Source organism: Tumidithrix helvetica PCC 7403 (assembly GCF_965232925.1).
Lineage (GTDB): Bacteria > Cyanobacteriota > Cyanobacteriia > Pseudanabaenales > Pseudanabaenaceae > Tumidithrix > Tumidithrix helvetica.
In genome coordinates, this window is record NZ_CBDDRA010000003.1 from 56,158 (window position 1) to 170,672 (window position 114,515).

The window sequence follows — 114,515 nt, forward strand, 5'->3', positions numbered from 1 at the left end:
ATTGCCAAACTTGTTGATTCTTTGGTTACTGCGCTAAGCCATTTCTGGAACGCCATCCCGTTCCCAGACAACCGATTTTTCAATTGTGCCAAACTCTGCAAATGCCTTGGCAGCTTTGAGGGTAGTTGTTAAATCAACACACCATTTTGCGGGATAGATACCTTCCTGTCCTCCCACTACAAGGGTTTCAGTACGATCCGATTTTGATGGATTAACAAGATAATTAAAATTCTCGTTATCAAATGTTAGATACACAAGATATTTATTCGTCCCCCCACCAATAGCCATATGCGTTTCGCCATCAGCTTCTAGGGTTACTAATGTTCGGCGATCGCCATCTAGTTTTCTGATCGCTGCTTCTATGTCGCCCCAGCCACTTGGCACTTCTAGCGATCCGTAGTTTTTATTGTTTTGCCAATCTTCAATTGAAAATTTGGAAATAAACATATCAACCTCATTTCAGCGTAATAATCTGGCGACCGCTAGGGCTAACGATCTCTATTGTGTCTAGTTTAAGTTGTCTAGCCATTCCCTTTACGCCCCCGTTTTGTCCGCAAGCTCGACAAAGGTCTCGATCGACAGTTAAACGCGCTTGACCTCCCCTAAACCCTGCGTCGAAAGCTTGTTGGAAAGCATCTGCCTCGGCGTGAGTACGACTAATTGGATTCACTGTAAGTGTAATCAGTCTACGGCTAGGACTACTACTGGAATTGACTCCAAAAAATACAGTGCCGTCAATTTCTAGTTTAGCAATAGTTGCATAATCTCCATCGCTACCAGCAGGAGGAAGCCCAAGTTGTTGTCTATACTCTGCTAATTCCTGAAAATCGTTCAACCTTTTATCTTCTCCATAGCCCCCTACCAAAGATTCAGATTATAAGGTCATCAGTAGATTTCTTATTCGTCCAAAACTAACCTTTGGCGATCGCTTGGATCGGTGGCATTTGCTCTAAATATTCAGGTTTTTCATGCTCGACCACAAACACGTTGGAATAAAGATGAGCAATGATCTCCTGCCCTCCTTGGGTAAGAGACAAATAATAGAGCGCATCTTTAACGAAGGGATAAACGCTCGTCCAGTAAAACTTGGGATAATTGCGGCGCAGATCGCCAGGGTGAGAGTAGCCCAGTGCCTTATTCACGCCTGTTTCTTCAAATTCGTAATATAACGCCCCAATTTTTTTGAGATAGCGGGGATCGCTAAGCTGTCCGATCAAATCAGCCGATCGCACAATGCCAGGAAAGCCCGTTGTATCTTGGTGATCGCCAGTTTTAGGTACAGGAAAACGCGTAAGTTCGATATTGCGGCAGATTCTCTCGGCATCAATTAAAGAATGACCACCAAAACGCTCGCTAATAAATAGTTTGGCGCGATCGACATGATAGGGTGTCAAACCCGCATCCGAAGCCCCGGGGGGAAGCTCGACTAGGCGACCGTCAATTCCTGTAGCGTACTTACTATTGGTATCTTGGCGACAAACGCCTTTAACATAACCAATGTCGTGGCAAACGAGGGAAATTGTGTAATGCAACCAGTCTTCAGGCGATACTCCCCCTTCGCGAATATGCTTGCCGCGTAAAATTTCTTGCCCGACTAAAGTGACGAGAATTGTATGCTCGACATTATGGTAAAGAGCATCGCTATTGGCAATGTTTTCCAAGGCCATATTGCCTGCCCAGCCAATGATGTCTTCGTAGTCATGCTTATAGCCACCGTAGGTGCGGCGATAGCTCTTTTTTAGTTGCTCGACAAAGGTCGCGATCAGAAGTTCGGTAGCGTTAAACATACACCCTCAACTGGCTTTGGCGACTGGTTCCAATCGCCGATACAAATTACTTTTCTCTGGATAATGGCTAGCGACTCCTTTCAGGATACGTCCTGCCGCGTCAAAGTTGTAACACAAAAGTACTTAACCTAAAACCCACTTTGTGTCGAAAACATGCAGCTAAAAACTAAGTATCTTATAGACTAATGGTTGGGCAGTAGATTTTGCAATACTATAGCCTAATGCCGACAAAACCCATTCAGGTTTACTAAGAAATTCGGAATTTACAAGCAAGGCTGGTCATTTTTACGCCAGCATGAAAACTATCAAGACCCACACTAAACTCTACTTAATATATGTCAGCTTACCCAACTGCTCCAGACCTTGAACCCACAGACTATATTGTTTTAGGGTTAGCCAATTGCTTTGTAAAAGAGGAGGGCGAAGTTCATCAGGTTAAAGTTGCAGAGCCAATCCCTTCTGCTGCCCTCGAAGCAATCCTCAAGCAGATTCCGACCTCTTATGAACTCGCCTATGCCACAGAGCTTGGTAAGGTGCTAGACGATAACGGCAATGCTCAGATCCCTTCGGATGTGTTTGTGGGAAATGTCCAGATTTGTGATGAATTTTTAAACCGCGCGATCGCGGCTGCCCGAACTTACAAAGTTCGTCCTGAGGCACAAAAGCATATTCTCTTGGGACAAACCCATACAGACCTTAATCTCTCTTTAGAGAAAAAGCGCGTTCTCAACTCCGATCGCGTAGTCAAGGAAGAAGATAACGTCAAACAACATTCTCACACCCATAAAGTTCTTTAGGATGGATGACGGCAAACTCGATCGCTTAATCAAAGATGGCTGGAAAGTTGGCTGGAAAGTTGGCACAGTAGCAGACTTTCTGGAATTATCGTCAGAAGAGGAAATCTTTATTGAGTTGAAGTTGCTCTTGAGCGATCGCTTAAAACAAGTACGAGAAAGTCAAAATCCAACCCAAAAGGCAGTCGCAAAGCGTATTGATTCTAGTCAGTCGCGAGTGGCAAAAATGGAAGCAGGCGATCCATCCGTATCGATGGATTTGCTTGTCCGATCGCTGCTTGCCTTGGGTGCTACACCAAAAGATATTGCTGATGCGATCGCACTTGTTACGTAAATTCTGACTGTAGTGGCTGTCTTATAGCCTCACATCTAAAGTTGAAAAGAGATATACAAATTTGAGTATGAGATCTCTATTTCCATCGTATTAGGATAGATTCTCTTCAGATACTAAGCCTTGTCTAGACTTTTGGTGCGATCTGTGATGAGTTTCTCTAATACTGGCTTGAATAAACCGATAACAAACTCTTTGGTTGCTTCATAATTTCCATTATCATAATAAACTGCTGCAATTAAAGCTTCAAATGTTTCTGCTAATGCCAATGGTTGATCATAAATATAAATTTTTTCCTCTCCTTTCGTATAACGCATATCATATGCAATTCCCATATTTTCAATCATGTTTGCCAGATTTTCACACTTCTCTAAATTTGCTTTTTCTTCAGTGATAGCTTTGCAGCTGTCATAGCCATTTTCAATCAGCATTTCAACCAAAATAGATTTTAATATGGCATCACCAAGAGTTCGGTAGATTTCTTGATCTTCGCATCTCTGCCCTTTTTGCTTCTGCTCTAATGCAAAAGCCTTACGAGTCATCGCTCGAACTAAAAGATCTTTTTTCTTAAATGTGTGACCAAGTTGCTTTTCTACAAATGCAATATTTTCTGGTTTCATTTTTAAATTTACAATTTCAACATAGTCTGAATTTTAATCTTAATAACTCTTACCCTGCAGAGCAGAATCAGATATCTGGAAAGACATTGCCTATCACTTTTGCTTGAACCCGTTGGGACAAAGCTTAACAAACTCTTGGGTCAGAGAGAGGTCATCCGTAAATGATTTCTGTAATTTTTGGGCTGACTCCTTATTTGGAGGATTCCCTACAATTTCAGCAGCACTCTTTGCGCTATCAATAAATCTTGTCTGAATTGCTTTTAGCTTTGGCTCGGTTATGTTAGCTTGCTGAAATTTATTTGCCTTGTCCTTGTAAAAATTAACAGCAGACTCTTTATTGGTAAAAGGTGGTGGATTAGTAAAAACAATCGCACCAATCAGGGTACATTGAGATTCCAACGAAGGGGAGCAACCAACAATTAAAGTTAATGAGACGCTTATTATTGCAACGTACTTTTTCATTTAATTTAACTCGCTAAGGACAGCCATGTTCATTATGGCATTTTCACGAAATTTTTAAGTATTTAAATAACTTAACTCGAAATCTATAGATGATCGAATGACGGTTTCAGCGAACCCCTAAATCTGGGAAGAGGTTTATATGATAATCCCAATGTAGATTGGTGTTGTTTAATTCTCATTTCTTGGGATATTAAAAAAGTAATAAAAGAAAAGACTTGTATATGTCTACTTCAACCGATCTTGAATGGATGCATCGCTGCTTGGAATTAGCGCAACGAGCTAGAGGCTACACGTCTCCCAATCCGATGGTGGGGTGTGTGATTGTCAAAGATGGCGAAGTATTAGGGGAGGGATGGCATCCTGCGGCGGGACAGCCCCATGCGGAGGTGTTTGCACTCAGAGCAGTACAGGCAAACTATCCCGATAATCCCGACCTTACAAAGGGAGCAACTTTATATGTCAATTTAGAGCCTTGCAATCACCACGGACGCACGCCTCCCTGTTCAGAAGCAATTATCCAAGCAGGAATCGGGGAAGTCTTTGTCGGTATGGTCGATCCCGATCCGCGCGTGTCTGGAGGGGGCTGCGATCGCTTGCGGGCTGCGGGCATCAAAGTCACCGTCGGCATAGCCGAAGCAGAATGTCAGGCATTGAATGAAGCATTTTGCCATCGCGTTTTGCATCAAGTCCCATTTGGCATTCTCAAATATGCCATGACCCTGGATGGCAAGATTGCCACCACTTCAGGGCATAGCTACTGGATTACGGGCGAACCTGCTCGGCGAGTGGTGCATAGGCTTAGGGCTGACTGCGATGCGGTGATTACGGGTGGGAATACAGTACGACTTGATAATCCTCACTTAACGACGCACGGTCTCAGCGATCGCGCTCCCCTGCGAGTCGTACTGTCTCGTAGTTTGGATCTTCCCAATGTAGCGAATCTTTGGCAAGTCGATGCCGTACATCAAACCCTTGTGGTTACATTGCCCAACCAAAATCCCCAACTTCAAACCAGCCTGCGCGATCGCGGCGTAGAGGTTTTAGAAATCCCCAACCTGTCAGTTCAATTGGTGATGACCGAACTCGCTCAGCGTGGGTGTAATTCCGTTTTATGGGAATGTGGGGGGGTATTGGCGGCTCAAGCGATCGCCGCAGGCGCAGTCCAAAAAATCTATGCTTTTATCGCCCCCAAGCTAATCGGTGGTGAGAATGCTCCCAGCCCTATTGCCGATCTAGGGTTTGACCAGATGACGCAAGCGCGATCGTTGCATCGAACAAATATGCAGCAAATTGGAAACGACTGGCTGATTACAGGCTATTTGAATTAGCCACTAAATTTACTGTAAAGGAATCTCCTCCGCTGGTTTGGGTGGTTGCTTTTTGGGCTCTTTAGCAGGTTCCTTAATGTTTAGCGAACAAGCCCTTGGAGCTTCTTGGCTGAGTTTAGCGGTTGGGCCGAAGGTAGCATTTTTATATAAGCGATCGAACTCCCGTTGGTAATGGGCAGCAACCAAAGTATTTTGAATCACCAAAAGCGTTTCATCATTTGTGTAATTCGCAGCATTAGACCAGTTATGGGAACCTGTAATCACCATATTTTGATCGACCACAGCAAATTTGTGATGCAGTAAATCGCCTGTAGCTAAAGTTGGCACACCCACAGTGTTAATTGGTTTTGCCCAAGCATGACCTTCTTCGTTTTTGCAATCTAGCGTAGAGACAAAACCCCACATATCAAGGGTTGAAGAATATTCACGATAGGCAAACTGCGGATCGACCAAAACTCTTATTTGGACGCCTCTTTGCTCTCTGATTTCTAAAACATCAGCTATTTTTGGCGCAGAAAAGACAAACAGAGCCATATCTGCTGATTTTGTTGCTCCTGCCAGACTTGTGCTAATTAATCCATTACTGGTTTGTTCTAAAGGTGTATCTTGCTTGTCTGGAGAAAACTTGACCCGCACCTGGGCATCATCAACTAATACATAGGCAATGCGACGATGCGGTTTTTTGACACCAAATAAACTATCAGTCTTACCTCCAGGTCCATCGCCCCACATGAGGTTAAACTCTTCGGTAAAGAGGTTGGCAATTTCTTGACTCTCGATTTTAACGAGATTGTTGGCATTTCCTAGGGTTCCGACCGTGGCAAAATCACCATGCATATCGCTTAAAGTAAAATTCGCAGAGCCAAATAAAACGAGTTTGCGATCGACGATCGCAAACTTATGGTGCATGAGTCCGCGCCCCTTCGTGCCATCGGCGGTGTCATCAATCCATTCCAAATTTGCTTTTTTAATGATGCGAATAGCATCGCTTTGGTCTAGCTCGGCATCGCTGAGTTTGCCGTCTCCATCGCGATCGGCAAATTTAACAAAGTCGAGATATTTTTCGCTCTCTCGGCTATTAAACTTAGCCAGTTCTTCGGGGCTATATTCGCTCCAGCCTCGACTGTACCTGTTTTCTAAAATGAGGCGTACCTTTACACCAGCCGCCTTGCGATCGCTCAATGCTTTGGCAATATTTGGTAGCCGCAGCTCTTGAACTGCTACATCAACACTAACTTTGGCTTGGTTAATCTGCTCCACCAAAATCTTCTCTAGGTCATCCCCCGCACGCTTGATCCGACGATATGGGTCAGTATAGGAATTGGCTTGATTATAGTTAAAATATGCCTGAATGCGTGGATGCTGCGGTAAGGCATTAAGTCCGCTCTGGCAAGCAGTGACAGATAGAACAACGATCGCCAAAGTGCCTATGCAGAGGGCAAAGTAAACTAGCTGGCGACTCAGGCGATAATAAGACTGAAATACGATCGAAAAATCCATCTAAGCAATACTTCAGACTGCATTTTCAGTTTATTCTCTCACGGGAATGCGCGATCGCTTACAACCTTGTCTAAAGCCGTTAAGTGTACCTTGCCCCTGTCCATCGCTTGCATAACTATGATTTTGGGGTATGTTTCACGCTCCATTCTTATCTAAAAACAACGACGATTTTGCCCTGCTCCTGGGATAAATTAGATTGTTCGCTATGCCATATATTTCATTCATCAAGAAAAATTTATGAAAAAAACAAAACATAAAATTGTGGCGATCGCTTTCGGACTGGGCGCGATCGCTTTTGGTGTCAGCCCCACGATCGCAGGTAACTCCTGCACCGAAGAGGCGATCTCAGATATCGATCGGCAACTTCCCGTCGTCTTCACTAAGACCGATCTCATAGCGCTCAGCGGCAGATCTGTGAGATTGTATGGGCGCTATCAGCCAGATTTGTCCATCTGTCCAAGCTCATCTGGAAATCCTTCTGAGTCTTGCCCTGCCCAAATTGTGTTACAGGATGGCTGGATCGTTCCGATTTCGCCTAGAGGTAAAGCCATTCGGCGCAATCCTGATGAACTTACAAAATATGCCCAACAGCCGATCGAAGCGATCGGTCGGGTGAGTTGGTGGGAAAATTCCTTCCCTGCTTCAGGAATTGATATTCAAAAACTTCGTCTAACCTGTGGCAACATTCCACTTCAAGCTATGACAAAAATAGACCCCAGCGATCGCGCGAGCAATCCTTCCTCGGTTGATGCCCTCAATCAAACGCCACCCATCGGGGCTTTGGGCGTTCCACTTGGCTCAATTGTTACGATCTCAGGCTCAGTCAGTCAAAACCTGCAGGGTTCAAAAAGCGATCGCTTAGATCTGGCTTTAACTGTAGAGCGTGTGAACGAGCGCCCCCTCCCCAAGCCAGTCATCATTCCATTTCAACTGTTTATGACAGCTCAAGTTTCCCAACCTGTGTTGGCGCGAAAATTTAGATATGTTGGCTATGAGACAGGCGGATTTACGGGTATTCCCAGCGAAGCCTTTCAGTTTGTGCCTGCGGTAGCTAGCACTAGCCATGTTTTTAGAACAAATTTTCAAATTTTGCAAGAGGATCTAGGCGTTGTCAAAAACAAAGCTGACCTCATTCGATTGAATACCCAACGCGTCAGACTAATTGGTCGCTATATCTCGCGGTCTAGCCCAGCGCCTGAATATTCAAATAGCATTTCGAGGAAGCCAGTCCCCTACATTCGTGCCAATATTGTGCTGGCTGACGGAACGGAAGTATCCATTTTCTCGCCCTATCTGAAACAGTCGTTGCGATCGCCCACAGAAGTCAAAGAGTTTGAGGGCAAGACGGTAGAGGCAGTTGGTCAGATTCAGATCGACCCAGATCGCCAATTGAACCCTCAGCAAAGTAGTGCCTTATCGCTGGATGGGTTATGGCTTTATCAACCCATTCAGCGTTAGCCTGAATTGAGTGATGGATTCATGAAAAGTGAGTTTTAGAATGCGTCCCACGCAAGCCGCAGTAGCAATAGACCCTCATGAGGCGGGAGTTTTACCTGCTACGATTGGGCGATTAGTTTGCGAACGCGATCGGATTCTTATCGGTTTCGACTCTGACAGCAAGCGGATTGATGCTCTTAGGGAAGCGATCGCCGCTGTTTAAGAAGCCGTCAAACGAATCTTGCCCTCGTCCATTGCTTTCATGAGATACTCTAAAGCCTCATATTCTGTATCTGAAATGTAGCCTTGAACGGTCAATGCAAGGTTAATTTCTTCTTCGATTTCAGGTGTGAGTTGTTTGACCAATAGGGCTCTGTTGACCAAGTTACGAATGACGTTTTTAACTGCCATATTTTTTCTCTTCATCTCGCTACACCTTAGAGTATCTAGCCATATTGAAAAGTCTTTTGTGATACCCGTCGGTGTGTTTGCGTGACAATAATCATGGGCGTTCGTGATGATAATCACATGCCCTATAGCGACGGCACGTGCTCCCAAACCAGCTATTTCTGACGATGTCAAGCTTTGGGGCAATGAATCTGTATTACACTGCGATCGCAGATCGCACCAACCATCGTTTATGGATCGTCCCATCTCATCTCAAAAAATAAACCTGATGTATGAATACACCAGGTACTGCTTGGATACGACAAACGCAAGTATTGATGTACTGGGTACAAAACTTGCCACTGTGATGGAAATCAGTGCATTACTGTTGTTGGGACTTCGGATCACATCTTCTTTCCGTAATGCGGTGATCTTAGAGCCAGCCTATCTCTATTATTCTTATTTGGGCTTGAAACTGTCAGCCTGTGCTTCGTTGGCGATCGCGATCGCGATCGCCATATTCGGCATTTATCCCCGCAAGATTACTCCGATTACCCCACCATCCGTTTTGATGCTGTCCGCGATCGATTCAGAAGAGAGCTTAAAACAGAGCATGATTGAGAATTGGACGCTAGTTTTGGGCGAACTAAAAGCCTACAAGGAAGCGAGGGCAGAAATGTTTCGCAAGTCAGTGATTGCTTTGGGTATCGGTGCTTTTTTTGCGGCGATCATGACCACAGATGCGTTTGTGATGGCGATGGCTTCAAAACTTTAGAAGATTCTAAGCCCTAAAATATTCCTCAAACATTCCTAGAACAGTGCCGATATGCCTGCCCTCCGTTGCCTAGATAGTTTTGGATCTACTTAAAGAGACTGGACTTTAACATTTGCAGACCTTGGCTGAGGACGTCGTTACCAGCAGGAACCTTACCATCGGGCGTAAGCTTGTCAATAACTTGGGGGAGCATACCCGCGATTTGTGAAGCAAACTGATTTTGGTCTATGCCAAACTGCTGGGCGAGTTGCTGCACTTTGCCATTACCCAAAACTTGCATAATATTTTCGGCGGAAAGCTGTTGGTTTTCACCAAGCCCCACCCAAGAACTGGCCGCTGCTGCCAGACCGCTATCGTTAAATTTCTTAAGCAGTCCGTTGAGTCCACCGTTTTCGTCGATCAGGTGAGTAATCGCGCCCAAGGTGCTCTCAGCACCACCTTTACCACCAACCATGCCCAAAATGTCATCAAATAAAGCCACAATCTTTTCTCCTAAGATTATTGGGTAATTTTCGTAAAAAATGTCAGAAATACTGGTCAAGCATAGCAAACAGACTCAAACTGTGTCACGTCTCGTTCAAGCCTGCGATAATTTCTCTACAGGATCGTGATAGAAACTGTGGGATTCAGAAAGTAGTACTTAGTGGATTAGATTGCGAAAATATGCAACCTTTATTGATTGTTGGAACAGATACAGGCGTGGGGAAAACCGTTTTAACCTCCAGTCTTGCGGCATACTGGCAAACCCATCGCAGTTCCCAAACCTTAGGAATCTATAAACCTATTCAATCAGGCGAAGGCGATCGCGAATTCTTTCATCGTACTTTCTCACTTTCCCAAACCTTAGAAGAAATTACGCCGATTTATTTTGAAACGCCTATTGCCCCCGCGATCGCGGCAGTTCAAGAAGGGAAAGACATCGATCTAGGTAAGATCTGGCAGCAGTTTCAAACCTTACAGCAGCAAAAGCAATGCCTCTTGGTCGAGTCTTTGGGCGGACTGGGGTCACCGATTACCTATGAATATACGGTTGCAGATCTGGCAAGTGATTGGCGGATTGCTACGGTGTTGGTCGTGCCTGTGCGTTTGGGGGCGATCGGACAAGCCGTAGCCAATGTGGCTCTCGCAACCCAAAAAAAAGTCAAGCTCAAGGGTATTGTTTTAAGTTGTGCTCAGCCATGTTCTTCACAAGATATCGAGAATTTTGCGGCGATCGATTTAATTCAGAGCTTGACCTACGTTCCTGTGCTGGGGATCTTGCCTTATCTTGCCGATCTGAGCGATCTATCTAAGCTAGCTCATCTTGCTTCAGGCTTGGAATTAGAGGTGCTGGGCTTTTAGCGATCGTAGAAATCTGAATAAAGTTGGTTAGATAGTAGAGATTTGAGAACAACTTCAAACCGATCGCGAGTAGCAATGTCAGCATAAATATCGAAACTGTCTAATACAGATGGGCTACATAGGACTCATAGCCATTGTATTTTAGGGTTGGAATTTCTACCCAGTTAAAATCTGCACCATTGGCAATCAGGCGTTCTCTCTCCTGCGTCCAGCGGGGATGAGAGACCTTGGGATCGACATTGGCTTCAAATTTATATTCCCCTGGCCTAATCGTGTTCCAAAAGGTCTCAGGTTGTTGTGCTAGAAACTCGATTTTGACAATTGACTTTGCTCCTTTAAAACCATACTTCCAAGGTAAAACAGCACGTACAGGCGCACCGTGCTGTTTGGGTAAGGTGTGACCATAAATCCCCACCGCAAAGAAGGCGAGATCGTTTGCCATCTCCTCAATCCGCAATCCTTCAAAATAAGGAAAGGGTAAAAACCTTGCAGGGGGAAAACTCGGTCCTGGCGTAACTTGGGGATCGAAATAGGAAGTAAAACGGACAAATTTGGCATTCGCCGTTGGCTCGACTTCTCGCAGCAATGCGTTCATCGGAAAACCTAACCAAGGCACAACCATTGCCCAAGCCTCAACACAACGAAAGCGATAAATTCGCTCTTCTAAAGGAAATCGCTTGAGCAGATCGTCAAGATCGTAGGTGCGCGGCTGCTTCACCAAACCCGTAACATTAACTTTCCAGTTATCGATCGGCAGTGCTTGGGCATTTTGCCAAGTGGATTTGGAACCGCCAAATTCGTAGAAATTATTGTAGGTTGCTGCGAGTCGTTCGTTGGTCAGGGGGCGATCGCTGACAGTAAAAGCCTTGTTCGGTTTGCTGGTTAGAGGCTTAATTCCTGCAAAGGGATCTTTGGCATTGCTTTGAGATTGACATCCTAATTCCGTCAGCGATGCGCTGGCAAGTCCTGCACCCATTAAGGTTTGGAGAAATCTTCTGCGCTTCAGAAACACATGTTCGGGCGTAACCAGCGATTCAAGCGATTGCCAAAGCTTCGGTATATGGAAGAATGTCATATCAACTCGTGCTAAACGGCAATTTTGACGGTTATTTTGATTGAGGGAAAAGCCTATAATCTAGTTTATGATTCCAGTTTTTGATGCGAATTTGGAACTTCGGGTGCGTGAATATGCTCTTCAGCAAGCGGAACCACATGGTGAAATAGTTTGTGGTTGTAATAGCGATCGCCATTTTCAGAGGTGTGAATGATATCCACAAATTGATGGTTGCAGAGAATTTCTCTAGCACCATAGGAGTGGCGAACATTCATCGTGTATGAAACCGTATCATCAATACCACTAAAGGAGATCACCAATTGGGCATGACGCTCGATCAAGGATTCGGGAGTTGCTCCATAGAGAGGACTAGTTTCATCAATGGGGTGCATGGCTGTCCAACTCAGTACAAAATTAGGCGATCGCTCCCGTGATAGCTTTAGATCGTGAATGCGGTAGAAATACTGCCCTTCACTGGTAACTTCATCGCGCATCATATAAAGCCTTAGCTGGGCTTCAAAAATCTGGTTGCGTCTTTGGTTTGCCATCCGAAACATTAGGGTAGGCACACCATTGACAGGGGCAATGACAGCAAATTTACTAAAAACGACTCGGGCAGTAGGCTTGGTAAATCGCGCAAAGGCAAGTCCTGTCATCACAGCGATCGCCAACAAGCTGGCAAGAGCCTCTAGGGTTACGATTGCGTTGGCATAGGTTGTCTTTGGCGTAATCGCCCCATAACCAATCGAAGCTAAGGTCTGCACGCTAAAGTTAAAAGCATCCTCAAACGAACCTGCACGCGCCCCATTCAGACAATCTCCACCAGCCAGATAGAGCAAGGCAAACAGAGCATTCAAGACAACATAGGTAAGTGAAATTAGAAGAGAGAAATGCAACCAAGGAATCGTCAGGAGGAGATGATAGGGATCGCGCCAAAAGGAATGCCAAACCCCGAGTCCCTCGATATTCAGTTTGCCATCCTGTTTTCGCGCAATGCGTAAGGGCTTAGGAGAGCGATCGCTTAGGTTTTGAATTCGCTTTTTGAGTCTAACTTTCATAGGCTTAGGGAATGGGAACTGTCTGAAGCAATCGTTCGATAATGCCTTTTGATTTACGCCGACCTGCCACAATAATGCGATGGCTCAAGACATAGGGAGCAAGGAACTTGACATCATCGGGAATAACATAATCAGATTTGCGGCTGGGATCTAACATCAATCGCAAGTAAGCCAAACTCTGTGCGGATCTTTGAAGCGCAACCGCACCTCTAGGACTCGAGCCGAGGGTGATTTCGCTATCATTGCGCGTAGCGCGTACGATATCAATAATGTATTGATTGGTCTTCTCATTGACTGAAATTTGAGCGGCATGATGGCGAAGTTCGATCACTTCTTCAGGCGTAATGCAGGCTTCTAATTTCGCAGAACCGATTTCTCCCTTTTGGTTGCGATTTAACATCTGTAGTTCTTCGGCTTCGCTGGGATACCCCAAGCTAAACGAGAGTGCAAACCGATCGAGTTGGGCTTCGGGTAGAGGAAATGTGCCCTGATATTCAATCGGATTTTGCGTCGCGATCGCAAAAAATGGTGTAGGTACTTGACGCGAGACGCCATCGACCGTGACCTGCGTTTCTTCCATCACTTCTAGCAAAGCTGACTGGGTGCGAGGGGTAGCCCGATTGATTTCATCCGCCAAGAGTACATTGGCAAACACGGGGCCTGGTAAAAACTGAAATGCACCCGACTGAGGATTCCAAATATTTGTGCCTGTGATATCTGTGGGCAATAGGTCTGGCGTACATTGCACCCGTTGAAATTTGCCAGAGATTGAAGCGGCAAGTGACTTGGCGAGAAGGGTTTTACCCACCCCCGGCACATCTTCTAAGAGAACGTGACCGCCTGAAAACAAGCCCACCAAAATCAGTTGAATCGCCTCTTCTTTCCCAACGATCGCTTGCGCTAGGTTATCGACCAGTTGCTGTACCTTTTGCTGCCTATCCATAGACTCCTAAGCTTTATTTGAAGTTCAGTTCAAGTCTTACAGCCTTCAAAGAAGCCTGTGTTGACACTAGCATACCCATACCCAAGGACTTGCACAATCGCCATCAATAAATAGCTCAGCATCAAAGCCCGAACGAAAAGCCCGAACGAGAAGCTCAGACCTACTGCACAAGAAATCGATCCCTGTGAGATTTTTGGCAATTCCTAAGAATTATAAACCATCAATCTTTTTAGCTAACTCAAGATCGAGGGCGCTAATTCCACCTGCATCATGGGTAACGAGATCGATCTTGACATTGTTGTAGACGTTATAAAGCTCTGGATGGTGATCCATCTTTTCTGCGGCGATCGCCACCTTCGTCATAAAGCCAAAAGCTTCAACAAAGTCCTTAAACTTAAATGCCTTGTGCAGTTTGCCATCGATGACTGCCCAGCCCACCAATTGAGCAATGCCAGCCGAAATCTGATCGTTTGTTAATTTTGGGATTGCCATGATTTTGAGGGTAAATGGTTGTCGGTTATCGGTTTTCAGCGGTCATTGATAGAATTCTCAAAAGAGTTATAGCTTTTAACTCGTTACCTCATTTCGTATCGAGATTATTTTTGACTAAATTTATACCTAAGGCGATTTCGCTGTCTCGGCTTTGCGAATCTCGGTACAAAAAGAAGAAACCTTTGATGTCCCAATTGTGACGCTAGTCCTCATACAGATATTGGGACGAGGGAACCATAGTTTTTCTTCCGCGAATAGCGCATCATGCTCGTTCACTAATCTAAGCACACCATCCTTTTCCATCGCATAGCGACCGAGGACTGGAGATTTATCACCACTGTGTTGGCTGAGCAGTTTCCCTTGCTGAACGTCATCTTGATCGGCGATCGCCACAAGAATGCTCGCTCCTTTTTGGCGATCGATTAACCCCTCCCAAGTGATTTTTGCAGCACAGAGTACGCGATCGGCGGCGAAGTTGTATGGTTGGCAAAGCACCGTAATTTGCGGATCGGTTGCCTCTACCAAAGCAATTTGAATCACAGAATTACTACTTTCTGATTTTTGAATAAAAGGATTATGACTCGTCCGTTGAGAGCTCCAAGCTCCCGCGCGATGTTGGAAAAATTCTTTAATATTCATAAATTTTATTACTTGTCGATGGGCAAATCGTCAGCTAGTCATAGCCCTAAAAGCAAAGGATCTGTAAAAGCCGATCGCCGATCGTTACATTCATTTCATTTAATAACTTGTTCAACTCGATTGTAGATCAACAGATCTCGCAAAATCTCAGTTACCTGTTCAGTTTGCTCTAGCATCAGCATATGTCCGCAATCGGTTAGCTCAAATACATTGTCCCCACAGCCATTAAATGAAGCGTGAAAGCTGGCGAGATGCCGCACGTATTTGGGCTCCATAATTTGGTCATCGCTGCCAGCGATGAAATAAGCAGGCTGTTTTAGACTGGCTACCACTTGGGGCAGTCGGAGCACTTCTTCGGCACTGGTTGAGTCGAGTAACGTACCTTGGGCAGCTTCATATTTCGCCGTGACAAAATCTAAGGCTCTTTGCTTGCCCCACTGTCGATCTAGCGAAAACTTGACACTGTCTTTGGCAAATTGGCGATCGACAAAGGGAATATTTTGTAGCCATAACGGACGAAATTTAAGAATGACCCTGCCCGCTTGCCGAAACTTCTCAAATTCTTCTTTGATATAAATCCCCCCCCCAGCATTGAGACAAACCACCCCCAAGACGCGATCGCCCAGTACCCGCGCCGACCAGAGGGCAATAATGCCACCGAGAGAATGCCCCACCAACCAAACATTTTGAATGCCCAAGATATCGAGCATTTCCAGCAGATCCTGCGCGTAGCTGGCAGGTGAATATTCATTGCGATCGCCGAGCTGTGACTGACCAAACCCCCGCAAATCGTAGGTCAGACATTGATAATGGGGCTGAAGTTGCTCAACCAATGGCTGCCAGTAGGCTTGGCTTAGCAGCCAACCATGCAAAAATGCGATCGTATAAGGTGCATTGGTTCTGGGCGTAAGCGTATAACGATGCTCTGCACCCTGAATTTTGACACTTGGCATGTAAATAACCAAAAGTTGTGTTTAATCGATCTTAGCAGTAAGCTAGATGGCTTATATCTGCGTAATTGCAAATAAAATATAAATTAGCAATAAATTATTTATACAAATAAAGCGAAAATACGAAATCAGGGATAGTCCAGATTTGTGATTAAGTGAAGCGATAGCGATCCTAAATGAGTTGTAATTAATTTGTAGTGCAGGCATCTTGCCTGCAAGGACTAGAAGCCTATACTACGTTTATCAACAATTAAGGAGCGCTATAGTAGCGAGCGATTCTGCACGACGCTAAAGGAAGACATCTTCCCCAGCACCTAAAGTAAACACAGACAAAGTAAAGGTGGGCTGCGATCAGTAAGAACCAAGCCAAAGTCTCACATCACAATTGGCTGACAAAATTTTTCGCCAATTTATTCAGTTGCGTTATATAAACTCTCCAAACAAGGCTTAAGCTATTAAAGAAAGTTACCAAAATGAAATATTCATGTTTCAAGTCATACTAGACATGGCACCTATTCGTAAAGTTCATGTAATTGCTGAATTACCCACCAAAGAGGAAGCGATGGACAAATATATCAAGCTCGTTGAGGCAAATCATGGATCGCCAATTACAAAAAATGGTAAGTATACGATTCGTAAAAAGCCTAATAATGGTTGAATACCTGATAGATAGTCAGTATATTAATCTGATTATCTGAGACCTCCAAACTCTTGACTGGGATGCATGTATCTGAATGCTATCGACTACTCGGCGTACCACGTAATGCAACGATGGACGATATTAAGATGGCTTATCGCCGTCTAGCGCGTAAGTATCACCCCGATATCAATCAAAACGATCCTGCGGCTGCGGATAAATTTCGGCGCGTGCAAGAGGCATACCAAGTTTTAAAAGAGGTCGATGCTGGCATTCGACCCAAGCAAGACGTAGCTCCGCCTGCGGCAACAAAAGCCCAAAGACCGCCTACACCTACCCCATCACCAACGCCTCAAAAGCCGCCTCAAAAAGCCCCACAACCTTCTACCGATCGCTTCAACAAAGTCAAGGTTGAAGTCCGTGATGTGCGCACAAGCCAAGATCCTCTGAGTACAGATCCAGAGCTAAAACTCAAGCTCGATATGCTGCGGCGCGTCCAAGAGTTGCTCAAGCAAAAAAAATATGTCGTAGCGATCGCCGTGGTCGAAGGAATGCGAGAACGCTATCCTAAATCACCCGAAGTTTTGCATTGGCAAGCAGTTACCTATTACCGCTGGGGTAGCGAACTCATGATTACGGGTAAACTGCGCGAGGCAGAAATTTACCTGAATAAAGCCCTAAATACCGATCCTAAAAATCGTGAATTGTGCTTTGAGGTAAAACGAGATTTAGAAAGATTAAAACAAAAACCTCTGGGTTGATCGAGATAAAGTGAATGACAGCAGATATCCCAGAGCAACTTCTAACCCTAAAAACAGAGCGCCTAACGCTTAGAAAAATGACCTTAGGCGATGCAGAGGATATTTTCGCTTATGCCCAAGATCCTGATGTCAGCAGATATGTGACTTGGTCTACCCATGAATCGATCGCAGACACAGAAAAATTTCTTTGTTTCGTTTTACAGAGCTACACAACTGCAACAGGAATGGATTGGGGAATCGTTCATGACCAAGATCGGAAATTAATTGGAACCTGTGGACTATTTAACTGGAATCATAATCATACCCGTGCTGAACTAGGTTACGCTTTATCTAAACAATATTGGAACCAAGGATACATGACAGAAGCTGTTAAAGCCGTCATTTCTTTTGGCTTTCATGTGATGATGCTCAACCGCATTGAGGCAATTTGTAAGATAGAGAATATCGCCTCGGCACAGGTTTTGCAAAAAGTGGGAATGGAATTGGAAGGAACTTTGCGTCAGTATGTATTCTATAAAGGCAACTATTGGGATATCAAAATCTATTCTATTCTCAATCCCAGTAAGGATTGCTTGTTCAGCAGGGCTTTTGCACCTTGATTTTGGCAGGGATACTGATTATACAGCGTCTTCTAAAATTAAAGCCCCCTGATTCCCAAATTGAGAATGAGAGGGCTAATTAATCAAACAGTCTAGGCTAAGAACTATGCTCCGACGGATTCCTTCGCAGCATAAAACACTTCGAGGGTAATTTCGCTGATATTGCGATCGCGGGCAAACTTCTCAGCATTTCGCTTGACCTTACCGCGCACAAACCCAGGAATCTGTTGCAGTGTGGCTTTGGCTTCCTTGCTCCAGTTCATATCCGAGTCAGCAGAGATGCCCTTGGTGATTACTTCTTTAGTGTCATGACCGCCAAAAATTTCGAGCAGGTGATCTTCCATGCCCAAGGTAAAGGAGTTATAGACCAAATCGCAAATTTGATTTGTGCCTTCATAACCCAAGAAAGGCTTGTAACCAATCGGGAAGTTTTGAATGTGAACGGGAGCGGCAATCACGCCGCAGGGAATATCCAAGCGTTTGCCAACATGGCGTTCCATTTGGGTTCCAAAAATTGCTGAAGGCTCGACCCGCGCGATCGCATCGCCAATCAAGCCATGATCTTCGGTAATAATTACTTCATCGCAATATTCGCTGACTTCATCGCGAAACCAATCGGCATCATTCTTACAGTAAGTGCCAGCCCAAACCACTTTGATGCCCATCTCTTTGGCAAGAATCTTGGTCATGGCAGCGGCATGGGTACTGTCACCAAACACAACCGCTTTCTTGCCTGTGAGGTTTTGGCAGTCGATCGAGCGCGAGAACCAAGCTGCCTCTGAAACATAGAGGGTTTGCTGATTGATATATTCTTCGTAATTTACATTTGCACCCTGAGCATTGAGCGCTTTTTGAATCTTGCGAATACAACGGGCTGTCTCTACGACACCCATAGGCGTAATGTCAACATAGGGAGTCCCAAACTCAGCTTCCAGATATTGAGCTGCGAGAATTCCCTGTTCGCGATAGGGAACCAAGTTAAACCAAGCTTTGGGTAAATTCTTAAGTTCGTGTACCGAAGCCCCATCAGGAATGACTTGATTGACTTCAATCCCTAGATCTGCCATCAAGCGCTTCAGTTCCGTACAATCGTGATGATTGTGGAAGCCCAAGGTGGAAATTCCAATAATATTTACTGAGGGCTTTGCGGTTTTGCCTTCTGGCAGATCGCCTTTCTTGCGAGCTTTCTCAATGTAAAATTTGACAATTTGCTCTAGGGTGCGATCGGCAGCTTGCAATTCATTGACGCGATAATGATTGACATCGGCAAGCATGACATCCCCTTTAGAACTCATCTGAGCCTGCTCGACAAAATTATTGAGGTCTTCTTGCAAAATACTCGACGTGCAGGTGGGGGTTAAAACGATCAGGTCGGGGGTTTCTTCTCGATCTTTGCGGGTAATATTATCAATTACTTTTTCGCCTGACCCACGGGCAAGTACGTGGCGATCGACCACGCTGGTGGTTACAGGGGTAAAATTACGCTCTCTTTCTAGCATGGAGCGCATGACATTAAAATAGTCATCTCCCAGAGGGGCGTGCATGATGGCATGAACGTTCTTAAACGAACTGGCGACGCGCAGTGTACCGATGTGGGCTGGTCCTGCATACATCCAATAAGCCAATTTCATATTTATCTACTCTTGTTAATCGCTAGATTCTTTAAGTTTTAAGCCTAATTGGCATTTGAGCTTATATATAGGCGTGCGTAATCATTCTTTACGGTTACCTCAAAATTTATGATGAATTGTGAATCGCAAACTTAGTCAGTAATATGTAAAGGTCACTTAATATTTAAACCGCTTGTCTAACTCGATGCCAAAATATTTAATTCAAAAGGCTGCGTTACCTGTTGTGGCGTTGCTAATGCTTGTAAGCGCTTGTCAACCTACGACGACCCCAGTAGCATCGCCTACAGCAACTACAACGCCTGTTGCTTCGGCTTCACCCTCTGCTTCCCCTAGTGCTTCACCCTCTGCTTCCCCTAGTGCTTCGGCTTCACCCTCTACTACATCAGGAACCTTTACTGCTCAATCTCTTGCAGGTGAATATACCTTGGTTGTAAGTGACAACTCAAAGGCAGAAATGGAGAAAGCAGGTATTAAAAAGTTTGAGGGCAAGATGACGCTCAAAGCGGACGGAACTTTTGAAGGGCAACTGATGATTTCTGGCACACCTCCTGTCGATCCCAAGGATCCCACGTCAGCTACACCTCCTGCGCCTAAGAGCAGCGAACTCAAAGCTACTGGAGAGTTTAAAGTAGAAGGCAATATGGCACTTTTAACCACCAAATCAGCAATGGCAGATGGCAAAGAAGAAAAGGCGTCTCCTAATGTAGACAAATACACGATTTCTGCTGACGGGAAGGAGTTAAAGCCTGAAGCGCAAACAGGAATTTCTTTTGTCAAGAAATAGTCAAGATGCCTTGACTCTGAGTCTTTAGTAGCATTGCGATCGCTTTCTAAACCTTAAGTTGCCTCGTTGATGCTTACCAGCCCGCTATCCCTTTAACCATGAATTCCCTAGAAAATATTTGGATTTTTTTGAGAATCATAAAGGGATAGCTTGGCTTAAATACTAAACTTCATATTACATAACATGACGATCCCCTTTGTAGCTTTAGTGCTTTCCTTTTCTGCTACGCCTCCTTCGATCCCCACAATTTCTGAGACGGTGGTAAGCACGCTAACCTCAGTCAATATTCAATCATTTGTCAAATCTACCGAGAAATTTACAGCTCAATCTCTAGCGGGCGAATATACCCTTGTTGTCACGGATGCAGTAAAAAGAGAGGCGGAAACATCTGGCATCAAAGAGTTTAAGGGTAAGTTATTACTAAACGCTGACAACTCTTTTGAATTTCACCTAATTACTTCTCGCACCGATCTAGATACTCAAGAGCCTAAACTTGAGAAAAACGAAGTTAAAATCAAAGGTGATTTCAAATTGCAAGGAAATGTGGTGCTTTTAACCTCCAAATCAGAGGTAGTTAATGGCAAAGAGCAAAAATCATCTCCTACCACAGTTAAATGCTCGATTTCTCCAAAGGGGACGGAGTTCAAAGTAGATGCTCAACCAGGATTTTCTTTTATCAGAAAAGCTCTTAAATAAAATAAGGGTAGCCTTGCTAACAACCCTAAACTTCACACCTTTACAATCATGATCCCAGTTGTATCTTTACTTCTAGCTTTCTCAGTTGCGCCATCCACGATCGCATCTGTTACAACTTCGGCGGTTAGCATGCCAAAGGCAATTGTTTCAACTTGGGCAAGCAATATTGAAACACTGGATAGAGTATCTGATAAGTTTACGGCGCGATCGCTGGCAGGTGAGTATACCCTAGCGACAACCTATGGTGAAAGAAGGCAAATAGAAGGCGGACTGATAAACACCAAGGCTTTTAAGGGCATTATCGTTTTAAATGCCGATCGCACATTTATGGCTGAAGTTACACTTTATAGTCAATCTCCAAGCCAGCAAGAGTCAATAACTCAGCTCAAAGCTACGGGAAACTTTAACGTCGATGGAAACAGGTTGCAACTGACCCCAAGCACAGGTTTGGCTGTTCGTGATGGTAAAGAAGAAAAAATAACCTCAGAAATTAGCGAGTTTATCGTTTCTCCGAACGGACAAGTTTTGCAGCAAATTGGCAAATCTGGGATTTTCTTGGTAAAAAAATAGAGAATAAGGACATCTCGTTACGATCTCAAGTCTGGTTTTAGGATTCTTTAAAATTTCCACGAAATCCCTGTGGGCTTATCGGACTATAATAGGCAAGGCAAATTATATGTTTTACGGCTGAGCCATGACCAACACTGTGAAAGTATCAAAGGTAGAGATACTAAAACAAAAGAGTAATTTCTTGCGGGGACCCATTGACGCAGAACTGACTGACGGCAATAGTTTCTTCAGTCAAGATGGAACCCAGATTCTTAAGTTTCATGGTTCATATCAGCAAAAAGAACGCGATCTCGACCGAGCCAAAGCCAAAGGTGAAGACCCAAACTACAGCATGATGTTGCGGACGCGCAGTCCTGGCGGCTTTATTCCTTGGCAACTCTATATTACCCTCGATCGGCTTTCCGAAAAGTACGGCAACCAAACATTACGGGCAACGACCCGTCAAGGTTTTCAAATTCACGGCATTCTCAAACAGAACCTCAAAACCGTGATTGCTGACATTGTGCGTAGCATGGGCTCGACTGTGGGCGCTTGTGGCGATATTAATCGTAATGTCATGGCTCCACCTGCACCATTTAAGCACAAGCCCGAATATGCCTATGCCCGTGAATATGCGGTCAAACTTGCCGATCTACTTGCACCCCAAGCGGGAGCCTATTATGACGTTTGGCTAGACGGTGAAAAAGTCCTTACCGCTGAAGATCCAGAGGTGACAGAAGCACGCAACCGTGCAGGTAAGGGTAAAGTCAACACCAACATTGAAAACAATCCCGAACCGATCTACGGCACGCAGTATATGCCGCGCAAATTTAAAATTGCGATCGCGGTGCCAGGAGATAATTCTGTCGATCTATTTACGAACGATCTATCCCTAGTTGTGATTACCAACGAGCAACAGGAGCTAGAAGGGTTTAATCTCTACGTCGGTGGCGGATTGGGTCGCAGTCATAACAACGATGCCACCATTGTGCGGTTGGCTGACTGCATTGGCTTTGTGCCCCTTGCCGAAATCTATGATGCCGTAAAAGCTGTAGTAGCTCTAGAAAGAGACTATGGCGATCGCCACAACCGTCGTCATGCCCGTATTAAATATTTACTAAATGATTGGGGTGTAGAAAAATTTACCCAAATTTTGCAAGACTACTACCCTACGCCTTTACAACCTGCCAAGCCTCTGCCTGAGTTTGAATACAAAGACTATCTAGGTTGGCACGAACAGGGAGATGGTAAGTACTTTGTCGGTATTTCCATTGAGAATGGTCGCATTTTAGATCGAGAAGGCTTAAAACTAAAAACTGCTCTGCGAGAAATTACCGAGCATTTCCACTTGCCGATGTATCTCACCCCCAATCACAACCTGCTGCTGTGCGAGGTCGAGCCAACCATCAAAGAAAAAATCCAAACCATTCTCGATCAATACGGAATTCTCTCTCTCGAAGCGATCGATCCGCTCACCCGTTACTCGATGGCTTGTCCCGCTTTCCCCACCTGTGGTTTGGCGATTACAGAGTCCGAGCGAATTTTACCTAGCGTAATCGAACGCATTCGCACTTTGCTAGAGAAATTAGACTTAGGCGATCAGAAATTCGTGACCCGCATGACAGGTTGCCCGAACGGTTGCGCTCGTCCTTATATGGCAGAGTTGGGTTTAGTGGGTAGCGCTGACAAGGAATATCAAGTTTGGCTAGGTGGAAGTTTTAATTCGACCCGTCTGGCTCAGCCCTATGTACAGCGTATGCATATTGATAAGTTAGAAGCAGGGTTGGAACCTTTATTTGTCTACTTTAAGCGCGATCGCCTAGAAGGTGAGGGCTTTGGTGATTTTTGCGATCGCAAGGGCAACCCCGATCTGCTAGCTTTTTCTGCCGATTATGTGCCCGAAATCCTTGACTCTAGTGAAAAGCCTAAATCAAAACCGATGAAACCTAAAGATCAACGCCATCGTGTCAATCTCTCGACCAATATCTACGAACAGTTACAACAAGCATCTGCAACCAAAGGTAAGTCGATGAAGGAGATTGTAGAGGCAGCGATCGCACTGTACTTGCAGCAAGAATAGGGATTTATTTCCTGCGATCTTGCTTCCATCTTACAAATTGATGCCAGAGGAATTTGGGGCTGAAGTAACGCCGATAACGTTGTGCAGCCTCTTTTCCTGCTAAGAATATCCCTAGCCAAAAAAATATCTCTGCTAAAACTGCCAGAATGGGCACAAGTACTGCTTTTGTCGCGATCGGAATTGTTGTGAATGGCAAAGCTGCAATGCCTAACCAAGGGATAAAGGAAATCACAATCAGAAATAATGGCAGATATTTCGCGATCGCAGCGATCTTTTTTTTGCGTTGCACTAGAATTTACCTTTTGCAGAAATAATTTTCACGGTGAAACACCAACTATAACGAACCTCTGTGCAAAGCTACGTTAGCTAGAATAGAGCAATCATGATTCAGTCGCATAAGTCTATGGAATGGAGACAAATTGAGCAGAGTTGGGTAATCGCTCCCCCAGCACCTAAAGCAGTCATTCACTTTTTGGGTGGGGCTTTTTTTGCAGCGGCTCCTCATGTCAGCTACGGGCGCGTGCTCGAACAGTTGGCAAATACTGGTTATGCGATCGTTGCGACTCCCTTTGCCAATAATACGTTTGACCATCGTCAGATTGCGATCGACGTCCATCGTTCCTTTAGAAAAGTAAGGAGCAAATTGTTTCTCGATTACTTTCCCGTATTTGGCGTTGGACATAGTATGGGCTGTAAAATCCATTTATTGATTGATAGTTTGCTCAGCCCCAAAAGAGCGGGAAATATCTTTATTTCCTATAACAACTACAGCGCCAATCAATCGATTCCCTTTTTTAAACAACTGACTGGCACCATACCAGAAATCTCTGGCATGGAGTTTGAACCTTCGCCCGAAGCAACCAAGCAATTGGTCGATCGCAACTATAAAACCGAGCGGAACCTATTAGTTCGATTTTTTGATGACGATATCGATGAAATCCTCGCTTTAGCACAGCAATTAGAACAAAAGTTCCCAACCACAGTCAAGGTGCAAACCTTACCAGGCAACCATCTCACATCTATGGGGGTAAATGTTAACTGGCAAACGGGTTCTAGTTTCACACCCCTTGATGCGATCGGGCAATGGCTAAAGCAAGAGGTACACAAAGATAATCACACCCTAGAACAGGTCATGATTCGCTGGCTATCAAATTGTCTAGAGCCGCTTCGCCTTAATTAAAATTTGCCTCAATTAAAACTAGGATTCCCATTAATGCCATTTAACGAACCCGAATATTCCAATCGATCCAAGGCTCTCTTGCCACCCCATTTCTCGACGATCGCATCATCATACTCATCGGCAATCTCTAAGACAGCTTTGACCGATGACTCTAGCTCTTTGCGATCGCAAGTAGAACCCACAATGGAATGCTCAAACACAATATCGCCATTGGGGTCAATCCCAAAACCACCAAAGATCATGCTGGCATTCTCATCCAATAAAAACCGCATCAGCTCGGGGTTAATCTCTGCGCCTGTCGCCACATAAGAACGGGTGTTAATCACGGCATCATCTTCATTCCAAGGGAAAACTAAGACTTCCACCAGTGCTGAACCCATAAAGATGCCTAACCCAGGTACATCCTGTCTGGCACAAGGGAACTTGCCAAAAATTTCTCGCATCCAAACCGCAATCTTTTCGTAGCAAGCTTCTTGAGCAGGTGTTTGAAATTGCATGGGTTTCTCCTTATTCCCTATGTTGATAGTTACTTACTTAAAATATTTAGGCTTAAAATACTTAGGACTTGAGCAATGGTTACGTCTTTGGGGACAGATAGCGAGAGGATTGAGTCAAGACTTTTCTTTTTACGCTTGAGGAGGAATATGTCTTTCTAAACAAGCTTCTAAGGTCTTGGCATCAAAGAGAATGGGGAGGAAATGAATACTTTTAACCTCTTTGAAGTAAAACAAAATGGGCAACCCCGACCAGAAAATTTGCCATGCTTGCCATTCTTGATAGGGAAACCGACGGATTTGGGTCTCAGACCGATAGATATCCAAATCAGTAGCTGTAAATACTAAACGCAGGGTTGCGGCTTGATACATTAAAAACAAGCCAAATAGGGAAAAAGCAACTGCTACCCAAATTTGTACGAACAATAAGGGTAGGGCAATCAGCACAAACGCAATGGGCAAACCAAAGCTGGGACTAAGTTGGGTGACTCGATCGGGTAAACCTGACAGTAAATCTGAAGTTGTATTTGCAGCAGTCATCGTATTGTTCCGAGGTATTGTTCTGACGTCCGATTCGGTGCGCGAACCTGAAATTCAGGCTGAGTGTATCTCTTGAGGCTTAATTTCACGACTCTAGATTTTGTCAAATCGAAGAAAGTGATACCATAACTGTATCATTGTGTTACTTACTGCGCATTTATGTGTTCTACGAACACTTTAAAGATAGCGAGGGTGCGGTAGCATAACGATGAGGCTTAATCCAATAGCCTTTTATAATTTAGTCAGTATATAGAGCGCAGGGAATCTTTATGAGCATATCAATAGGCGGAACTGGTGCGGCTCGTCAATTACAAGACTTAAGCACTGATTCAGCGACATGGCAAAACTTAAAACAAGTGATTGCTAGTAGCTCAGGGTTTGACAAGTGGCAGCGATCGCGTGGAACCTCTGTCGAATCAACCGAACGGAGCAACGACACCTACCTAGACGAATTGGTAACCAGTTATTTGCGAGAAACACTAGAAACGCTAGCCTACTAAAATTCGCCAAACTACGCTTTAATGTATTAAAAGCTACACTTAATTATTTTAGCGGATTTTGACGAATGAGCGAAATCTTAGATGGTTTCAAAGAGAGACTAAACTCAGATGACTTGGGTGTGAGGATGAAAGCACTGAGTGATAGTCGTAGTTTAGGCGTATCCGACCGCTTTGTCTTAGCAGCGATCGCTAGCGGCGATCGTAACGCTCGCGTGCGTTACGATGCGGTCAGCCAACTGTCTACGATTGGCAATCAAGACTTAGACAGATCGCTGGCGATTTTAAGAGATCGCCTTTTGACCGATCCCGAAAATGATGTACGGGCTGCTGCCGCAGATTCGATTGGCGCATTAAAGCTGACTGCTGCCTTTGACTCTTTAAAGCACGCTTACGAAACGACGAACGACTGGATGATGCAGTTCAGCGTAGTGGCAGCCTTGGGTGAACTTGGCGATCCCAATGGACTTGAGCTTTTAACGACTGCCTTGCAAAACCCTAACGATTTGGTCAAAATTGCGGCGATCGGTGCGCTAGGTGACTTAGGCGATCCAGCGGCGATCGACTTGCTCCTACCTTTTGTGGAAAATACAGACTGGCAGATGCGTCATCGTGTGGCTCAATCTTTGGGGCAATTGGGTGGCGATCGCGCTAAAACGGCACTAGAGAAACTAGCTCAGGATCCCGCCGAGCAAGTCGCAGATTCGGCAAAGCTAACCTTGGCTACGATGCAGTAAAGTTGTGTGGCAGCTTCAAAAAATGAAGATTGCCTTTTATAGGGGAATCGAACCTTTTGATTCCAACCAGTTGACTTGCTTTATTTCGGAATCTTTAACCCGAACGAGCGTTAAGAAACGCTGGGAAATGGGAAGTTGAGGATGCGATAAATTGACCAACCATCAACGGTCAGTAGCATTGTCGTAAACACCAACAAAATGATGTACATCCAAGGCTGAGCCAGAGGACGGATATCTGTGGTGTCAAGCCCCGTTTTAATTTCTACCAATTTGACCAGCTTGGAAAAACCGCCCACACGCATCGGTAACAGGTAGCTTTCGCCAGACTTACTCACAAAATAATAAACCAAGCCGCCTTGTCCCGTCGTGCGTGGCTTTAAGGCTTTTACCTTTGCCCAGGGCAACGACCAACCCTTACGAATAAAGGGGGGAACCCAAATCGGATAGCCGACACGAATACCCTCTTCGTCTAGATCGACGCGATCGCTGACGGCTGCATACACGACCAAAAATCCCAGCGCCAACCCCACGCCTAGCCACTCCACCGATATGGGCGCATGGGCTGCCTGTGCCAAGAAAGTTAGCGGCAAGGTCAAGGCGATGTACAACAGCAAAAGGGTAATCCGAATTAATGCAGAGATATGAAATCTTTTGGGGGTAAAGGCGATCGCAGATTCAGACGAAGCGGACTCTTTAGCAGTTGTAGGTTGTTGATTGGCAGACATAGTTACAAGTCTTTACGTTATCGTTTACTGTACGTTATGGATGGTTAATCTTGGCGAGTTTTGGCTTTTTCAGTTTTGGCAGATTAAACCCGCTTAATTTTAGGGGTAGGCGCGATCGCTAAAAATTCTCTAATTCACCATTAGCTAACGCCTCCAAATATAAACGGGGATAAAGCCCGATAAAAAATCCCATCCAAGCCAAAATTGGTAAGGCTACCAGCAGCGTTACCCAGATTATTTTAAACAAGAGCCAACTACCTAAAATAATGGCACAGCCAGTTAGAACAATTGACCAAGGTTGACACCACCAAGGCTTGTGACTCCACACACTTTCTACTTTTTCCATAATTCAATAATTTCTTCGATAAATTCCTCAGTTTCTCGTTCAAAGATCGATCTTTACATAAAGAACGTAAGAATGAGGATATAACGTTTTACATTGCTATCAGATCGCGATAATAACTTGGAACGCGTAGCACGAGTTATGCTAAAGCTAGTAGCGTAGTTTTATTAACAAGAACGAGAATTTGACTTGAAATCCATGAAATTCAATTCTGACCATGCCTTGACTGGTTCATCAGGAATTTTGACTTTATTCAAGGTCTCCCAAGTTGCCTTGCTCTCTCTGATCGCAACAACTTTAGCCATTATTCCTAGCGATCGCTTGAGCATAGGGAATGCCAAAGCTGAGACAACGCATGCAATTGCCAGTGGAATGCGAACCAATGCTATTCCTTCTTCTCCATCACCAGTGGCGCAAAGTTCTGAATCATGGAATGCTGGCGTGCGATTATTGCGGGTATTTGACGATAGTGGAAGGTTCTTGGGAATTGGAATTCAGCTAGATGTCTTAAATAAACCTGCTACCAAGTATGCCAACGTCGTCTATCAACTTTCCGTTGGACGAGAAGGGCGCTGGGTCGATCTCTACAGCAGTACAGGCGCGAGGTTATTACCGAGACAGGCAGGCGGTCTCACTCCCCCCGTTGAGATTATTTCCATTGACGAAATTGCCAGTCAATTGGGCACTTCGGTAAATGCTTTACCCGAACTTGAGCTTAGAGCCATAACTCTGATCAAATATGACACCAGAGACCTGAGAGAACAGGCGATCGCCCTCGAAGCCATTCAACCTTTTAGAGCGATCGCGCAAGCCAGTATGAGCCAAGTGTCTAATCGCCAAGTCGTAGAAGTGCGTCCGCAAACCTCGACTCAAATACCAGTCAAACCAACTAGACCCTTACCAACCACTGCACCTGTGGTTCCTTCTCGTCCGACTCCCGTTGTCAATCCGCCCAGTTCTTACCCTAACCCCAATGCGAATCCTGGAGATGCTGAGTTGGGAATCCCTAACGACATTTATCCCAACAGTAAAAACTGGCACAAGTGACACTTTCTTAAGAACCACTCAGTTTTTATTGAAGCTGTGGCGATCGGAGCAACAGTTACCACATATAGATTTCAGTTAAATAAATAACTAAAACCCGAAAAGTTATCTAACCAAGGTTGCATTTTCGTATCACTTTCATATAACCTTTGGTGATTGTAATTTTTAGGTATATCTCTTAAAAGTAGAAACATGAAATCTACTAGATAAATTTGAGGATATGTAGTTATGAAATCAAATAAGTTTGTATCTATGTCGCTTGGAACTGTTGCTGCATTGGCTTGTATTTCTGCACCTTTGACTGCAAGTGCCGCAACGCTAACATTTGACGATCTCCCCAACTCTTCGGGTGGTTCACCAATTCCAAATGGATATAATGGGTTTACTTGGAACAATTTTTATGAGGTAAATGGTTTATCAAATATTTATACCCCCCCTAACTCTACTGGTTATCAAGCAGGTGTAGTTTCACCAAACAACGTAATTTTTAACGGGTTTGCTAATCCAGCTTCGCTTTCAAGTGCAACACCTTTTACTTTCAACTCTGCTTACTTCACTGCAGCTTGGAATGACGGCTTGCAGATAGATGTAAAAGGCTTTTTAGGAAGCACTCAGTTGTTCGCAACAACGATCGCTCCCAGCGCAACGGCTCCCACCTTATTTACATTTGACTGGGCTGGTATTGATACTCTAAGCTTTGTTTCCTATGGAGGCACTCAACATCAGGGTTATATTGGTAATGGCACGCATTTTGCCCTTGACAACTTGACGTATAACGAAAAAACTAGAGCCGTTCCAGTTCCTGGTGTCGTGTTTGGGGTAGTTGCTGCAGGTGCATTGTTCAGTCGTCGCCTGCTTAAAGAGCGCTCTGCAAAGGCTGTTGCCTAAGTCAAATCGCAAAATTTTTCCATTCTCGACATCTCTATCTTATGCGATTGCGAAGTTTTGAAATTTATATAGCGCTCCTATTTGATACATGGGAAATTCTTTCTTCTGCATTGAGCGGTAAGGGCAATTCATGAATTGCCCCTACCGCTCAAATCATTGAGGACTGCTATATCTGTCGTTCAAACTTTAATTCCAGTACCCGTCACTTGTGGCGAGTATTTTCATTTATGGATAACTACCTTGCCTAGCAAGGCTTTTAAAAAAGCTAATCGCTAAATGCTAACCGCTATAATTCCTAAAATTGAAGTTGTTATAAAATATAGGTATAGGCTTGCCCCTTCACACACCAATTAAATCTATGAAATCTTTAATTTTAGGCATAACCAGCTTGGCGATCGCGAATATCTTCGCCATCCCAGCTTACGCAGATCTGTCTGTTGGTACGAGTTTCAACAGTGGTAACACTAGAGTGATCATTCAATATGGCACTCCTAATCAATATGGTTCATACGATCGACACTTGTACCATCATTCTCATCCCCGCAATCGTCAGTATCAGAATGTCGTACCGATCTATACTCAACCCAACTCTTCCTATCAAGTACCAAATCCTTATAACCTTCCTACCAGTTCCAATCCCTATAACCTTCCTACCAGTTCCAATCCCTATAATCTTCCAATCATAACAACGCCTGTATCTCCATTTCCTGGGCAGGTTTATATCTATAACAACAATCCTTACTCCTACCACAGGCACTATCGGTACTACTCACATTAGGTTTTTTTTGAGAGATTGGGCTTTCTCGATCTCGCACACTATGGAAACAAGCCAAACAATAAGCTGGCTCTAGTAAATTGCTAGAGCCAGCTTTAACGTTTAAATGCGCGATCCGCTAAGAGCCATTCTCAGGCAATTAGTAATCGAAGTCACCGCCGCCCATGCCGCCACCAGCAGGAGCAGACTCTTTTTCGGGCTTATCGACAACAATACATTCTGTGGTAAGAATCATGCCAGCGATCGATGCAGCATTTTGCAAGGCAGAGCGTGTCACCTTGGCAGGGTCAACAATGCCAGCCTCGAACATATCTTCAAACTGACTGGTCATGGCATTAAAGCCAGTGTTGAATTCTAGTTCTTTCACGCGCTCGGCAATTACTGCGCCATTGTGACCGGCATTTTCAGCAATCCGTTTGACAGGAGCCAAAAGTGCCTTCGAAACAATCAGCGCACCCGTGAGTTCTTCACCAGTCAAGTTGGCTTTTGCCCATGTTTCCAATTCTGGAGCCAAGTGAGCGTAGGTCGTACCACCACCTGGAACGATACCTTCTTCAACCGCAGCTTTGGTTGCATTGATTGCATCTTCCAAACGGAACTTGCGATCCTTCATTTCAGTTTCAGTTGCAGCACCGACTTTAATTACGGCTACACCACCCGATAGTTTTGCCAAGCGTTCTTGGAGCTTCTCCTTATCAAAAGAAGAATCGCTTTCTTCAATTTGACGGCGAATTTGTTCGCAACGAGATTTGACAGCGACTTCATTACCTTCGGCAACAATGGTGGTGCTGTCTTTGGTAACGGTGATCCGACGGGCCCGACCGAGTGAGTCAAGCTTGACTGTATCAAGGCGAAGTCCAGCATCTTCAGTAATCACTTGACCGCCAGTCAAGACGGCGAGATCTTCTAGCATGGCTTTGCGGCGATCGCCAAATCCAGGAGCCTTAATTGCACAGACGTTTAACACGCCGCGCAGACGGTTCACAACCAGGGTAGCAAGTGCTTCCTTTTCAATGTCTTCAGCAATGATCAAGAGCGGGCGACCAGCACGAGCAACTTGCTCTAAAACGGGTACGAGGTCTTGTACCATACCGATTTTCTTATCAGTAATCAAGATGGCAGGATCTTCAAGGGAAGCTTCCATGCGTTCGCTATCGGTAACAAAGTAAGGAGAGATATAGCCCTTATCAAAGCGCATCCCTTCAGTGATTTCTAGTTCAGTCGTCATCGACTTGCCTTCTTCGAGCGAGATCACGCCTTCTTTGCCGACTTTGTCCATGGCTTCGGCGATCATCTTGCCAACCTGCTCGTCGTTACCAGCAGAAATCGTACCTACTTGGGCGATCGCAGTAGAGGACTCTACAGGACGCGCGTGAGCGGCAATCTTTTCTACGAGGAAACTAGATGCCTTGTCAATACCGCGCTTGAGTGCGATCGAATTTGCACCAGCGGCAACGTTACGCATGCCTTCTTTGACAATCGCATGAGCCAAAACGGTTGCCGTGGTGGTTCCGTCGCCAGCAGCATCGTTTGTCTTAGAAGCGGCTTGACGAATTAGCGCCACACCTGTATTTTCAACGTGATCTTCTAATTCAATTTCCTTGGCAATGGTGACCCCATCATTGATGATTTGAGGCGAACCAAATTTCTTTTCTAGAACGACATTTCTGCCTTTAGGTCCAAGGGTGACAGCCACTGCCTCAGCCAAGATATCCATGCCTCGTTCTAGAGCGCGACGTGCATCTTCGTTATAAATGATTCTCTTTGCCATAGTTTTTGTTGGTTGTTAAGTTGTGAGTTATCCGTTGTCCGTTGTCCGTTATCTCAAGACTGTTAGCAGTTAGCTATTAACGGTTAGCTATTTTTTTTAGAGCTAAGCGCCGATCGCTGTTTTATTCCACGATCGCTAAGATATCTTTCTCAGCCAGCAATACATATTCATCGTTGCCGATCTTGATATCAGTACCTGCGTACTTTGAGTAGAGAACCTTATCGCCAACCTTGACATCAAGAGCCTGACGAACGCCTTTGTCGTCAAGTTTGCCAGGACCTACGGCGGAGATTTCTCCTACTTGAGGCTTTTCCTTTGCGGTATCAGGTAAAAAGATACCTCCTGCAGTTTTTTCTTCTTTCGCGCTGATTTTGATGAATACGCGATCGCCTAAAGGCTTTACAGTAGAAATATTTAAAGACGTTGCTGCCATAGTTATCAACCTAATTCGTTAACATTTACATAGCTCTGGGAACCCATGCAATGGCGATCGCTTGAAGATTAACGAGTTGGTAATATTCAAAGCAATCGATGCGGTAGAGGCTTAAGAGCTAAATTAGCACTCTTCACTGCTGAGTGCTAATTTAGCGGAAACTGAATTACATATACGAGTGTGGTTTACCGAACTAGCGCGATACTTGCCCCAAAAAAGCGGTAAATGTCAAAATCATTTTGACTATAATGAGGAACTAGGAGTTGGAAACACAATTTATGATGCCTATTGTTGCTGCCACTCAAGCCCCTGATAAAGCAAGTCAGACGGTTTTGTCCGTTGTTAAAAAGCCTTACCCTAACTATAAAGTCATCGTTCTTGACGATGACTTTAATACGTTTGAGCATGTAGCTAAAAGCTTGCTGAAATATATTCCTGCCATGACTGAGACACTGGCGTGGGAACTAACCAATCAGGTGCATTTCGAAGGATTGGCGATCGTTTGGGTCGGGCCACAAGAACAAGCCGAACTTTATCACGCGCAATTAAAACAGTCCGATCTGACTATGGCTCCACTTGAGCCAGCTTGATTGGCGATCGGCAAACACCTAAGCTTCTGCTGTCTTTTCCCAAGATCTACAACCCTCACAAGGACCAAGGGGATTGACGGCACAACGCATAATTTCCGAACGTGCGTTAAACCGACAGGTGGCATCACCAACCACCCAGCGGCCATCTACTAAGCTATTTTCTGAGGGTTTCTGACTGGGTTGGACGTATAAGACAATGTTAAATAATGCGTAGCGACCATTTCTAAACTGATAGCGGTGGCGGCGCTCTAAAACTGTGTAAGGCTTGCCCTCCAGTTCTAAATAATTTCCGGGTTGGGGCATCCAGTCTAGGTAGATCTTGCCCAAGTAGCGATCGGGATAAATCACCCGAACCTCTGTAGGCAAAGCAGATATTTGCATAGTACAGACTTTAAATATTAAATGATGTAAATCTGGATGAGTTCGGGCTCATAAAAATCCCCTTGTGAATGACAAGGATTGAAGCTAGTTTCACTTCACTACTTGTTGGACTAAGTGCGTTGTAGCAAGAATTACGGTTTACGATGTAGCATATAATTGTAACAATACTTAAACCTAAGAAAGCTAAGCAAATTACTTAGAGAGGAGCAGAATAATGGCGTTTGAACTTCCTGCATTGCCCTATGACATGAATGCGCTTGAGTCATCAGGCATGTCAGCTAAGACATTAGAGTTTCACTATGGCAAGCATCATAAAGCCTATGTAGATAACCTCAATAAACTCGTACAAGACACTGATTTGGCTGGCAAATCTTTAGAAGAGGTCATTACAACTAGCTTTAAAGAAGGCAAGGCTGGCATCTTTAACAATGCTGCGCAGGTTTGGAATCATACCTTTTACTGGAATGGCATCAAGCCCAATGGTGGTGGTACACCTACAGGTGAGCTTGCTGCGCTGATCGATACAAGTTTTGGCAGCTTTGATAAATTCAAAGAAGATTTCAAAAATGCTGGTGCTACCCAATTCGGCAGTGGCTGGGCTTGGTTGGTAAAAGAAGGTGGCACGTTGAAAGTCACTAAAACTCCTAACGCTGAGAACCCTTTAGTTCATGCGGGACAAGTTCCTCTCTTGACTATGGACGTTTGGGAACATGCCTATTATCTAGACTTCCAAAATAGCCGCCCCAACTTTATGCAAAACTTTGTGGATCATCTGATTAATTGGGATGTTGTTGCCCAAAATCTAGCTGCTGCCTAAGTTTGATATCATTACGCTTTAATAACAAAAAAGGGTGAACGAGTTCACCCTTTTTTGTTTGTTCGTAATTCGGCAATCAAACCTAAATTGATGAGAAGATCACCAATCCTAAGACACCAATGAAAATCACAAGGGCATAAAACTGCGCTTTGCCATTTTCAAAGTACTTCAGTCCTTCACCCGTAATTACCGTGACAAAGCCAGCGAGGTTGACAGCACCATCGACAATTTTAGAGTCTACTTCTAAAACCTGACGTGCCAAGCGACGAGAGCCACTCACAAACAAGAATTCATAGAGTTCGTCAATGTACCATTTGTTTTTGGAAAACAGGTAAAGGGGTTGGATCGATTTAGCGATCGCATCGGCAGATATTTTCTTTTGCAAGTACATCAGGATTGCTAACGAAATTCCAATCAAGCCAATTCCCACCGAGCTACCTGCCATGATCAAAAACTCAGGGGTTAAGCCTTCGACGGGCAAAGACTCGACAACTTCTTTCGGCGCATGAATGAATTGCTCAAAATAATTGCCAAAAGGCGTCCCGACCAAGCCAACTAACATCGATGGAATTGCCAAAGCCATTAAGGGGAAGGTCATCGATAGGGGTGACTCGTGGGGCTTGCTGGCATGATGGTGAGTACCATGACTACCAGAATCATGAGAATCATGACCTGCTTGCTCTGTCGTCTTAGCATTGAGCGCTTTGACCTCTGCCAATAGCTTTTTGTCCGTACCTTTAAACTCACCCTCAAAGGTATTAAAGTACATACGGAACATATAAAAAGCCGTAAGCCCTGCTGTCAAAAAGCCAATCAACCATAGCGCAGGATTTGCTCTAAAAGTCGAGGCAAGAATTTCATCCTTTGACCAGAAACCTGCAAACGGGGGAATACCGCTAATTGCCAAAGTACCGATAAAGAATGTGATCGCAGTAATCGGCATGTACTTGCGTAACCCACCCATCACACGCATATCTTGAGCCAAATCGGGATCGTGTCCCACCACTGCTTCCATACCGTGAATCACAGAGCCAGAGCCCAGAAACATCATGGCTTTAAAATAGGCATGGGTCATCAGGTGAAATAAGCCAGCACCATAGGCTCCAACGCCCATACCCATCACCATGTATCCCAACTGAGAAACGGTGGAGTATGCCAAACCTTTTTTGATGTCGTTTTGCGTAACTGCAATACTTGCCCCCAGAAATGCCGTGAAAGCGCCTGTCCAAGCAATGATATTCATCACAGCGGGCAGATCTTCAAACACGGGGAACATGCGAGCGATCAAAAATACACCTGCAGCGACCATCGTGGCAGCATGGATCAGGGCTGAGATCGGGGTTGGACCTTCCATAGCATCAGGTAGCCAGACATGTAAGGGAAACTGGGCTGATTTCGCCGCAGGCCCCATAAATACAAGCACAGCGAATAAGGTAGCAAGAAAGACACTGATAGAACCAGATTCAACCAGTTCCGTCAGCCTTACACCCATTTCATTAAACTCAAACGTACCTGTTGCCCAGTAAAGACCTAACATACCGAGTAGCAACCCAAAATCACCTACACGGTTGGTTACAAAGGCTTTTTGACAGGCATCCGCTGCCCCTTTACGGTCAAACCAAAAGCCAACTAGGAGGTAAGAACACATTCCCACCAATTCCCAGAAGACGTAGACCTGTACTAAATTAGGACTGACCACCAGCCCTAACATCGAAGAACTAAACAAGCTCAAATAGGCATAAAACCTTACATAGCTTGGGTCATGTGCCATGTAACCATCTGTATAAATCTGCACTAAGAAGGCAACAGTGGTTACAATCACCAGCATCAAAGCGGTAAGGTGATCGATGACAAAGCCCATGTTGAGGTGAAAACTTCCCGCTTGTGCCCACTCAAATGTTGCGAGATAGGTTTCATGTCCTTGAATCTGGCTCCAAAGGAGATTGAAGGAAAGAAACATGGCTGCCCCAGTAGCAGAGACACTAAGAACAGCACAAGCTTGTCGTAGTTTATTGGTGGCTTTGTTAAATGTAATTAGCCCTAGCCCAATAATTAGAGCCGCTAAAAGCGGTAGCACTGGAACCATCCAGGCATATTGATATGCTAAGTCCATATTTTGGAGGGTTTAAGCTCTTGAGTATTTGTAGATTCGCTCCACAGGTTAGTTTACTATAGCGATCGCAAGAGCTACTGTAATCTGTGAGCATTACTACCTAAGATCGACAAGATTTAAGATTTCGATCTGGTTTCAGTACGTAGAAATCAACCGATTTTTTTCTTAATAAAATCGACAAGTTGTTGCATTTGCTTGTGTTGATTGACAACCTGTTGCTCCAGCATTTTAACGCGCTTGTCTAACGCTTCAATTTGCTTGAGTAGTTCTGGACTGGCTTCTGAGATCGTAGATTGTGTTTGATGGGAAGGAACAACGGCTACAGAAGTATCTGGTGGACGTTTTTGTCCGAGAGCCATCGCTTTTTTGATTGCCGCGATCAATGATTTTTGCTCAAACGGCTTCTCAATGAAAACAAGGTACTTGTCTTCAAAGGGTTCAGGAATTTTACTAGTCCATTCCTGTTTGCGACCCGACATCAGTAATAGGGGGATTCGCTTTAACTCGCGGTTTTGTTGCAAGTTTTCATAAACTTCAAACCCATTCATTCGGGGTAGCAAAAAGTCCAGCATGATCATCCAAGGCTTTTCTTTTTGGATCATTTCTAGCCCCTTGACGCCATCAGCTGCTTCCAGTACTTCAAAATTGGCTGGCGGTAACATGTCCCGCAGCATGTTGCGAATTACTTTACTATCATCGATGACTAATATTTTGTGCGCTGCCACTGCTGATAACCCCTCAGTTGGTTCAATTGGTTCAATGCTTTACAAAGGCTAGGATGGTTACTGTTTGTAAGAGTTACTTCAAACTGTATATAAAATTTTTAAGTGACGATTCTACACTTGTATTCGACGATTTCAAAGTTTTCGGTTTATTTTATTTGTTTTTTACTCTTAGCGACCGTCTGATTTTGCCAACAAATCTAGCGCAGAATTTGTAGATTGTCATCCAGAGGAACTCACCCAAATTTCTGAATAATCCCAAGTTTCTAAATAATCCTGAAATTATGAACGTATCTAGAGCGACGACTGAAGCCCTGCGTCTACCAGATTGGTTACGCCCAAAACTTGGTAAAGCAAGTGAGATTTCTACAGTACAACAAATTATCAAACAAAGGGGTATTCATACCATTTGCGAAGAAGGTCGTTGTCCAAATCGGGCTGAGTGCTATGCCCAGAAAACGGCAACTTTTTTGCTAATGGGGCCAACCTGTACCCGCAGTTGTGCTTTCTGTCAGGTCGATAAAGGGCATCAACCTATGGCTCTCGACCCTGAGGAACCTCAAAAAGTTGCAGAAGCTGTCGATCTATTGGGACTTGATTATGTTGTGCTGACCTCAGTGGCAAGAGACGATCTCAACGATCAAGGGGCAGGACACTTTGTAAAGACGATCGCTGCAATTCGTCAAACCAGACCTCAGACCAAAATTGAGGTGTTGACCCCAGATTTTCGGGGAGACCGCACCTGCATTAGTACAGTCGTCTTGGCATCTCCTGTTTGCTATAACCACAACATTGAAACCGTGAGAAGGCTACAAGGGGTGGTAAGGCGGGGGGCAAAGTACGAGCGATCGCTATCAGTATTAGAGTTCGTTAAGCAGCTAGATCCTAAAATTACAACAAAATCAGGATTAATGGTTGGGCATGGTGAAACGGAGCCTGAGATTGTAGAAACCCTGCAAGATCTCTATGCGATTAGCTGCACATCTCTCACGATTGGGCAGTACCTCAGACCCTCTTTAGACCATCTACCTGTAAAGAAATACTGGACTCCCTCTGAGTTCGATCGCTTGGGTGAAATCGCAAAACAGATCGGGTTTAGTCATGTGCGATCGGGCGCACTCGTGCGAAGTTCTTATCATGCTAGTGAGGCAATTTGAATTATTATGAGTAGACGCAAAAAAATAGCGAGGCTGGCAACGTCAGTAAATCCACCCCCGCTAGCTCTTGTTCAATGAAACAATTGAGACGCAACTATAAATTGACATGAATAGTTCTAGATCACATCAGCAATTTAGCTTGTTTGTCAGGTTTTGATTGCAGATTCGATGGATAAAAGGATGTAATGGATGAAGTGGATCTCTTAGGGAAAATATACCGTCAACGCTGGCTGAGCAGAGTCGAAGCCAACATTGACTGACTGAATTACTGAGTGCAATTGCAAAATCCACTGGATTTATTGCGGTTTTGATAGTTTTTGACCTAGAGAATCCCAAGTTACGCACCAGACAAAGTGCGGGAGAGCCAGCATTCTGCGCCAACGCCAGGGTTCTTTATAGAGACGATAAACCCACTCTAGATTGTTATCTCGTAACCAATGGGGAGCGCGAGTTTTTAACCCTGCCCAAATATCAAAACTGCCGCCTACGCCAATCCAAACAGATTGGGGGCAGAGATGGCGATGCTGTTTAATCCATAGCTCCTGTCTGGGTACGCCCAAGCCGACCAAAATTAGATGGGGTTGGGATGCTTGGAGTTGGTCGCAGAGAGATTGTTCGCCACTCGTGTCAAAGTAGCCGTGATGGGTTCCCGCGATCGCTAAATCTTCAAACTTTTGCTGCCATTTTTGTGCGACGGTCTCAGTCACCCCCTCAGCCCCACCGATTAAAAAGACTTGCCATTGATTTTGGGCTGAGGACTGCACGATGCTTTCTGCTAACTCGATCCCAGGACAGCGATCGACCGATTGCCCCTGCGATCGCAAAAACAACACCACCCCCGCCCCATCAGGCACCACCAACTCTGCTTGCCCCACCACATCTGCCAATTCCCTATTCTGCCGCGATTGCATTGCCATCTCAGCATTGAGGGTAACGACATGGGTTCCCTGCTGTTGCTGCAAGCGCTGCTCTAGCCAGTTTAAATAATTGTTATGAATATGTACGGGCAAATTTAAGACAGAAAATTGCTGCACGAACCTCACCTAGATTGAATCTTGAAAGAACTTAACCATCAAAAATACAATACCCTTGCATTAATGCCGCGCGATCGCAAAAAGAATGTTAAGGATTCTGCACTATCGCGGTTAGGGTAACCCCCTGCATAAATATAACTGCCACGATCGGATTTAGCGATAAAGGCTGTGGGAATAATTTGCCGCACTCTCATGAGTTCGTCTGCCCCTCCTGAACTTAAGGGTATCGCCGTAACGTAGCGATTTTGACCGTTACTAAATCCACCTGTTTCGGTACCTGTGAGTACGGTATTGCCGCCATAATTGCTTGCGGTTGTGTAGGTCGTCGAGCCAGTATAAGCTTGCTGAACGCAGGGAGCGATCGCATTAGAGGCGACGTACTGATATTGGGTTGGATAGGTATATGTATTCGCGACTTGTTGTTGCGTGCGATAAAGGGTTTGTTGGGCGGCCAGTCCCCGACTTTTTAGTTGCTTGGTGACCAAATCCGCCGAAGCTTGATCGAATGCCCCAGCAATAACTGAGCTTTGCCCATCTACCGAGCCCACAATTGGATTGGATACGACTTGACGAACGAGGTTGAGTGTGGTTTGATCGCTACCGTTTACATAGACAACTACATTGTCTGACTGTGCTGTAGCCGCAGCAATATTCAGACCTACGGTCGCACTAAAACTTCCCATACAGGTTAAACCAAGGGTCAAAGCCCTTTTAGCCCAGTTGAACATCCTTATAGCCCTCATAAGTATTTAAGATTTTATCGCAATTTTTATAGGGGAATAGATTTATCCCACGCGATCGCTACCTTTTGCGGTTGACATAGGTTCACAAACAAGCGTCAGCGATCGCTATAAGATTAGATATGGAGTCTTTTCCAGTTTTATTTATGTCTGACCAAACCACGTATTATTTTGTCTTAGCCAGTCGGAAATTCCTGTTGGAAGAAAACCCACTGCAAGAATCGTTAAAAGAACGCCAGAAAAACTATGCCGATCGCGAAAAAGAGATCGACTTTTGGTTGGTAGAATCGCCAGCATTTTTAGAAGCCCCTGAAATGGCAGCGTTCAAACAGCAATGTCCGCTACCTGCGGCAGCAGTGATTTCCACCGATATTCAAGTCATTCGCTGGCTAAAACTACGCCTTGAGTTTGTCGCCACAGGTGAGTTCGTTGCTCCAAGTGCTACAATTTCCGACCCGCTTGCATCGCTGGTAAAAGCTTAGTTAGATGGATTGAGTTTATTTCGGAGGCGGCAGTTTGAGCGAAGGGTACTATCATCACTCGATTTAGCCGCCATATCGTAATTCCTCATTCTCTAGTGGGGTTGTTATATTCATAGTTATCTATCTCACAAGTTCTGTATGGCGAATTCTCAAAACACTTCAAATATTGACGAGGTAATTTTTGAAGAAAGAGATATTCAAATTTTCAGTATCCCTGATACTAAAAACAAGCTTGCAACTTTACAGAACTATTTTTTCCCTCGCTTAGAAATACTGCTCCGCTATACTCTTGATATCGTTGCACAGGTATATGACCTCAATCCATATGAAACGATGACATTTGTTTATTGTCCGAATCATCGGGAGAAAGCAAAGGAAAATAAGGACTACGGCATTGTTCATATTGGAGTAGGAGCAAAAAGGAGGCGCGACAGACCACTTAGAATTATTAAGAGAGATGGTAAGCCTTTTGTTCTCCATGTATCCTACCTAACATTTAAGGTATTGCCTAATGGAACAATGTACGTTGATTTACTTCCATTTCGTCAGTATGTTGATGATGCCTACATAGCGGAAATTGCAGCCTTAATTGAAAAACACAGCAAAATCCTTCTTCCACTTTTATCTTTAACTCATATCTCATACGGCTCATTTCTACCATTGCACGAGTCAATTAACCCAGAAAATAGCTATATCAGGTTTGTGTCACCAAGTTATTACTTTCCATTAGATTCGGGGCGAGGATTTACTGAGTTAATTATTGCGTTCGTATTACTATATGCGCTAGAGGAATCGTTTATTCGTATTGCTGAAGGAGAAGAACCTGATCTTGAAAGAATGCTTGACCAATTTAAGGAATGGTATGTCTACATTCGCGATAATGAAGATAATTATGAAAATAAAGATATAGACAATGAAGATATTACACTCGAAGAGATACCTGAATTAGATAGTTATTCTTTTGTAAGGGCAGGTAAATGGTGGGCTGTTCTAGCCAGAGATCAATGGAAATGTCTAAGCTGTGGCAGATCAGCACGAGAGGATGGTGTTCTACTAGAAGTCGATCACATTATTCCTAGGTCAAAGGGAGGTTCTGATGAAATGAGTAATTTGCAAACTTTATGCAAAAAATGCAATATTGGAAAGAGTAATAAAGACACTACAAGGCTGTAGCAAAGCATTTTTTAACTCGGTGCTTTACTCTACAGCCCGATCGCGTTGGTAAGTCAAAATGGCAAGAAAGACAAAAGCAGAGTCCGTCCACAGCGACCAGATCGCATACAACCTGAACGCCTTGCTCTATCAGAAGTAAATTTGGCAAGCTCTGCTTTAACTTCTTCAATTAAGTCAATTATTGATTCCATTTTTATTTTGCAGCTTACAGATTGCCTTGAGTACCTGAAGTAGTTTTATTCCTGATTCGGGTTCCATAAAGTTAATTGAAGGCATTGGTCTATAACTTGGGGGATCTTTGGGAGAATTTCCTTACTGGATATAAAAGAAGTCGTAGCGCGTTCCATTTGTAGTTAGCCCCCAAACAGATGACTGTCTTTCTAGACTTTTGTAGGCATAGGTTAAAAGTTGGGGTAAACCCTCTAGGGAGTCAATCGCAGAGTTTTCGGCTTCAATTACCAGCACCCAAAAGTTGAGTTTCATTATTCTTCCACTCAACTTTAGTTTTAGCTCTAAGCGCACAGGATGATTCTCCACTCGTTTTAATTTGTCCGATCTCATATCCCCACAAAAGCTGATTTTTAAGATATGTAGGGGATAGCAACCAAGTATGCCACACCGTTCTTCGATCGCGATGGAATTCTTTCCACTGGGAGAAGTGTAATTAATACTCGCCGTTACGTTCGGCGCGATCGCGTTCTTCTTTACTTTCTACAATCCAGTCCTCATTTTGTCCGCCAATAACCACCTGTTTGATTTGCACGTATTCACGGCTGAGTTGACGGAGAGAATTAATTAGCGTGTCCAAAGCGATCGCATCAGCAGTTCCCAAGTCAACCCAGCATCTTGCCCAGGCATTTTCATATTCCACATCGCTCATGTTGTGCATCACCGCCATAAAGTCTTCTTCGGCAGCTTGTTCGTCGTAATTAAAATAGCTAATATCTACGCCTGTTTCTTGTACTTGTAGATTCCCTGCATTAAAACCACCAAGCTTTCCCATCAAGAACCAAGAGTTAAATAATTCATCTAAAAACTGTTTTTCTGCTTCTGATGGAAACTCGCTAAATTCCACCCAGATCCATAGATCGAACCAATCACATTCACGAAATCTAACTTCCATAATTTTTCTACCCCTTTTTAAGGCTACTGCGAACAAACAAGTCTGGCTTACCCCTTTAATTCCCCATAACAGTATCCGCAAAGCGATTTCCCGCAGGGTAGGGAGAAGATCGAGAAGATCGAAATCTAGTTCCCTCGCCTTTTCAAGCGAAGGACTAGGGTGGGGTAATTCTCTTCAAGGTGTAGATTCTATCGAAAAGACAAAACTAGATGCTTTCTAGCTTTTCTGGTGTCCAAGTTTCGCCATATTTGACCTTGAGCGCTTCCCAAGCTTCGATTTGACCTAGAGCATATTCACCTGGTTTGCCCCATTGCACAAAAATGCTGAGTTGCGATTCATCCGCTGCATCTAATAGCCTGATTGCATAGGTTGTGAAGTTTCCTCGCTTCGCTTCACCCGTTTCAAAACGGACGCGTTCGATTTTGTCCATATTTAGGTGAAACTCAAACACCTCGGAGTGCATGTTGGCATACTTACCCTTAGGAAGCTCGGCATAAAACAGCTTTTCGAGCTTGCCTTTTGCCTCTAAAACTGCCCCTGCATTCGTCACGATTAGACGTACTAAGCCGAGGGAATCACATTCTTCTAAAAAATCTTTTAAAGTGGGAGCCATGCTAAATTTTTATGCGATCGCTAAGTTAGTTAAGCAAATTAAACCACATCTACCTCGATCGCGTCTCAATCCCATTCATCATCATCTGTTTGATTTTCGATCGCCTGTTTCAATACCCGATCGAGGTCTTGCCAATCGATCGCATCTGCGGGCTGAGATAGCGTCAGCTGCCCCTTGTGCAGTTGAATCACATGGCTGCACCAGCCAGCCACCTGTTCGAGCTGATGGTTGACCATAATTACGGTTTGTGGTTGCGGCGATCGCGTTAATGCTTGCAGGGTGTCGAGTAATAATTGGGCTAAGCCGCGATCGAGAGCAGAAGTGGGTTCATCCAACATGATTACCTCTGGCTCTGCAATCAAGGCACGGGCGATCGCCACCCATTGCCTTTGCCCCAAAGATAGCTCCACCTCGGCACGCCCCATGAGTTTGCTGTCAAGTTTCAATCGCTCTGACCATGTTTGAAACCTTGTTTGAATTTCTGGGGCAGGAAAACCGCGCAGGGTTAAGGGATAGCGAATTGCCTCGGCAACGGTCATTCCCAAAAGGCTGACTTCCTGCGGCACGAGCATAATCTGGCGGCGCAAAATGGGTACGGGGATCTCGAAAATTTCCTTGCCATCGATGAAAATTTTGCCTGCGGTGCGATCGCTCAGTCGATTGAGCAACCTTAACAGCGTAGACTTACCTGCCCCAGTTGACCCCACCAATGCTGTTTGACTGCCATGGGCGATCGTTACAGAGATGTTTGTGAGAATTTGTTTAAAACTGACTTGCTGTAACGCGATCGATGCCATAAAAGCAGATTCTAATCCTAAGTATGAGGGGATTCTTTGTGACTGCGCTCACCCAAACAGGGGCGTATTGATGCTATCAGTTATTGAGAAGATTGTAATTTTGCAACTTTTTCATGAAATTTCTGTCTTTAAAGATTACAAGGTTTGTTTTAAGGGTTAAGGTATTTTCTCAGCCCGTTGAGAAATATCTGAGACATCTAAGCAATTTAACGAACGATCGTAGAACTTCTGGCAATTTAGTCAAATGTTTCTAGTTGCACTCATTGGTTTGGAGTTCAAGTTTGGAGATTAAAATGAAGGCAAAAAATTTATCAACGCAACAGTCAGAAAAAAAACAATCGAAGTCAACTTGGCTATCTAAGTTGCAACAAAGACTTCTCTTCTTTATGCTTGGGGTATGTTTTGTTGCGCTCTTAGCACCGCAATTAGCGCCAGTTACCGCCCAAGATGTCAATCAAGCTAAAATCAAAGAGGTAATTGATGGCAATCAGGTTTACATTCAAGAACGTCAAGCAAATGTCAATGATGTTGCCCAGTATAACGAGAATGTACGAACGGGAAATGCCAAAGCCGAATTAGGTTTTAATACAGGTGCAGTCTTCAGACTTTCGCAAAACTCAGCGCTTACTGTCGGTCAATGTCTCAGACTCGATAGTGGTGAGTTACTCGTGAATGGTGCTGTAAATGCCTGTACTTCATCAATTGTTACAGGAGTACGCGGTACAACCTACGTGATCTCAGTCGATGATAAGGGGAACCAAAAAGTTACAGTTTTGGAGGGGGAGGTCGTTGTTAAAAAGCAAAAAAACTCTAGCACTCCCAATCCAAACCCCACACCCAAGCCAGGGACTACCGATCCTACATCGAAGCCTAGTACGACCAAACCAAGTGACACAAGTACCGATCCTACTTTAAAGCCAAGTACGACTAAGCAATTTACGACCACTCCACCAACAAGAACTACGCCAACAACACCACCAAACCCGCCTAGCTTCCCCGATCCAAATACAAGACCAACGAAACCCTTGTCTGACCCATCTCAGCCATCGTCAGATTCTAAACCTGTTTTGGAAATAAAGCCAAGCCCAAGCCCAAGCACTTCAGATACAAGCGATGAAGTAGTCTTGACGTCTGGGCAAAAGCTAGAGATCGATGCTCAAGGGGCTTTAGGCATCATCCAAAAGCTGACACAAGGAGAATTTGAAAGTCTATTGGGCGGTAATTTATTTAAAGGATTTACCGATCAACTTCCTAGTATCGACAAGATACGTAGCTCCTTCGAGGGCTTATTCCCTGGGGTCAGTTTCCCAATCCCTAATCTCCCTAGTATTCCAAGGATTCCTACTCCGAGTATTCCAGGACTTCCATTCTAAATTTCGTTCTAGATTCCAAAAGTAAATAGAGGGGAGGAATTTTTTCTCCCCTTTTTTACTGCTGCCGCTTCCGTGCCTTGTTCGTTAACTTCCACAGCTCTACCCTGCCGTCATTCAGGAATTCTGGTAAAAATGCTTCAAATCCAAGAATTTCTGTTAGTCTTAATCAAAAGAATTAGCGTTTAAACGCAAATTTGCATGGATTTGTTGCAACCTCTAGGTATTGTCGTCCAGGGCTCTTTAAGCGAAGGTTTAGAAGTGCGGCTCAACGGAAATGTTTCTGTTGAAGATATGCGCGTCGGCAAATTTCTGGTCGTACAGGGTCGTCGCGCCAGATTTTTTTGTATGCTTACCGATGTTGCCCTAGGCACATCTAGCCCTCGCATTCTGGTCAATCCTCCCGATCCTAGCAATACATTTTTAACGGAGGTTCTGGCAGGAACGGGCACGTTTGGCACGGTGAATTTAACCCCCATGCTCATGTTTGTGCCTTCTAATCCCCTCGATATTCTCACCGATCAAGTCAAAAAATCGAAACGCAAAAAATCTGCCGAATATTCGCTTGTAGAAACAGAAGATTCCAATACCTACAGTTTGCTACCCGTCAAAACTGTGCCCAGCCACTTTAGCCAAGTGTTTGACGCTTCCGAACGGGACTTTCGCATTGTATTTGGTTGGGAAGACGATCCGCAGAAGCGTAACTTTGCCGTGGGGCAGCCGATCGATATGCCCGTACCGATTTGCTTGGATTTAGATCGATTTGTCGAACGCAGCAATGGCATTTTTGGCAAATCTGGCACGGGGAAGTCATTCCTGACGCGGTTGCTGTTGTCTGGCGTGATTCGTAAGGAGGCGGCAGTCAATTTAATTTTCGACATGCACTCCGAATATGGATGGGAGGCGGCAAAGGAAGGGAAAACCTTCAGCACGGTCAAGGGATTGCGGCAACTTTTTCCAGCGCAGGTGCAAATCTATACGCTCGATCCAGACTCAACGCGGCGGCGAGGTGTACGGGATGCTCAGGAACTCTACATCAGTTACGAACAGATCGAGGTCGAAGACTTGATGTTAATTCGAGATGAGCTAAATCTCTCGGAAGCCAGTTTGGAAAACGCAATTATTTTACGAAATGAATTTGGCAAGAACTGGATTACGCGTCTATTGAGCATGTCCAATACCGAGATTCAGGAATTTTGCGAGCAAAAAATGGGTAGCAAGTCCTCGATTATGGCATTGCAGCGCAAGCTCAATCGTTTGGATGACTTAAAGTACATGCGGGCAAATTGCGCTGAAGATTACATCAAGACGATTTTGGATGCGATCGCTGCCAAAAAGCATGTTGTGATCGAATTCGGTTCGCAGTCCAATATGCTCTCTTACATGATTGCCACCAATATCATTACCCGCCGCATTCATAAAGCCTATGTGCGCCAAGCCGAGAAGTTTTTGCAAACCAAGAATATTAGCGATCGCCCGCAGCAGTTGATGATCACGATCGAAGAAGCCCACCGCTTCCTCGCCCCCATGACCGCCAAGCAGACAATTTTTGGCACGATCGCGCGGGAAATGCGGAAGTATTTCGTCACGCTTTTGGTGGTTGACCAACGACCCTCTGGCATTGATAACGAAGTCATGTCTCAGATCGGTACGCGCATCACGGCATTATTGAACGATGAGAAGGACATTGATGCCATCTTTACGGGTGTAGCTGGCAGTGGCAATCTCCGCAATATTCTTTCCAAACTAGATTCTAAGCAGCAGGCTCTGGTGCTCGGTCATGCTGTGCCCATGCCTGTGGTTATCCAAACCCGCGCCTATGACGAAGCCTTCTATCGTGAAATTGGCGAAGTTCCTTGGGAAGAAATCTCTACTGCTGAAGTTCTACGCGTCGCGGAAACCGCAAAGGCAGATTTAGGATTTTAGGCAGTGGTAACGATTTGATGTGTTCGTGCAAATGCGAGATCCCCGACTTTTCTAAAAAGTCGGGGATCTAAACCGTTGGGATCTACCGTTGGGATCTTCTAAACCGCTGGGATTTAAACGTGGTGCATTCGCTCAAGAACTGTTATTTTCCTTGAGCTTTTTCCGTAGCATCTGGGTTTGCTTCCTCAGTTGACGCACTCTGGCGGAGCCGCCTCTGCCCTTGTCATTACGACCTTGGCTGCGAGGAGATTCCCATCGTTTGAGTCTCTCTGCCATATTATTTTCCTCATGAGAATATTTTTATCTTACCCCCAATCTTTTGAAATCTCACCCTTCTTAAAGGCTGAACTATGGGGAGTAGGGGAGAGGTTTTAGAGCGTGTTTGAGAAGTTTAGAGCAGGAAAAAAGTGCAAAAAAGCCCCCAAAGGTATAGCTTGTCAATATAAAAAAAGACAGCCCTATGGAAGCAACAAAACAATCATACCCGACAGACTTAACCGATAGCCAGTGGGAACTACTAAAAGATTTAATACCAGCGGCTGGGACAGGCGGTCGAAAAAGAACCGTAGATATTAGAACCATACTCAAGGCAATTTTTTACATCAATGCTGGAGGAAATGCATGGCGAATGCTACCCCATGATTTTCCTAAATGGCAAACCATCTATTATACCATTTTCAAAAAATGATGCGTTGCATCATTTTTTGAAAAGACCGCGCAGAGCGCGGAACCCAAAACCCGATCTGTGGCAAATTCAAGACAAATTGGTATTACTACTTTCGTCTGTGGCGAGTCAAGAGAACATGGAAAGCCATCAATGCAAAGTTGCAACAATGGTATCGAGTCAGTGAAGGGAGAACTGCCACACCCAGTGCAGGATCTATCGACAGTCAATCAACTAAAATTGCTAGTCGATTGTCATTGCCCGAAGATGTTGGTATTGATGGAGGCAAACTCGTCAAAGGCAGAAAACGAAACATTCTTGTTGATACTCTGGGTTTACTGATGATGGTGGTAGTGACTGCGGCTAATGTCAACGATCGCAGTGGCGCAAAGTTACTTTTGGAGCGAATCGACCAAATTCGAGACCGATTTCCTCGGTTATCAACGATTTGGGTAGATCGTGGTTATTCTGGGCAGGCTTTTATCCTTGCAATTCTTGCTGTGTTTCATTAGTGTCTGCAAGTTGTTTCTCCTCCTGAAGGACAAAAGGGATTTGTGGTTCAACAAAAGCGTTGGGTTGTGGAACGCACGTTTGGTTGGTTTACTCACTTTCGTCGCTTAAGTAAAGAGTACGAATTTTTTTCCTGAAACTTCTGAGGCTTTTTTCTATGTTGGGATGATTCAAATCCTCCTAAAACGTCTTGCTTAACTTCTCAAACACTCTCTCAGTATAGATATTCCCGATCTAGCAGAAAATCACGATCGCTACATTGGGCAAGATCTTTGATCGCTTAGTTGATATGGTTAGCGATCGCTTAGTTATCCAGATCTCCCATCTAATCATTCGCTGAATGGAAGGATGCGATCGCATTCAAAGAACTCGTTAATAGCGATCGCGACTGAACGCGAATTGAGACTTAACGAACGCTTGCTTTAACTATAAAGTCTCTTATTCTCACTATAAAATAGTTTCTACGGGTGTTGCATGAATATTTAGTCAGAGTATACTGAAACGATGATTGATATAGAAACAATTGTAAGTGAGTTAAGTTCAGTGCCAGAGCCTTTGTTGGTGGAGGTACTTAGCTTTATTCGGGCTGCTAAAAATAAAATGGTTCAATCATCTCAACGCTTGGGGTTTCAGCGTGTTGCTGGTCTGCATAAGGGGCAAATCTGGATGAGCGATGATTTTAACGAACCCCTCCCAGATGAGTTTTGGTTAGGTGACGATTGATGAGGGTCTTAATTGATACTCATCTAAGCACTCAGTAATCTTCCTAATCATCACCGAGATCCGTTCGATCGCATATTAATTGCCCAGTCTATAGATGCGAATTTGCAGATTGTCAGTATTGATGAAAAGTTTGATGCCTATGGGGTCAATCGTTTATGGTAGGGGAGATCGCATTCAAAAAAATCTCGTCAATGGCGAGATGTCTAAAATGCCAACTTCTGCCATTTTGTAATATTGCTCGACGGTGAACGATGGCTTTTGGGCACATAGTTATGGGTAGGTGTTGTGACCATGACTGACCTCAATTTGTGGTTTAGTTGGTTGGGTTGGGGAGGGAAGCGATCGGTAATAAAAGCTCGTCCTCAATCTTCTGTCTGGTCTCTGAGGTCACATGACAGCCACTATTTAGGCATTTCAGTAATAGCATATTGGCTTCATAGTACTTCCATAGTTTTTCCTTTTGCTCTTTTTCAAACTGCCAACCATGTTCGATACGACGATTCTCATAAAGAGCGTTAAGGAATATCTTTATCCATTCTTTACCACTACCTTCCCAATATATTTTGAATTGGTTCCAATTTTTGTCAGGGTCAGGAAGCCAAGCCTGCTTAATATGGGATAAGCGATTGTACAATCTGTCGTCACCAATACGATTAGCAATAGTAAAAGCAATCAGCAAGACATTATCGACAGCATTGATGAATTTGATGCCGTGAGCTTTAGCATTGCCATTGGCATTGCCAATCTCTCGCCCAAGGCTGGCAGCATGACCAGGATTCTGGTCGCATTTCTCTTTATATGAGCGTTCAAGTCTAAATGCGAGGTCATTGAAATGGGTGAGTTCATCAGCACACATAATTGTGTGATCTCGGGCAAGATCTCGTTCATATTCAAGGGTAAGCGCAAGTTTCCGATCCCGATCATAAGCGAGATCAAGTTTTTCAACGAGATCACTATTGATGTCGATTTTAAGAGAGCGGTCAAGGGTGCGAGTAAAGTAATATTCACGGAGGGTGTAGGGTTTATAGGAAGCTTTTGACAACCCAAAAGCTTTCTCCTTTATCGTTCCCTCTTCTTCTTTCGATTTTTGATCTATCCACTGAAAAAAGAGTTGTAATTTATCTTCATCAGCCCACATTTTATCGATCTTATTTTTCATAAAAAGTAGCAAATAATCTGCTTCTGACGCCATTCCTACCGAGAGCAAAAACACCTCATGCCAACGGCGATCTGTAATATTCCTAATTAGCTTTTGCAGAGATGTATAAAGTTTTTTGGGATTAATTGGTGAAAGAATCTGACGAGCAGCAAAGTACTCGTGGAAGGTAAGATGGGAAAAGGAATAGATACCCTTAGCTCGTTCCACAAATAGCCCATGCTGTGCCTCGATCTCTTTCAAAACCACCTCACTATCAAAATGTAGCCCCTCATCATCAGTTTTTGCATTCGCAGCATTGCGAATATAATCGCAAATATAACTTTCCAGATGGTTTTGCTTTATAAGATAATCTCTCTTCTCAAAAGTTGTTAGCGCAATTTGTGAGAGCATATCTTGCTTTTTTTTCACCGACAGACTGTTATAAACACTATCTCGTCTTATTCCCCGTTTAGCATCCCATTTTGCCAATAGCGCATCTAATCCCTCTTTATACAATTCTGACCGATTGTTAGGAAAACTTCCTGATTCCTCAAACGTCAAACATAAGAGTGTCAGAAGTAGTGGGCTAGTTGCCAGTTCTTCCACACGATTTATTTTTTTGAGTTCAGTCAAAAAATCCTCTGCCTTTACATCCTTCTCAAAAAACCAATTTTTCGCAAAAGTCGCGATTTGTTGTTCATCAAAATCTGCGATCTCAACTTCCGTAAATTGATCAAAAGTGTACTCCTTAGCCGCAATCCGACAAGTGAGAACAATCTGATTTCGAGGATAATTCTCTGTAAACTTCTCAATTTCACGAAGTATAGTCTTACCATGCTTTCCTGACACCTCATCTAAACCATCCAAAAGCACCAACATTCGCCCTTGCAGTAGTAGTGTTTCTATAGCCTTAGCATTAGGTTTGAGAACAGTATCTAAAACTCTCCTCTTAACACGAATATTTTCATCAATTCCATAAGCTGCAAACTGTTGTAAAATAAATCCAAGCAAGTTGAGAGAAACTTCAGAGTCTGAAAAATGTTTTAGCATCACAAATACTGGAACTCGATCAGAGAGAAAGTTTGAATTAATACAAGATGTTGCTAAATATTTAAGAAATGTTGTTTTGCCGGCTCCTGGTTTCCCAAGAATCATTAGCTTGTCATGCTTCCGAACTGCCTCAATTCCCTCAACCCTCTTTTGCTGAACATTCCCTAATCCCCATCGTTCAAACTCTTCTAACTTGCCTTTGCTCAAAAGTTCTTCAATTTCTAATCTTTGCTTGCGAGGTTGTTTCTCCAGAATGTTAACATCTGTGTAGATTTTATTCAGATCCATAGCTCGCTCCATATCTAAAACTTTCATTTTATTATGTCGCGTCATCACATCTTCCTTGCAACGTCGCCGTACAAGTTGCACCAGTTGGTCAATGTCTAGCGAGTTACCATCACTCTCTTCAGTAGATGCGACTGTTTTTTGTCCTGAAACTTTTTCCCAATCCAACTCCAACTTTTCGCAAATTTCCACAAATTTTATACGCTCTACTGGTCTACCAGTGAAAAAGTTTGAGATAGTAGATTTCGCAATATGTAACTCTTCCGCAAAAATCTCTTGCGTCAACTTTTTTGCTATTAAAGCTTTTTTGGCTGCATCAATGCCAAATGGTACTGCTTTTAGAGATCTAGTCATAAGCTTGCCAGAATTTTTTTTAGCACGACTGTCTACATAAATCCTACTACTGAGTCTTTTGATCTGCAATTTTTTTAAGTCAGGCGTAAGTCAGTACAAACTCGTAGGTAGATTCAAAAACAACTCTAAAAACTATACTTGGAGGGAATTCCAAATTATGGTCTAACTTAGGTTCATGTTTTTAGATGGAAGATCTACTATGTCTTCATCAAATTCAATATAGATTAATGAAAACAGAACAAGCAACAACAACCCAACCCGCAACCCTTGCGACTCAACCGATGCCCATGACGAACGTACTGATGCCAATTAGCTATGCCATAGCCGCCGCAATTGTCCTTGCAGCACTAGGTGCATTTCTTCGCGACCTCGGTAAAAAGTGATGCTAAGGCTAAAGCGCTGGAGTTGTTGTCACCAAAAACTCTAGCGCTAACCACTCGACCTAAAAACGTTCGATCCGTATTATGGTGGAATTTTCTAAGTCTGCCGATCGCTACGATTTGGATGCATTAAAGCACTCGCTCCGCCTAGAAATAGCAGCCAAACAAAAACGATTGCCCAGTGGACAAACGCGATCGCCCAGAGCGAACCTGTGAGTTTGTACACCACCGTACAGGCAACTCCCAACAGCGCTGCCAGCGACAAAAAGACAGGATGAAAGAACGTGGGATTCCCTGCGCGAAAATAGGTGACTGCCTCAAAGGGATGGTAAACCACAAAAGCAATAAGGCTAAACGCCGCCCAAGTTAGCCAAACCGAGAGCGACACGCCTTCCGTGGGATGGGGAAGCAACCAGATGCGAAAGAGAACTTCTTCAGAGATTCCTGGAACCAAGAAGACTTTGAGGGCAAAACCAGCGCGTCGTAGCCAATTTAGACTGATAAGATAGGCAATATCCCAATGGATAAATTTGGTATAGAAACCGATCGGTAACGCGATCGCACCATAGATCGTAAGGATTCCCAAGGTCAGCAACCAATCTTTAAAGGAGAGCATCGCTCCGAAAGCTTCAAATAGTCGCGAGAAGGTATAGGGAATGATGTGATATTGCTCTAGGAGTTGGGTTGGAGCCAGTGGCAAAATATCGGGATTCCATCCTCCCACTTGATTTGTACGCAACACCCATACCTTCGCACCCCGTTCTAAAAACAGCATCGCGATCCGATCGTGTGCCACGCGAGGCAGCACCGTGCGCCAGCTCAGAAGTTGCGTCCAGAGGCTATCCTCACGGGCGAAATTCTGTTGGCGTTTAATTCCCACCAAGATATCGGAATTCTGCTGCCAATCCGCTCGTACAATGCCCAAGGGAGCGAGTTCCCTCTCGATCGCTCTGCCCAGATCGACCAATTGCTGAAAGCGCAGCGTTTGCGGATCGTCGGGATGCGATCGCAGCCATGTTTGAATCGTCGTCGAGTCGCGCACCTGTTGTTCGATGCGTTTGATCGTTCTAAATACCGCTTGACTGGCATCTTGGACGCAAGACAGAGCAGGCTTGACCAGAGCCGCACCCGTGCCATCCCCGATACGATAGTGGGCGATCGTAATATTGAGTTGCTGCTGCAATTCCCGCACGGGCGAAAGCACAGTTCCATCAAAGTTGTAGTCAAGCAACACAGGATCGAACTTAATCAGCGTATCCGAGACAGGACGAGTTCCCAGCCAGCCCCTTTGTAAACTGCCCATATACTCAGCCCAAGTCAGGGTTCCCGCCACAATGCCATTGGGGTTGTGGGCATAGACCTGTTGATAGCGAATCTCAAATCGCAACGCCTGCGTAAACGGATCGCGAATTACCTCCGCCCATCCATAGCCAAAATGTCCCGTCACGGTTCCTGGAACTGCGATCGGTTCGGCAAGTTTCCCACCGATGCCGCCAAATAGATGTAAAACGAGGGCGCGATCGCCTTCTTTCCACTGACTCAGTGCCGTTTCTGTTGACTCCTCACTCGGATCTAAAAGCACTTTTTGCAGCGTTCCCTTGCGATCGGGCATCTTGTGCCAACTGCGTTGCTTGAGGAAGTTGATACCAGCCTCTTCTCCAAATAGAATCTCATCGGGCTGCAATCGCAATAGAGAACGCGGTGCGATCGCTTGCACGACAAATCTTCCCTGTCGATCTTTCGCACCGTAAATGTACCAACCCTGACCTCCCGCAGGCGATCGCTCCAATTGTCTCGGCGTCGATTGGAATACCCCATCTCTACCTGCAAGGACTTGGGGAATCTGCACGACTTCCTCCATGCCATCAAATTGCTGCGTAGCGGGGTTATAGTGACGCACGCGCATTAACGAACTGGAACAGGGCTGTGCCTCAGGACATTGAGCGGGAATCTCCCCCCCCGCTACAGGCGACAGAATTTGGACGAGGGCATAAAACCTACCTGCGATTTGCATGGGTTCTTGGCTGATTTGCAAGAGCGGCTGACCTGCTTCCACCCTCACCGTGACTTGTTCTAGCGTTACCACCATGTCATCTTTGTGTCGCACTCCTACCAGCGATCGCAGCGCTCCCACCTGCTGTTGGCGATCGAGTCTTGTGGGATGGATGTTACCCGTGCGTTGACCTTCGATCGCATCGCCAGTGAAGTTCACATCTTTGGTAACCGCTTGCAGGTAAGCTCGAAGCTCGGGATTATCGTTCCATGTCAATTTCACCTTTCTGCCAATCAGTTCGCGATGCGCCAAGGGTGTCTGCCAAACCTCAAACCAAACCCAGTCTGTCCCATCTTGACGTTCTGATATGTCTGGCAAAATCAACCTTCCTTGCCATTCCCCCACCGAGCGATACAGGCTTGGATCCACACTTTGCTGAATCGGAAAACTTGTAGGATCGTTAAAGGCAGATTGCGATGCGATCGCGTAGTCAGAAATGCGATCGGGCGGGCGATCGGCAGGTTTCCCCTGTAGATTGAGCCGCGTAAAAATCACCAGAGCAGCTGCACCAACTGCCAACAGGAAAAATATCCACCGACGCCGCTGAATCAAATGCACCACGTCAACCTTCTATGCACTGGGTTTTATCAACCTACTATAGCCACGAACGATCCTGCCTAGATCGAGAATGTTGCCACAAAATCGGAAGGATTTGGGCTAAGGCAATCTGCGCAGGGCAACGATCGCGCCAGCCTCTTCCAACTTCTGTTTGGCAAAGATGGGATCGATGACCAAATGCTCCAACGAGACTGGTGCAGATTCAACCAGATCTTTAGCATCTTTTAGTCCTAATCCTGTCAGTTCCCTCACCACTTTGATCGCAGCAATCTTTTGTACAGGAGGAACTTCGATCAAGGTGAGATGGTTTGTCTCTATTTCAAGCTCGGAATGCTTGAGTAGCAGATCGACCTTTCGCTCTAGTTGTTCGATGCGCCAGTTTTGCGATCGCCGCGAAATGCTACTACGCCGATCGCCCCTGCCAGACAAGAAGATCAGCAATGCCCCTGTTAGCAAAACAATCAAGTATAAAGGCTCCATGCCCACTTCCTATAAAGCGACGGAAGCTAGTTTAGCATCTCACAACTGGTTCTAATTCTTAGGAATTACCTCTAGAGATACCGCACAAGCCTTGAGTTCGGGTTGTTTAGAATCAGGGTCGGCGTAGGAGTGCGTCAGGGCATTGATCTCGGCATCTTCTGCCCACAATGCTCCCCAGTGCATTGGCATAAACACGACGCCTGGGGCGATCGCCTCTGTAATTAGGATTGGTAATTTGGCAGAACCGCGTACGGACTTAATCAGTACGAAATCCTCTGGCTGCAAACCTAACTTCTTAGCATCCTTAGGGTGGATTTCTAGGAAAGGATTGGGGTACATTTGACAAATCTTATCGGTGCGCCCGGTACGGGTTTGGGTATGCCAGTGACCGTATAGCCTGCCGTTGGTGAGAATATAGGGATAGTTCTCATCGGGCGGTTCCGCCAAACCGTGACCGTGATAAGCCCCAAATCTGGCTTTCTTGTCAGGGGTGTGGAACTGCAAATTCCTATAGAGCCTTTGAGATCCTTTCACGTTCGCATGATGTTCGCGATCGGCAGGGTAGGGCCACTGGAGGGGGCCTTCCTTGTCTAACAGTTCGTGACTCAAACCCGAATGATCGCAGGGGCGATCGCGGGTAATCTGCACAAACTCAGCATAGACTTCACTGGAGTTTTGGAAGGGGAACTGGGCAACAAAACCCAAACGGCGACCGACTTCGGCAAAGATTTCCCAATCATGTTTCGCTTCCCCTTTGGGCGGTTGAAAGCTGCGACAAAGGGTAACGCGGCGCTCAGAGTTGGTCATAATCCCTGTCTTTTCGCTCCATTGCGTCGCAGGTAGCAATAAATGCGCGTAGGCTGAGGTCTCGGTCGGATCGTAGGCATCTTGATAGATCGTGAAAGGCGATCGGCGCAGGGCTTTCTTGAGTCGCACCAAGTCAGGCAAACTCACGGCAGGATTGGTTGCAGCAATCCAGAGAAGTTGCACCTCGCCCGTTTCTAAGCCCCTCACGATATCCCCTGCAACACGCCCAACATGGGGAGAAATCCTTCCTGCTGGCAATTGCCAGAATACTTCCAATTCCGCACGATGGTCGGGATTCAGTACGGAGCGATAACCAGGTAGTAGATGCGCCAATCCGCCAGCTTCCCGACCTCCCATGGCATTCGGTTGTCCCGTGAGCGAAAAAGGCCCAGCCCCCGGCTTGCCAATCTGCCCCGTCATCAGATGCAAATTGACGATCGATTCTACCTTCGCCGTACCCTGCGTAGACTGATTCACACCCATCGACCACAGAGACAATACGTTCGTCGCACTTGCCCAATATCTTGCCGCTGTCTCTAATGCCTCTGTGGTAATGCCGCAATGCTTCGCCACAACTTCAGGGGGATAGTCCTGAATCACCGATTGAAAAACGGCAAAGCCATTGGTATAGCGATCGATAAAAGCGCGATCGCACTTCCCCCATTGCCACAATAGATAGGCAATTCCATTTAGCAGGTGAATATCGGTTCCGGGGAGAATTGGCAGGTGTAGATCGGCAACAGCGGCAGTTTGCGTGCAACGCGGATCGACCACGATCAGCTTGACGTTGGCATCTTTCTTATGGCGTTTGCGCAAGCGATTAAACAGAATCGGATGGCATTCAGCCATATTACTGCCAATAATAAAGGCACAGTCCGTCAAGTCTAGGTCGTCATAGCAACAGGGAGGTCCATCGGATCCAAAGCTCTTGATATATCCAGACACCGCCGAAGACATGCAAAGACGCGAATTGGCATCAAAATTATTGGTGCCTAAGCAACCTTTAAACAGTTTCTGCGCCACATAGTAATCTTCCGTTTGGAATTGTCCCGAACCATAGACGCATAAAGCATCAGAGCCGCAGGTTGCGATGGTCGATTGAATTTTATCGACAATCAGCCCAAAAGCCTCGTCCCACGAGATTTGCCGAAACGGATCGTCTAAGGATGCTCGAACCTGTGGATATAGCAAGCGATCGCGCCCGATCGACTCGGCAATGGAAGCACCCTTAATACAGACCATGCCCTGACTGGAAGGATGGGAGCGATCGCCTCGCACCTTAAATCCTTCGGCTTCTTTTGGGCGTTCGTCTACTGCTTCTAACCCGCAACCAACGCCACAGTAGGGACAGAGTGTTTTGGTAATCGTAGACATAGATCCTGTATGCGTCAAACCGCAACCTCTTTTGTAGCCGTAAAGCCGCGTTCAAGGTCAAAGGCGATCGCTTCGACAGCACGAGCATAGGTAAACTGTTGCAGGGATGCCAAAGGATTTGTCGGATCGAAGGTAGAGCCATCTGTGAGCGCAAAGCTAGCCATGGAGTCAGCACCCGTATCAATTTCCAGTTCGCTGGCAGCTCGGTGATAGACATTCATACATAACATGCGATCGAGAATCTGGTCGTAATTGCTGGGAAAAGGTGTGAGTCCCCATCTTGCCATTTGGGTCAGAACCCAAAGTTGCTCTCGACGACTGGGGGCATTGTCAACCAAAAACTCGCAAAAATCTTTGTAGTAGCGAGATTCCCCCGTACCGATGCGATAGGGACCCGCAAAACCAGATCGAATACACACGGGTTCCATATTCAGGAAGCTCGGTCTCGCTAGGGTGAGAACGACTTCATCACGGTTTTCAAATGGTTGGCAAAACTGACAAGCCTCCAAGAGGGCTTTCACTAAAGCCAGATGAGTATTGGGATATTTCTCCGCCCATGCTTGACTTACGCCCAAGACCTTCTCAGGATGTCCGTTCCAAATGTCTAAATCTGTCGCGATTGCAAATCCCACTCGATCTAATGCCGCGCGTGAATTCCAAGGTTCTCCCGAACAAAACCCAATAATATTTCCTGCCATCAAGTTGGAGATCATTTGTGGCGGGGGAATTACCACAATATCCACATCGCGATCGGGATCGATGCCTCCACTGGCGAGCCATTGTCGCAGCAAGAAATTGTGCATAGAAGCGAGATGGACAGTGCCAAAAGCGGGAATGTGCTTATCTTTGGAACCATCGATATATTGCTTGAGTGTAGCTAGATCGCGAACACCAGCTTCATGCAAGGTTTTGCTAATCGTAATAGCATTACCGTTGCGATTGAGCGTGAGGGCAGTCGCTATGGGCATGGGTGGTTTATTCCCCATCCCCAACGTCAAAGCGAGAGGCATCCCCGTAACCATCTGTGCTGCATCTAAGCGACCGTCGCGAATACCTTCTGCCAGACCATTCCAGCTACTTTCTCTCGATAAGTTAACTTCCAAGCCATGCTTGGCAAAGAATCCTTTTTCCTGCGCGATCGCAAAGGGAGCGCAGTCTGTAAGAGGGATAAAACCAATATTGAGATTGATTTTTTCGATATTGCCCCGACTGATCGCTGCTGCAACCTGTCGCTGACCTTTTTCTGTTTTAATTTTTTTCTGGATATTGAGGAATTCCACAATTTCTCCCCGCATCCGATAATAGCTGGGATTATTGATCACCTCTAAACGCTTGCGCGGACGGGGTAAATCCACTTGCAAAATCTGCCCGACATGCGCCGCAGGACCATTGGTCATCATCACGACGCGATCGGACAATAGCAAAGCCTCATCGACATCATGGGTAATCATCACCGCAGAGATGCGATTTTGGTTACAAATTTCCATCAACTGCTCTTGCAGCCGACCTCTGGTCAAGGCATCTAGCGCCCCAAACGGTTCATCAAGCAAGAGAACCTTGGGACGAATTGCTAAAGCACGGGCAATTCCAACCCGTTGTTTCATCCCCCCTGAAATCTCTCTTGGCAATTTATCCGCAGCGGGTCGTAAACCCACCAAGTCAATATGTTCTTCAACAATTCGGCGTCGTTCAGATTTAGGCAAATCACGTAGTACCCGATTTACGCCCAAGGCAATATTTTGTCTGACATTTAACCAAGGTAAAAGCGAATGATTTTGAAATACCAGCATCCGATCGGGACCTGGATCTCTGACCTCTCTTCCTTCCAACACCACACCACCCGCAGAAGCTCGATCTAGCCCCGCAAGAATGTTGAGCAAGGTGGATTTGCCACAACCAGAGTGACCCACAATGGTGACAAACTCTCCTTCGTTAATTTTGAGATGCGCGTCTTTGATGGCGACATAGTCGCCTTGTCTGGAATGAAAGACCCGATCGACGTGGTCAATTTCTAGAAAGTTTGACATGATTCAATCTTTAGCGAATGATTTTAAGGTGCGGCGAAAATAAAAAGCTCTAGTAATGTCTCAGGCAAGGTCTCTAGTGATCTTCTGTAATCGCATAGCGATTAAACAGGAATTCTAGCGCGTGGTTACGCAGAGTAAAGAACCTTGGATCTTCCATGATTTTGGCGCGATCGCGAGGACGCTCAAATGGCACCTCAACAATTTCTCCAATTTGGGCAGCAGGCCCATTGGTCATCATCACAATCCGATCGGACAAGAAAATCGCTTCATCAATATCATGGGTAATCATCATTACCGTAACGCGATGCTCCCGCCAAATCGTGAGTAGTTCCTCTTGCAATTCCTCCCGCGTCATCACATCCAATGCCCCAAATGGCTCATCCAAAATCAAAACCTGAGGGCGAATCGATAAAGCGCGGGCGATCGAAACCCTTTGCCGCATACCACCTGATAGCTGCTTGGGCTTCTTATTCGCTGCTTCTAGCAATCCCACCATTTCTAGGTTTTCCATCACAATGCGATGCTTTTCAACCTTGCTCTTGTCAGGGTAGACCGTCTTAACTGCCAAGTAAATATTTTCATAGGCAGTCTTCCAAGGTAAAAGCGAATAGTTTTGGAAGACGACCATGCGATCGGGACCTGGCTTAGAGATCAGCTTTGACTGTAGTCGAACTTCGCCATGAGTGGGTTTTGTGAAACCAGACACCATATTCAACAGTGTTGATTTACCGCACCCTGAGTGACCAATTACACAAACAAACTCAGATTCATACACAGTGAGGTCAATTCCTTCTAAAACTGTGAAATCACCTCTGGGTGTGTTGTAAACTTTAGAAACAGATTCAAAAGTAAGAAAAGGATCGCGCGCGATCGCGGAATTTGGGTTTGTGCTGTTAAGAGTCTGCATAGAAAATTGCAAGTTTGAAGAATTTGAATTTTTTGGTGGCATTGATGATGTTGTTGAATGACTTAGGTTCCACAGATCTTTGGTGAAGCCCACAAATCATCAACTGTGGCTAAAATCAGCTTTCTGATTGAACTGTAAATTTGCCAATATAAAAGATAATCTTGTCCAGTAGCAAGCCCACAATGCCGATATATACCATGCAGAGAATTACTTCACTAATGTTGCCAGCATTATAGCTATCCCAAATGAAAGAACCAATACCAATGCCGCCCGTGATCATTTCGGCCGCTACAATTGCTAGCCATGACAGACCAACGGCAATTCTTAAACCTGTGAAGATATATGGCGCTGCCGAAGGGAGTAAAATCGTGAAAAAGTATTCTGCTTTTCCTAATTGTAAAACTCTAGCTACGTTTCGATAATCTTGGGGAACCTGTTGTACTCCCACAGCTGTATTGATAATGATCGGCCAGATTGCAGTAATAAAAATCAAGAAGATTGCTGAAGGTTCCGCTTTACCAAATACTAGTTGTGAAATTGGCAACCAAGCCAAAGGTGCAACTGTGCGCAAAACCTGAAAAATTGGGTCAAGCATCCGAAAGACCAGAACATTTGTGCCAATCAAAATCCCGATTGCCGTGCCAACACTTGCAGCTAAAGAATAACCAATGCCAACTCGTTTCAAACTCGTGAAAATGTGCCAACCTAAACCTTGATCGTTAGCACTCTTTATGTACCAAGGGTTAAAAATTAGGTGCTTCGTATCGGTGATTACCTTAAACGGACTAGGTAGACCATTTTTACCCTGCGTCAAGCTAAATATATGCCATATCATCAGGCAGGCAACTAAACCGATAATGGGAAGGACTATATAGCTTGGGTCTTTAAACAGTTGACCCATCCATTTTGAAAAAGCAGTTTCCGAAGAAGCTGACTTAGCTGACGAGGATTGTGCGGTCATAGGTTTTGAATGCTTGTGAGATAAGGGGCAAGGAATAACGATACAAAGAGGAAACTCTTAATTCGTTTTAGGTTTGAAAGGTTAAAGCATTCGGGAATTACTTTCTGAATGCTTTAACCACAGAATTGGGTATGGCGAGTGATTTTTGATGAAACAAAGATAGCTCTTAGCAATCGGACATACTGAATTCGTAGGTATTGATAAAACTATCCTTAATCACGGGCTAAACCTTCTTGATCTTGACAGATTTGAGATATGCTTCGGGTTTCTCTGGATCGAACTCGATTCCATCAAAGAACTTCTCAATACCACGCGAATCAGACTTAGGAATTGCTGCCTCTTGCCCGATTTCCTTGGCACACTCCTTCCAAATATCAGAGCGATTTACCTTGTCGATGATCTTATAGTCTGTATCACCTGGTAGAACACCCCAACGAATATGCTCGGTTAGGAACCACTTGTCATGGCTCTTATAGGGGAAAGAAGCACCATCTGTCCAATATTGCATTACATGAGGACTATTATCAGCAACAGGGCGATCGTCGCCATACTTAAAGCTGCCCTTGGAGCGATCGATGATGTCTGCCACAGGTACTTTAATCCAGTCTGGCTTAGACAAGATCTCGCACATTTCCTTTTTGTTCTCAGGCTTGTCGCACCACATTTGCGCTTCTAGAATCGCCTTTACAAGTGACTTCGTGGCTTTGGGGTTCTTTTCGACAAAATCCGCCCGCATCGCAAATGATTTTTCAGGGTGACGATTCCACAATTCCCCAGTAGTTAAAGCACTGTAGCCTACATCTTGGTTGACTAGTTGCAAGTTCCAAGGCTCGCCTACACAGAAACCATCCATATTCCCCAACTTCATGTTGGCGACCATTTGGGGTGGTGGAACCGTGATCGTTTTTACATCATTATCTGGATCGATGCCACCTGCTGCCAACCAATAGCGAATCCATGCCCAGTGCGTTCCACCTGGGAAAGTTTCAGCAAAGGTCATCGGTGTCCCTGCTGCCTTCGCTTTCATGACCTTGTCTTTAATTACAGAAGTGTCAAGACGAAGCTTCAAATCTTTATAGCTATTGGCAACAGAAATTGCTTGCCCATTGACATTTAAGCGCAACAGGATATTCATCGGAACGGGCTTGTTCCCTTTGGTAATTTTACCTAAGGAAATCAAATAGGGCATGGGTGTTAGGATGTGAGCACCATCAATCCCCCCATTTTCCGCGCCTAGCTCTAAGTTGTCACGGGTGGCTCCCCAAGACTTCTGTTTGATCACTTCCACGTCAGGCATGCCATACTTGGCAAACATTCCCTTCTCTTTGGCGATCGCTAAGGGCGCAAAATCACTGAGGGCAATAAATCCAAGCTTAGCTGTCTTTACTTCTGGCGCATCAGCAGCACTAACATTCACAGCAGGAGTCGCCGAAGCAGAAGTCGATGTAGAAGCCGTAGTCGATGTAGCACTGGGTGGTGGTTCAGAGCCACATCCATGTACGAGTAAAGTTCCCAGTGTTGTCGCACTGGCAGTAAGCATAAATTTACGGCGTGAAATGTTACTCATGTTTCTGTTTTTTTGTTGATTATGAATTATTGATTCGATCTTCCTGCATTGGGAATTAGACTGCCGCTACTGGCTGACTTGCGACCAAATATTTTGGCGTTGCACCAAAATGCTCGATCAGTAACTTCCCTACTACATCTCTGAGATCTTCGCAGGGAACCTTTTCCATTACACAGGTGCCAAGGTGAGCATCTTTACCAACCTTACCGCCCATGTAGATATCGACGCCATCAACGACTTTTCCATCTTTACGTGCTTTACAGCCCGCAAAACCAATATCTGCCACCTGAGGCTGTCCGCAGGAGTTAGGACAACCACTCCAATGGATGCGAACAGGTTGAGGAACTTTCAAGTCTGCTTCCAGTTGCTCGATTAATTCGAGCGCGCGGTTCTTGGTTTCGATGATTGCAACAGGACAGAATTGACTTCCCGTACAAGAAACCAGCGAACGTCTCAGGTTTGTGGGACTAGCAGAAAACTTCTCAAGCAATGGATCTTTAAGTAAAGCTTCAATGCGATCGTCTGGGACGTTGGGAACGATCAAGTTTTGCTCGACAGTAAGACGAAGTTCGCTACTACCATAGGTTTCTGCTGATTTTGCAAGTGCAAACATTTCAGAAGCATGAACCCTACCAACAGGAATTTGCAATCCTACGTAGTTTAATCCTGCTTGTTTTTGTTTGTAAACACCAATATGGTCGCGTTTTTCCCAAGCGATTTCGTCTTTAGGGGCAGCAGGGGTAAGAGTTTTTCCAAGTTGAGCCTCTACTTCGGCACGAAATCTATCTATGCCCCAAACGTCGATTAGGTACATAAGGCGAGATTTCTGGCGATTCTCTCTCAAGCCATTCTCACGATATACGATCAAAATCGCTTCACAAAGAGCAACGACATCCTCAGGTGGAACCCAAACATTCAAAGGGACTGCTTCCGCAATGCGCTTAGAAGAAAAGAACCCTCCCACCAGAACATTAAATCCAAAACTACTACCTTCATTTCCGTCTTTAAACGCAGGAATAAAAGCAATATCATTGATTTCCGCATGAATCGAGTTATCTCGACAACCACCGATCGCAATGTTAAATTTCCGAGGCAAATTGGTGAAGTCGGGATTTCCCTCACCATTTCTTGTAATTAGAGCTTGTACCTGATTGGCAAGTTCGCGAGTGTCATAGAGTTCATTGGCATCAATGCCAGCAACTGGCGAACCTGTGATATTACGGACATTATCCATCCCAGATTGAACGCTAGTTAGTCCAACGGATTGGAAACGCTCAAAGATACTAGGCAGATTTTCAATCCGAATTCCTCGCATTTGTATGTTTTGGCGCGTGGTAATATCTGCCACGCCGTCATCTCCACATTCTTCAACAACTTTAGCCAAAACACGCATTTGATCGCTCGTGAGAATACCGTGAGGAATTCTCATCCGAATCATAAATTTACCAGGTGTTGTCTTACGAAAAAATACCCCTAGCCATTTAAGACGATGCTGTAAATCATCATCATCGATCGCTTCCCAACCAATTTCGGCAAAGCGATCGATCTCAGCTTTGAGAGCAAGACCATCTTTCTTCGCTTTTAGGTCTTCAATCTTGTTTGCCATTTCAGTTTCCTTGGCAGAGAGTTCAGCACAGAGAAAATATTAAGAAAAATCTCCATGGCATCTACGTTACTGAGATACAAGATTGCAATAGGTATCCAAGTTTACAAAAATTCACTTTACATACAGATAACGCATTAAATCGATGCGGTTTATGCATACAAGCAAGTAGCGAGACGAAAAAGTCCCCTTACTTTTAAAAGTAAGGGGACTTTCATCAAAATTTAGTTGAGATTTTAGAACTGAGTTAGATTAAACAGAGGATCTGTAGAACCAAAATTCATTCTCTTTAATCCCGTTAACCAAATGCCGTAGTTGTTGAGGCAATCACAAACGCCGCGTAGGTAAAGATATAACCAACTGTGAAGTGGGTTAAACCAACCAAGCGAGCTTGAACGATTGACAGTGCAACTGGCTTGTCTTTCCATTGAACCAATTGAGCCAATGGTGTGCGTTGGTGCGCCCAAACCAAGGTTTCAATCAATTCTTGCCAGTAACCACGCCAAGAGATCAAGAACATGAATCCAGTTGCCCAAACTAGGTGGCCAAACAGGAAGATCCAAGACCAGATGGAGATGTTGTTCATGCCATAGGGGTTATAGCCGTTGATCAACTGGGCAGAGTTGAGCCACAGGTAATCGCGGAGCCAGCCCATGATCGTTACAGAGGTTTCGTTAAATTGTGAAACGTTACCTTGCCAAACACCTAGATGTTTCCAGTGCCAGTAGAATGTGACCCAGCCAATCGTGTTCAGCATCCAGAACATAGCGAGGTAGAAGGAATCCCAAGCTGAGATATCGCAAGTACCGCCACGACCAGGACCGTCGCAAGGGAAGCTGTAGCCAAAGTCTTTCTTGTCGGGCATTAACTTAGAACCACGAGCATCTAGAGCACCCTTAACCAAGATTAAGGTTGTGGTGTGCAGACCTAGAGCGATCGCATGGTGAACTAAGAAGTCTCCAGGACCAACGGTCAAGAAGAGAGAGTTGCTGTCGCTGTTGATCGCAGCCAACCAACCAGGTAGCCAAACGTCACCATGGTTAGGCCAAGCCGTTGCAGCAATACTGCTGGAGTTTGACAACAATACATCAAATCCATACAGAGCTTTACCGTGAGCTGCTTGAATCCATTGAGCAAACACTGGCTCGATCAAAATTTGCTTCTCAGGAGTACCAAAGGCTTGCATGACGTCGTTGTGAACGTAAATGCCAAGCGTGTGGAAACCTAAGAATAGGGAAACCCAGCTCAAGTGAGAGATGATCGCTTCTTTATGATCCAAAATACGAGCGAGAACGTTGTTCTTATTCGCTTCGGGATCGTAGTCACGTACCAAGAAGATCGCACCGTGAGCAAAAGCCCCAACCATCAAGAATCCAGCAATGTACTGGTGATGGGTGTAGAGCGCTGCCATCGTGGTGTAGTCCTTAGCGATAAACGCATAGGATGGCATGGAGTACATGTGCTGAGCGACCAACGAGGTCAAAACACCCAAGGTTGCAAGGTGCCAACCTAATTGGAAGTGAAGTGATTCGTTGTAGGTATCGTAGATACCCTTATGACCAGCGCCTAGTAAACCACCAAAAGGAGTTCCAGCAGGAGGATTGTGAGCTTCTAGGATAGTCTTCATGCTATGACCGATACCAAAGTTGGTACGGTACATGTGACCAGCAATGATGAACAGAACCGCGATCGCCAAGTGGTGATGGGCAATATCCGTCAGCCACATTGCTTCGGTTTGAGGATGAAAACCACCCAAGAACGTCAGAATTGCAGTACCAGCACCTTGAGATGTACCAAAGATGTGACCCGCAGTATCTGGGTTTTGAGCGTAAACGCCCCAGTTACCTGTGAAGAAAGGCTGTAGACCAGCTGGGTGGGGAGCAACACTTAAGAAGTTATCCCAACCAACATGCTGACCGCGTGATTCAGGAATTGCCACGTGAACTAGGTGACCTGTCCAAGCCAAGGAGCTTACGCCAAACAAGCCAGCCAAGTGGTGGTTCATGCGAGATTCTGCATTCTTGAACCAAGACAAGCTAGGACGGAAGCTTGGTTGGAGATGTAACCAACCAGCAAACAAAAGTACACCTGCCAAAATGAGCAACCAAAGTGAACCTGTAAAGAGTTCAGCATTGGTATGCATACCGATGGTGTACCACCAGTGGTAGACACCTGAGTAGCTAATGTCAACGGGGCTAGTTGCGCCCGCTTGTGTATAAGCTTCTACCGCAGCTTGACCAAATTGAGGATCCCAGATTGCGTGAGCAATTGGGCGCGTGTTTAGCGGATCTTTGATCCACTGTTCAAAGTTACCTTGCCAAGCGACATGGAATAGGTTGCCAGACGTCCACAGGAAAATGATTGCCAAGTGACCGAAGTGAGAAGCAAAAATCTTTTGGTAAAGATTTTCTTCTGTCATGCCATCGTGACTTTCAAAATCATTGGCTGTAGCGATCGCATACCAGATCCGGCGTGTAGTCGGATCGTTAGCGAGGTCCTGGCTAAATTTAGGGAATTTAGTTGCCATAGTTTTTATTATTTCTCCTCGCTATTATCCTAGTGCTCCGTATCGGGCTAGGAAGAATGCCCAAGTTGTCGCAATTCCGCCTAAGAGGTAATGAGCCAAACCAACAGCACGACCTTGAATAATACTCAAAGCACGGGGCTGAATGGCTGGAGCAACATTAAGCTTGTTGTGTGCCCAAACGATCGACTCAATCAGTTCTTGCCAGTAGCCGCGACCACTGAATAAGAACATCAGGCTAAATGCCCAGATAAAGTGAGCGCCCAAGAAAATCAAGCCATAGGCAGACAACGCCGAACCGTAGGATTGAATGACCTGTGAAGCCTGTGCCCACAGAAAATCGCGCAACCAACCGTTAATGGTTAAGGCACTTTGTGCAAAGTTATTGCCTGCCATGTTGGTGATTGAACCATCAGCACCCACAGTACCGAAGATATCTGACTGCATTCTCCAGCTAAAGTGGAAAATCACAACAGAGATACAGTTGTACATCCAGAACAAGCCGAGGAAAACGTGATCCCAAGCCGAAACTTGGCAAGTGCCGCCACGACCAGGACCATCGCAAGGGAAGCGGAAACCTAGTTCAGACTTATCTGGAACTAAGCGAGAGTTACGAGCAAATAGCACACCTTTCAGCAAGATGAGCACTGTAACGTGAATGGTGAAAGCATGGATATGATGCACCAAGAAGTCAGCCGTACCCAACACCATAGGCGCAGCAGCAACCTTACCGCCAATGGCTAAAACGTCACCACCAAAGATGGGGCTAACGGAAGCAGAAGCATGAGGAGCTGTAGCACCAGCCGCTGCTGCGTGAATTCCTTGAATCCACTGAGCAAAGATTGGTTTTAGTTGAATTGCTGAGTCTGAGAACATATCTTGAGGACGCCCCCAAGCTCTCATGGTGTCATTGTGAATATAGAGACCAAAGCTATGGAAGCCGAGGAAAATACATACCCAGTTGAGGTGAGAGATAATTGCATCTCTGTGCTTCAAAACGCGATCGAGCAAGTTATTAACATTCTTAGCAGGATCGTAATCGCGCACCATAAAGATGCCAGCGTGAGCTGCGCCACCGCAAATCATGAAGCCGCCAATCCACATGTGGTGGGTGAACAGCGAAACTTGAGTTGCATAGTCAACTGCAATGTAGGGGTAAGCAGGCATCGCATACATGTGTTGTGCGACGATGATGCTCAAAGAACCCAACAAAGCCAAGTTCCAAGATAGTTGAGCGTGCCAAGAGGTTGTGAAGATTTCATACAAGCCCTTGTGACCTTCGCCAGTCAAAGGACCCTTATGAGCTTCAAGGATTTCCTTCATGCTGTGACCGATGCCCCAATTGGTGCGGTACATGTGACCAGCAACAATAAACAATACGGCGATCGCAAGGTGATGATGAGCTTGGTCAGTCAACCACAAAGCACCTGTTTGAGGATTTAGTCCACCCTTAAAGGTCAAGAAATCAGAATAGGCTCCCCAGTTCAGTGTGAAGAAAGGAGTAACACCCTGAGCAAAGCTAGGGAAGATTTCTGACATCAAGCTAGAGTTGAGAATAAACTCATGAGGCAATGGGATTTGACTAGCAGGAACGCCCTTATCCAAATAGTAGTTAATTGGGATAGAAACGTGGATTTGGTGACCTGCCCATGCCAATGAACCCAAACCTAACAGTCCAGCTAGGTGATGGTTCATTACAGATTCCACATTTTGGAACCACTCCAACTTAGGAGCAGCTTTGTGATAGTGGAACCAGCCTGCAAAGAACATCAAACCAGCCATTACTAGACCGCCAATCGCGGTACAAAGCAGCTGATATTCGTTGACAATTCCCGATGCTCTCCAAAGATGGAAAAGACCAGAGGTAATTTGAATCCCCTGGAAGCCGCCACCGACATCGCCATTTAAAATATCTTGTCCAACTACGTTCCAAACGACTTGGGCGCTAGGCTTAATCCCTACTGGATTTGATAACCAAGCTTCATAGTTAGAGAATTTTGCGCCGTGGTAGTACATACCACTAAGCCAGATAAAAATAACGCCCAAATGCCCAAAGTGAGCAGAGAAGATCTTACGGGCTGTGTCTTCTTCAGTAGTAAAGCTATCAAAATCATGGACATTGGCGTGAAGGTTCCAGATCCAAGTTGTAGTCTTGGGGCCCTTCGCTAAGGTACGGTCAAAGTGACCTGGCTTGCCCCACTTCTCAAAAGAAGTAGCTACCACATCACGATCAACAGATACCTTCACCTTTGCCTCTGGCTTTTGAGGAGTAATCGTCATTGAGTGTTCCTCTCAATCTTAAAGACAAGGATTCAAACGGTTTTGCTTTCTTACTCCCCTAGGGCTGAATCAATAAATGTGATAAGAACGGCTATAGGGGAGGTCGTCTGCGTTAGTGGTAATTATAGGTTCACGTTTGTACCAAGCTAGAAGGGGCTTAACAAATTTTTAGAATCCCTGAACCTAGCTTGCATGAACAATTGAGGGAAATCATCGAGAATCGTTAAGAAACAACTCGAAATAAATCTTAATCATTTCTATTCATAAATCTTTGCATGGAAATTCAAGCCCTCGTCTATCGATGTGAAGAGGAGAAAACTATGGGGCATTGTCACTTTTTACAAGAGTTAAGAGTTGTGAAATTTAGGAGGCGCACCCTTGTATCTTGAGCTTAAAGCATCAAAAAATTTATACCTAAATTAACTCAAACTATTCCAACGTTCTGCCGCAGAAGCGATCGCTTGGTCGGTTGGCTTTTCTTTGAGCATGGCAAGTTGTAGCTCTTCGTAAATGATCTTGCGTAATTTTTCTAAATCCTTAACGGGCGGGATCAATACCTCAGACTGGGGCAGTTGAGATGCACTAATTACCCTCGCTCGGTCTAGCACATTCGCTTTATCACCCAACTTAGCAAAATAAGGATCGGCGGCTGTTTTTATAGTCGAAGGCAGTGAGTTTTCAACCTTAGAAAACTCAAGTTGGTTTTGACTATTCGTAAGAAAGAGGGCGAATTTAATTGCCAAGTCTTTATTCACTGGGTTAGATGAACTATTGGGTACAACCACATTCATCACGGCAGCACTCTTTTTGCCTGTAGCACCTGTAATCTGGGTCGAGACATCCGTAACTTTGTAAATGTCAGGCGCGTTTTGGGAAACCATCTGCAAAAACTGGGGGCCGGTGAGGAGTATAGCTATTTCCCCTGCCTGATATAGTTCGACGGCTTTGCGATGCCCTTCGGTCAAGATTTCACGGGGGATGAGTTGCTTATCAAATAAATTGACCCAATATTCAAAAGCTGCCTTGCCCGCAGCGTCATTAAAGCCTGCTTTTGTGCCGTTACTAAATAGGTTCATCCCCATCTGCACCATTGATTCCAATACCTGACCGCCATCCATCGTTAGTAAAAACGCATATTTGCCCGTCTTTGCCTTAATTTGCTCGGAGGCTAGTGCGAGTTCGGCAAAGGTCTTAGGTGGCTTGTTAGGGTCTAAACCTGCTTTTTGAAATAGATCTCGGTTATAGATGGTGACGTCAGTAGCCACATACCAAGGCAGACCAAAGGTCACCCCTTCCAGTTGGTTCGCCTTCCAGATATTTGGAAAGTAACTAGCCTGTTCTTCGGCTGAAGCCGCGATCGCCATGTCTACCAGTGCCTTTTTTTCAGCTAACTTCGTGGCAAATTGCGGATTGAGGTTAACCACATCTGGCGTTGTACGAGCAGCAAAAGAACTCAGGATCTTATTTTCCATCTCGCCCCAAGGCACATCTACCCATTCGACCTCAGCATTGGGGTTTTGTTTGACAAATGCTGAAATTAAGCCCGCCATATAGGCATCAAATTGCGGCTTTAGTTGCATCGTCCAAAATACGATTTTGCTCTTACCGCCTACAGTCGTTTGCCCCGTTGACGAACCCGTGTTGGTTGTCGTTTGAGCCCCACAAGCCCCTAGCAGAAAGAGTGTGGATAATTGAACAAATTTTCTTCTAGGAAACAGCATTATTTAAGCTTTGTATTTTTATAGATGGATGGGGCATGAACCTCTCTCTCCCAGCCTCCATCTCCTGAGAGGAGATGGAGGAGAAAGACTTTTTAGCCCCTCGCCTAAGTGGCGAGGGGTTGGGGAGAGGTGAAATTCTGGGGAGTAAAACTTACATAATCACCCTGAGTTGCTTAATATGAATCTCAAGTTAATTTTAAGAATTTTAGCTCACCCTAAACCTAGAACAAGCTGACTCTCACCCGCTGGTGGCTTAAAACCTGAGCATATAGTTTCTCTAATTGACTGATATTGCTATTGAGCGTGTATTTGGTCAGAACTCTTTGTCTAGCCTTATGCCCCAAGATACCGATCAGTTCGGGGTGTGTGACAAACAAGGGCAACAACATACAGAGCTGGGAATAAACTTTTTGAGAATCCAACACCATACCAGCACCCTCGGCAATAACCTCGCCATCAGCACCCACATTCGTTGCCAAGCAGGCGACTCCACAGGACATTGCCTCTAGGAGTGACAAAGATAGCCCTTCCACAAAGGAAGGCAAAATAAATACATCCGTGCCCCGCAAAATTTCAATTCGACGTGCTTCAGACGCAATAAAGCCCATCCAGATAATGCTCGGATCGTTGCCATAGGTTGCTTTAAAGCTATTGGCTAAAGGTCCACTACCAACGATCGCCAGCTTACAACCTTGAGGCATTTTTAACTTGCGCCAAGCCTTTAAGAGAGCCTCTACGTTTTTTTCGGGTGCGAGTCTGCCTTGATAGACAAACAAGCGATCGGCTTTGAGTTCTTCCTTGATATTGGAGTAACCTGGGGAAAATTTCTCAGTATCTACACCGTTGGGAATTACGGCGATACGACCACTGGGCACACCTAACCTATTGAGCAAATCTCGTTGCACTTGGGAAAAGATGATCACCTGATCGTAGTCAGCTAAAGATGGGGCATAGATCTGATAGGTGAGCTGTTGTGTGCTAGAGGTGAAGTTACGGCGATTGACATCAAACGGCAGGTGAAAGGTCGCCACGAGGGGCAAGTTTAGATCGGCACAAATTTCTGGTAAGCGAAAGTCAAGCGGGGAAAGGGCGAGGGAAGCGTGAACGAGATCGGGCTTGAGGCTGCGCAGAGCATCGACCAAAATCTTACTGGCACTAAAGGAGGGCACAGTATAAATTGTGGACTTGTAAAGAAATGGCAGGGAGACTTCCTGAGGCTCTTGAAGCGAGGAAAAAAGAGGTGGATCTTGGGCTTCATCTGCTTCTGGCTCTGCGGCAAAATGCAAAAAGCTAACGCGATGACCTCTGTCGAGCAAAGCATTTGTGATTTCACGACCGTATGTGACATTGCCACACACTGGCGTTTTTTTACCTAGCCATGCTATGTGCATGAATTACACCGAGTTTCGTAAAGGGTTTAGAAATGAGTTTAATAATTATTTATTTAGGATTTCTATAAGGAAATATACCAGTTATCAAGAGGTGAGTAGCATTCAGCTCCGATCGCGATCGGGAATAACTTGTAAATTTTTGGGATAGTTGTCTCGGGAGTTGTTTTACAGTCAGGCAAGATGCCTGACCTGCATGGATTCTGATTAAATCAATCCCAATCCTTCTCAACTTACAGCTAGCTTAAGGTGCTCCACAACAGACTCGATCGCGATATTAACTGTAGCTTTTGTGGCGCGTTCGACAATTTCGACCTTGCCCTCTGAGATACTGCGTCCCGTGACAATGCGATAGGGAATGCCAACGAGATCGGCATCTTTGAACTTTACGCCTGCCCGTTCGTCGCGATCGTCAAGTAGGGTTTCAATGCCTGCTTGGTTTAAATCGGCATAAAGCTGTTCCGAGATCGCCATCTGCTCGGGACTGCTGACATTGGGGACGACGATGATGGCATGGTAGGGTGCGATCGCCGTGGGCCAGATGATGCCGTCCTTATCGTGGGACTGTTCGACCGCCGATTGAGCTAGACGGGATACCCCTAAACCATAGCAACCCATCACCAGTGGCACGTCCTCGCCTTGTTCGTTGGTAAAGGTGGCATTCATCGCCTGAGAGTATTTTGTGCCCAACTGAAAAATGTGACCGACTTCAATCCCTCTAGCAGTTTGAAGGATCTGGGTAGGATCGTGAACGGCGCGATCGCCCGGTCTAGCTTTGCGAATATCCACAACGGCAGGCAGGGTAAATTCTTTGCCCCAGTTTGCCCCGACTACGTGATAGTCGGTTTCATTTGCCCCAGTGGCGAAATTCTGCAATTCCTCTACAGTGCGATCAGCTAAACGCAGAAACTTTGGCGCTAAATTTTTTTGATTAGAGATATAGTCATCCGCTAAATCGGGAGCGACATATCCCACAGGCAGAGGTTTTGCCGCCCATTTTTGCATCATTTCAGCATCAGGAATCTGTAAGGCTAGTAAGGCTTTACCACCATAATTTCCTGCCAATTTCACAAGCTCGTTTTGCAACTTGACCTCATTTACTTCTTGGTCGGCTCGAATACTAACCAGAACCAACACAGTCATGCCATTGTCATAGGTAGCCTGAAACAGTACTTGCTTGACGGCTTGACTGGGAGTGCATTTCAGAGACTTGCACATCGTCTCGATCGTTGTGGTGTTGGGGGTGTGATGTTTCTCTAGCGTAGTGAATGTACTGGGCTTTGCTGGAAAGGGTAAGGAGATCGCTTTCTCCACATTTGCCGCGTAGTTGCCGTCGGGCGTAAACAGCACCTCATCTTCGCCTGCCTCGGCAAGCACCATAAACTCTTGGGAGCCAGAACCCCCGATCGCCCCAGAATCTGCCTCTACTGCCCGAAACTTTAAGCCACAGCGCCGAAAGATATTGCTGTAGGCAGTGTGCATGTCGTTATAGGTTTCCTTGAGGCTATCAGTGTTCGTGTGAAAGGAATAGCCATCTTTCATAATGAATTCGCGCCCCCGCATCAGACCGAATCTGGGACGAATTTCATCGCGAAACTTGGTTTGCATTTGATAAAGGTGCAAAGGAAGCTGACGGTAAGAGCGAATCATCTCCCGCGCGATCGCTGTAATCACTTCTTCGTGAGTCGGTCCCAAGCCTAACTGCCGATCGCCGCGATCGTTTAAGGAAAACATGATCCCTTCGGCTTTGGTGTAGGTATCCCAACGACCAGACTCTTGCCAAAGTTCGGCTGGTTGCAATTGAGGCAAGAGACACTCTTGTGCCCCAGTTGCATTCATCTCGGCTCGCACAATTAGCGAAATCTTTTGCAAAACCCGCCACATCAAGGGAAGGTAAGCATATACCCCACCCGCAATGCGGCGAATATAGCCTGCCCTGAGTAACAGTTTGTGACTGGGTATTTCTGCCTCAGAAGGATCTTCGCGCAGAGTTACCCATAGCATTTGAGATAGACGCATTGATTGAGCTGCCTTTGGTGAGTGCCTTTAAATTAATCTTTGTGTTGATTTTAACTGAATGTGCAATCATTCCCATTGATTAGGAATCGATCGGCATTTCTTAAAATTTCGTTGCAAGTCAGGAAGCGATCGCATGTTCTGAGCCCGTAATTCGGTAAACTACCTCCATCAATAGCGATAACGTGAATCGGTTTCGTCTATGGGAAAACTTTGGTATTTCGCCCAAGCAATTTTGGGGATTCTGTTTCGTCATCCAATTATCGGCACAAGTGTGATTCCTGTGCTGGCTGACGGACGCATTGTGCTTGTGCGCAGACGCGACTGTGGAAAGTGGGGATTGCCAGGGGGCATGGTGCAGTGGGGTGAAGATGTATATACAACCGCTAAGCGCGAACTTGCTGAAGAAACTGGCTTAGAACTGATCAAAGTCTTGCGATTGGTGGGAGTTTACTCTTCCCCAGAACGAGATCCTAGAATTCACTCAGTATGTATAGCCCTAGAAGCCGAGGTGCGCGGCGATCTCCACATCAACGATCGGTACGAGCTGAGTGAGATTCAGGCTTTTGAACTTTCAGCCATACCGTTTGGTAACCTAGCCCACGATCACGAACAGCAGCTTAAAGACTACCTTCAAAATTTAACCGTACTCGCTTAGACGATTAGAGTTTAGTTTAGATTTAGTACGCGATCGCCCCCTTACCCATTCGCAAAGACTTTACGGTCTGAATTACGCAGTCAGCGGCGCGATCGATCTCTGCCTCGGTGTTAAAGCGACCGATACCAAACCGAATCGACGCATAGGCAAGTGCTTCAGAATGCCCCAGTGCGAGCAAAACATGGGAAGGGGTATTTTTGACCGACGTGCAAGCAGAGCCTGACGAAACTGCCATAACTGGCTGCAAGCCTAAGAGTAAGGCTTGACCATCTACGCCCTCAAAACTGACATTGAGATTTCCTGCCAGTCGTTGGGTGGGGTGGCCGTTCAGATAAACCCGCTCTAGTTGAGAAAGCTGTTGCCACAAACGTTGGCGTAATTGGGTGAGTTGCATTTCTTCTGCGGCTTGCGATTCTAAAGCGATCGCGACGGCTTTGGCAAAACCGACAATCTGAGGTGTATACAACGTCCCAGAACGCATACCACGTTCGTGACCGCCCCCATGTAATTGCGGCGCAAGTTGCACCCTAGGATTGCGTCGCCGCAGGTATAAAGCCCCTATCCCCTTAGGCCCATACACCTTATGTGCTGTCATTGACATCAAGTCAATCTGCATTGCTTCCACATCTAGAGGAATTTTCGCGATCGCTTGGGCAGCATCGGTATGAAAGAGAACTTGATGCGATCGGCAAATCTCACCAATCTCTGCTAGTGGTTGCAGGACACCAATTTCATTATTGGCAGCCATCACAGACACCAATACCGTATCGGGACGGATCGCCTGCTCTAAAAGCCCAAGATCGAGCAATCCATCAGGTTGCACGGGGAGATAAGTCACCTCAAACCCAAGAGATCCCAAATAGGCACAGGGGTCGAGGATGGCATTATGCTCCGATCGCACGGTAATCAAATGTCGCCCCTTTTGAAAATAAGCTTCGGCAACTCCCTTAATCGCGAGATTGTTTGCCTCAGTCGCACCACTTGTAAAGATTATTTCTTCAGGGGCAGCATGAATTGCCTCCGCTAAAACCGCTCTAGATTGCTTGATGGCTGCCTCTGCTTCCCAGCCATAAAAATGTCCGCTACTAGCAGGGTTCCCAAACGACTCCCGAAAATAAGGCAGCATCACCTCTAACACCCTTTCATCCACTGGTGTTGTTGCATGGCAATCAAGATAGATCGGTCGCTGCATTTGTGCTCAAAATTTTAATTGCTGAACTCTTTGTTGAATTAAATTTTCAACCTCTACAGTCTCAGATTTTGATTGGGGTACACCAAAAGTTTCTGGAGATGCATTGGTTGTAAAGCGATCGACAAAGATACGGAATGCAACTTTATCGCCAGGATGAGCAATGACATAGGCTCGCAATTCAGCTTTAGTCATGTTATTAAAATCAGGCTTCATCACAAAAACCTCCAACGACCATTGGGGTAGATCTCTATCTCTATGTTATCGCCAGCCAGAATGAAAACATTGCCTGTTCGCTCATCAAGCCGAACCATGAAGATAGGCATAAAAGTATTCGTTAGGGATTGGCATAGTGTTATACAGGTAATACCTTGATCGGCAGTCGGCAAAATCGACACTCTTGGAAGTAAATAACACTCAATCAGATCAGATTAGCAGATGTAGATGTTATCAAACGATCTTGCCAGCCTCCCGACATACCCCTCGAAGCGTTAAACTGAGAGCGATACAATCAGTTAGTTCAATTATTTCGAGTTATGGCAATTTTTTTGTTAGAAGTTGGCACAGAGGAACTGCCTGCCAGTTTTGTGGTTGATGCTTTAACACAATGGCAAGAGCGAATTCCTAAAAGCCTAAGCGATCGCCAACTGACAACGAGTAAAATTCAAGTCTATGGTACGCCGCGCCGCCTTGCAGTCACGATCGCAGGGTTACCGCTGCATCAGCCCGACCAAGTTTTAGAAGTTAAAGGTCCCGCGATCGCTGCCGCTTTTGCCAAGGGCGACCCCAAAGGCGAACCCACGAAGGCCGCGATCGGATTTGCCCGTTCCAAAGGGGTTGATGTTGCCGATCTAACCGTAAAAGAAACGGATAAAGGCACCTTTGTCTTTGCCACCCAACAGATTTTTGGTCGCCCCAGTGCCGAAATTTTGACCGAACTCGCCAGTGAGTGGATTACAGGGCTAGAGGGAAAACGCTTAATGCGGTGGGGAACGGGAGAATTGAAGTTTCCCCGCCCCATTCGTTGGTTAGTAGCACTCCTCGATCAAGAAATTTTGCCGCTTAAGCTAGAAAACATCGAAGCAGATCGTCTCAGTCAAGGCCATCGGGTGTTACATCCTCGCGCCGTCGTAATCGATACGGCTGGTGATTACGTTGCCACGCTAAGAGAAGCCTTTATCACGGTAGATGGGCAAGAACGTCAGCGCCGAATCCTCGATCAAATTGCTGGCTTGGGTGAACTGATAGGGGCAAAAGCCGAAATTTCAGATGCTCTGCTCGAAGAAGTTACCTATTTGGTCGAGTATCCCACCGCCGTTGTGGGGGAATTCGATCGCGAGTTTTTGCAGCTCCCTGCCCCAGTGATCAAAACAGAGATGGTGAGCCATCAACGTTATTTTCCGCTCTACTCAAATAGCGAACCAGATCGCCTGCTGCCCTATTTCATCACGATTTCTAACGGCGATCCTGAGAAATCAAGGCTGATTGCGGCTGGTAACGGTCGCGTCATTCGGGCAAGACTTGCCGATGGCAAGTTCTTTTACGATGCCGATCGCGCTGTGGTCCTAGAGACCTTTTTGCCGCTTTTAGAGAAAGTCACCTTTCAAGAGCAGTTGGGTTCGGTAGCAAATAAAGTAGCAAGGATTCGAGAAATTGCCTCGGCAGTCACCCATGCCATCCCTAACCTAGAAGCTAACGAAACAGAACTTGCCGAGATCGATCGCACGGCGCAACTTTGCAAAGCCGATCTGGTCACGCAAATGGTGAAGGAATTCCCAGAGTTGCAAGGAATTATGGGGCAATATTACGCCCAATCTAGTGGTGAACCTGCAACCGTAGCGCAGGGAATTTTAGAGCACTATCAACCGCGTGGAGCGGGCGATCGCTTGCCGCAGTCACTCGCGGGCAAAATCATCGCGATCGCCGATCGGCTGGATACCTTAGTGGGTATTTTCGGTCTAGGCATCATTCCCACGGGATCGTCCGATCCCTTTGCATTGCGTCGCTCTGCCGCTGCAATCGTCCAAATTGCTTGGGATAATGGTTTCACCTTAAATTTGCCGCAGTTATTGCAGGCAGCGATCGATATATATAGTAAGCGTCAACTGTTGACACAATCAGCAGAGACCGTTTTGGACAATCTTTACAAATGGTTTAAACAGCGTTGCGAAACGCTGCTCCTCGATCGCGCTTTGGACGGAATTGATTACGATTTGGTCGATGCCCTGTTTGGCGTAGACGATCCTGACTATGCGATCGCCGCATTAAGTAATCTTGCCCAACTCCACGATCGCGCCCTATTTCTGCAACAAGCCAGACAAGATACGGTACTGGGAGAAATCTACGAAGTCGTTCGCCGTGCTACCAATCTTGCAGCACAGGGGAAGTTAGGATCGGATGTGGTGGATATTCGTACCATTGTCGATCCCAAACGACTGACTGAACCCTCAGAAAAAGCTTTGTATGAAGCGATCGCAGCCCTACCTAGCAATCCCAGCTACGAACAGTTAATTACATCCATTAAAGCGATCGCTCCAGTCTTGGCAAAGTTTTTTGATGATGTCATGGTCATGGTTGAAGATCCGCAGGTGCAAAGCGATCGCCTAAATTTACTTAGCGTAATTCGCAACTACAGCCGTATCTTGGCAGATTTCGCCGCCATTCGCTCAGATAAGGGTTAGCTTTAAAAGGTAATCGCCGATCTAGATAGAAAGGTGGAATTAAAGCAAGAAGATAGGTAAAAAAATGTAGAGTAAAGAGCAAGATAAAATGCCAATTTAAGCATGAAGTCTTCTTCAGGAAAATATTTTATCGCCCTCGACCATATCAGAGCTCTTGCTGCTTTTATGGTTTTCTCTTGGCATTTTATTCATAATAGCGTTCAAGATATACCATCATTTTTTGCCCTATCAGTACTAGATCAAGGTCATACTGGCGTCGCATTATTTATGACGTTAAGTGGATATTTATTCGCCAAACTGATTGATGGCAAAAAAATCCATTTTATCCATTTTATTTGGAACAGGTTTCTACGATTAGCTCCATTACTTTTTTTTGTGATATTCATCACGGGCATACAAAAATACTTAGAGAGTAATGACAAAGTCTGGTATGTATGGTTGTTTTCGTATGTATTGGAAATATTCAAAGGGGTAATCTATCCAACACTACCCAATGGAGGATGGTCAATAACTACGGAATTCCATTTTTATTTAGTATTACCAATTTTGCTTTGGTTATCATTAAAGTCTAGGTTTTCTCTGTTGTTTGTAGTTCTCTTGATGATTTGCGTTCGCTTCTTTCTTTACAAAGGATTAGGTGAAATTCAACAGTTAGCATATTGGACTATTATTGGGCGCTTAGATCAATTTGTTCTCGGTATTGTTGCTTACCGCTTTCGTACCATATTTTCTGGTCGCCATCTTTTTGCGTTTTGCGCAATAATCGCTTTTATGCTTTTTTATTGGTGGTTCGATCTTCAAGGTGGATTTTATTCGAATCCTTCTTATCCTTCATCAAGTATTTTATGGGTTTTTATGCCAACGATAGAAGGTGCTTTTTATGCCCTGACAATTACTTGGTACGATAATTCTTTTTCACACCCAACCAATCGATTATCTAGATTCTTTGCAACAATTGGCACTTATTCCTATTCAATATATCTGTTCCATCTCTTTTTCGTTAAGGAAATGGTTACCTTCATTGACGAAAACATTCTATATATTTCAAATATCTACTTAGCAGTGATATTTTCTTTCCTATGCTTCATTCTAATGATGCCATTAGGTTATTTAAGTTACCGCTTCATTGAGTCCCCATTCTTAAAATTTAGAACCCGATATATATAACCCAAGTTGCTATAAAAAATTCGTTTGCAGATCCACAGGCTTCAAGACAGCACATATAAACTACAAACATTTAGTCCCTATTTTCCAGAGATTGAGCTATATGTGCTAGTTTCTAACGTATTACTAACGACATTTGAATAGGGCACAGGTGTCGCCATTCAAGCACTACGTCAATAGCCCACCTAATCATTACGGTCAGAAAAAATGAAAATAGCCGCGATCGCACTGGCAGGCGGACAAAGTTCCCGCATGGGACAAGACAAGGCGCTAGTTGAAATTGACGGAGTCCCCTTATTGCAGCGCATCTGCGCCGTTGCTCAACAAGCTGGGGCAATTGAGATATGTGTTGTAACAGCTTGGCAAGAACGCTATCAGAAGTTAGTTTTGCCTACGATCGCCAAATTTGTCCACGATCGCGATCGCCAAGGTGCGCTCTTTGGCTTTTCCTTGGGATTGGCAGAGGTAAATAAGGCTTCTAACCCACCAGACTGGGTGCTTTTGCTTGCCTGCGATCTCCCCCATCTAGATGGGGCAATCCTACAAACCTGGGCAAATCATTTGTCCGATCTACCAGAAAAAGCGATCGCCTATCTACCCAGACATATTGCTTCTAATGCACAAAATTCCAGACAAAATTTTAAATATCAACCTGAATGGGAGCCCCTATGCGGCTTTTATCGCACGAGCTGTTTGAAAAGTCTAGAGGAATTTATCGAAACAGGTGGAAGCTCATTTCAAAGATGGCTATCTCAGGGGAATGTTGAGGCAATTGACGAAGTCGATCCCCAAATGCTGTTTAACTGCAATACACCGACAGATCTACTCAACGTCAAAAATGCATAAGCAAGGCTAGAGGTTAAAATTTAAAGGACTTTAGCCATAACTACTTTAAAGATTCTAAATTTTTACTTATGTACGACTGCATAATTGTCGGAGCAGGCCCAGCAGGTGGTGCAGCCGCTTATCATCTGGCGAAAACAGGGCGCTCAACACTGGTTCTGGAAAGAGAAAGCTTACCCCGTTACAAACCCTGTGGGGGTGGGGTTTCTCCCAGCGTGCAGGAATGGTTTGATTTTGATTTTTCGCCCGCCATCTCAATTACAGTCAAGCAAATTCGCTATACATGGCAGTCAGGCGATCCGCAATTGGTAGATCTAGCTGCCAAAGAACCCGTATGGATGGTGCGGCGTGATGTTTTCGACCATTACATCATTCAACAGGCTCAAAAGCTTGGGGCAGAGGTGCGGGACAGCACAGTCGTTACGGGCATTGAGTGGAAAAGCGATCGCTGGTTGGTCAAAACCGAAAACGAAGTCCTCGAAGCCAAATATTTAATCGCTGCTGATGGCGCTAAAGGCTCTATGGCAAAATGGCTAGGCTTTAAAGAGCGCAAACGCCGCATGGGCGCAGCTTTAGAGGTGGAAGCCCCCGCAACCAATCACGATATGAGTGCAGCCCATTTTGATTTTGGGGCAGTCAGCAACGGCTATATCTGGAATTTCCCTAAAGCCGATGGCTATTCAATTGGCGTGGGTACATTTTTTGGTGGTGAAAAGCAAAACCTCAAAGAAATTGGGGCAGCCTATGCCCAGACCTTTGGTGTGGACTTTAGTCAAGTCAAACAATACGGCCATCCCCTCTGTTTATGGGATGGCGACCAAACCCTACATACCCAAAATGCGGTTTTAGCGGGTGAGTCTGCCGCTGTGGTCGATCCATTTACAGCCGAAGGAATCAGACCTTCTCTGTATACAGGCATGCTTGCCGCAAAAGCGATCGATCGGGCTTTAGGCGGTGACACCGATGCGCTCAAAGACTATACCCATACTGTCCAACAGGAATGGGGGGCTGATATGGCTTGGGCACAGAGAATTTCAGGCATTTTCTATCGCGTCCCGGGATTTGCTTATAAAACGGCAATCAAACGTCCTGGGGCAACCAGAAAGATGGGGCAGATCCTCTGCGGTGAACTTCGCTATCGCGATATGGCAGGTTCTGCGATCAAAAACCTAACCAAAGGGCTGATTCCTGGAATGGGTTAGGCTGTAGGTATTGGTTACAAATTTATAGGATGAATATGCATAAGTGGGCGATCGCTCTACTGGTCTGGGGCCTTGCCTTCCGCACGATGGCAGCTACGTTTTTGAACACGGGATATGATGAGGCTTACTACTACCTCTACACAATTCATCCTGACTGGAGCTATTTCGATCACCCTCCCTTAGTTGCCCTAGTAACGGGTCTGGGCATCTGGCTTACAGGTGACGTTACCCAATTTACGATTCGGATTGGATCGGTACTTTTATATACGGGTACGCTAGCGTTTCTCTATTTCACCAGTGCTAAGTTGTTTGACAAACGCACGGCTACGCTTACCCTCGCGATCGCCACCGCTATTCCGATCTTTCAGGTAGCTTTTGGCTTTTTAACTCTGCCCGATAGCCCTCTGATGTTTTTTTGGGCGGCGACCTTATGTGTAGCTGCCTATGAGTTTTTTCCCAGTACTTCTGTTGAAGATATTCCTAGATACAAACCTACCTATCGGCTAGCTCTGATTGGGTTACTTGTGGGTTTAGCTTGTTTAGGGAAATATCACGGCTTTTTATTAGGATTTGGACTGGTTTTATTTTGTGCGCTCAGTCAGCGTCACCGACCTGCTTTCTCGTCACCTTGGGCGATCGCTGGCTTAGCACTGTTTGGCTTGGCAATTACTCCGATCGTCATTTGGAATACCCAACATAGCTGGGCATCTTTCCGTTTTCAAGGCGCACGCGCTATTCCAACAGGGATGTATAACCTTGAAGGATTACTGGTTACTTTTTTAGTGGGTGTTGCCTATCTCTTCCCTACGTTTGGGTTTCCACTTTGGTGGACAAATCTCAAGGTAGTGGGAGAAATTTTTACCACCGCTAGAGCTAAGTTTAACTATCGCAATGGCTCGATTAACTTAGAATCGATGCAGCAAAAGCAGTTACTGATCTTGGCAGTATCGCTACCCGTATTTTTAGGATTCACGCTTATGGGTGGCTATCGTCAAGTCCTGCCCTCCTGGCATATGCCAGGATTTTACGGCGCTACTTTAATTTTGGGGCAACAGGCAGCGATCGCGCAATTACAGCACCCCAAACGTATAAGGAATTGGCTCTGGGGTTCGAGTGTGGTAATCGTAACCCTCATGTTGGTTGCCTTGATGCATATCCATAGCGGTATTTTTCAAAAAGGAGGCGATCGCGCCATTCTCGGTGGATTTTGGGCAGCCAAGGACGATCCTTCTACCGAAATGATCGATCTTGCCCAGTTGCGGCAGGGATTTAAAGATTCACCTGTACTGAGTGCTGCTCTCGCCAAGACAGATTTTGTCTTTAGCAACAACTTTTTTGTGACGGGACAGGTGGGTATGGCGATCGAACCGATTAGTCACAAACCGATCGCCTGTTTCGATCAGGACTTGCGCGGTTTTGGCTATTGGTCAAAGGCTGAAGATTGGGTCGGCAAAGATGCGCTCTATATTTCGGCGGAATTGTTTCAAGAACCATATATCGAACAGAGTGTGGGACTGCTGCCTAGCATCGTTTCTAAGTACAGCAGTTATTTTGAGGCGATCGAAAAAATTGGCGAGGTTCCGATTCGACGCGGTGGTGAAGTCGTGCAAAAATTTCACGTCTATCGCGCCACCAAAATGCTTCGTCCCTATCCACGCCCTTACGGCAATTAATCGTCGGGTCAGACTCAGGAGCAATTCATGATTTGTCCCTGCTCTGTAGGAGGGAAGATAAATCAAGGGATTCTATGGTTTGGAAAAAGCCTAAAAGTCTGTTGGCAATGCGGGCAACACCTCCTTTCACATTAGATTCGATATTTAAGGGAATGACAGGGTCGTGGAGTGATAGACGCAAGAGAAACCAGCCATCTTCGATCGCGGAGGGGCAAGAGATCCGCACGCCTTCATAATTGCTAGGGACAATTTTCCAGTCTGGCTGACTTGAGGCAAATGCTTGGAGCTTCTCGATCGCGCGATCGCCATAGGACTTGAAATCCTCCACACCGATTTTGATGCGAAACTCTTCGCTCTCAACGGGTTCTTTTAAATTTGCGATTAAATCTGTTAAGGATTTTCCCGCCAGTTTTGACTTTGCCAGTTCGATTAAGAGTTTGCTCACCAAGTACGCACCATCATCTAGGAAGTAATTTTCTTTTAGGGCTGCATGTCCAGAAGTTTCAATTGCCAGCCAAGATTCCTGCCCAGTTTGATTGAGGCGAATGGATTCGTTAATTACATTTTTATAGCCGCGTTTAAAGCGATGATGCACCCCTTGTAAATCCTGCTCGATAAATTGAGTCAAGCCATCCGAGGTGATGGAATCCGTTACAATTGCGGAACCTGGATGTTCCTGCAAAACGATCGCAGCAATTAGGGCGATTAAGCGATTGCGATTGAGTTCGTTGCCAGAGCGATCGACGGCAGCACTGCGATCGACATCCGTATCGAAAATAATGCCAAAATCAGCTTGGTGATGAATTACCGCTTGGCAAATGGATGCCATTGCCGCTTTATCTTCAGGATTTGGTACGTGATTGGGGAAGGTTCCATCGGGCTCTAAAAACTGGCTCCCTGTGGTATCGGCTCCTAACGGCTTTAACACGCGATCGGCATAGAATCCACCCGCACCATTGCCCGCATCGACAATAATTCTCAATCCTTTCAGGGGCTGTTCGTAATTGTCGGGATGATTCACCGCAGCACGAATATGTTGGACAAATTGGTTAGCATATACAGAAATGAAATCGTGCTTGGTAATCCTGCCTTGGGCTGCGGAGCGTTCAAAATCTTCCTTTGCAGCTAGGGTCAGAATATCGCTAATATCCTTCTTTTCTAAACCACCTTGAGCCGTAAAAAACTTTAAGCCGTTGCGATTAAAGGGCAGATGACTGGCCGTGAGCATAATCGCACCATCGCAATCAAAGCCTGTGGTAATCGTACTCATAAACATGGCAGGAGTCGAAGCCATCTCAAAGTCATACACTTGACTGCCGATAGAGGTAATGCCATCCATCACAGCCTGCATAAGAGTTGGACCAGAGAGGCGACTGTCACGCCCCACAGAAATCGTTAATTCCGTCGTGTTTTTATGAACTTTTTGCCCTAGCCAGATCGCAAAGGCTTGCCCCAATATTCTGGCGACTTCGGGTGTGAGGTTAACCTGCTCGTCGGGAACACCTTCGAGGGCAATGCCGCGAATATCTGAGCCATTTTGGAGCTTTTTCCAGTTAAAATCTTGCATCATAATTCTTTGGATCGTTAAGGTTCGCTTTTGATATAACCAACTAATACCCAGTTCATCAGCCTCTATTTATACCTTATCGAGGCAGAATATCATCGAGGCAAAGTTGAAAATCAGGCAAAAGTGGAGAGGCGATCGCTTTACCCATGCGGTATTGCTTCTGGTTATAATCTTCGCCCATCAGTTGGCAAACTGTAAATGTGGGTTGTTTGGGTTTACCAATAAAGACCACACCACCCACTCCCAGATAATCGACAATCCAATATTCTGGAATTCCTAACTTCGCATATTCTTCAACTTTTCGGGCATAATCCGTTTCCCAGTTCGTACCGACAACTTCCACAACTAACTTGATCGATAGTCCTAAAGTAATCGTAGGTTCCCTTTCCCATAAAGGTTCGTGCAGTAGCATGGTTTCATCCAGCACCACAATATCGGGACATAGCATCAGATCGCTTTCAGTACAAGGTCGGATCAGACAGGTACGAGGAATAAACCAAGGCTGTTCGAGCGCAGTAAGAGTAATGCCTATTTTAGTTGCCAGCTTACCACTCACGGTTTCGTGAGACCCAGTTTGTTCCATGCCGAGTCGGAATTTGCTAAATTTTGAGTGTTCTATTATACCGTTCTAGCAAGAACAAAAATCAGAAGAATTGCAATCCTTAAAATTCCAGTGCTATCCAAAGAGGATGTAATGCGCCCGATCTCTCCAACTAGCAGGATTTAAGATTCGCTAGGAGTAAGGCGATCGCATCGATAAAGGGGCGTAATTCGCGGGTTGGCAAATTTCCATTATTGATAAAAATTGTAAAAGCAATTTCATCATAGCCACTGGGCTTCACATAGCCTGATAGGGCGATAACACCCGACATCGTGCCCGTTTTCCCTTGCAAAATCCCTGCGGCGGGGGTGTCTTTAAAACGGTTGGTAAGCGTACCATCTACCCCAGCTACTGAGAGGGAATTGCGGAAATCGCGATCGCTTGCCATGACTTTTAGTAACAGAACCATCGCTCTCGGCGTTATTAGGTTGCTGCGCGACAAGCCAGAACCATCGACAAGAAGGAAACTGCGATCGCTCAAACCGATGGATTTGAGGAACTTCGTAGCGATTAGAATACCCGCGTTCAGATCGTCATTCTCGACTTCATGGGTACGGCTTCCTAGAATTCGCAGTAAGAGTTCGGCATAGAGATTATTGCTGTCTTTATTGGTGGTTTGCAGCAGCGATCTTAGAGGTGGTGATAGAACTCTTGCCAATTCCACCTTGGGCTGCGAGTTATTCGGATTTAGGGAAGAATTAGAATTAGAATCAATCTGAATGCCTTGATTCGCTAACTCCATTCGCAAAAGTATCAAAAACTGCGCTTCAGGATCGGGCAATGCGACGCCACCCAACTCAGGTTCGGCATCTTGAGCAAGCTGCCCCCGAATCATTAATCGCCTTTGTCCAAAGGGACGTTCGACTTGCAAAGAGCTTTCGCGATTGGTGGAACCTGTGGTAGCCTGGTTTTCCACAATCCAACTATTCGCTAATTGGGGTTGTTCCCATTGAAATTGTACGGGCTTTCCAACCTGTGTGGGCGAAATCGTCCAGAGGAGTGCATTCTCATCAATCGTGAAAGCAGAAGCGATCGCACCGTAATATTCCTGTAGATCTTGCCATTCCCAACGATCTCCAATACCAGAACCTTGGAGCGAAGACAGGGTTCTAATCTTGCCACGAATGCGTTTGATGCCTCTATCTGCTAACTGTTTCACTAGCAACTTTAAGCTGGTTTCAGATCGAAAACTCGGATCGCCGCGACCGATCAGCCATAAGTCCCCCGCAATTTCCCCATTAGCATTGGGATGTTGATCGGACATCAGGGAAGTGGTAATGCGATAATCCCCTCCTAGTAACTTCAACGCCGCCGCAGTAGTTAACAGTTTGGCGTTTGAGGCGGGGATAAAGTAGCGATCGCCATCCAGATCGATCGAAATTTGAGAGGATGGCGTTAAGGTTTGGGCAAACACGCCTAAGCGCGAGAACTGTAGTTTGGGATCTTGGGCAATTTTATTCACCTCTGCTTTGAGCTGACTGGCACAAACCCCTGAAGTTGCCGCATAGGATTTTTCCGCGATCGCCAAAATAGCGATCGGAATTACCAAACAATGAAGTATTTTTCTGACGTAGGGACGAAGCATTCGCGTATTTATATTTTGCAAAATTAATTGTAGGGGCGAAGCATTCGCGTATTTATATTTTGCATTTAGCATGGAGATGATTATGCGAATGCTTCGCCCTCATGGAGGTCTTCGCCCTTACAAGGAAACCTAAAACAAGAAATAGCGTTGAGCCATCGGCAAAACCGTTGCGGGTTCGCAGGTCAACAATTCTCCATCAGCTCTCACCTCATAGGTTTCAGGATCGACCTCCATGCGGGGCATGGCATCGTTCAATTTCATATCTCGCTTCGAGATCTTGCGCGTTCCCGACACCGCGATCGCAGTCTTCTTCAAATTCAATTGTTGTGGAATTCCCTTCGCTAAAGCTGCTTGAGAAACAAACGTTAGAGAAGTGTGATTGATTGCTCCGCCGTAGCTGGCAAACATGGGGCGCATATGTACGGGCTGAGGCGTGGGAATACTGGCATTGGCATCCCCCATTTGCGCCCAAGCGATCGCGCCGCCTTTCAGCACTGTTTCTGGTTTAACGCCAAAGAAGGCAGGTCGCCACAGGCACAGATCCGCCAGTTTCCCGACTTCAATGGAACCGACATGGGCAGCAATTCCATGCGCGATCGCGGGGTTGATCGTGTATTTGGCAATATAACGTTTGGCGCGAAAATTATCCGCTTTGGATTCCTGCGTGGAGGTCAGCACGCCGCGCTGCACCTTCATTTTATGGGCGGTTTGCCAAGTGCGAATAATCACCTCTCCAACTCTTCCCATCGCTTGAGAATCTGAAGAAATCATACTGAATGCGCCCAGATCGTGCAGGATATCTTCAGCCTCGATCGTTTCGCGCCGAATGCGGGACTCGGCAAAGGCAACATCTTCAGGAATGCTAGGATCGAGGTGGTGACAGACCATTAGCATATCGAGATGTTCGTCCAGCGTATTTAGGGTATAAGGACGAGTGGGATTGGTGGAAGAGGGAAGTACGTTCGCTTCACCGCAGACCTTGATGATGTCAGGAGCATGTCCGCCACCCGCACCTTCCGTATGATAGGTATGAATGACGCGATTTTTAAAGGCGCGAATGGTATCTTCGACAAATCCTGCTTCGTTCAAGGTGTCTGTATGGATGGCAACTTGAACATCGTAGTCATCGGCAACGCTCAGACAGTTATCGATCGCGGCGGGAGTGGTTCCCCAATCTTCATGGAGCTTTAGTCCCATTGCCCCTGCTTCGACCTGCTCGACCAAACCTTCAGGTTTGCTGCTATTCCCTTTCCCTAAAAAGCCTAGATTCATTGGAAAGGCATCGGCAGCTTGCAACATGCGGTACATATGCCAAGGACCGGGGGTGCAGGTGGTGGCATTCGTACCTGCGGCGGGGCCTGTGCCACCACCAATCATTGTCGTTACGCCAGAGGCGATCGCGACTTCGATCTGTTGCGGACAAATAAAGTGAATATGGGTATCGATGCCACCTGCGGTGAGAATCATGCCTTCGCCTGCGATCGCTTCCGTACCCGCACCGATAATGATATTGACGTTATCCTGAATATAGGGATTCCCCGCCTTGCCAATCGCGGCGATCTTGCCATCTTTAATGCCGACATCGGCTTTGACAATGCCCCACCAGTCGAGAATGAGGGCGTTGGTAATCACGGTATCCACTGCACCGTCCGCATTCGTAATTGGCGATTGTCCCATGCCATCCCGAATCACCTTACCACCGCCAAACTTCACTTCATCGCCGTAGGTGGTGTAGTCCTGTTCCACTTCGATGATAATTTCAGTATCCGCAAGACGGATGCGATCGCCTACGGTAGGACCAAAGGTTTCTGCGTAAGCGCGGCGATTCATTCTATAACTCATGGGATTCTTCTCTGCTAAGGGTTTCTATTCTGAAGGATATTCAAAAACTTAATGCACAGATCCCCGACTTTTTCTTTTCAATCCAGATTAATAGTGATAGTCATACAAAAAGTCGGGGATCTTAATCTCTCTGTATGTTCATTTTTTTACGAATCTAGTGGGCTATTCAGGCAAAAATCCCGTACTAAGCGCTTGTTCCTGTGTAAATGGGCATATTTCAGGGAAAACACTAATTTCTAAGCCAGTTTCTGCGGCAGCAAGTTGGCGAGCATTTTTATAACAATCTTCAAAAACCTCCTGATAATATCGCTTGAGGCTAGGGCTACGGCGAAAAGCTCTTTCTATCCTTTGACGATGTTCGACGAGCGTATAACGCCAGCTATTTGAGCGGCGTTCCTTTTGGTAGGCGTACTTCAACAAGTGCATCAAAATAATTGCCAAATTGCTTTCTAGAGCATCTCTTTGACTGCCACTCATGTCATCCAGTTCTTCCAAAAGATTGGGAATATCCACATCGGAAAATTTGCCTTCGCGCAAAAGCTGAATCGTGCGCTCAACCCATAGACAATAGTCGAGATCGTAGAGCGTTGTAGGAATATTGAGTTCAGTAGGAGTAGTAACCATAAATTTTGCAATGGAGATTTAGCGAAACCTATAGGGGAAATTCCCCTGCGATGATTGCTAGTAAATCATTTTTTCTTTTTGCCTTTTCCCTTTTTAGATTTCTCTTCTGATTCGCGTTCTGGGGTGCTATCGAGTTTCCCTTCGATCAGAGCATTGAACCCATACACTTCGCGACTACCGACTAAGGCTACTAAGGTGACTTCGCGATCGTCACCAGGTTCAAAGCGCACCGCAGTTCCTGCAGGAATATCCAGCCGCATGCCGCGTGCTTGCGATCGCTCAAATGCCAAAGCTGCATTCACTTCAAAGAAATGATAATGAGAACCAACTTGAATGGGGCGATCGCCTGTATTTGCCACCTTTAAGCTCACCGTAGGGCGATCGGCATTCAGTTCGATTTCTCCCTCTTGGATAAACATTTCACCCGGAATCATAGTTTTTTACCTTTTTGGATTTCTATCTGTTATTTCAATTAGGCTTTTAAAATCTGCTCGGCAGTCAGTTGTAGCTCTGGGAAGGTACTTGACGCGATCGCATCATTCCCTCTAAACATCGAACGTTGATATTCACCCTTGTCATCTAATACATACACGAATATGGTCGGAAGCTTTGGTTTACCAAGATATTCTCTGCCTCCTAAGGCTAAGTAATCGACAATCCAATATTCATGAATGCCCATGCGCTGATATTCATCTAACTTGTCAATGTAGTCATCATCCCAATTGGTTGAAACGACTTCTACGGCTAACTGAATTGGCGATCGCAACGCCGCATAATCCGAACGATTGGCTCGCCAGTCATCGCGATCGATCGCGATGACATCAGGTATTCTTCCCTGTTCAATCCCATCATGACTTAAGGTTCTGATTGGAATTGCTCGTTTTACCACATACTTTAGACCCGTTCTTTTTACTTCATCATAGAAATATCGATCTAGCAATTCTGCAATATCATCATGATTTCTTGTTGCAGGCATCTCAACTAGTTCTCCATTCACCAACTCATAACGTCCTTGCTCTGGACAAACTTCAAGAAACTGCTCGAAAGTTAATTTGGGCTTTACAGTTGCAATCATAGCGAACCTCCATCTAAGGAATTCAATCTACTGAATTGGGTTATGTACCGTTACGAGTTTTGTGCCATCGGGAAAAGTAGCTTCCACCTGTACCTCATGGATCATTTCGGGAATTCCTTCCATCACATCCTCTCGTTTGAGCAGCGTTGCACCATAGGACATTAACTCTGCCACCGTGCGGCCTTCTCTCGCGCCTTCTAAAATTTCTGCGGTGATCAAAGCGATCGCTTCGGGATAATTTAGCTTTAACCCCTTGGCTTTGCGCCGTTCCGCTAACAGCGCCGCTGTAAAAATCAGTAATTTATCTTTTTCTTGGGGAGTTAGTTGCATGGATGATTCCTATTTCGATTTCTTAACATTAAAAGCCTTGGGATTTGACCTCTCTCCAACCCCAATTACCGCTCCCTAGCCCTCCCCTTGTAAAAGGGAGGGAACTAGATTTCCGATCTTCCCCCTTTACAAGGGGGAATTAAAGGGGGTAAGTCCGACTTGTGTACATGGTCTTTCACATCTGCCAAACTCTGGGTAAGCACGCCGATCGCTGCATATAGGATAAACGCAAAAGTTGCCACACATCTCTAAACCAGCTTCGCACTTCTGAGTTTGAGTTACCTCGATAGCGACAAAGCAAACCAGAGATGAGGCGGCTCACGCCTGCCTCTCCATTATATTTTCCTGCGGATTGCCCCTCTGTCCACAATCTACGGATTTTTTCAACAATCTCAGGCGTGGCAGGTTGACCGACCAGCGCAAAACTACCAACAACGGCGCAGCCATTTAAACCGTGGGGGCTATCGAGAATGGTGCGATCTCCTTCCAGCCATTGCCGATCGATCCAAAGGGGTTTTCCCTGTTGCCAAACCTCTGTATGCGATCGCCAAGTCCCTTCTGTAAACCTTTCCCCGCTGGCACTGCGTCCAAACCTTGTAACCTCCCAACCCAGCCAAGTCGCACCAGGGGCTAATTCAATTTTCAAATTTTGCCGATAAATCGCTGACGCAAAGGCGATCGCTTCTTGGGGCAGCCACTCTAGGCAAGCCCCTTCACCGACAGAAATTTGGATGGTTTGTTCTGCTTCTTGACCGTTGGAGCGATAGATCTTGCTGGCTGCTGCCGTCGTAATCAATGCATGGGCTGAGGGCGCAACTTGAAGATCGATCCGCAGGCGATCGCCGCCAACAATGCCCCCTGCGGTATGCAAAATCACCCCATGACAGACTTCTGCACCTTCGGGATAAAAGGGACGTTGAATCTTGAGTGGGGCAGTTCCTTGGCTGTGAGTCATGAGGGTTGCGCCATCCTGCAATGCGAACGCTAGTTCTAATTTGCCATGCCAACCAGAAACACTCATAGGGCAGTATCGATCTTCATACAGCTAAGAATTTCTGAATCACATCGTTACTGAGTTCGCTGGTCGCCCCAGAGGCAACAATGCCCCCCTTTTGCATGGCGTAGTACCAATCAGCTTGACGGACAAAATGTAGATGCTGCTCGACCAGAAGCACACCCACACCTGTCGTTTGTACGATCCGACGCACCGCCGCTTCAATTTCTAGAATGATCGAAGGCTGAATCCCTTCTGTGGGTTCGTCTAGAACGAGTAATTTGGGTTTGCCCATCAAAGCCCGCGCAATCGCGAGTTGTTGCTGCTGACCGCCGCTGAGATCGCCGCCCAAACGCCAGAGCATCGACTTGAGCACGGGAAATAGCTCGTAGACTTCCTCCAGATCGTCTTGCAGCGAAGCAACTGTCGGCTTCTGGGATTTATCTCTGGCTTCTAAGCCTAGGATTAGGTTCTCTTTCACCGTGAGGCGGGGAATTACTTCGCGTCCTTGGGGCACATAGCCAATTCCCATCCTAGCGCGGCGATCGGGGGACAGACCCGTAACATTCACCCCTGTAAATTTAACCTTGCCTTTGCGGGGTTTGAGTAGCCCCATAATTGTTTTGAGCATTGTGGTTTTGCCCACACCATTTCGACCAATCAAGCACACCATCTTACCCGCTGCTACACCCATATCGACGCTACGAAGAATGTGACTTTCTCCATAGTAAACATCGAGATCGGTAATCTCTAGTAACGGTTGTGCGCTGGTCAGATCCTGAGCGATCGCATCTTCCATTTGATTCATCTTGGTTTGATGTTAAGGGTTGAATAGGCTTGAGGATTTTGGGGCGGGGAGAATTAATTATGCTGCCTCATGGACTTCTTCTTGCTGTTGACCTAGATAGACCTCAATCACGCGAGGATCGTTCTGGACTTCTTCAATTGTGCCTTCGTACAAAACACTGCCCTCGTGCAGCACCGTCACTTTACGCGAGATTTGCCGCACAAATTCCATGTCATGCTCGATCACGATAATCGAATGTTCTTGGGCTAGAGAAATCAGTAGCTCTCCTGTCTGTTCCGTTTCTTCGTCAGTTAGACCTGCAACGGGTTCATCTACCAGCAATAGATCGGGGGCTTGCGCCACGAGCATACCAATTTCTAGCCACTGCTTTTCACCATGCGAGAGGAGTCCCGCTTGAATGTCTGGCTTTGCTACCAAGCCGATAGTTTCCAGCAAACCTGAGACCGTGCGCCGCTCCGTCACCGACGACCGACCGAGCAGGGTTGAAAAAACACCCTTATTGCGATTACAGGCAAGTTCTAGGTTTTCCCTTGGGGTGAGATTGAGATAGACTCTGGGAGTTTGGAACTTACGCCCCACGCCAAACCGTGCGATCTGATGTTCTGACATCGATCGCAGATTTCTCCCTTTAAATCTCACCTGTCCAATCGTTGGCTTGACCTTCCCTGTGATGACATCTAAAAAGGTCGTTTTCCCTGCGCCATTCGGACCAATAATTACCCGTAACTCGCCTTCATCCATACTGAAATTGAGATTGTTGAGTGCTTTAAACCCGTCAAAACTAACGGTTAAATCCTCAATCTCCAAGATTCTTGCGTTCATACTGTACCTCTGGATCTTCTTCAAGACTAGGATAGGGAACTACTTTGCGACCAAAGAATAGGGTTTTAACGATCTGTACGCCTTGCGTGCGCGCCCAACCGACCAAGCCATCGGGAAGCACCATAACCACAAGCAGAAACATCGCACCCTGAAAGAATAGCCATATTTCTGAAAACTGTTCGCTCAAGATGCTCTTGGCAAAGTTGACTAGAACTGCGCCAAGAATTGCCCCCGACAAACTCGCCCGACCGCCCACTGCCACCCAAATCACCATCTCAATCGAAAAGGCAATATTCATGGAGTTATTGGGCGAAATAATGCCTGTTTGCGGTGTATAGAGCGCACCTCCAATCCCCGCTAGGGCAGCGGAAATCGCAAACACCAAAACCTTAAACCCTGTCGGATCGTAGCCCGTGAACCGCACGCGCGGTTCGTCATCTCGAATCGCAATTAGTAAGCGTCCAAACTTTCCACTCGTCAACCAACGACAGAGTGCGTAGGCTAAAGCCAGAAATACGATCGTGAGGATATAAAAAACCCGTCTCGTTTCTGGGGCATTTACGGTCGCACCAAAAATTGTCTGGAAATCGGTTAATCCATTTGTACCATTGATGAGCTTTTGTTGTCCGTTAAAGATGTTGTAAAAGATAATCGTGGTCGCCTGGGTCAAAATCGAAAAATAGACACCGCGAATGCGATTGCGAAACACCAAAAAGCCAAACAGGGCTCCCACGATCGCGGGAATTAGAATAATCGCAAGAATCGTAAATGGGAAAGAATTAAAGGGTTGCCAAATCCAAGGGAGTTCGGTAACGCCATAAAGGGGCATAAAAGAGGGAAGTTTTGAGGTGGCGTCGGGAGGAATTTGCAATTTTAAGTACATGGCAAAGGCATAGCCACCCAATCCAAAAAATACACCATGCCCCAAACTGAGCATACCTGTATAGCCCCAGATTAAATCGATGCCGAGTGCCACGATCGCTAGAGCCAAAAAGCGCCCCAGTAGCTCGACGCGAAATCCCTGCCCGATCGCAACCAATAGGAGGGGGACAACAAAGATCAGCAATAGCGCAATTCCAATTACGATGGCTGCCTCAATCAGAAGCGATCGCTTAATCTGTCCCTGTTTTTTCTGCACTTCAATTGCTGTCATTTCATTTATTCAGTTATCAGTTTTTGAGAAGCTGTTAGCAGTTCAAACATGTAGTGATTTACTAAGCATCAACCGTGCGTCCCTTTTGGGGAAACAGACCCGCAGGACGGAATTGCAAGAAAGCCACAATCAGGGCAAATAACATCACCCGTGCCATGCTGGTTGAAGAAAAGAAAGTGAAGAAATCAGCAAGGGGCTTGATCGGAGCGACCAACGCCACTAACGTGCCCGAACCCACCAGATAGTTGGTTGTGCCCAGAACTAGCGCCGCCACAATGGCACCGATTAGTTTGCCAACACCACCAACGACAACCACCATAAAGGTATCGACAATATAGTTTTGTCCTGTATTGGAACTGACCGAACCTAAGAAACTGACGGCACACCCTGCAATTCCTGCCAGCCCTGAGCCGAGCGCAAACGTGAGCGAATCAACGGTCTGGGTGGGAATCCCCAAACAGGAACTCATGCTGCGGTTTTGGGTCACGGCCCGAATGCGCAAACCCCAAGGCGATCGCTGCAAAAACAGATAAATGCCAATCACACAGGCGATCGTCAGCACGATGATAAACACGCGTGTATAAGGCAGTTGAATATTGCCAATCGGTAAGCCACCGCGCAACCATTTCGGTGCAGTCACATCCACACCCTGCGCGCCAAACCAAGGTTTTGTCGCAGTGAGTTTGTAGGTTTGAGCTAAAAATGCGCCAACGCTAAAGGAGATTGCGGCAGATAGGGGTAATAAGGCCGCGATCGCCCAGTTCCGTATAACCTGCCAATTTGTGCGTTTTTGTAAAACCCACATACTCCCAAAAAACAGACCACAAAATATAAGGATGCCTGCAAGAAACACCCAGTTCACACTACGGACAAACTGTTGCAAGATTAGGCTCACACCCCAAGTTGCTAATAGCGTTTCTAAAGGTCGTCCATAGAGAAAGCGAATGACCCCGCGCTCCAACAGAAAACCCACAAAAGCAGTGACAAGGAATGCCGCAATCAAAGCCGCAAAAACATAAAAATCCTGCCAAGGATCTCCCAAAAGCTTAAATCCATTTTGGACAAGATAGGTGGTGTATGCACCTAGCATCATCAACTCGCCATGCGCCATGTTGATCACGCCCATCAAGCCAAATACAATTGCCAGCCCTAAAGCTGCTAGTAATAAAACGGAGCCAGTACTGACTCCGTTAAATACGCCATCCAGTAATCTCAGCAATACGTCGAGCATTTACCTTTACTGATTAGTTATAGTCATCAAAAATTCTTGTAGGGGCAGCGCCCCTGTGCCTGCCCGTGAAATCTAGGGCAACCACGGGGGGATTGCCCCTACATGTTGATTTGCTTCTACTTAGGCTTTTTTGTACTTACCGCCCTTAGCCTTATCAGACCAGTCACAGGCATAGCCCTTGGTATCAGCAACAAACTGGTTCCATGGCACTGGTACAACGGCTTCCTTGGTTTCAAACACAATCTTAAACAGACCATCATCCGCAACTTCACCAATTCGGACGAACTTGGTGAGGTGATGGTTGGAATTGAGCGTGTACTTACCACCAGGAGCATCAAAGGTCTGTCCGTAGGCAGCAGCGCGAACTGCTTCAATATCAGTGCTCTTCGCTTTTTCTACAGCTTGCTTCCACAGATAAACCATGACATAGGCGCATTCCATGGGGTCATTAACCACACGATCCGCACCAAACTTAGCCTTAAATGCTTCCACAAATTTCTTGCTAGCAGGGGAATCAACGGTTTGGAAATAGTTCCAAGCGGCATAGTGCCCCTTAAGGAACTCTTTACCGATCGCTTTGATTTCTTCTTCCGCAATACTGACTGACATCGAAGGATATTTGTCAGGAGTCAAGCCTGCACCTTGCAATTGCTTAAAGAAAGCCACGTTGGTGTCGCCGTTCATGGTGTTGTAAATTACGCCACCATTGGGAAGAGCTTGCTTGATCTTGGTGATGATCGGGGTAACTTCCGTGCTACCAAGAGGAAGATAATCTTCGCCCACAACCTTACCACCAGAAGCTTCTAGTTGAGCCTTGATAATGGTATTGGCTGTACGAGGGAACACATAGTCAGAGCCAACGAGGAAAAATTCTTTTCCTTTATTTTTTAACAGCCATTCTACGGAAGGCTCGATTTGTTGGTTAGGAGCAGCACCCGTATAGAAGACGTTCAGAGAACATTCTTGTCCTTCATACTGAACGGGATACCAGAGTTGGTGCTTTTTGCCTTCAAACACAGGCAGTACTGCTTTACGACTGGCGGAAGTCCAGCAACCGAATACCGTGACGACCTTATCTTGATCGATCAACTTGGTCGCTTTTTCAGCAAAGGTGGGCCAATCAGAAGCACCATCTTCTTGAACTGCAACGATTTGCTTACCTAAAACACCACCTGCTTTGTTGATTTCTTCGATCGCTAGATTTTCAGCATCTACGACACTCTTTTCACTGATTGCCATCGTGCCGCTAAGGGAGTGTAAAATCCCCACTTTGATCGAGCCACCAGAAGGCGCAGTAGTTGCCGCAGCCGTAGTTGGTGCTGTAGTTGCTGGAGCAGAAGTTGCGGAGGCTGTAGGAGTAGGGGTCGAAGGCGCACAAGCCTTGATCAGCATACTGCTACCCATTGCTGCCGATCCGTACAGCAGGAATTTGCGACGATTAAATTTACTGTTCATTAAAGGTTAGCGCCTCCATAAGACTGATTGAGAATATAGGTTCTGAGCATAGATTTAAAATGCCAAAAAGAACGAATTCTCGTGCGATCGCTTTGCATGACGTATCATCACTCCTCACGAGAAAAACACTGACTTAACTTTGACTTAACATAGCTAAATCCACACTAATCCTGATATAGGCTTACTTGGTCAGTGGTATCACAGGATACAATCCTTTGTAAAAGCGCCTTAATAAGGGTGAGTTATTACTGGAACTATGGGTACAATTTACAAATTTGCTGAGTTCATCACATATTGCGGCTAATAAACTGGGTGACCTCAGGCAAACCAACCTGTGTTTTTAGGTTTGTGAAAATAAAAGGTTTTTCACCACGCATCTTTTTCGTATCCCTTTCCATTACTCCCAAATCAGCACCGACATAGGGAGCCAGATCGATTTTATTAATCACCAACAGATCGGATTTTGTAATTCCAGGTCCACCCTTGCGCGGAATCTTATCCCCTGCGGCAACATCAATCACATAGATCGTCAAGTCCACAAGTTCGGGGCTAAAGGTAGAGGCAAGGTTATCCCCTCCACTTTCCACAAACACCAGATCGAGATCTTGCCAACGATGCTCTAGTTGGTCGATCGCTGCTAAATTCATCGAAGCGTCTTCCCTGATTGCCGTATGCGGACAGCCACCCGTCTCAACTCCGACAATGCGATCGCGCTCTAGTGCCTGACTGCGCACCAAAAATTGAGCGTCTTCTTGGGTATAAATATCGTTGGTAACTACAGCAAGATTGAAATGTTGCCGCATGGTTTTACAAAGGGCGTCAACGAGGGCGGTTTTTCCCGAACCCACAGGACCTGCAATGCCGACACGAAAAGCAGACATAGACGTTATTAGGTTGTTGTAGAGTTTTATGCTGTAAGTCTAGCAATGAGTCAGTTCGCAAGATCGAGTCAGCGATCGTTAAAAGTAAGGTTCGCTTTTTTTAGGGTGAATGGCGATCGGATTTTGCTACCTAGAAGGGGATGCACGAACAGCGATCGGCTTAGTACTTGGCAAACACGCGACTAGGAACTTGCGACGCAAGATTAGGATTAGAGTTTGTAGCATTGGGACTGGCTGCGGTTGGGTTTAGATTGCTACGAACAGGCGATCGCATCAAAGCCTCTGTATTAAAGCGATAGCCAACATTCCGTACCGTTTGAATTAGATTGGGTTGCTGCGGATCGAGTTCAATCTTTTTGCGAAGAGACAAAATATGCGTATCCACCGTACGAGGATTATTAATTTCATCAGGCCAAGCTCTCTGTAAAAGTTCAGCCCGACTAATCGCCGCACCTTCGGCTTGTGCCAATACATACAGCAAACTAAATTCCTGCGGCGTTAAGTCAATCGCTATCCCCTTGAGCCTTACCTGTCGCTGCACGAGGTCAATTTTAAGATTGCCATAGTCCAAATAAGCTGGAGGTGCCACCTGTCGAATTCGCCGAGTTAGGGCTTCTACTCTCGCCAAAAACTCTTGAATCCCAAAGGGTTTAGCCAAATAGTCGTCGGCTCCCGCTTTTAGACCAATCACTACGTCCGTTTCAGCAGGACGGGATGAAATCATAAAAATAAGTGCTTTTTTTTGTTTGAACATCCAACGACAAAGTTCGATACCATCCCCATCGGGCAAATCTGAGCTTAAGACGATCAAGCTGGGCTGTTGCTTTTGAAATACTAGTTTTGCTTGTGGTAAACCCGCAGTTTGAATTACAGAGTAGCCCACTTGTTGCAAATGCCAACCTAAAAGTGAAGCAAGATTGGGATTACCCTCGACAATTTGAATACTAATCGGGATCAAAATACACGCTCCTGCCAAGTTTGAGGTTTAGCTCAAATTTATAGTTAAGTTAAATCAGTAGATTGCTAAGGCTCAGATGTGAGTAATGAGCGAATAGCCAAACTAAAAACTATGACTAGGTTTTAGTGGTTTGCCATACTTCCAAGCCCTTGTGAGGTTAATTTTTTTCTTAGAGTTTTTTGCTCTCGATCGGATTGCAAATCAACTAACTTATTAAAGAGAAGTTCGTAAACATAATTCAGCATGATAGCTTAGCCCAAATCGGATTTTTGTAGCTGTCACTACCCAAGTCATTGCTACTATTCACGGGTAATCATCTAATAATTAATCCTTGCAATGAATAACACTTTTACAAAAAAGTCTGCACGCTAGGCGAAACACAAATTTCTATCCGTCACAATTTCAATTAAATTTGATATAGCACCTGTTGGTTGCGGTTCCGCTCAACATACGTGTACTCAGTGGAGCCACAGCGCAAATCATTGAATCTCAAATCATTTAATTAGTGAACTATCGTAATCCTGCCCCCACCGTAGATATCATCATTGCTATGGTCGATCGCCCCTACATACCCATTGTACTGATCGAACGGCGAAATCCCCCGCACGGATGGGCAATTCCAGGTGGATTTGTTGACTATGGCGAGAGTCTAGAAACTGCCGCAAAGCGCGAAGCCAAGGAAGAAACTGGGCTTGAGATTGCGTTAATCAGTCAATTTCATTTTTATTCTGACCCCAACCGCGATCGCCGTCAACATACGATTAGTGCGGTGTTTCTAGCAGAGGCAAAAGGCGAACCCAAAGCCGATGATGATGCCAAAAATCTAGGCTTATTTCATGCGTGGGAAATGCCAACTCCCCTATGCTTTGACCACGAGCAAATTTTACGAGACTATTGGCGCTATCGGCTTTATGGTATCCGCCCAAGTTTGAGCTAGTGTTCTATCAAGAATTTTTGAAGGTTTTCACCCTTCAAAAAACACACCCAAAAAACTTTATAGATTCCTTATACCCTCAACTAATCGTGGACTACTAGGATAATTCTTCAGCATGATAAAAGGGCAGAAAAATTGTGAGAATTTCGCCATCATAAGAGGCACTGGTGGGATGAAGCTTCACGGTTAATTTTCCGCCCAGAGCCTGCAAAATTGTCTTCGTAATCGGTAGGCTTAAGCTCAAGGTTCCCGTTTCAGGCTGTAGCATCAGCCATTGCCCAACCGCTTTGAGTAGCGGCGAAAGTAACGGCGAAAGTAATGGTGAATTTTGCCGAACCGACTTGCGATTCTCAGCATGTTCGGGTAACGATAAAAACTGAAACTTTAAGTGTTCGCCCGCTACGGTCACATACATTTGAATCTGACTACCAGGCGGAAAACTCCGAATTAAGCGATCGACCAAACCGTTGAGTACCTGCTGTAGTAGTTTCGCGTTACTCAAAATCGCAGGAATATAAGTCGGTAAATTGGCTTCGAACTTAACTTGTCTGCGACTTGCTTGCTCTTGCCAACGTGAGATCTGAGTTTCTAACAATTCCTGAATAAAAGTTGCTTCTAAAGGAATTGGGTAAGCAGCTAACTCAGCCGCTTCAAAAATTAGATTGAACCGTTCTATTTGCTCCGTACATTCAGCATTGATCTGCTCTAACCGCCGCTTAATATCAGCCGTAGCATCTTTACGCCGCATTAAAGAACGAACCAGAGTGCGAATCGTGGTTAGGGGCGTTCGCACCTCGTGGGTAATTGCCTTAATGATGTCAACTTCTTGAATTTCAGGAATCGGTAGTTCTTGGTTGACCGATTGTGCCAGTAGCAAAGCCCCAAATCTCGACATTACCTGATACGGAGGCAGTTTAGGTGGAAACTGCTTGAGTTGAGATTCTAATAGGGCAAGTTGATCGGAATGGGTGATGCGTTGTCTGAGCACAGCGATCGCTTGATGAATCGGTTGAGGATGCATAGAGATCAAACAGCTTTGACTGCGATCGGATGCCAAAGCAATCACACTCAGGGTTTCAGTCAGCAAAAGACATAACCACTCAGTCTTAAGCGGATCGTCTTTAGAAAGCTTGATAATTTGGGTATGGGCGATCGGCAATGTGCCAGCATGCAATAACGAAGAATCACTGGTCGTGAATACCCAAGTGTGTAAGTCTTCTGATTGCCGATCTAGTAATACATAGGGACTATGGGTAAATAGCAAACCTTTAAGCGGCTCTCTAGAGGAGAACTGCCAGATAACTGCTACAAATCGATACCAAAACTCTCTAGCACTGGTTTGGTGGAGCTCTTCAACAAACTCACTATCAAGCAGCACTTCATAAATTGTTGCTGACAATTGTGCTACCCCAAACTCGGCTTACCGACTTTTCATGTTTTTCGTACCTAATAATACTCCCAACCAACCCCAAGATTATCAAAATCAGGAGACCGAAAAAGCTAAAGAAGCCCCCCTATAACTGACCCATAAATCTGGGAGAGTTATAGAGGGGCTTAATGAAAATCAAATGCCTGTTTTATCGACCTTCACTTAAGGCAGTATCAACACGATCGAGCTCAACTAAGACGCGATCGCGTACTTTTTGGGGCACAGATCGTCGGCTAGTACCGTTGTAATAAGTGGCAACCGCATTGAGCGCAGTCCTCAGTGTTGTGAACGAATAAAGGCTATTTTTCTCGGCATCGGCACGATAGCGAGAAGAATAAGCGTTGATCTTATAGTGAGCCTCAGTCTGGATCTTATCTTTGTCTTGAGCATCGGGTGGCAAAGTCACAGCATTGCGTAGGCTAGCCACGAGCAACTTGGAGTCTTCAACATAATTGCCAGTCATCCCAGCATTGACGCGTTCTATGAGTTCGCGGTTTGTGATGTCAACTTTTTTGGTAAACAAACCTGCCGCGATCGCGTCTTGTGTATTGCCATATCCAATCAGACTAGTCACTAACACAAGGGTCACCATCAGTAAGCACTGTAGTGATTTCGAAACTAGCTGAGTATATTTCTCTTTCATGAATCAATTTTGTTATCTGTCTTTAAAGACAATTTTATGGCTTTTGGGACAATCCCCTTTCTATCTTCAGAAAGGTAAGCGGGATCAAAATGTTACGATCCCCTGACATTTTTGATCCCGCATCGATCCCCATAGATTTTTAGATGAAACCTCGATCAAAACTGGGTTTCGACTAAGTATTTATGCTTGTTTGCATACTCGGTGAGCCGCGATAAGCCTCAAAATAAGCTGCGCAAAAGTTGACCAGCGAAGCATTGTTTGGCAACAATAAGAATTGTGGACTTAAAAAACGCCTTGAACCAATATTGATCCCAAAACACATTCAAGCTATGAGTCGTTGTGTTGCAGAGCTTCTCTGCATGGGGATCTAGAGTAATAACCGGAGGTAAAACTTACATGGCAAAAGAGCGTCCCCCTTTAGAAGAAATGACCTTGCGACAGTTACGCAAGGTGGCTGCCGAGTTTGAAATTTCTCGCTATAGCCGTATGCGGAAATCTCAACTACTTTCTGCTATTCAAGTTGCAATGATGGCAGCAAATGTTGTCCCAAATAGATTAAACAGTAACTCGGAGATCAAAGAAATCGTGGAAGCAACAAAATTTGATTTAGGAAGCGAAGAACCAACCTCGGCAGCTCTATCTGCGGTCGATGAACCCCTAGGCGATCTCCCACAAGGCTATGGTGAGAGTCGCATTGTGATCATGCCTCGCGACCCTCAGTGGGGATATGTTTATTGGGACATCCCTAACTCAGCCAAAGAAAATCTCAGACATCAAGGCGGTCAACAGCTCGCCCTGCGTTTATACGATGTCACCGACATTGACATCAATACCCAAGCGCCCAACAACGTCCAAGAATATCACTGTGACGAACTGGCAAGAGAATGGTATTTGCCTATCCCCATTAGCGATCGCGACTATGTCGTTGAGATCGGATACCGTTGTGCCGATGGTCGTTGGCTAACCCTTGCGCGTTCGGCAAACGTTCATATTCCCCCGACCTATCCTTCCGACTGGGTAGAAGATCATTTTATTACCGTACCTTGGGAAAAGAACCTCAACGGTCAAACCCTGTTTACCCTTGTACCTCCTAGTCGCAAAAAGGTCGAAGTCACACAAAGCCCAAGTGTTGGCGATGCCCTCTACGACGAAATCTTTAACATGGCTCGCAGCGTTGAAGCCCAGCGAGTTGCAGGTTCTTTATATGGCTCCATGCAAATGTCTGGTGCTGGTATCGAATCTCTCAGCTCCCATGTCTTCCCATCTGGGGCAGGCTTGTTGGCAGCAGGTGCGCTCAGTGCTTCAGGCATTAACTATTCAGGTATCGGGATGTCAGGCGCTGGCTTGTTCTCTGGCTCCATATCCTCTCGTCCCCGTCAGTTCTGGCTTGTTGCTGATGCTGAGCTGATCGTCTATGGCGCAACTGAGCCTGATGCGAATGTTACGATCGGCGGTCGTCCAATTAAACTCAGCCCCGATGGTACTTTCCGCCACCACATGTCCTTCCAAGATGGCATTGTTGACTATCCGATCTTTGCAGTAGCTGCCGATGGCGAGCAAAATCGTTCGATTCACCTCAAGTTTGAGCGCCAAACTCTAGAGCGTCGGACAAATACCAAAGAAGAAGCAATTCCTGAATGGATTAGCTAGACCTCTGTTTTGACAATAGGTTTACTCCACCTCTAGTTTCTAAGATTTCTATGGGTGGAGTTTTTTATTGGCAATAAATTTGCCTCCTCAAAAAAAACTTTGAAAATTCCTTAAATTGCACTTGATGAAGTTCATTTGTAAGTGCTATATTCATAAAGCGCAAAAAACGCCGGGATAGCTCAGTTGGTAGAGCAGTGGACTGAAAATCCACGTGTCACGAGTTCAAGTCTCGTTCCTGGCATATTTTTAAAATTAATAGACAAACAGTTGTGAATCCAACAACTATCTATCTTGCATTTTTTAGGTGGGACCTTTGATGCCCCCAAATTCCTGTCCGTATTACTACTATATTTGCCCCCTTTCCCTGCATGGGAGATTACAACGCGGATACTTGCTCCAATTGCATCAAGGGTTGCCAATTGCAAATATCATCTAAGAGGGCAAGATAACCGTTTGTATTTGGGTGCAAACCGTCCTGGCAGATGCGATCGCTCATCCAAGCTTGCCCCCTCTCTTGCCATAGATCGAAGATATCTAAGTAGGGAATATTCCTGACTTGGCAAGCTGATTTAGTCGCTTCTTTATAGCGAAACTGATCGTCATGATTGAAGTGCAAACAGTCCAAAAAAGGCATTTTCGATTCATCGACGGGAACCATGCCTACAAAGATCGTAGGACAGAGATTCTGCGCTTTGTCAAGCAAGTTGACCATTTCTAAAGAAAAGCGTTCGTAATCCGTCATCGTTCTACTTTCGCGATTGCCAACTCTTGCAGAATCATTCACGCCAACGGACAAAATCATCAAATCGGGAATCCTATTTCGGAGTTCGCCCCGCAGTAAAAATTCTTGCTCTAAGCGTTGATTGACCTGAGCAACCGTATCGCCCCTTACTCCTAAGTTATAGAGGACATGACCTGCTTCTATACCCATCCATTGCCGCCGCAGTTGTTCCACCCAACCTCCATGAACGGGATCGCCATAGCCATAGATTAAACTATCGCCAAAGGCAGTAACCCTTAGAGGTTGATGGGAGCGAGAAGAGATGGTGGGAGCTTTCAGAAGGTTTAAAGTCATCAGAAAATGCACTTAGCAAAAATGTAGGAGTCAAAACTTCATAAAACTACATTTAGATTAGCGCAATTAAGCGTTATTACTTAATATTTCTTGAGCTATATTTTTTGTTTTAGCGATCGCTAGGATTACATTCATAATCAAAATGAGGCAATTAAATTACAGGCGCTTTAGGATGAGTAGTGTAATGTCATCAAACACTTTTTGTAAGCCTATATGCTGTCGAACATCATCGATGATTGCCCACTTGATTTCACGGGCAGATTTTTCCCAATTTTTGCTAACCTGACTGCACAACCGTTCAACGCCATACTGCTTTTTGTCCATGTCGATCGCCTCAGGAATGCCATCGGTATAGAGGACAACACCATCACCAGGTTGTACCTCCGTAATCGCTAGATTGATAAATTGGTCGATATCATCATCCAGCCCTATCGGAAATCCAAGATCGATGGTATCTACACGTTCGACAACGCCATTTTTACGAACCACCAGCATTTCTTCATGTTGACCGCTGATACTAACTTTGCCATCGATGTAGTTGAGAATCAACAGAGATAAGTTTTTGTTGCAGTCCATTCGCTGTACATTCTTGTAAATGGCGCGGTTCAACGTTGACAAAAAACGAACTGGATCTTCTTCTCGCACTTCTTTAAGCGTCCGCACTGCCGTTTGTGCCATCAGCATCAGCAAACCGCTTTCGAGCCCGTGCCCTGTGACATCGCCAATACTGATCGTCACCACACCATCGGTATTGAGGACATCGTAATAGTCACCTCCGATCTCATCTGCAGGTTCCATATAGCCAGCAATGTCCAGCCCCTCGATCGCTAATTCTTCAGGCTTTGGTAAAATCATCTGCTGAATCTGGCGGGCAATATTGAGTTCCGCACCCATGCGCAGGTTTTCAGTTTTTAATTGTTCGTTCATGGCAGCGATCGCCTCTGCCTGCTTTTGTTCGGTAATATCAAACATTGCCCCATCAAGGTACAGTGGCTTTCCATTCGCGGCAAAGATGCCTTTACCCAGCTCCTGTACCCATCGCGCAGATCCATTTTGGTGCAAAATACGGTATTCCACTTGGTAAGGCTGTTGTTTCGCCAGAGCTTCGCGTATCGTTTGCGTTAACATTTCGCGATCGTCGGGATCAATGATGCTCTCAAGAGTTCGAACTCTGTTTTCGATAAAATCTTCAGCAGGATAGCCAGCAATATCTAGAATGGAATTACTCATAAAATCGACGAGCCAAACAGCATCCATTTTACAGCGATAAATTGCCCCAGGAATATTTGAAATCAGACTGCGCAGGCGTTCTTCATTGTGGCGCAGGGCTTCTTCTGCTTGCTTGCGATCGGTGATATCCCGAATGATATTGAGAACTTCATTGTCACCAGTGATCACGATCCGAACTTCTTCATGTTGAATTTGACCATTGATGTCAATCTGTTGTTCGTAAATTTGCATTTCGCCCATCTGGAGCGCCTTGCGAATATGGTGCATCCGTAGATCGGCAATATCGCGTTGGAGGATGTCATAGATACTGACATCCCCCGCTGAGGAGAGTTCGGGATTCAATACAGAAAGGCGATCGCTACTAACAATTCCCAAATAGGTGCCATCTCCCTTCATCCGAATCAACAGGTCGGGCATGGCAGACATCAGTGCTTTACTCGTGGCTTCGCTTTGGCGCAAAGTATCTTGAAGCCTCTGCCGTTCGCGATCGCCGAGATACAAAGCCATAGCCAAAAGCGTAATTAAACCAGCTATAGCCCCTAGCAACCATAGAGTCAAACTACTCACAATAAACTCCTACATACGCTAGCGAACAAGCCATTTAGTCAGTATACAATTAGCTGCGATCGCACAAATCTAAAAACAATGATGATCGAATGGCTGAAATTTCACGTACCTGAATCTTTGCGAGAAGCCTTTATTCGCAAGGATGATGAGGTATGGACGCAGGAAATGCAAAAATTTTCGGGCTTTTTAGGGAAAGAAGTCTGGATCGATCCGATTACCTCCGATGTCGTCTTGGTGATTCGATGGGCAAGCCGCCAAGCTTGGGAAGCAGTTCCCAAAGCCAAGGTAGATTACCTAGAAAAACAAATGGGCGAACTCACGATGCCTTTACTTGAAAGCCAGCAGTACCAAGTACGGAAGTTCTTCCATTAAATTAGGCTGCCTGCATCATCCCATGCACGGCAAGCCAGATGCAGACAGGTTCGGCGCTCGTGTACGCAACGCGATGTTTTTGATGGGCAGGGATCAGGATATGGTCGCCTACTCGCAACTGTTGTCGCGAACCATCCATATAGGCAATTTCGGCTTCACCTTGAAGCAAGATCGCCCATTCATCTGTATCTTGGTCGTACCATTGTCCCTCGGGTGTAATTTGCCCCCTGGAAATAATCCGCTCGATCAGGATGCCATCACCTGATGCTAGTGGCTCAAACAGCTCTGATGGAATCGGTACTTGGGGAAGGTTAAAGATATTAGCCATAGTGACATTATGCATTGTTATTGACAACCCAGATTGTTAGCTATATATTATTTGCATGGAAGATTTGCTTGCACTAGCTACAAAACAGCCTACTTGGTTACTTGATGAATTTGCAGAAGTCGTTAATTCGTTTCTGCCCAGATTCTTGCCAGTAGAAAGAGGCTCGAATAAGATTAAGGAGGAAATTACACCTCGACTGCTCAGACACTACACGACCCAGAGTATGCTCGACGAACCATTCAAAGATGGCAAGTTTGCGGTCTATACCTATCGCCATTTACTACAATTTCTGGTCGTGCGTCGCCTGTTAGCTGAGGGTTTTAGTGCTTCTGCAATCGGTCAAATTGCGATCGCAAAAACAAATGACGAACTAGAAGGAATTCTAGCAGGAGGGGTTCAATTAAATGTTACACCTGCCAATCCTGCGATCGCTTTTCTAGAAAGTATTCATCGTAAATCTTCAGCAAAAGTGGCTGACAAGACTTCGTTAAGTTATGCGAACGCTCAGCCTTCTCGCTCAAATCGTTCTGAATGGACTCGGCTAGAAATCCAGCAGGGATTAGAGATACATATCCGATCTGATTTTCACAGTCCTCAGAGTACGAGCGAACAACAAAGCCTCTTGCAACGAATAGAACGTGAGTTTACAGATTTTATTGAAAGCCAAAGGAAAGGAAAACCATGAATGTACCCAGTATCCAGTTTGTCCCTCTGCGCGAGGTTGTTTGTACCGATGCATCCATCACGCTCGATCTGCTGATCAAAATTGTGCCTCCTGCAATTCAGATCGAAAAGAACAGACCACAGCTTAATATCAGTCTGGTTGTGGATCGCTCTGGCTCCATGCACGGACAAAAGATTGAATTTGCCAAGAAGGCAGCTTGTTTTGCGGTGGAGCAGCTTACACCCAGCGATCGCGTTAGCATAGTGATTTACGACGACAAGATCGAAGCGATCGTACCTAGTACCCTAGCAACCGATAAATCGGAGATGGTTAGGAATATCCAACGCATTCAATCTGGTGGAAGTACGGCATTGCATGAAGGATGGAGACAGGGTGGCATTCAAGTCAGCCAGCATTTAAATCCTACCCACCTAAACCGCGTGATTTTACTATCTGACGGTCAGGCAAATCTGGGAGAAACCAATCCCGATGTGATTGCCACAGATACGCACAAGTTATCAAAACTAGGTGTCAGTACCACAACCATGGGGATTGGAGATGATTACAACGAAGACTTGATGGAGGCGATGGCAAAAAGTGGCAATGGCAATTATTACTTCATCGAGTTTGCCGAACAATTACCCAATATTTTCCAAACTGAACTGCAAGGACTGATGGCAACCATTGGCAGCAAAGTCAGTTTGACCTTAGTACCAAAAAATGGGGTCGAAGTTCTTGATGTGTTTAACGATTTCGATCGGAACTCCACGGGCTCGTATCAATTACCGAATCTGATTTTTGGTAATCCCATCATGGTAGCTTTACGGTTAAAGGTTCCTGAGGTGTCAACGAATACGCAATTGTGCGAATTCACCCTGAGATGGAACAGCCCAGAGTTAGCTCAAAGGCAAAAACTCGAGACGACTTTGCAACTGAGCGCAGTCAAAAAATCGCAATTGGATGATTTCCCATTTAATAAAGAGGTACAGAGAGAAGTCGCCAAACTCATGGCAGCTAGAGCAAAGGATGAAGTGGTTAGAAACATCGATCGCGGAGATATTGCAGCGGCAAAACAAGTGATCGACAAGACGATCGGTGAATGCGCTGCCTATGAATTTGGCGGTATGGAGGCGGAAATGAAAGCGCTTAAAGAACTTGAGTCCGACCTAGATGACAATACGATTTTGAGAGCGCGAAAAAGAGCAAAATTTCAAGGTCATACCACCCGAAATAGTCAGAATTTCTGAGATATCGCATACCATTTTCTAAAAAGCATTACCTAATCTCAGTTCGGGATAAGAAAATCTACAACCCTTTATCTAAGGCTATTGAAATGGCTATCACTTTTTGACATTGTCGATCGCACAGAAGGTAGAGGGTTTTGTTGAAGATTGGCGCGACGGCGATTGGACTGACTGAGAACTAGTCGTTTGAGCATTTTTTTCGCAATCAGAAGATAAACGCACAAGCAATCTTGAATCGGCAGAAATCGCGATCGCAAACGCTGCTTGGTCTGGAGTTAAGCCATTCAGGGCTTTGATGTCGGCAAAATCTCCTTTGCTTCTGGGATATGCCAAATATTGCACCACTTGATTGCGCTTGACAAAAACCAAGAGGCTAATATCCTCCCTCTCAAAAATTCGACTGCTTTCGGCGGCTTTCCATGGAAAACCCAAGGATTTTTGGATTTCATCAACAGATGTATAGGGCGGAAAGATATAAACCTTGTCCCAATCAAAAGCCGTCAGCGATCGCAACTTAAGGCTAGTCCCAGACAGCTTACTTTGCTTGCTAATTTCAGCCCTAAGGATATCTTGTAAGCTTGCTCTACTTGGATTTAACTGGATGCCACGATAATCGCTAGGATAGTTTACAGGAGCCTCTTGACAGCCTGTTAAAACAGCCAAAACCCCTAAAATCGCGATCGACATTGTCTGTTTGAGTTTCATTTTCCTAAGTTTCCCGATCGCTTAGCTACATAGTTGGCTCGACCAATCTTGATGACCTCGCTCTGGTTGACACTTTGTCTGTGTGCCAACCCAAATAATTCGCCACAACTGATTTTTCTGTTTGACCAGTTCGATACGATAGCGCAGTCCAGACACAGAGTCATCTCCCCCACCTGTGCGAGTAAGTAGGGCGATCGCGCGATCGAAACCTAGGAATCTAATCTGGAGCGATTCTTCACTTCTAGCCCCTTCTCCAGCCTCAGCACTACCAAAAGCTCCCATAACCAACACACCTGGCTTTTCTCCAATGATTACTTCGATTTGACTGAGATCTTTAGGTCTAAAGTTTTCTCGGTCTTCGATATCAGCCTGAGCGATCGGAGTGGGAGTCGAGAATGTAGACCATTGAGATGGATTTGCAAACGCTCGGTCAAACCCAGAAACGATAGATGTCAGCCCCACCAAACAGGCGATCGCAAAGTTCCTGCGCCAAGATCCATAGCATGCAAAACCATGAAGTGAAGTCTCTGTCTTTTTGGGGTTTTGGTTAGAGAAAGGAAAAAAAGCCTTCAGATGTGCCATATCTAGTAGCGAAATCATAACTAGGTTAGTTTCTTCGACGAACTGGTTGACAACAGAATGACAGAAGATGTTCCAGTAGAATCGTTTGTGATTTGTGTGACTTAGGGAATGGGTAGAGTCACAGTAAAGGTTGTGCCCTGCCCCACAACGCTCTCAACCTCAATTTGACCTCCATGGGCATCGACAAATTGCTTAACAATGACTAATCCTATCCCTGTCCCTTTGATATCTCCAACATTCGCCGCTCTTTGAAACATTTGAAACATTTTAGATAAATACTCTAGTGGAATCCCAATTCCCAGATCTTTTACTTGCAGGCTGAGTTGACGATCCTGTCGATCCAGTGTCAAGCCGATCGCACCACCCTGGGGAGAATATTTGACGGCATTGGACAAAAGATTAACTAAGATATGTCTGAGCAGTTTAGGATCGAATTTTATCAAGGGATTTGCCAAATTATTCGCCAATTCAATACTTATATGCGGTGGAGAAATGAGTTTCACTTCTTCAATCAGCTCTTCACAAAAGCTCACAATATCTAAGTTAACTGGTTGACATTGAATGTCACTATAGTTGTTTTGACTAAAAACGATTAACTCATCCAGCAAAATGGTCATGTTTTGAATTGCCGCTTGAATTCGCAAAAAGCACTTAGCCTTTCTTGCTTCTGATATCTGCTGATAATGAAACTTCAAAATATCAGAGGATAATTGAACTGCTGCTAATTGAGCGCGCAACTCATGCGCCACAGTTCCTGTATATAGGGTATGCAGGTCAAGTAGTCCTTGAGCTTGTTGCTGCAAAGCCACATCGAGGATGCGTTTTTCGGCACAATGACGAGAAAGTGCCATCTTGAGGGTAGCATTGATGTCATTCGCTTTAATTGGCTTCAGAATATATCCATAGGGCTCTGTGGAGGCAGTTCGCTTTAAGGTGGCATCATCCCCAAATGCAGTTAAATAAACTACTGGAATTTGAAAGCGCGATTGAATTTCTTTAGCTGCCTCAACACCATCTACGCTTCCTTTGAGGTTAATGTCCATTAAGATCAGATCTGGGCGGGTTGCCTCTGCCTGCACGATCGCTTCTGTACCTGATTCGACAGTACCTAAAACGAGATAACCTAGCGATGACAAGATATCCTCAATGTCTAACGCGATAATACTTTCATCTTCGACAATTAATACTTTAGTCGCTGACATCGATATTTACCTATATTCCTTGCAGGTTTCAACCTCGCTAGAGTCGAGCACGGTAGTCAAGTCCTTTAAACACAATCTGAAACTTAGTGCCAGTAGAATAGTCCCACGTTGTTACTCCTTCCAACTGTCTAGCCAGTTTTCTAATCAGCATTAGCCCTAATGACTGGGTTGTGAGGGTATCCAAATCGCCGGGTAGTCCCACACCATTATCGCTTACAGATAAAATTAGGCGTTCTGGATCTAATTGAGCTAACTCAACGCGAATTTTTCCCGATCTTTGGTTTGGGAAAGCATGTTTAAACGAATTTGAAATGAGTTCATTTACGATCAAACCACAGGGCATTGCCGTCTCAATATTAACAGTTATGGGAGCAAGCTTTAAGCGCAGCTTAACTTTTTCAGCATGGTTGGAGTAAGTAACAGCAAGTCGGTTTGATAAATTCTGAATATATTCGTGTAAGCCAATCCGAGATAAGTCTTTAGCCTGATAAAGTTGCTCGTGAATCAAGGCAATCGAAAGGATGCGTTCTTGGCAATCTGTCAAAGCATCAAGACTCTGACGATCGGATAAACGACGGGATTGAATGGACAGCAAACTAGAAATTACCTGCAAGTTATTCTTGACCCGATGGTGAATTTCTTTAAGTAAAACTTCTTTTTCTTGAAGCGATCGCTGAATTTGTTTTTCAACCTTCTTGCGATCGGTAATATCTCGAATTGCGGCAATATAGGCGGGTGAACCATCCCACTCTATTTGCACCATCTGCATTTCGCCGATTCCCAATTTTTGGTTAGCGCGCACAATTTCCACCTCTGTGGGCTGACTAAATTGCTCTGGCATCTCTAGGTAAGAATCAATTAGACCTTGGGACTGAATGCCAAAAAGCTTTTCCGCTGATGGGTTAGCAAAAATAATATGTCCATTTTCTTCTACGATAATAATACCGTCAGAAATATTACTCACAATGGTTTGCAATCGGTTTTCGCTAACACGCATTGCGGCTTCAGATTTTTTGCGATCGCTAATGTCGGTAGAAATTCCGCATACTGCATACGGAATACCGCGATCGTCCATGAGTGGGAA

The 114,515-nt window shown here is 45.4% G+C and carries 113 protein-coding genes, 1 tRNA gene and 4 pseudogenes (2 of these 118 only partly in view); 44 read left to right on the forward strand and 74 right to left on the reverse strand.

Annotated features, from left to right (window positions below; genetic code table 11):
- Position 1, forward strand: a 1-nt sliver of a protein-coding gene (locus ACP2WE_RS03860) for a divergent PAP2 family protein (protein WP_425214465.1). 446 nt of this gene lie to the left of the window's left edge; just 1 of its 447 coding nucleotides falls inside the window; its start codon lies off the left edge, out of view; its stop codon straddles the left edge of the window (only 1 of its three bases is visible, at position 1).
- A gap of 32 nt (positions 2–33) precedes the next feature.
- Here ACP2WE_RS03860 and ACP2WE_RS03865 read toward each other — a convergent pair whose 3' ends face one another.
- The 3 genes from ACP2WE_RS03865 to ACP2WE_RS03875 form a co-directional block, all read right to left on the reverse strand.
- Positions 34–447 (reverse strand): Imm1 family immunity protein, encoded by a 414-nt coding sequence (locus ACP2WE_RS03865; RefSeq protein ID WP_425214282.1) that lies wholly within the window; start codon positions 445–447, stop codon positions 34–36.
- 7 nt (positions 448–454) lie between these two features.
- Positions 455–835, reverse strand: coding sequence for a deaminase (locus ACP2WE_RS03870; protein WP_425214283.1), 381 nt, complete (start codon positions 833–835; stop codon positions 455–457).
- A gap of 76 nt (positions 836–911) precedes the next feature.
- The gene (locus ACP2WE_RS03875; RefSeq protein ID WP_425214284.1) at positions 912–1,787 is read right to left on the reverse strand and encodes an Npun_R2479 family HD domain-containing metalloprotein; all 876 of its coding nucleotides are present in this window, start codon (positions 1,785–1,787) and stop codon (positions 912–914) included.
- A 335-nt stretch (positions 1,788–2,122) separates the two neighbouring features.
- On the opposite strand from ACP2WE_RS03875, the gene ACP2WE_RS03880 reads away from it, so the two are divergent.
- Together ACP2WE_RS03880 and ACP2WE_RS03885 are read left to right on the forward strand one after the other, a co-directional pair.
- On the forward strand, positions 2,123–2,584 hold the full coding sequence (locus ACP2WE_RS03880; protein ID WP_425214285.1) for a hypothetical protein: 462 nt from the start codon (positions 2,123–2,125) through the stop codon (positions 2,582–2,584).
- Between the two features lies 1 nt (position 2,585).
- Positions 2,586–2,915, forward strand: a complete 330-nt coding sequence (locus ACP2WE_RS03885) for a helix-turn-helix domain-containing protein (RefSeq protein WP_425214286.1) — start codon at positions 2,586–2,588, stop codon at positions 2,913–2,915.
- A 113-nt stretch (positions 2,916–3,028) separates the two neighbouring features.
- Here ACP2WE_RS03885 and ACP2WE_RS03890 read toward each other — a convergent pair whose 3' ends face one another.
- Both ACP2WE_RS03890 and ACP2WE_RS03895 read right to left on the reverse strand, forming a co-directional pair.
- Positions 3,029–3,532, reverse strand: coding sequence for a ribonuclease III domain-containing protein (locus ACP2WE_RS03890; RefSeq protein ID WP_425214287.1), 504 nt, complete (start codon positions 3,530–3,532; stop codon positions 3,029–3,031).
- 93 nt (positions 3,533–3,625) lie between these two features.
- Positions 3,626–3,994 carry a hypothetical protein gene (locus ACP2WE_RS03895; protein ID WP_425214288.1) on the reverse strand — a complete coding sequence of 123 codons (369 nt, stop codon included), beginning with the start codon at positions 3,992–3,994 and terminating at the stop codon, positions 3,626–3,628.
- Positions 3,995–4,215: 221 nt separating this feature from the next.
- On the opposite strand from ACP2WE_RS03895, the gene ribD reads away from it, so the two are divergent.
- A complete protein-coding gene (gene ribD / locus ACP2WE_RS03900) occupies positions 4,216–5,322 on the forward strand; it encodes a bifunctional diaminohydroxyphosphoribosylaminopyrimidine deaminase/5-amino-6-(5-phosphoribosylamino)uracil reductase RibD (protein WP_425214289.1) in 1,107 nt (368 codons plus the stop codon).
- Positions 5,323–5,331: 9 nt separating this feature from the next.
- Here ribD and ACP2WE_RS03905 read toward each other — a convergent pair whose 3' ends face one another.
- The gene (locus tag ACP2WE_RS03905; RefSeq protein ID WP_425214290.1) at positions 5,332–6,822 is read right to left on the reverse strand and encodes a phospholipase D-like domain-containing protein; all 1,491 of its coding nucleotides are present in this window, start codon (positions 6,820–6,822) and stop codon (positions 5,332–5,334) included.
- A 237-nt stretch (positions 6,823–7,059) separates the two neighbouring features.
- Here ACP2WE_RS03905 and ACP2WE_RS03910 point away from each other — a divergent pair, with 237 nt between their 5' ends.
- Complete coding sequence (locus ACP2WE_RS03910; protein WP_425214291.1) at positions 7,060–8,280, forward strand: hypothetical protein; 1,221 nt, start codon at positions 7,060–7,062, stop codon at positions 8,278–8,280.
- A 40-nt stretch (positions 8,281–8,320) separates the two neighbouring features.
- The gene (locus ACP2WE_RS03915; RefSeq protein ID WP_425214292.1) at positions 8,321–8,482 is read left to right on the forward strand and encodes a hypothetical protein; all 162 of its coding nucleotides are present in this window, start codon (positions 8,321–8,323) and stop codon (positions 8,480–8,482) included.
- On the opposite strand, the gene ACP2WE_RS03920 is transcribed toward ACP2WE_RS03915, so the two are convergent.
- Positions 8,479–8,913, reverse strand: a complete 435-nt coding sequence (locus ACP2WE_RS03920; protein ID WP_425214293.1) for a hypothetical protein — start codon at positions 8,911–8,913, stop codon at positions 8,479–8,481. The two genes, ACP2WE_RS03915 and ACP2WE_RS03920, sit on opposite strands and share 4 nt — an antisense overlap.
- 46 nt (positions 8,914–8,959) lie before the next feature.
- Between ACP2WE_RS03920 and ACP2WE_RS03925 the strand changes: the two genes are divergently transcribed.
- Complete coding sequence (locus ACP2WE_RS03925; protein WP_425214294.1) at positions 8,960–9,421, forward strand: hypothetical protein; 462 nt, start codon at positions 8,960–8,962, stop codon at positions 9,419–9,421.
- Between the two features lie 85 nt (positions 9,422–9,506).
- Here ACP2WE_RS03925 and ACP2WE_RS03930 read toward each other — a convergent pair whose 3' ends face one another.
- Entirely contained in the window at positions 9,507–9,902 is a 396-nt protein-coding gene (locus ACP2WE_RS03930) for a YidB family protein (RefSeq protein WP_425214295.1), read from the reverse strand.
- 182 nt (positions 9,903–10,084) lie between these two features.
- On the opposite strand from ACP2WE_RS03930, the gene bioD reads away from it, so the two are divergent.
- Entirely contained in the window at positions 10,085–10,762 is a 678-nt protein-coding gene (gene bioD, locus ACP2WE_RS03935; protein ID WP_425214296.1) for a dethiobiotin synthase, read from the forward strand.
- Positions 10,763–10,862: 100 nt separating this feature from the next.
- On the opposite strand, the gene msrP is transcribed toward bioD, so the two are convergent.
- The 6 genes from msrP to ACP2WE_RS03965 all read right to left on the reverse strand — a co-directional run bounded on the left by msrP (position 10,863) and on the right by ACP2WE_RS03965 (position 15,901).
- Entirely contained in the window at positions 10,863–11,837 is a 975-nt protein-coding gene (gene msrP / locus ACP2WE_RS03940; protein WP_425214297.1) for a protein-methionine-sulfoxide reductase catalytic subunit MsrP, read from the reverse strand.
- Positions 11,838–11,902: 65 nt separating this feature from the next.
- Positions 11,903–12,874, reverse strand: a complete 972-nt coding sequence (locus ACP2WE_RS03945; RefSeq protein WP_425214298.1) for an ion channel — start codon at positions 12,872–12,874, stop codon at positions 11,903–11,905.
- Between the two features lie 4 nt (positions 12,875–12,878).
- Positions 12,879–13,817: an AAA family ATPase gene (locus ACP2WE_RS03950; RefSeq protein WP_425214299.1), complete on the reverse strand. Its 939-nt coding sequence runs from the start codon at positions 13,815–13,817 to the stop codon at positions 12,879–12,881.
- 210 nt (positions 13,818–14,027) lie between these two features.
- Positions 14,028–14,309, reverse strand: coding sequence for a 4a-hydroxytetrahydrobiopterin dehydratase (locus ACP2WE_RS03955; RefSeq protein ID WP_425214300.1), 282 nt, complete (start codon positions 14,307–14,309; stop codon positions 14,028–14,030).
- A gap of 126 nt (positions 14,310–14,435) precedes the next feature.
- Entirely contained in the window at positions 14,436–14,948 is a 513-nt protein-coding gene (locus tag ACP2WE_RS03960; RefSeq protein ID WP_425214301.1) for a phycobiliprotein lyase, read from the reverse strand.
- Between the two features lie 95 nt (positions 14,949–15,043).
- Positions 15,044–15,901 (reverse strand): alpha/beta fold hydrolase, encoded by an 858-nt coding sequence (locus ACP2WE_RS03965; RefSeq protein ID WP_425214302.1) that lies wholly within the window; start codon positions 15,899–15,901, stop codon positions 15,044–15,046.
- A 502-nt stretch (positions 15,902–16,403) separates the two neighbouring features.
- Between ACP2WE_RS03965 and ACP2WE_RS03970 the strand changes: the two genes are divergently transcribed.
- From ACP2WE_RS03970 to ACP2WE_RS03980, 3 genes are all read left to right on the forward strand, one after another.
- Positions 16,404–16,556: a hypothetical protein gene (locus ACP2WE_RS03970; RefSeq protein ID WP_425214303.1), complete on the forward strand. Its 153-nt coding sequence runs from the start codon at positions 16,404–16,406 to the stop codon at positions 16,554–16,556.
- A 113-nt stretch (positions 16,557–16,669) separates the two neighbouring features.
- On the forward strand, positions 16,670–17,296 hold the full coding sequence (locus ACP2WE_RS03975) for a tetratricopeptide repeat protein (RefSeq protein ID WP_425214304.1): 627 nt from the start codon (positions 16,670–16,672) through the stop codon (positions 17,294–17,296).
- A 14-nt stretch (positions 17,297–17,310) separates the two neighbouring features.
- Positions 17,311–17,895 (forward strand): GNAT family N-acetyltransferase, encoded by a 585-nt coding sequence (locus ACP2WE_RS03980; RefSeq protein WP_425214305.1) that lies wholly within the window; start codon positions 17,311–17,313, stop codon positions 17,893–17,895.
- Between the two features lie 104 nt (positions 17,896–17,999).
- On the opposite strand, the gene bchB is transcribed toward ACP2WE_RS03980, so the two are convergent.
- A complete protein-coding gene (gene bchB / locus ACP2WE_RS03985) occupies positions 18,000–19,526 on the reverse strand; it encodes a ferredoxin:protochlorophyllide reductase (ATP-dependent) subunit B (RefSeq protein WP_425214306.1) in 1,527 nt (508 codons plus the stop codon).
- Between the two features lie 184 nt (positions 19,527–19,710).
- On the opposite strand from bchB, the gene ACP2WE_RS03990 reads away from it, so the two are divergent.
- The 4 genes from ACP2WE_RS03990 to sir all read left to right on the forward strand — a co-directional run bounded on the left by ACP2WE_RS03990 (position 19,711) and on the right by sir (position 23,635).
- Entirely contained in the window at positions 19,711–20,310 is a 600-nt protein-coding gene (locus ACP2WE_RS03990) for a hypothetical protein (protein WP_425214307.1), read from the forward strand.
- Between the two features lie 183 nt (positions 20,311–20,493).
- On the forward strand, positions 20,494–21,006 hold the full coding sequence (locus ACP2WE_RS03995) for a hypothetical protein (RefSeq protein ID WP_425214308.1): 513 nt from the start codon (positions 20,494–20,496) through the stop codon (positions 21,004–21,006).
- Positions 21,007–21,135: 129 nt separating this feature from the next.
- Positions 21,136–21,576, forward strand: coding sequence for a hypothetical protein (locus ACP2WE_RS04000; protein ID WP_425214309.1), 441 nt, complete (start codon positions 21,136–21,138; stop codon positions 21,574–21,576).
- 124 nt (positions 21,577–21,700) lie between these two features.
- Positions 21,701–23,635 (forward strand): sulfite reductase, ferredoxin dependent, encoded by a 1,935-nt coding sequence (sir, locus tag ACP2WE_RS04005; RefSeq protein WP_425214310.1) that lies wholly within the window; start codon positions 21,701–21,703, stop codon positions 23,633–23,635.
- Positions 23,636–23,639: 4 nt separating this feature from the next.
- On the opposite strand, the gene ACP2WE_RS04010 is transcribed toward sir, so the two are convergent.
- The gene (locus ACP2WE_RS04010) at positions 23,640–23,924 is read right to left on the reverse strand and encodes a transporter suffix domain-containing protein (RefSeq protein ID WP_425214311.1); all 285 of its coding nucleotides are present in this window, start codon (positions 23,922–23,924) and stop codon (positions 23,640–23,642) included.
- 114 nt (positions 23,925–24,038) lie between these two features.
- On the opposite strand from ACP2WE_RS04010, the gene ACP2WE_RS04015 reads away from it, so the two are divergent.
- Entirely contained in the window at positions 24,039–24,815 is a 777-nt protein-coding gene (locus ACP2WE_RS04015; protein WP_425214312.1) for a DUF1350 family protein, read from the forward strand.
- A gap of 8 nt (positions 24,816–24,823) precedes the next feature.
- Here ACP2WE_RS04015 and ACP2WE_RS04020 read toward each other — a convergent pair whose 3' ends face one another.
- Complete coding sequence (locus ACP2WE_RS04020; RefSeq protein WP_425214313.1) at positions 24,824–25,312, reverse strand: T3SS (YopN, CesT) and YbjN peptide-binding chaperone 1; 489 nt, start codon at positions 25,310–25,312, stop codon at positions 24,824–24,826.
- 129 nt (positions 25,313–25,441) lie between these two features.
- Complete coding sequence (locus tag ACP2WE_RS04025) at positions 25,442–25,849, reverse strand: DUF3119 family protein (RefSeq protein WP_425214314.1); 408 nt, start codon at positions 25,847–25,849, stop codon at positions 25,442–25,444.
- A gap of 269 nt (positions 25,850–26,118) precedes the next feature.
- Here ACP2WE_RS04025 and ACP2WE_RS04030 point away from each other — a divergent pair, with 269 nt between their 5' ends.
- Positions 26,119–26,349, forward strand: a complete 231-nt coding sequence (locus ACP2WE_RS04030) for a hypothetical protein (RefSeq protein ID WP_425214315.1) — start codon at positions 26,119–26,121, stop codon at positions 26,347–26,349.
- Between the two features lie 65 nt (positions 26,350–26,414).
- Positions 26,415–27,083 (forward strand): HEAT repeat domain-containing protein, encoded by a 669-nt coding sequence (locus ACP2WE_RS04035; RefSeq protein ID WP_425214316.1) that lies wholly within the window; start codon positions 26,415–26,417, stop codon positions 27,081–27,083.
- A gap of 110 nt (positions 27,084–27,193) precedes the next feature.
- Here the strand turns inward: ACP2WE_RS04035 and ACP2WE_RS04040 are convergent, their stop codons facing one another.
- Together ACP2WE_RS04040 and ACP2WE_RS04045 are read right to left on the reverse strand one after the other, a co-directional pair.
- Positions 27,194–27,808 carry a hypothetical protein gene (locus tag ACP2WE_RS04040; RefSeq protein ID WP_425214317.1) on the reverse strand — a complete coding sequence of 205 codons (615 nt, stop codon included), beginning with the start codon at positions 27,806–27,808 and terminating at the stop codon, positions 27,194–27,196.
- Between the two features lie 118 nt (positions 27,809–27,926).
- Positions 27,927–28,154 (reverse strand): DUF6737 family protein, encoded by a 228-nt coding sequence (locus tag ACP2WE_RS04045; protein WP_425214318.1) that lies wholly within the window; start codon positions 28,152–28,154, stop codon positions 27,927–27,929.
- 195 nt (positions 28,155–28,349) lie between these two features.
- On the opposite strand from ACP2WE_RS04045, the gene ACP2WE_RS04050 reads away from it, so the two are divergent.
- The 3 genes from ACP2WE_RS04050 (at position 28,350) to ACP2WE_RS04060 (ending at position 30,861) form a co-directional block, all read left to right on the forward strand.
- The gene (locus ACP2WE_RS04050; protein WP_425214319.1) at positions 28,350–29,198 is read left to right on the forward strand and encodes a hypothetical protein; all 849 of its coding nucleotides are present in this window, start codon (positions 28,350–28,352) and stop codon (positions 29,196–29,198) included.
- 225 nt (positions 29,199–29,423) lie between these two features.
- On the forward strand, positions 29,424–30,083 hold the full coding sequence (locus ACP2WE_RS04055) for a PEP-CTERM sorting domain-containing protein (protein ID WP_425214320.1): 660 nt from the start codon (positions 29,424–29,426) through the stop codon (positions 30,081–30,083).
- A gap of 358 nt (positions 30,084–30,441) precedes the next feature.
- A complete protein-coding gene (locus tag ACP2WE_RS04060) occupies positions 30,442–30,861 on the forward strand; it encodes a hypothetical protein (protein WP_425214321.1) in 420 nt (139 codons plus the stop codon).
- Positions 30,862–30,997: 136 nt separating this feature from the next.
- Here the strand turns inward: ACP2WE_RS04060 and groL are convergent, their stop codons facing one another.
- The gene (groL, locus tag ACP2WE_RS04065; RefSeq protein ID WP_425214322.1) at positions 30,998–32,629 is read right to left on the reverse strand and encodes a chaperonin GroEL; all 1,632 of its coding nucleotides are present in this window, start codon (positions 32,627–32,629) and stop codon (positions 30,998–31,000) included.
- A 121-nt stretch (positions 32,630–32,750) separates the two neighbouring features.
- A complete protein-coding gene (gene groES, locus ACP2WE_RS04070; RefSeq protein WP_425214323.1) occupies positions 32,751–33,062 on the reverse strand; it encodes a co-chaperone GroES in 312 nt (103 codons plus the stop codon).
- 281 nt (positions 33,063–33,343) lie between these two features.
- On the opposite strand from groES, the gene clpS reads away from it, so the two are divergent.
- Positions 33,344–33,652, forward strand: coding sequence for an ATP-dependent Clp protease adapter ClpS (gene clpS / locus ACP2WE_RS04075; protein ID WP_425214466.1), 309 nt, complete (start codon positions 33,344–33,346; stop codon positions 33,650–33,652).
- An 18-nt stretch (positions 33,653–33,670) separates the two neighbouring features.
- On the opposite strand, the gene ACP2WE_RS04080 is transcribed toward clpS, so the two are convergent.
- The gene (locus tag ACP2WE_RS04080; RefSeq protein WP_425214324.1) at positions 33,671–34,033 is read right to left on the reverse strand and encodes a DUF6464 family protein; all 363 of its coding nucleotides are present in this window, start codon (positions 34,031–34,033) and stop codon (positions 33,671–33,673) included.
- Positions 34,034–34,247: 214 nt separating this feature from the next.
- Here ACP2WE_RS04080 and sodB point away from each other — a divergent pair, with 214 nt between their 5' ends.
- On the forward strand, positions 34,248–34,850 hold the full coding sequence (sodB, locus tag ACP2WE_RS04085; RefSeq protein ID WP_425214325.1) for a superoxide dismutase [Fe]: 603 nt from the start codon (positions 34,248–34,250) through the stop codon (positions 34,848–34,850).
- A gap of 82 nt (positions 34,851–34,932) precedes the next feature.
- On the opposite strand, the gene ACP2WE_RS04090 is transcribed toward sodB, so the two are convergent.
- On the reverse strand, positions 34,933–36,963 hold the full coding sequence (locus ACP2WE_RS04090) for an NAD(P)H-quinone oxidoreductase subunit 5 (RefSeq protein ID WP_425214326.1): 2,031 nt from the start codon (positions 36,961–36,963) through the stop codon (positions 34,933–34,935).
- A gap of 149 nt (positions 36,964–37,112) precedes the next feature.
- Positions 37,113–37,688, reverse strand: a complete 576-nt coding sequence (locus ACP2WE_RS04095) for a response regulator (protein WP_425214327.1) — start codon at positions 37,686–37,688, stop codon at positions 37,113–37,115.
- Between the two features lie 281 nt (positions 37,689–37,969).
- Between ACP2WE_RS04095 and lipA the strand changes: the two genes are divergently transcribed.
- Positions 37,970–38,842, forward strand: coding sequence for a lipoyl synthase (gene lipA, locus ACP2WE_RS04100; RefSeq protein ID WP_425214328.1), 873 nt, complete (start codon positions 37,970–37,972; stop codon positions 38,840–38,842).
- A 296-nt stretch (positions 38,843–39,138) separates the two neighbouring features.
- Here the strand turns inward: lipA and ACP2WE_RS04105 are convergent, their stop codons facing one another.
- Positions 39,139–39,876 (reverse strand): WecB/TagA/CpsF family glycosyltransferase, encoded by a 738-nt coding sequence (locus ACP2WE_RS04105; protein WP_425214329.1) that lies wholly within the window; start codon positions 39,874–39,876, stop codon positions 39,139–39,141.
- Positions 39,877–39,914: 38 nt separating this feature from the next.
- The gene (locus ACP2WE_RS04110) at positions 39,915–40,559 is read right to left on the reverse strand and encodes a hypothetical protein (protein WP_425214330.1); all 645 of its coding nucleotides are present in this window, start codon (positions 40,557–40,559) and stop codon (positions 39,915–39,917) included.
- Between the two features lie 203 nt (positions 40,560–40,762).
- On the opposite strand from ACP2WE_RS04110, the gene ACP2WE_RS04115 reads away from it, so the two are divergent.
- Both ACP2WE_RS04115 and ACP2WE_RS04120 read left to right on the forward strand, forming a co-directional pair.
- The gene (locus ACP2WE_RS04115; RefSeq protein ID WP_425214331.1) at positions 40,763–41,098 is read left to right on the forward strand and encodes an MgPME-cyclase complex family protein; all 336 of its coding nucleotides are present in this window, start codon (positions 40,763–40,765) and stop codon (positions 41,096–41,098) included.
- Between the two features lie 138 nt (positions 41,099–41,236).
- Positions 41,237–42,271: an HNH endonuclease gene (locus ACP2WE_RS04120; protein ID WP_425214332.1), complete on the forward strand. Its 1,035-nt coding sequence runs from the start codon at positions 41,237–41,239 to the stop codon at positions 42,269–42,271.
- Positions 42,272–42,445: 174 nt separating this feature from the next.
- Here ACP2WE_RS04120 and ACP2WE_RS04125 read toward each other — a convergent pair.
- From ACP2WE_RS04125 to ACP2WE_RS04140, 4 genes and pseudogenes are all read right to left on the reverse strand, one after another.
- A pseudogene (locus tag ACP2WE_RS04125) lies at positions 42,446–42,742 on the reverse strand (restriction endonuclease subunit R); the annotation flags it as partial.
- A gap of 193 nt (positions 42,743–42,935) precedes the next feature.
- Positions 42,936–43,394 (reverse strand): DUF3531 family protein, encoded by a 459-nt coding sequence (locus ACP2WE_RS04130; protein WP_425214333.1) that lies wholly within the window; start codon positions 43,392–43,394, stop codon positions 42,936–42,938.
- A gap of 205 nt (positions 43,395–43,599) precedes the next feature.
- A complete protein-coding gene (locus ACP2WE_RS04135) occupies positions 43,600–44,007 on the reverse strand; it encodes a ChuX/HutX family heme-like substrate-binding protein (RefSeq protein ID WP_425214334.1) in 408 nt (135 codons plus the stop codon).
- Positions 44,008–44,072: 65 nt separating this feature from the next.
- Positions 44,073–44,804: an energy-coupling factor ABC transporter ATP-binding protein gene (locus tag ACP2WE_RS04140; protein ID WP_425214335.1), complete on the reverse strand. Its 732-nt coding sequence runs from the start codon at positions 44,802–44,804 to the stop codon at positions 44,073–44,075.
- A gap of 293 nt (positions 44,805–45,097) precedes the next feature.
- Here ACP2WE_RS04140 and ACP2WE_RS04145 point away from each other — a divergent pair, with 293 nt between their 5' ends.
- Positions 45,098–46,177, forward strand: a complete 1,080-nt coding sequence (locus tag ACP2WE_RS04145; RefSeq protein WP_425214336.1) for a FecR domain-containing protein — start codon at positions 45,098–45,100, stop codon at positions 46,175–46,177.
- Positions 46,178–46,375: 198 nt separating this feature from the next.
- Positions 46,376–48,100 carry a helicase HerA domain-containing protein gene (locus tag ACP2WE_RS04150; protein ID WP_425214337.1) on the forward strand — a complete coding sequence of 575 codons (1,725 nt, stop codon included), beginning with the start codon at positions 46,376–46,378 and terminating at the stop codon, positions 48,098–48,100.
- A gap of 132 nt (positions 48,101–48,232) precedes the next feature.
- On the opposite strand, the gene ACP2WE_RS04155 is transcribed toward ACP2WE_RS04150, so the two are convergent.
- Complete coding sequence (locus tag ACP2WE_RS04155; protein WP_330483678.1) at positions 48,233–48,376, reverse strand: hypothetical protein; 144 nt, start codon at positions 48,374–48,376, stop codon at positions 48,233–48,235.
- 184 nt (positions 48,377–48,560) lie between these two features.
- On the opposite strand from ACP2WE_RS04155, the pseudogene ACP2WE_RS04160 reads away from it, so the two are divergent.
- From ACP2WE_RS04160 to ACP2WE_RS04170, 3 genes and pseudogenes are all read left to right on the forward strand, one after another.
- Positions 48,561–48,769 (forward strand): annotated as a pseudogene (locus ACP2WE_RS04160) (transposase); the annotation flags it as partial.
- Positions 48,770–48,925: 156 nt separating this feature from the next.
- Positions 48,926–49,276, forward strand: a complete 351-nt coding sequence (locus ACP2WE_RS04165) for a transposase (protein ID WP_425214339.1) — start codon at positions 48,926–48,928, stop codon at positions 49,274–49,276.
- A 502-nt stretch (positions 49,277–49,778) separates the two neighbouring features.
- Positions 49,779–49,997 carry a DUF2281 domain-containing protein gene (locus tag ACP2WE_RS04170; protein ID WP_425214340.1) on the forward strand — a complete coding sequence of 73 codons (219 nt, stop codon included), beginning with the start codon at positions 49,779–49,781 and terminating at the stop codon, positions 49,995–49,997.
- Between the two features lie 313 nt (positions 49,998–50,310).
- Here ACP2WE_RS04170 and ACP2WE_RS04175 read toward each other — a convergent pair whose 3' ends face one another.
- Positions 50,311–52,824 (reverse strand): NACHT domain-containing protein, encoded by a 2,514-nt coding sequence (locus tag ACP2WE_RS04175; RefSeq protein WP_425214341.1) that lies wholly within the window; start codon positions 52,822–52,824, stop codon positions 50,311–50,313.
- Between the two features lie 227 nt (positions 52,825–53,051).
- On the opposite strand from ACP2WE_RS04175, the gene ACP2WE_RS04180 reads away from it, so the two are divergent.
- Entirely contained in the window at positions 53,052–53,207 is a 156-nt protein-coding gene (locus ACP2WE_RS04180) for a hypothetical protein (RefSeq protein ID WP_425214342.1), read from the forward strand.
- A gap of 94 nt (positions 53,208–53,301) precedes the next feature.
- Here ACP2WE_RS04180 and ACP2WE_RS04185 read toward each other — a convergent pair whose 3' ends face one another.
- The 13 genes and pseudogenes from ACP2WE_RS04185 to ACP2WE_RS04245 form a co-directional block, all read right to left on the reverse strand.
- Positions 53,302–55,818 (reverse strand): CPBP family glutamic-type intramembrane protease, encoded by a 2,517-nt coding sequence (locus ACP2WE_RS04185; protein WP_425214343.1) that lies wholly within the window; start codon positions 55,816–55,818, stop codon positions 53,302–53,304.
- A gap of 96 nt (positions 55,819–55,914) precedes the next feature.
- Entirely contained in the window at positions 55,915–56,295 is a 381-nt protein-coding gene (locus ACP2WE_RS04190) for a ribosomal protein L7/L12 (protein ID WP_425214344.1), read from the reverse strand.
- A 51-nt stretch (positions 56,296–56,346) separates the two neighbouring features.
- On the reverse strand, positions 56,347–58,476 hold the full coding sequence (locus tag ACP2WE_RS04195; protein WP_425214345.1) for a molybdopterin oxidoreductase family protein: 2,130 nt from the start codon (positions 58,474–58,476) through the stop codon (positions 56,347–56,349).
- A gap of 14 nt (positions 58,477–58,490) precedes the next feature.
- Positions 58,491–60,503 (reverse strand): ABC transporter ATP-binding/substrate-binding protein, encoded by a 2,013-nt coding sequence (locus ACP2WE_RS04200; protein WP_425214346.1) that lies wholly within the window; start codon positions 60,501–60,503, stop codon positions 58,491–58,493.
- 73 nt (positions 60,504–60,576) lie between these two features.
- Complete coding sequence (locus ACP2WE_RS04205; RefSeq protein ID WP_425214347.1) at positions 60,577–61,410, reverse strand: ABC transporter ATP-binding protein; 834 nt, start codon at positions 61,408–61,410, stop codon at positions 60,577–60,579.
- Positions 61,411–61,525: 115 nt separating this feature from the next.
- On the reverse strand, positions 61,526–62,371 hold the full coding sequence (gene ntrB, locus ACP2WE_RS04210; protein ID WP_425214348.1) for a nitrate ABC transporter permease: 846 nt from the start codon (positions 62,369–62,371) through the stop codon (positions 61,526–61,528).
- A 223-nt stretch (positions 62,372–62,594) separates the two neighbouring features.
- Positions 62,595–63,938 carry a CmpA/NrtA family ABC transporter substrate-binding protein gene (locus ACP2WE_RS04215; RefSeq protein WP_425214349.1) on the reverse strand — a complete coding sequence of 448 codons (1,344 nt, stop codon included), beginning with the start codon at positions 63,936–63,938 and terminating at the stop codon, positions 62,595–62,597.
- Between the two features lie 55 nt (positions 63,939–63,993).
- Positions 63,994–65,562, reverse strand: a pseudogene (locus ACP2WE_RS04220) (ferredoxin--nitrite reductase); the annotation flags it as partial.
- 277 nt (positions 65,563–65,839) lie between these two features.
- Positions 65,840–68,068: a photosystem I core protein PsaB gene (psaB, locus tag ACP2WE_RS04225; RefSeq protein ID WP_425214350.1), complete on the reverse strand. Its 2,229-nt coding sequence runs from the start codon at positions 68,066–68,068 to the stop codon at positions 65,840–65,842.
- A 24-nt stretch (positions 68,069–68,092) separates the two neighbouring features.
- The gene (gene psaA, locus ACP2WE_RS04230) at positions 68,093–70,345 is read right to left on the reverse strand and encodes a photosystem I core protein PsaA (protein WP_425214351.1); all 2,253 of its coding nucleotides are present in this window, start codon (positions 70,343–70,345) and stop codon (positions 68,093–68,095) included.
- A gap of 419 nt (positions 70,346–70,764) precedes the next feature.
- Positions 70,765–72,066, reverse strand: coding sequence for an ABC transporter substrate-binding protein (locus ACP2WE_RS04235; protein ID WP_425214352.1), 1,302 nt, complete (start codon positions 72,064–72,066; stop codon positions 70,765–70,767).
- 221 nt (positions 72,067–72,287) lie between these two features.
- Positions 72,288–73,457 carry a glycosyltransferase family 4 protein gene (locus tag ACP2WE_RS04240; RefSeq protein ID WP_425214353.1) on the reverse strand — a complete coding sequence of 390 codons (1,170 nt, stop codon included), beginning with the start codon at positions 73,455–73,457 and terminating at the stop codon, positions 72,288–72,290.
- Positions 73,458–73,682: 225 nt separating this feature from the next.
- Complete coding sequence (locus ACP2WE_RS04245) at positions 73,683–75,473, reverse strand: proline--tRNA ligase (protein WP_425214354.1); 1,791 nt, start codon at positions 75,471–75,473, stop codon at positions 73,683–73,685.
- Between the two features lie 199 nt (positions 75,474–75,672).
- Between ACP2WE_RS04245 and ACP2WE_RS04250 the strand changes: the two genes are divergently transcribed.
- On the forward strand, positions 75,673–76,128 hold the full coding sequence (locus ACP2WE_RS04250) for an NUDIX domain-containing protein (RefSeq protein WP_425214355.1): 456 nt from the start codon (positions 75,673–75,675) through the stop codon (positions 76,126–76,128).
- A gap of 22 nt (positions 76,129–76,150) precedes the next feature.
- Here the strand turns inward: ACP2WE_RS04250 and ACP2WE_RS04255 are convergent, their stop codons facing one another.
- Genes ACP2WE_RS04255 through ACP2WE_RS04265 form a run of 3 tightly spaced genes read right to left on the reverse strand, consistent with a single transcriptional unit; the run spans position 76,151 to position 77,706 of the window.
- Positions 76,151–77,320, reverse strand: a complete 1,170-nt coding sequence (locus ACP2WE_RS04255) for a cysteine desulfurase family protein (RefSeq protein ID WP_425214356.1) — start codon at positions 77,318–77,320, stop codon at positions 76,151–76,153.
- A 6-nt stretch (positions 77,321–77,326) separates the two neighbouring features.
- Positions 77,327–77,533: a DUF6887 family protein gene (locus ACP2WE_RS04260; RefSeq protein WP_425214357.1), complete on the reverse strand. Its 207-nt coding sequence runs from the start codon at positions 77,531–77,533 to the stop codon at positions 77,327–77,329.
- Positions 77,533–77,706 (reverse strand): DUF6888 family protein, encoded by a 174-nt coding sequence (locus ACP2WE_RS04265; protein ID WP_408648759.1) that lies wholly within the window; start codon positions 77,704–77,706, stop codon positions 77,533–77,535. Before ACP2WE_RS04265 ends, ACP2WE_RS04260 begins: the two co-directional genes overlap by 1 nt.
- A 147-nt stretch (positions 77,707–77,853) precedes the next feature.
- Between ACP2WE_RS04265 and glyS the strand changes: the two genes are divergently transcribed.
- The 5 genes from glyS to ACP2WE_RS04290 all read left to right on the forward strand — a co-directional run bounded on the left by glyS (position 77,854) and on the right by ACP2WE_RS04290 (position 84,880).
- Positions 77,854–79,998, forward strand: coding sequence for a glycine--tRNA ligase subunit beta (glyS, locus tag ACP2WE_RS04270; protein WP_425214358.1), 2,145 nt, complete (start codon positions 77,854–77,856; stop codon positions 79,996–79,998).
- Between the two features lie 102 nt (positions 79,999–80,100).
- Positions 80,101–81,165: an acyltransferase family protein gene (locus ACP2WE_RS04275; protein ID WP_425214359.1), complete on the forward strand. Its 1,065-nt coding sequence runs from the start codon at positions 80,101–80,103 to the stop codon at positions 81,163–81,165.
- Positions 81,166–81,369: 204 nt separating this feature from the next.
- Positions 81,370–82,008: a molybdenum cofactor guanylyltransferase gene (locus ACP2WE_RS04280; RefSeq protein WP_425214360.1), complete on the forward strand. Its 639-nt coding sequence runs from the start codon at positions 81,370–81,372 to the stop codon at positions 82,006–82,008.
- A 68-nt stretch (positions 82,009–82,076) separates the two neighbouring features.
- Positions 82,077–83,207, forward strand: a complete 1,131-nt coding sequence (locus ACP2WE_RS04285) for a geranylgeranyl reductase family protein (RefSeq protein WP_425214361.1) — start codon at positions 82,077–82,079, stop codon at positions 83,205–83,207.
- Between the two features lie 29 nt (positions 83,208–83,236).
- The gene (locus ACP2WE_RS04290) at positions 83,237–84,880 is read left to right on the forward strand and encodes an ArnT family glycosyltransferase (RefSeq protein WP_425214362.1); all 1,644 of its coding nucleotides are present in this window, start codon (positions 83,237–83,239) and stop codon (positions 84,878–84,880) included.
- A gap of 25 nt (positions 84,881–84,905) precedes the next feature.
- Here ACP2WE_RS04290 and ACP2WE_RS04295 read toward each other — a convergent pair whose 3' ends face one another.
- From ACP2WE_RS04295 to ACP2WE_RS04370, 16 genes and pseudogenes are all read right to left on the reverse strand, one after another.
- A complete protein-coding gene (locus ACP2WE_RS04295; protein ID WP_425214467.1) occupies positions 84,906–86,447 on the reverse strand; it encodes a phosphomannomutase/phosphoglucomutase in 1,542 nt (513 codons plus the stop codon).
- 76 nt (positions 86,448–86,523) lie between these two features.
- Positions 86,524–87,036, reverse strand: a pseudogene (locus tag ACP2WE_RS04300) (Uma2 family endonuclease); the annotation flags it as partial.
- A 124-nt stretch (positions 87,037–87,160) separates the two neighbouring features.
- Positions 87,161–88,633: a D-alanyl-D-alanine carboxypeptidase/D-alanyl-D-alanine endopeptidase gene (gene dacB, locus ACP2WE_RS04305; protein WP_425214363.1), complete on the reverse strand. Its 1,473-nt coding sequence runs from the start codon at positions 88,631–88,633 to the stop codon at positions 87,161–87,163.
- Positions 88,634–88,762: 129 nt separating this feature from the next.
- Complete coding sequence (gene ureC, locus ACP2WE_RS04310) at positions 88,763–90,475, reverse strand: urease subunit alpha (RefSeq protein WP_425214364.1); 1,713 nt, start codon at positions 90,473–90,475, stop codon at positions 88,763–88,765.
- A 162-nt stretch (positions 90,476–90,637) separates the two neighbouring features.
- Positions 90,638–91,099 carry a DUF29 domain-containing protein gene (locus ACP2WE_RS04315; RefSeq protein ID WP_425214365.1) on the reverse strand — a complete coding sequence of 154 codons (462 nt, stop codon included), beginning with the start codon at positions 91,097–91,099 and terminating at the stop codon, positions 90,638–90,640.
- A gap of 65 nt (positions 91,100–91,164) precedes the next feature.
- Positions 91,165–91,533 carry an urease subunit beta gene (locus ACP2WE_RS04320; protein WP_425214366.1) on the reverse strand — a complete coding sequence of 123 codons (369 nt, stop codon included), beginning with the start codon at positions 91,531–91,533 and terminating at the stop codon, positions 91,165–91,167.
- 38 nt (positions 91,534–91,571) lie between these two features.
- Positions 91,572–92,174, reverse strand: a complete 603-nt coding sequence (locus ACP2WE_RS04325) for a Uma2 family endonuclease (protein WP_425214367.1) — start codon at positions 92,172–92,174, stop codon at positions 91,572–91,574.
- Positions 92,175–92,201: 27 nt separating this feature from the next.
- Positions 92,202–92,504: an urease subunit gamma gene (ureA, locus tag ACP2WE_RS04330; protein WP_425214368.1), complete on the reverse strand. Its 303-nt coding sequence runs from the start codon at positions 92,502–92,504 to the stop codon at positions 92,202–92,204.
- A 175-nt stretch (positions 92,505–92,679) separates the two neighbouring features.
- On the reverse strand, positions 92,680–93,525 hold the full coding sequence (locus ACP2WE_RS04335; RefSeq protein ID WP_425214369.1) for an urease accessory protein UreD: 846 nt from the start codon (positions 93,523–93,525) through the stop codon (positions 92,680–92,682).
- A gap of 16 nt (positions 93,526–93,541) precedes the next feature.
- A complete protein-coding gene (urtE, locus tag ACP2WE_RS04340) occupies positions 93,542–94,306 on the reverse strand; it encodes an urea ABC transporter ATP-binding subunit UrtE (RefSeq protein ID WP_330483084.1) in 765 nt (254 codons plus the stop codon).
- A 57-nt stretch (positions 94,307–94,363) separates the two neighbouring features.
- On the reverse strand, positions 94,364–95,128 hold the full coding sequence (gene urtD, locus ACP2WE_RS04345; protein WP_330483083.1) for an urea ABC transporter ATP-binding protein UrtD: 765 nt from the start codon (positions 95,126–95,128) through the stop codon (positions 94,364–94,366).
- The gene (gene urtC / locus ACP2WE_RS04350; RefSeq protein ID WP_425214370.1) at positions 95,103–96,281 is read right to left on the reverse strand and encodes an urea ABC transporter permease subunit UrtC; all 1,179 of its coding nucleotides are present in this window, start codon (positions 96,279–96,281) and stop codon (positions 95,103–95,105) included. Before urtC ends, urtD begins: the two co-directional genes overlap by 26 nt.
- Positions 96,282–96,342: 61 nt before the next feature.
- The gene (gene urtB / locus ACP2WE_RS04355; protein ID WP_425214371.1) at positions 96,343–97,512 is read right to left on the reverse strand and encodes an urea ABC transporter permease subunit UrtB; all 1,170 of its coding nucleotides are present in this window, start codon (positions 97,510–97,512) and stop codon (positions 96,343–96,345) included.
- A 120-nt stretch (positions 97,513–97,632) separates the two neighbouring features.
- Complete coding sequence (gene urtA / locus ACP2WE_RS04360) at positions 97,633–98,967, reverse strand: urea ABC transporter substrate-binding protein (protein WP_425214372.1); 1,335 nt, start codon at positions 98,965–98,967, stop codon at positions 97,633–97,635.
- A 287-nt stretch (positions 98,968–99,254) separates the two neighbouring features.
- Positions 99,255–99,848, reverse strand: a complete 594-nt coding sequence (gene ureG, locus ACP2WE_RS04365) for an urease accessory protein UreG (protein ID WP_425214373.1) — start codon at positions 99,846–99,848, stop codon at positions 99,255–99,257.
- A 160-nt stretch (positions 99,849–100,008) separates the two neighbouring features.
- Positions 100,009–100,806 (reverse strand): response regulator transcription factor, encoded by a 798-nt coding sequence (locus ACP2WE_RS04370; protein WP_425214468.1) that lies wholly within the window; start codon positions 100,804–100,806, stop codon positions 100,009–100,011.
- 505 nt (positions 100,807–101,311) lie between these two features.
- On the opposite strand from ACP2WE_RS04370, the gene ACP2WE_RS04375 reads away from it, so the two are divergent.
- Entirely contained in the window at positions 101,312–101,743 is a 432-nt protein-coding gene (locus ACP2WE_RS04375; RefSeq protein ID WP_425214374.1) for an NUDIX domain-containing protein, read from the forward strand.
- A 94-nt stretch (positions 101,744–101,837) separates the two neighbouring features.
- Here ACP2WE_RS04375 and ACP2WE_RS04380 read toward each other — a convergent pair whose 3' ends face one another.
- Together ACP2WE_RS04380 and ACP2WE_RS04385 are read right to left on the reverse strand one after the other, a co-directional pair.
- The gene (locus tag ACP2WE_RS04380) at positions 101,838–103,139 is read right to left on the reverse strand and encodes a sensor histidine kinase (RefSeq protein ID WP_425214375.1); all 1,302 of its coding nucleotides are present in this window, start codon (positions 103,137–103,139) and stop codon (positions 101,838–101,840) included.
- Positions 103,140–103,317: 178 nt separating this feature from the next.
- The gene (locus tag ACP2WE_RS04385; RefSeq protein ID WP_425214376.1) at positions 103,318–103,812 is read right to left on the reverse strand and encodes a photosystem II protein Psb27; all 495 of its coding nucleotides are present in this window, start codon (positions 103,810–103,812) and stop codon (positions 103,318–103,320) included.
- Between the two features lie 396 nt (positions 103,813–104,208).
- Between ACP2WE_RS04385 and ACP2WE_RS04390 the strand changes: the two genes are divergently transcribed.
- Positions 104,209–105,462, forward strand: a complete 1,254-nt coding sequence (locus tag ACP2WE_RS04390; protein ID WP_425214377.1) for a DUF4912 domain-containing protein — start codon at positions 104,209–104,211, stop codon at positions 105,460–105,462.
- A gap of 168 nt (positions 105,463–105,630) precedes the next feature.
- A tRNA-Phe gene (locus tag ACP2WE_RS04395) sits at positions 105,631–105,703 on the forward strand.
- 135 nt (positions 105,704–105,838) lie between these two features.
- Here ACP2WE_RS04395 and ACP2WE_RS04400 read toward each other — a convergent pair.
- A complete protein-coding gene (locus tag ACP2WE_RS04400; protein ID WP_425214378.1) occupies positions 105,839–106,537 on the reverse strand; it encodes a GDSL-type esterase/lipase family protein in 699 nt (232 codons plus the stop codon).
- A gap of 156 nt (positions 106,538–106,693) precedes the next feature.
- On the reverse strand, positions 106,694–108,334 hold the full coding sequence (locus ACP2WE_RS04405) for a PP2C family protein-serine/threonine phosphatase (RefSeq protein ID WP_442778035.1): 1,641 nt from the start codon (positions 108,332–108,334) through the stop codon (positions 106,694–106,696).
- A gap of 78 nt (positions 108,335–108,412) precedes the next feature.
- Between ACP2WE_RS04405 and ACP2WE_RS04410 the strand changes: the two genes are divergently transcribed.
- Positions 108,413–108,706: a TIGR03792 family protein gene (locus ACP2WE_RS04410; protein WP_425214379.1), complete on the forward strand. Its 294-nt coding sequence runs from the start codon at positions 108,413–108,415 to the stop codon at positions 108,704–108,706.
- Position 108,707: 1 nt separating this feature from the next.
- On the opposite strand, the gene ACP2WE_RS04415 is transcribed toward ACP2WE_RS04410, so the two are convergent.
- Positions 108,708–109,034 carry a cupin domain-containing protein gene (locus ACP2WE_RS04415; RefSeq protein WP_425214380.1) on the reverse strand — a complete coding sequence of 109 codons (327 nt, stop codon included), beginning with the start codon at positions 109,032–109,034 and terminating at the stop codon, positions 108,708–108,710.
- Positions 109,035–109,089: 55 nt separating this feature from the next.
- Here ACP2WE_RS04415 and ACP2WE_RS04420 point away from each other — a divergent pair, with 55 nt between their 5' ends.
- Positions 109,090–109,719, forward strand: a complete 630-nt coding sequence (locus tag ACP2WE_RS04420) for a MerR family transcriptional regulator (protein WP_425214381.1) — start codon at positions 109,090–109,092, stop codon at positions 109,717–109,719.
- Entirely contained in the window at positions 109,716–110,945 is a 1,230-nt protein-coding gene (locus ACP2WE_RS04425) for a vWA domain-containing protein (RefSeq protein ID WP_425214382.1), read from the forward strand. The genes ACP2WE_RS04420 and ACP2WE_RS04425 overlap by 4 nt, the downstream gene beginning before the upstream one ends.
- A 93-nt stretch (positions 110,946–111,038) precedes the next feature.
- Here ACP2WE_RS04425 and ACP2WE_RS04430 read toward each other — a convergent pair whose 3' ends face one another.
- The 4 genes from ACP2WE_RS04430 to ACP2WE_RS04445 all read right to left on the reverse strand — a co-directional run.
- Positions 111,039–111,647: a hypothetical protein gene (locus tag ACP2WE_RS04430; RefSeq protein ID WP_425214383.1), complete on the reverse strand. Its 609-nt coding sequence runs from the start codon at positions 111,645–111,647 to the stop codon at positions 111,039–111,041.
- Positions 111,648–111,668: 21 nt separating this feature from the next.
- Entirely contained in the window at positions 111,669–112,229 is a 561-nt protein-coding gene (locus ACP2WE_RS04435) for a hypothetical protein (RefSeq protein ID WP_425214384.1), read from the reverse strand.
- Positions 112,230–112,330: 101 nt separating this feature from the next.
- Complete coding sequence (locus tag ACP2WE_RS04440) at positions 112,331–113,431, reverse strand: hybrid sensor histidine kinase/response regulator (protein WP_425214385.1); 1,101 nt, start codon at positions 113,429–113,431, stop codon at positions 112,331–112,333.
- A gap of 37 nt (positions 113,432–113,468) precedes the next feature.
- Positions 113,469–114,515: the final stretch of a PAS domain S-box protein gene (locus ACP2WE_RS04445; protein WP_425214386.1), read on the reverse strand. The gene runs 1,560 nt beyond the window's last position; only the last 1,047 of its 2,607 coding nucleotides appear in the window; the start codon falls outside the window, past its right edge — the gene reads right to left on this strand; its stop codon occupies positions 113,469–113,471.

Excerpts from the sequence above, each read along its gene's own strand:
- ACP2WE_RS04325 (WP_425214367.1), bottom strand. The coding sequence starts at position 92,174 with ATGATTGCAACTGTAAAGCCCAAATTAACTTTCGAGCAGTTTCTTGAA.
- ACP2WE_RS04035 (WP_425214316.1), top strand. The coding sequence starts at position 26,415 with ATGAGCGAAATCTTAGATGGTTTCAAAGAGAGACTAAACTCAGATGAC.
- ACP2WE_RS04205 (WP_425214347.1), bottom strand. The coding sequence starts at position 61,410 with ATGCAGACTCTTAACAGCACAAACCCAAATTCCGCGATCGCGCGCGAT.
- ACP2WE_RS04400 (WP_425214378.1), bottom strand. The coding sequence starts at position 106,537 with ATGACTTTAAACCTTCTGAAAGCTCCCACCATCTCTTCTCGCTCCCAT.
- ACP2WE_RS04390 (WP_425214377.1), top strand. The coding sequence starts at position 104,209 with ATGGCAAAAGAGCGTCCCCCTTTAGAAGAAATGACCTTGCGACAGTTA.
- groES (WP_425214323.1), bottom strand. The coding sequence starts at position 33,062 with ATGGCAGCAACGTCTTTAAATATTTCTACTGTAAAGCCTTTAGGCGAT.
- ACP2WE_RS03995 (WP_425214308.1), top strand. The coding sequence starts at position 20,494 with ATGACGATCCCCTTTGTAGCTTTAGTGCTTTCCTTTTCTGCTACGCCT.
- ACP2WE_RS04250 (WP_425214355.1), top strand. The coding sequence starts at position 75,673 with ATGGGAAAACTTTGGTATTTCGCCCAAGCAATTTTGGGGATTCTGTTT.
- psaB (WP_425214350.1), bottom strand. The coding sequence starts at position 68,068 with ATGGCAACTAAATTCCCTAAATTTAGCCAGGACCTCGCTAACGATCCG.
- ACP2WE_RS04315 (WP_425214365.1), bottom strand. The coding sequence starts at position 91,099 with ATGGTTACTACTCCTACTGAACTCAATATTCCTACAACGCTCTACGAT.
- ACP2WE_RS04030 (WP_425214315.1), top strand. The coding sequence starts at position 26,119 with ATGAGCATATCAATAGGCGGAACTGGTGCGGCTCGTCAATTACAAGAC.
- urtD (WP_330483083.1), bottom strand. The coding sequence starts at position 95,128 with ATGAACGCAAGAATCTTGGAGATTGAGGATTTAACCGTTAGTTTTGAC.
- ACP2WE_RS03875 (WP_425214284.1), bottom strand. The coding sequence starts at position 1,787 with ATGTTTAACGCTACCGAACTTCTGATCGCGACCTTTGTCGAGCAACTA.
- ACP2WE_RS04240 (WP_425214353.1), bottom strand. The coding sequence starts at position 73,457 with ATGCACATAGCATGGCTAGGTAAAAAAACGCCAGTGTGTGGCAATGTC.
- ACP2WE_RS03970 (WP_425214303.1), top strand. The coding sequence starts at position 16,404 with ATGGCACCTATTCGTAAAGTTCATGTAATTGCTGAATTACCCACCAAA.
- ACP2WE_RS03965 (WP_425214302.1), bottom strand. The coding sequence starts at position 15,901 with ATGCCAAGTGTCAAAATTCAGGGTGCAGAGCATCGTTATACGCTTACG.
- glyS (WP_425214358.1), top strand. The coding sequence starts at position 77,854 with ATGGCAATTTTTTTGTTAGAAGTTGGCACAGAGGAACTGCCTGCCAGT.
- ribD (WP_425214289.1), top strand. The coding sequence starts at position 4,216 with ATGTCTACTTCAACCGATCTTGAATGGATGCATCGCTGCTTGGAATTA.
- ACP2WE_RS04425 (WP_425214382.1), top strand. The coding sequence starts at position 109,716 with ATGAATGTACCCAGTATCCAGTTTGTCCCTCTGCGCGAGGTTGTTTGT.
- ACP2WE_RS04275 (WP_425214359.1), top strand. The coding sequence starts at position 80,101 with ATGAAGTCTTCTTCAGGAAAATATTTTATCGCCCTCGACCATATCAGA.
- ACP2WE_RS03885 (WP_425214286.1), top strand. The coding sequence starts at position 2,586 with ATGGATGACGGCAAACTCGATCGCTTAATCAAAGATGGCTGGAAAGTT.
- urtC (WP_425214370.1), bottom strand. The coding sequence starts at position 96,281 with ATGACAGCAATTGAAGTGCAGAAAAAACAGGGACAGATTAAGCGATCG.
- ACP2WE_RS04190 (WP_425214344.1), bottom strand. The coding sequence starts at position 56,295 with ATGGAGCCTTTATACTTGATTGTTTTGCTAACAGGGGCATTGCTGATC.
- ACP2WE_RS04435 (WP_425214384.1), bottom strand. The coding sequence starts at position 112,229 with ATGGCACATCTGAAGGCTTTTTTTCCTTTCTCTAACCAAAACCCCAAA.
- ACP2WE_RS04050 (WP_425214319.1), top strand. The coding sequence starts at position 28,350 with ATGAAATTCAATTCTGACCATGCCTTGACTGGTTCATCAGGAATTTTG.
- ACP2WE_RS04335 (WP_425214369.1), bottom strand. The coding sequence starts at position 93,525 with ATGAGTGTTTCTGGTTGGCATGGCAAATTAGAACTAGCGTTCGCATTG.
- ACP2WE_RS04235 (WP_425214352.1), bottom strand. The coding sequence starts at position 72,066 with ATGCTGTTTCCTAGAAGAAAATTTGTTCAATTATCCACACTCTTTCTG.
- ACP2WE_RS04120 (WP_425214332.1), top strand. The coding sequence starts at position 41,237 with ATGGCGAATTCTCAAAACACTTCAAATATTGACGAGGTAATTTTTGAA.
- ACP2WE_RS04290 (WP_425214362.1), top strand. The coding sequence starts at position 83,237 with ATGAATATGCATAAGTGGGCGATCGCTCTACTGGTCTGGGGCCTTGCC.
- bioD (WP_425214296.1), top strand. The coding sequence starts at position 10,085 with ATGCAACCTTTATTGATTGTTGGAACAGATACAGGCGTGGGGAAAACC.
- ACP2WE_RS03960 (WP_425214301.1), bottom strand. The coding sequence starts at position 14,948 with ATGAATATTAAAGAATTTTTCCAACATCGCGCGGGAGCTTGGAGCTCT.
- ACP2WE_RS04260 (WP_425214357.1), bottom strand. The coding sequence starts at position 77,533 with ATGAAGCCTGATTTTAATAACATGACTAAAGCTGAATTGCGAGCCTAT.
- ACP2WE_RS03880 (WP_425214285.1), top strand. The coding sequence starts at position 2,123 with ATGTCAGCTTACCCAACTGCTCCAGACCTTGAACCCACAGACTATATT.
- ACP2WE_RS03950 (WP_425214299.1), bottom strand. The coding sequence starts at position 13,817 with ATGGATAGGCAGCAAAAGGTACAGCAACTGGTCGATAACCTAGCGCAA.
- ACP2WE_RS04410 (WP_425214379.1), top strand. The coding sequence starts at position 108,413 with ATGATGATCGAATGGCTGAAATTTCACGTACCTGAATCTTTGCGAGAA.
- ACP2WE_RS04025 (WP_425214314.1), bottom strand. The coding sequence starts at position 25,849 with ATGACTGCTGCAAATACAACTTCAGATTTACTGTCAGGTTTACCCGAT.
- ACP2WE_RS04295 (WP_425214467.1), bottom strand. The coding sequence starts at position 86,447 with ATGCAAGATTTTAACTGGAAAAAGCTCCAAAATGGCTCAGATATTCGC.
- ACP2WE_RS03895 (WP_425214288.1), bottom strand. The coding sequence starts at position 3,994 with ATGAAAAAGTACGTTGCAATAATAAGCGTCTCATTAACTTTAATTGTT.
- sir (WP_425214310.1), top strand. The coding sequence starts at position 21,701 with ATGACCAACACTGTGAAAGTATCAAAGGTAGAGATACTAAAACAAAAG.
- ACP2WE_RS04135 (WP_425214334.1), bottom strand. The coding sequence starts at position 44,007 with ATGGCTCCCACTTTAAAAGATTTTTTAGAAGAATGTGATTCCCTCGGC.
- ACP2WE_RS04255 (WP_425214356.1), bottom strand. The coding sequence starts at position 77,320 with ATGCAGCGACCGATCTATCTTGATTGCCATGCAACAACACCAGTGGAT.
- ACP2WE_RS04150 (WP_425214337.1), top strand. The coding sequence starts at position 46,376 with ATGGATTTGTTGCAACCTCTAGGTATTGTCGTCCAGGGCTCTTTAAGC.
- ACP2WE_RS04320 (WP_425214366.1), bottom strand. The coding sequence starts at position 91,533 with ATGATTCCGGGTGAAATGTTTATCCAAGAGGGAGAAATCGAACTGAAT.
- ureG (WP_425214373.1), bottom strand. The coding sequence starts at position 99,848 with ATGTCTGCTTTTCGTGTCGGCATTGCAGGTCCTGTGGGTTCGGGAAAA.
- ACP2WE_RS04015 (WP_425214312.1), top strand. The coding sequence starts at position 24,039 with ATGGAATGGAGACAAATTGAGCAGAGTTGGGTAATCGCTCCCCCAGCA.
- bchB (WP_425214306.1), bottom strand. The coding sequence starts at position 19,526 with ATGAAATTGGCTTATTGGATGTATGCAGGACCAGCCCACATCGGTACA.
- ACP2WE_RS03975 (WP_425214304.1), top strand. The coding sequence starts at position 16,670 with ATGGACGATATTAAGATGGCTTATCGCCGTCTAGCGCGTAAGTATCAC.
- ACP2WE_RS04060 (WP_425214321.1), top strand. The coding sequence starts at position 30,442 with ATGAAATCTTTAATTTTAGGCATAACCAGCTTGGCGATCGCGAATATC.
- ACP2WE_RS04195 (WP_425214345.1), bottom strand. The coding sequence starts at position 58,476 with ATGTCTACGATTACCAAAACACTCTGTCCCTACTGTGGCGTTGGTTGC.
- ACP2WE_RS04285 (WP_425214361.1), top strand. The coding sequence starts at position 82,077 with ATGTACGACTGCATAATTGTCGGAGCAGGCCCAGCAGGTGGTGCAGCC.
- urtA (WP_425214372.1), bottom strand. The coding sequence starts at position 98,967 with ATGAACAGTAAATTTAATCGTCGCAAATTCCTGCTGTACGGATCGGCA.
- ACP2WE_RS04080 (WP_425214324.1), bottom strand. The coding sequence starts at position 34,033 with ATGCAAATATCTGCTTTGCCTACAGAGGTTCGGGTGATTTATCCCGAT.
- ACP2WE_RS04175 (WP_425214341.1), bottom strand. The coding sequence starts at position 52,824 with ATGACTAGATCTCTAAAAGCAGTACCATTTGGCATTGATGCAGCCAAA.
- lipA (WP_425214328.1), top strand. The coding sequence starts at position 37,970 with ATGAACGTATCTAGAGCGACGACTGAAGCCCTGCGTCTACCAGATTGG.
- urtB (WP_425214371.1), bottom strand. The coding sequence starts at position 97,512 with ATGCTCGACGTATTGCTGAGATTACTGGATGGCGTATTTAACGGAGTC.
- ACP2WE_RS04140 (WP_425214335.1), bottom strand. The coding sequence starts at position 44,804 with ATGGCATCGATCGCGTTACAGCAAGTCAGTTTTAAACAAATTCTCACA.
- ACP2WE_RS04440 (WP_425214385.1), bottom strand. The coding sequence starts at position 113,431 with ATGTCAGCGACTAAAGTATTAATTGTCGAAGATGAAAGTATTATCGCG.
- ACP2WE_RS04430 (WP_425214383.1), bottom strand. The coding sequence starts at position 111,647 with ATGAAACTCAAACAGACAATGTCGATCGCGATTTTAGGGGTTTTGGCT.
- ACP2WE_RS03915 (WP_425214292.1), top strand. The coding sequence starts at position 8,321 with ATGCGTCCCACGCAAGCCGCAGTAGCAATAGACCCTCATGAGGCGGGA.
- ACP2WE_RS04115 (WP_425214331.1), top strand. The coding sequence starts at position 40,763 with ATGTCTGACCAAACCACGTATTATTTTGTCTTAGCCAGTCGGAAATTC.
- ACP2WE_RS04000 (WP_425214309.1), top strand. The coding sequence starts at position 21,136 with ATGCCAAAGGCAATTGTTTCAACTTGGGCAAGCAATATTGAAACACTG.
- ACP2WE_RS03945 (WP_425214298.1), bottom strand. The coding sequence starts at position 12,874 with ATGAAAGTTAGACTCAAAAAGCGAATTCAAAACCTAAGCGATCGCTCT.
- clpS (WP_425214466.1), top strand. The coding sequence starts at position 33,344 with ATGCCTATTGTTGCTGCCACTCAAGCCCCTGATAAAGCAAGTCAGACG.
- ACP2WE_RS03990 (WP_425214307.1), top strand. The coding sequence starts at position 19,711 with ATGCCAAAATATTTAATTCAAAAGGCTGCGTTACCTGTTGTGGCGTTG.
- ntrB (WP_425214348.1), bottom strand. The coding sequence starts at position 62,371 with ATGACCGCACAATCCTCGTCAGCTAAGTCAGCTTCTTCGGAAACTGCT.
- ACP2WE_RS04045 (WP_425214318.1), bottom strand. The coding sequence starts at position 28,154 with ATGGAAAAAGTAGAAAGTGTGTGGAGTCACAAGCCTTGGTGGTGTCAA.
- ACP2WE_RS04090 (WP_425214326.1), bottom strand. The coding sequence starts at position 36,963 with ATGGACTTAGCATATCAATATGCCTGGATGGTTCCAGTGCTACCGCTT.
- ureA (WP_425214368.1), bottom strand. The coding sequence starts at position 92,504 with ATGCAACTAACTCCCCAAGAAAAAGATAAATTACTGATTTTTACAGCG.
- ACP2WE_RS04280 (WP_425214360.1), top strand. The coding sequence starts at position 81,370 with ATGAAAATAGCCGCGATCGCACTGGCAGGCGGACAAAGTTCCCGCATG.
- ACP2WE_RS04055 (WP_425214320.1), top strand. The coding sequence starts at position 29,424 with ATGAAATCAAATAAGTTTGTATCTATGTCGCTTGGAACTGTTGCTGCA.
- ACP2WE_RS04130 (WP_425214333.1), bottom strand. The coding sequence starts at position 43,394 with ATGGAAGTTAGATTTCGTGAATGTGATTGGTTCGATCTATGGATCTGG.
- ACP2WE_RS04215 (WP_425214349.1), bottom strand. The coding sequence starts at position 63,938 with ATGAGTAACATTTCACGCCGTAAATTTATGCTTACTGCCAGTGCGACA.
- ACP2WE_RS04245 (WP_425214354.1), bottom strand. The coding sequence starts at position 75,473 with ATGCGTCTATCTCAAATGCTATGGGTAACTCTGCGCGAAGATCCTTCT.
- ACP2WE_RS03890 (WP_425214287.1), bottom strand. The coding sequence starts at position 3,532 with ATGAAACCAGAAAATATTGCATTTGTAGAAAAGCAACTTGGTCACACA.
- ureC (WP_425214364.1), bottom strand. The coding sequence starts at position 90,475 with ATGAGTTATAGAATGAATCGCCGCGCTTACGCAGAAACCTTTGGTCCT.
- ACP2WE_RS03910 (WP_425214291.1), top strand. The coding sequence starts at position 7,060 with ATGAAAAAAACAAAACATAAAATTGTGGCGATCGCTTTCGGACTGGGC.
- ACP2WE_RS04420 (WP_425214381.1), top strand. The coding sequence starts at position 109,090 with ATGGAAGATTTGCTTGCACTAGCTACAAAACAGCCTACTTGGTTACTT.
- ACP2WE_RS04385 (WP_425214376.1), bottom strand. The coding sequence starts at position 103,812 with ATGAAAGAGAAATATACTCAGCTAGTTTCGAAATCACTACAGTGCTTA.
- groL (WP_425214322.1), bottom strand. The coding sequence starts at position 32,629 with ATGGCAAAGAGAATCATTTATAACGAAGATGCACGTCGCGCTCTAGAA.
- ACP2WE_RS04145 (WP_425214336.1), top strand. The coding sequence starts at position 45,098 with ATGAAGGCAAAAAATTTATCAACGCAACAGTCAGAAAAAAAACAATCG.
- ACP2WE_RS04180 (WP_425214342.1), top strand. The coding sequence starts at position 53,052 with ATGAAAACAGAACAAGCAACAACAACCCAACCCGCAACCCTTGCGACT.
- ACP2WE_RS04040 (WP_425214317.1), bottom strand. The coding sequence starts at position 27,808 with ATGTCTGCCAATCAACAACCTACAACTGCTAAAGAGTCCGCTTCGTCT.
- ACP2WE_RS04110 (WP_425214330.1), bottom strand. The coding sequence starts at position 40,559 with ATGGGAAGTTTTAGTGCGACCGTAGGTCTGAATATTGCTGCGGCTACA.
- ACP2WE_RS04415 (WP_425214380.1), bottom strand. The coding sequence starts at position 109,034 with ATGGCTAATATCTTTAACCTTCCCCAAGTACCGATTCCATCAGAGCTG.
- ACP2WE_RS04155 (WP_330483678.1), bottom strand. The coding sequence starts at position 48,376 with ATGGCAGAGAGACTCAAACGATGGGAATCTCCTCGCAGCCAAGGTCGT.
- urtE (WP_330483084.1), bottom strand. The coding sequence starts at position 94,306 with ATGAATCAAATGGAAGATGCGATCGCTCAGGATCTGACCAGCGCACAA.
- sodB (WP_425214325.1), top strand. The coding sequence starts at position 34,248 with ATGGCGTTTGAACTTCCTGCATTGCCCTATGACATGAATGCGCTTGAG.
- ACP2WE_RS03955 (WP_425214300.1), bottom strand. The coding sequence starts at position 14,309 with ATGGCAATCCCAAAATTAACAAACGATCAGATTTCGGCTGGCATTGCT.
- ACP2WE_RS03920 (WP_425214293.1), bottom strand. The coding sequence starts at position 8,913 with ATGGGACGATCCATAAACGATGGTTGGTGCGATCTGCGATCGCAGTGT.
- ACP2WE_RS03865 (WP_425214282.1), bottom strand. The coding sequence starts at position 447 with ATGTTTATTTCCAAATTTTCAATTGAAGATTGGCAAAACAATAAAAAC.
- ACP2WE_RS04020 (WP_425214313.1), bottom strand. The coding sequence starts at position 25,312 with ATGCAATTTCAAACACCTGCTCAAGAAGCTTGCTACGAAAAGATTGCG.
- ACP2WE_RS03905 (WP_425214290.1), bottom strand. The coding sequence starts at position 6,822 with ATGGATTTTTCGATCGTATTTCAGTCTTATTATCGCCTGAGTCGCCAG.
- ACP2WE_RS03980 (WP_425214305.1), top strand. The coding sequence starts at position 17,311 with ATGACAGCAGATATCCCAGAGCAACTTCTAACCCTAAAAACAGAGCGC.
- ACP2WE_RS04170 (WP_425214340.1), top strand. The coding sequence starts at position 49,779 with ATGATTGATATAGAAACAATTGTAAGTGAGTTAAGTTCAGTGCCAGAG.
- dacB (WP_425214363.1), bottom strand. The coding sequence starts at position 88,633 with ATGCTTCGTCCCTACGTCAGAAAAATACTTCATTGTTTGGTAATTCCG.
- msrP (WP_425214297.1), bottom strand. The coding sequence starts at position 11,837 with ATGACATTCTTCCATATACCGAAGCTTTGGCAATCGCTTGAATCGCTG.
- psaA (WP_425214351.1), bottom strand. The coding sequence starts at position 70,345 with ATGACGATTACTCCTCAAAAGCCAGAGGCAAAGGTGAAGGTATCTGTT.
- ACP2WE_RS04200 (WP_425214346.1), bottom strand. The coding sequence starts at position 60,503 with ATGTCAAACTTTCTAGAAATTGACCACGTCGATCGGGTCTTTCATTCC.